The 111822-nt window shown below is 71.0% G+C and carries 98 protein-coding genes, 3 pseudogenes and 1 riboswitch (2 of these 102 running past the window's edge); of the genes and pseudogenes, 63 read left to right on the forward strand and 38 right to left on the reverse strand.

Translation table 11 applies throughout. From position 1 onward, the window contains the following. From ACIPY5_RS16175 to ACIPY5_RS16185, 3 genes are all read left to right on the forward strand, one after another. On the forward strand, positions 1–453 hold the 3' portion of the coding sequence (locus ACIPY5_RS16175) for a type IV pilus twitching motility protein PilT (protein ID WP_400972422.1). The gene continues 687 nt to the left of window position 1, outside the view; only the last 453 of its 1140 coding nucleotides appear in the window; its start codon lies beyond the left edge, outside the window; the stop codon is at positions 451–453. After that, the gene (locus tag ACIPY5_RS16180; protein WP_400972424.1) at positions 453–1691 is read left to right on the forward strand and encodes a type II secretion system F family protein; all 1239 of its coding nucleotides are present in this window, start codon (positions 453–455) and stop codon (positions 1689–1691) included. Before ACIPY5_RS16175 ends, ACIPY5_RS16180 begins: the two co-directional genes overlap by 1 nt. 98 nt (positions 1692–1789) lie before the next feature. Continuing rightward, on the forward strand, positions 1790–2515 hold the full coding sequence (locus ACIPY5_RS16185) for an NYN domain-containing protein (RefSeq protein WP_400972426.1): 726 nt from the start codon (positions 1790–1792) through the stop codon (positions 2513–2515). A 72-nt stretch (positions 2516–2587) separates the two neighbouring features. On the opposite strand, the gene ACIPY5_RS16190 is transcribed toward ACIPY5_RS16185, so the two are convergent. Further along, positions 2588–4255 carry a GspE/PulE family protein gene (locus ACIPY5_RS16190; RefSeq protein ID WP_400972428.1) on the reverse strand — a complete coding sequence of 556 codons (1668 nt, stop codon included), beginning with the start codon at positions 4253–4255 and terminating at the stop codon, positions 2588–2590. Positions 4256–4437: 182 nt separating this feature from the next. Between ACIPY5_RS16190 and ACIPY5_RS16195 the strand changes: the two genes are divergently transcribed. The 5 genes from ACIPY5_RS16195 to ACIPY5_RS16215 all read left to right on the forward strand — a co-directional run bounded on the left by ACIPY5_RS16195 (position 4438) and on the right by ACIPY5_RS16215 (position 10079). Next, on the forward strand, positions 4438–4866 hold the full coding sequence (locus ACIPY5_RS16195) for an SRPBCC family protein (RefSeq protein WP_400972430.1): 429 nt from the start codon (positions 4438–4440) through the stop codon (positions 4864–4866). Positions 4867–4948: 82 nt separating this feature from the next. Next, the gene (locus ACIPY5_RS16200) at positions 4949–6916 is read left to right on the forward strand and encodes a M13 family metallopeptidase (protein WP_400972432.1); all 1968 of its coding nucleotides are present in this window, start codon (positions 4949–4951) and stop codon (positions 6914–6916) included. A gap of 209 nt (positions 6917–7125) precedes the next feature. Continuing rightward, on the forward strand, positions 7126–7518 hold the full coding sequence (locus ACIPY5_RS16205) for a hypothetical protein (protein ID WP_309339667.1): 393 nt from the start codon (positions 7126–7128) through the stop codon (positions 7516–7518). A gap of 245 nt (positions 7519–7763) precedes the next feature. Continuing rightward, complete coding sequence (locus ACIPY5_RS16210; protein WP_400972435.1) at positions 7764–9092, forward strand: alpha-hydroxy-acid oxidizing protein; 1329 nt, start codon at positions 7764–7766, stop codon at positions 9090–9092. A gap of 108 nt (positions 9093–9200) precedes the next feature. Continuing rightward, positions 9201–10079 (forward strand): NAD(P)H-binding protein, encoded by an 879-nt coding sequence (locus ACIPY5_RS16215; RefSeq protein WP_400972437.1) that lies wholly within the window; start codon positions 9201–9203, stop codon positions 10077–10079. Positions 10080–10262: 183 nt separating this feature from the next. On the opposite strand, the gene ACIPY5_RS16220 is transcribed toward ACIPY5_RS16215, so the two are convergent. Both ACIPY5_RS16220 and ACIPY5_RS16225 read right to left on the reverse strand, forming a co-directional pair. Beyond that, complete coding sequence (locus ACIPY5_RS16220; protein ID WP_400972439.1) at positions 10263–11732, reverse strand: peptide MFS transporter; 1470 nt, start codon at positions 11730–11732, stop codon at positions 10263–10265. A 46-nt stretch (positions 11733–11778) separates the two neighbouring features. Further along, the gene (locus ACIPY5_RS16225) at positions 11779–12195 is read right to left on the reverse strand and encodes a VOC family protein (protein ID WP_309339661.1); all 417 of its coding nucleotides are present in this window, start codon (positions 12193–12195) and stop codon (positions 11779–11781) included. Between the two features lie 143 nt (positions 12196–12338). Here ACIPY5_RS16225 and ACIPY5_RS16230 point away from each other — a divergent pair, with 143 nt between their 5' ends. After that, the gene (locus tag ACIPY5_RS16230) at positions 12339–13724 is read left to right on the forward strand and encodes a glycine--tRNA ligase (protein WP_400972441.1); all 1386 of its coding nucleotides are present in this window, start codon (positions 12339–12341) and stop codon (positions 13722–13724) included. 394 nt (positions 13725–14118) lie between these two features. Here ACIPY5_RS16230 and ACIPY5_RS16235 read toward each other — a convergent pair whose 3' ends face one another. From ACIPY5_RS16235 to ACIPY5_RS16250, 4 genes are all read right to left on the reverse strand, one after another. After that, on the reverse strand, positions 14119–15015 hold the full coding sequence (locus ACIPY5_RS16235) for an RNA polymerase sigma-70 factor (RefSeq protein WP_400972443.1): 897 nt from the start codon (positions 15013–15015) through the stop codon (positions 14119–14121). Beyond that, positions 15012–15608: a carboxymuconolactone decarboxylase family protein gene (locus tag ACIPY5_RS16240; RefSeq protein ID WP_400972445.1), complete on the reverse strand. Its 597-nt coding sequence runs from the start codon at positions 15606–15608 to the stop codon at positions 15012–15014. Before ACIPY5_RS16240 ends, ACIPY5_RS16235 begins: the two co-directional genes overlap by 4 nt. A gap of 110 nt (positions 15609–15718) precedes the next feature. Further along, a complete protein-coding gene (locus ACIPY5_RS16245) occupies positions 15719–16609 on the reverse strand; it encodes a hypothetical protein (protein WP_400972447.1) in 891 nt (296 codons plus the stop codon). 1 nt (position 16610) lies between these two features. Next, positions 16611–17609: an SPFH domain-containing protein gene (locus tag ACIPY5_RS16250; RefSeq protein WP_309341639.1), complete on the reverse strand. Its 999-nt coding sequence runs from the start codon at positions 17607–17609 to the stop codon at positions 16611–16613. An 88-nt stretch (positions 17610–17697) separates the two neighbouring features. Here ACIPY5_RS16250 and ACIPY5_RS16255 point away from each other — a divergent pair, with 88 nt between their 5' ends. Continuing rightward, the gene (locus tag ACIPY5_RS16255) at positions 17698–18378 is read left to right on the forward strand and encodes an NUDIX hydrolase (RefSeq protein ID WP_400972450.1); all 681 of its coding nucleotides are present in this window, start codon (positions 17698–17700) and stop codon (positions 18376–18378) included. Between the two features lie 109 nt (positions 18379–18487). Beyond that, positions 18488–19306 carry a serine hydrolase domain-containing protein gene (locus tag ACIPY5_RS16260; protein ID WP_400972452.1) on the forward strand — a complete coding sequence of 273 codons (819 nt, stop codon included), beginning with the start codon at positions 18488–18490 and terminating at the stop codon, positions 19304–19306. Between the two features lie 29 nt (positions 19307–19335). On the opposite strand, the gene ACIPY5_RS16265 is transcribed toward ACIPY5_RS16260, so the two are convergent. Beyond that, positions 19336–20292: a WYL domain-containing protein gene (locus tag ACIPY5_RS16265; protein ID WP_309341642.1), complete on the reverse strand. Its 957-nt coding sequence runs from the start codon at positions 20290–20292 to the stop codon at positions 19336–19338. 66 nt (positions 20293–20358) lie between these two features. Between ACIPY5_RS16265 and ACIPY5_RS16270 the strand changes: the two genes are divergently transcribed. Further along, a complete protein-coding gene (locus ACIPY5_RS16270) occupies positions 20359–21501 on the forward strand; it encodes an epoxide hydrolase family protein (RefSeq protein ID WP_400972454.1) in 1143 nt (380 codons plus the stop codon). A 129-nt stretch (positions 21502–21630) separates the two neighbouring features. Continuing rightward, positions 21631–22104, forward strand: a complete 474-nt coding sequence (locus tag ACIPY5_RS16275; RefSeq protein ID WP_400972456.1) for an S-ribosylhomocysteine lyase — start codon at positions 21631–21633, stop codon at positions 22102–22104. Between the two features lie 180 nt (positions 22105–22284). Here ACIPY5_RS16275 and ACIPY5_RS16280 read toward each other — a convergent pair whose 3' ends face one another. Beyond that, complete coding sequence (locus ACIPY5_RS16280; protein ID WP_400972458.1) at positions 22285–25296, reverse strand: alpha-mannosidase; 3012 nt, start codon at positions 25294–25296, stop codon at positions 22285–22287. Positions 25297–25387: 91 nt separating this feature from the next. Here ACIPY5_RS16280 and ACIPY5_RS16285 point away from each other — a divergent pair, with 91 nt between their 5' ends. Together ACIPY5_RS16285 and ACIPY5_RS16290 are read left to right on the forward strand one after the other, a co-directional pair. Further along, on the forward strand, positions 25388–26410 hold the full coding sequence (locus ACIPY5_RS16285) for a LacI family DNA-binding transcriptional regulator (protein WP_400972460.1): 1023 nt from the start codon (positions 25388–25390) through the stop codon (positions 26408–26410). Positions 26411–26529: 119 nt separating this feature from the next. Next, complete coding sequence (locus tag ACIPY5_RS16290) at positions 26530–27015, forward strand: adenylyltransferase/cytidyltransferase family protein (protein ID WP_309342608.1); 486 nt, start codon at positions 26530–26532, stop codon at positions 27013–27015. 12 nt (positions 27016–27027) lie between these two features. Here the strand turns inward: ACIPY5_RS16290 and ACIPY5_RS16295 are convergent, their stop codons facing one another. From ACIPY5_RS16295 to ACIPY5_RS16305, 3 genes are read right to left on the reverse strand one after another with little or no spacing between them, the layout of a single operon-like run. After that, positions 27028–28329, reverse strand: coding sequence for a sulfatase-like hydrolase/transferase (locus tag ACIPY5_RS16295; RefSeq protein ID WP_400972462.1), 1302 nt, complete (start codon positions 28327–28329; stop codon positions 27028–27030). Then, entirely contained in the window at positions 28326–29684 is a 1359-nt protein-coding gene (locus ACIPY5_RS16300) for a glycosyl hydrolase (RefSeq protein WP_400972464.1), read from the reverse strand. Before ACIPY5_RS16300 ends, ACIPY5_RS16295 begins: the two co-directional genes overlap by 4 nt. Continuing rightward, positions 29681–31108 (reverse strand): sulfatase, encoded by a 1428-nt coding sequence (locus ACIPY5_RS16305; RefSeq protein WP_309342602.1) that lies wholly within the window; start codon positions 31106–31108, stop codon positions 29681–29683. The genes ACIPY5_RS16300 and ACIPY5_RS16305 overlap by 4 nt, the downstream gene beginning before the upstream one ends. Positions 31109–31280: 172 nt before the next feature. Here ACIPY5_RS16305 and ACIPY5_RS16310 point away from each other — a divergent pair, with 172 nt between their 5' ends. The 6 genes from ACIPY5_RS16310 (at position 31281) to ACIPY5_RS16335 (ending at position 38698) form a co-directional block, all read left to right on the forward strand. After that, the gene (locus tag ACIPY5_RS16310; RefSeq protein WP_400972467.1) at positions 31281–32576 is read left to right on the forward strand and encodes an extracellular solute-binding protein; all 1296 of its coding nucleotides are present in this window, start codon (positions 31281–31283) and stop codon (positions 32574–32576) included. Positions 32577–32605: 29 nt separating this feature from the next. Next, the gene (locus tag ACIPY5_RS16315) at positions 32606–33577 is read left to right on the forward strand and encodes a sugar ABC transporter permease (protein WP_309342597.1); all 972 of its coding nucleotides are present in this window, start codon (positions 32606–32608) and stop codon (positions 33575–33577) included. Then, positions 33574–34557 (forward strand): carbohydrate ABC transporter permease, encoded by a 984-nt coding sequence (locus tag ACIPY5_RS16320; protein WP_309342595.1) that lies wholly within the window; start codon positions 33574–33576, stop codon positions 34555–34557. Before ACIPY5_RS16315 ends, ACIPY5_RS16320 begins: the two co-directional genes overlap by 4 nt. Beyond that, a complete protein-coding gene (locus ACIPY5_RS16325; protein ID WP_400972470.1) occupies positions 34554–36038 on the forward strand; it encodes a family 20 glycosylhydrolase in 1485 nt (494 codons plus the stop codon). The genes ACIPY5_RS16320 and ACIPY5_RS16325 overlap by 4 nt, the downstream gene beginning before the upstream one ends. Positions 36039–36043: 5 nt before the next feature. Further along, entirely contained in the window at positions 36044–37297 is a 1254-nt protein-coding gene (locus tag ACIPY5_RS16330) for a hypothetical protein (protein ID WP_400972472.1), read from the forward strand. A 111-nt stretch (positions 37298–37408) separates the two neighbouring features. Further along, complete coding sequence (locus ACIPY5_RS16335) at positions 37409–38698, forward strand: alpha-L-fucosidase (RefSeq protein WP_400972474.1); 1290 nt, start codon at positions 37409–37411, stop codon at positions 38696–38698. A 42-nt stretch (positions 38699–38740) separates the two neighbouring features. Here the strand turns inward: ACIPY5_RS16335 and ACIPY5_RS16340 are convergent, their stop codons facing one another. The 3 genes from ACIPY5_RS16340 to ACIPY5_RS16350 form a co-directional block, all read right to left on the reverse strand. After that, positions 38741–39307, reverse strand: a complete 567-nt coding sequence (locus tag ACIPY5_RS16340; RefSeq protein WP_309342587.1) for an HhH-GPD-type base excision DNA repair protein — start codon at positions 39305–39307, stop codon at positions 38741–38743. A gap of 41 nt (positions 39308–39348) precedes the next feature. Next, complete coding sequence (gene arr / locus ACIPY5_RS16345; protein ID WP_400972477.1) at positions 39349–39759, reverse strand: NAD(+)--rifampin ADP-ribosyltransferase; 411 nt, start codon at positions 39757–39759, stop codon at positions 39349–39351. A gap of 146 nt (positions 39760–39905) precedes the next feature. After that, positions 39906–41240 (reverse strand): glutamyl-tRNA reductase, encoded by a 1335-nt coding sequence (locus tag ACIPY5_RS16350; protein ID WP_400972479.1) that lies wholly within the window; start codon positions 41238–41240, stop codon positions 39906–39908. 247 nt (positions 41241–41487) lie between these two features. Here ACIPY5_RS16350 and hemE point away from each other — a divergent pair, with 247 nt between their 5' ends. The 9 genes from hemE (at position 41488) to hemB (ending at position 49020) form a co-directional block, all read left to right on the forward strand. Continuing rightward, positions 41488–42546: a uroporphyrinogen decarboxylase gene (gene hemE, locus ACIPY5_RS16355; protein WP_400972481.1), complete on the forward strand. Its 1059-nt coding sequence runs from the start codon at positions 41488–41490 to the stop codon at positions 42544–42546. Beyond that, a complete protein-coding gene (locus ACIPY5_RS16360) occupies positions 42543–44129 on the forward strand; it encodes a protoporphyrinogen/coproporphyrinogen oxidase (protein WP_400972483.1) in 1587 nt (528 codons plus the stop codon). The genes hemE and ACIPY5_RS16360 overlap by 4 nt, the downstream gene beginning before the upstream one ends. Positions 44130–44237: 108 nt before the next feature. Further along, positions 44238–44660, forward strand: coding sequence for a hypothetical protein (locus ACIPY5_RS16365; RefSeq protein ID WP_309342572.1), 423 nt, complete (start codon positions 44238–44240; stop codon positions 44658–44660). Between the two features lies 1 nt (position 44661). Then, on the forward strand, positions 44662–45066 hold the full coding sequence (locus ACIPY5_RS16370) for a phage holin family protein (RefSeq protein ID WP_400972485.1): 405 nt from the start codon (positions 44662–44664) through the stop codon (positions 45064–45066). Next, a complete protein-coding gene (locus tag ACIPY5_RS16375) occupies positions 45056–45331 on the forward strand; it encodes a hypothetical protein (RefSeq protein ID WP_309342568.1) in 276 nt (91 codons plus the stop codon). The genes ACIPY5_RS16370 and ACIPY5_RS16375 overlap by 11 nt, the downstream gene beginning before the upstream one ends. 149 nt (positions 45332–45480) lie before the next feature. After that, positions 45481–46185, forward strand: a complete 705-nt coding sequence (hemQ, locus tag ACIPY5_RS16380) for a hydrogen peroxide-dependent heme synthase (protein ID WP_309357257.1) — start codon at positions 45481–45483, stop codon at positions 46183–46185. Further along, entirely contained in the window at positions 46182–47213 is a 1032-nt protein-coding gene (gene hemC, locus ACIPY5_RS16385) for a hydroxymethylbilane synthase (protein WP_400972488.1), read from the forward strand. Before hemQ ends, hemC begins: the two co-directional genes overlap by 4 nt. An 11-nt stretch (positions 47214–47224) precedes the next feature. Further along, on the forward strand, positions 47225–48019 hold the full coding sequence (locus tag ACIPY5_RS16390) for a uroporphyrinogen-III synthase (protein WP_396652925.1): 795 nt from the start codon (positions 47225–47227) through the stop codon (positions 48017–48019). Next, entirely contained in the window at positions 48016–49020 is a 1005-nt protein-coding gene (hemB, locus tag ACIPY5_RS16395; protein ID WP_309357253.1) for a porphobilinogen synthase, read from the forward strand. Before ACIPY5_RS16390 ends, hemB begins: the two co-directional genes overlap by 4 nt. Positions 49021–49147: 127 nt before the next feature. Here the strand turns inward: hemB and ACIPY5_RS16400 are convergent, their stop codons facing one another. Next, positions 49148–50275: a hypothetical protein gene (locus ACIPY5_RS16400; protein ID WP_400972490.1), complete on the reverse strand. Its 1128-nt coding sequence runs from the start codon at positions 50273–50275 to the stop codon at positions 49148–49150. A gap of 130 nt (positions 50276–50405) precedes the next feature. Here ACIPY5_RS16400 and ACIPY5_RS16405 point away from each other — a divergent pair, with 130 nt between their 5' ends. Continuing rightward, positions 50406–51728, forward strand: a complete 1323-nt coding sequence (locus ACIPY5_RS16405; RefSeq protein WP_400972492.1) for a glutamate-1-semialdehyde 2,1-aminomutase — start codon at positions 50406–50408, stop codon at positions 51726–51728. 375 nt (positions 51729–52103) lie between these two features. After that, positions 52104–52562, forward strand: coding sequence for a hypothetical protein (locus tag ACIPY5_RS16410; protein ID WP_400972494.1), 459 nt, complete (start codon positions 52104–52106; stop codon positions 52560–52562). A gap of 119 nt (positions 52563–52681) precedes the next feature. On the opposite strand, the gene ACIPY5_RS16415 is transcribed toward ACIPY5_RS16410, so the two are convergent. Continuing rightward, entirely contained in the window at positions 52682–55195 is a 2514-nt protein-coding gene (locus tag ACIPY5_RS16415; RefSeq protein WP_400972496.1) for an ATP-binding cassette domain-containing protein, read from the reverse strand. A gap of 188 nt (positions 55196–55383) precedes the next feature. Between ACIPY5_RS16415 and ACIPY5_RS16420 the strand changes: the two genes are divergently transcribed. The 3 genes from ACIPY5_RS16420 to ACIPY5_RS16430 all read left to right on the forward strand — a co-directional run bounded on the left by ACIPY5_RS16420 (position 55384) and on the right by ACIPY5_RS16430 (position 60708). Beyond that, entirely contained in the window at positions 55384–56499 is a 1116-nt protein-coding gene (locus ACIPY5_RS16420; protein WP_400972498.1) for an enoyl-CoA hydratase/isomerase family protein, read from the forward strand. A 208-nt stretch (positions 56500–56707) separates the two neighbouring features. Next, entirely contained in the window at positions 56708–58435 is a 1728-nt protein-coding gene (locus ACIPY5_RS16425) for an ABC transporter ATP-binding protein (RefSeq protein WP_400972500.1), read from the forward strand. An 89-nt stretch (positions 58436–58524) separates the two neighbouring features. Further along, on the forward strand, positions 58525–60708 hold the full coding sequence (locus ACIPY5_RS16430; protein WP_400972681.1) for an ABC transporter ATP-binding protein: 2184 nt from the start codon (positions 58525–58527) through the stop codon (positions 60706–60708). Between the two features lie 226 nt (positions 60709–60934). On the opposite strand, the gene ACIPY5_RS16435 is transcribed toward ACIPY5_RS16430, so the two are convergent. Then, positions 60935–62659: a D-alanyl-D-alanine carboxypeptidase family protein gene (locus ACIPY5_RS16435; RefSeq protein WP_400972503.1), complete on the reverse strand. Its 1725-nt coding sequence runs from the start codon at positions 62657–62659 to the stop codon at positions 60935–60937. A gap of 107 nt (positions 62660–62766) precedes the next feature. Beyond that, positions 62767–62876, forward strand: a riboswitch (TPP riboswitch). Between ACIPY5_RS16435 and ACIPY5_RS16440 the strand changes: the two genes are divergently transcribed. The 3 genes from ACIPY5_RS16440 to ACIPY5_RS16450 all read left to right on the forward strand — a co-directional run bounded on the left by ACIPY5_RS16440 (position 62872) and on the right by ACIPY5_RS16450 (position 65796). Beyond that, positions 62872–63513 carry an ECF transporter S component gene (locus tag ACIPY5_RS16440; RefSeq protein WP_400972504.1) on the forward strand — a complete coding sequence of 214 codons (642 nt, stop codon included), beginning with the start codon at positions 62872–62874 and terminating at the stop codon, positions 63511–63513. (Overlaps the previous riboswitch by 5 nt.) Position 63514: 1 nt before the next feature. Further along, positions 63515–64966 (forward strand): ABC transporter ATP-binding protein, encoded by a 1452-nt coding sequence (locus ACIPY5_RS16445; protein WP_400972506.1) that lies wholly within the window; start codon positions 63515–63517, stop codon positions 64964–64966. Beyond that, on the forward strand, positions 64963–65796 hold the full coding sequence (locus ACIPY5_RS16450) for an energy-coupling factor transporter transmembrane component T family protein (protein WP_400972508.1): 834 nt from the start codon (positions 64963–64965) through the stop codon (positions 65794–65796). Before ACIPY5_RS16445 ends, ACIPY5_RS16450 begins: the two co-directional genes overlap by 4 nt. Positions 65797–66256: 460 nt before the next feature. Here the strand turns inward: ACIPY5_RS16450 and ACIPY5_RS16455 are convergent, their stop codons facing one another. Beyond that, positions 66257–66922, reverse strand: a complete 666-nt coding sequence (locus tag ACIPY5_RS16455) for a TetR/AcrR family transcriptional regulator (protein WP_400972510.1) — start codon at positions 66920–66922, stop codon at positions 66257–66259. A 211-nt stretch (positions 66923–67133) separates the two neighbouring features. Between ACIPY5_RS16455 and ACIPY5_RS16460 the strand changes: the two genes are divergently transcribed. From ACIPY5_RS16460 to ACIPY5_RS16470, 3 genes are all read left to right on the forward strand, one after another. After that, on the forward strand, positions 67134–68441 hold the full coding sequence (locus tag ACIPY5_RS16460) for an MFS transporter (RefSeq protein WP_400972512.1): 1308 nt from the start codon (positions 67134–67136) through the stop codon (positions 68439–68441). A 12-nt stretch (positions 68442–68453) separates the two neighbouring features. Beyond that, positions 68454–70220 carry a glycoside hydrolase family 3 protein gene (locus tag ACIPY5_RS16465; RefSeq protein WP_400972514.1) on the forward strand — a complete coding sequence of 589 codons (1767 nt, stop codon included), beginning with the start codon at positions 68454–68456 and terminating at the stop codon, positions 70218–70220. A gap of 259 nt (positions 70221–70479) precedes the next feature. Next, positions 70480–72600 (forward strand): MMPL family transporter, encoded by a 2121-nt coding sequence (locus ACIPY5_RS16470; protein WP_400972517.1) that lies wholly within the window; start codon positions 70480–70482, stop codon positions 72598–72600. Positions 72601–72783: 183 nt separating this feature from the next. Here ACIPY5_RS16470 and ACIPY5_RS16475 read toward each other — a convergent pair whose 3' ends face one another. After that, a complete protein-coding gene (locus ACIPY5_RS16475; RefSeq protein WP_400972519.1) occupies positions 72784–73572 on the reverse strand; it encodes a helix-turn-helix transcriptional regulator in 789 nt (262 codons plus the stop codon). Between the two features lie 137 nt (positions 73573–73709). Here ACIPY5_RS16475 and ACIPY5_RS16480 point away from each other — a divergent pair, with 137 nt between their 5' ends. Next, the gene (locus ACIPY5_RS16480) at positions 73710–74501 is read left to right on the forward strand and encodes a class I SAM-dependent methyltransferase (protein ID WP_400972521.1); all 792 of its coding nucleotides are present in this window, start codon (positions 73710–73712) and stop codon (positions 74499–74501) included. A 275-nt stretch (positions 74502–74776) separates the two neighbouring features. On the opposite strand, the gene ACIPY5_RS16485 is transcribed toward ACIPY5_RS16480, so the two are convergent. After that, positions 74777–75670, reverse strand: a complete 894-nt coding sequence (locus tag ACIPY5_RS16485) for a helix-turn-helix domain-containing protein (RefSeq protein ID WP_309356969.1) — start codon at positions 75668–75670, stop codon at positions 74777–74779. A 102-nt stretch (positions 75671–75772) separates the two neighbouring features. On the opposite strand from ACIPY5_RS16485, the gene ACIPY5_RS16490 reads away from it, so the two are divergent. The 3 genes from ACIPY5_RS16490 to ACIPY5_RS16500 all read left to right on the forward strand — a co-directional run bounded on the left by ACIPY5_RS16490 (position 75773) and on the right by ACIPY5_RS16500 (position 78738). Beyond that, positions 75773–77050, forward strand: coding sequence for a multidrug effflux MFS transporter (locus ACIPY5_RS16490; RefSeq protein WP_400972523.1), 1278 nt, complete (start codon positions 75773–75775; stop codon positions 77048–77050). Positions 77051–77061: 11 nt separating this feature from the next. Beyond that, positions 77062–78090, forward strand: a complete 1029-nt coding sequence (locus ACIPY5_RS16495) for a zinc-dependent alcohol dehydrogenase family protein (protein WP_400972525.1) — start codon at positions 77062–77064, stop codon at positions 78088–78090. Between the two features lie 237 nt (positions 78091–78327). Further along, positions 78328–78738: a cupin domain-containing protein gene (locus ACIPY5_RS16500; RefSeq protein ID WP_400972527.1), complete on the forward strand. Its 411-nt coding sequence runs from the start codon at positions 78328–78330 to the stop codon at positions 78736–78738. A gap of 277 nt (positions 78739–79015) precedes the next feature. Here ACIPY5_RS16500 and ACIPY5_RS16505 read toward each other — a convergent pair whose 3' ends face one another. The 3 genes from ACIPY5_RS16505 to ACIPY5_RS16515 all read right to left on the reverse strand — a co-directional run bounded on the left by ACIPY5_RS16505 (position 79016) and on the right by ACIPY5_RS16515 (position 80348). Further along, a complete protein-coding gene (locus ACIPY5_RS16505; RefSeq protein WP_400972529.1) occupies positions 79016–79741 on the reverse strand; it encodes a phosphotransferase in 726 nt (241 codons plus the stop codon). A gap of 73 nt (positions 79742–79814) precedes the next feature. Then, positions 79815–79979 (reverse strand): hypothetical protein, encoded by a 165-nt coding sequence (locus tag ACIPY5_RS16510; RefSeq protein WP_309357531.1) that lies wholly within the window; start codon positions 79977–79979, stop codon positions 79815–79817. Between the two features lie 114 nt (positions 79980–80093). After that, positions 80094–80348, reverse strand: a complete 255-nt coding sequence (locus tag ACIPY5_RS16515; protein ID WP_400972532.1) for a hypothetical protein — start codon at positions 80346–80348, stop codon at positions 80094–80096. 275 nt (positions 80349–80623) lie between these two features. On the opposite strand from ACIPY5_RS16515, the gene ACIPY5_RS16520 reads away from it, so the two are divergent. The 3 genes from ACIPY5_RS16520 (at position 80624) to ACIPY5_RS16530 (ending at position 82840) form a co-directional block, all read left to right on the forward strand. Further along, positions 80624–80962, forward strand: a complete 339-nt coding sequence (locus ACIPY5_RS16520; RefSeq protein WP_309357535.1) for an ATP-dependent DNA ligase — start codon at positions 80624–80626, stop codon at positions 80960–80962. A gap of 215 nt (positions 80963–81177) precedes the next feature. Further along, complete coding sequence (locus ACIPY5_RS16525; protein ID WP_400972534.1) at positions 81178–81939, forward strand: SDR family NAD(P)-dependent oxidoreductase; 762 nt, start codon at positions 81178–81180, stop codon at positions 81937–81939. Positions 81940–81982: 43 nt separating this feature from the next. Further along, on the forward strand, positions 81983–82840 hold the full coding sequence (locus ACIPY5_RS16530) for an SDR family oxidoreductase (RefSeq protein ID WP_400972537.1): 858 nt from the start codon (positions 81983–81985) through the stop codon (positions 82838–82840). Positions 82841–83254: 414 nt separating this feature from the next. On the opposite strand, the pseudogene ACIPY5_RS16535 reads toward ACIPY5_RS16530, so the two are convergent. Then, a pseudogene (locus ACIPY5_RS16535) lies at positions 83255–83992 on the reverse strand (ankyrin repeat domain-containing protein); the annotation flags it as partial. Between the two features lie 129 nt (positions 83993–84121). Between ACIPY5_RS16535 and ACIPY5_RS16540 the strand changes: the two are divergent. Continuing rightward, the gene (locus ACIPY5_RS16540) at positions 84122–84838 is read left to right on the forward strand and encodes a hypothetical protein (RefSeq protein WP_400972539.1); all 717 of its coding nucleotides are present in this window, start codon (positions 84122–84124) and stop codon (positions 84836–84838) included. 9 nt (positions 84839–84847) lie between these two features. Here ACIPY5_RS16540 and ACIPY5_RS16545 read toward each other — a convergent pair whose 3' ends face one another. Further along, positions 84848–85435, reverse strand: a complete 588-nt coding sequence (locus ACIPY5_RS16545; protein ID WP_400972541.1) for a ribosomal protein L7/L12 — start codon at positions 85433–85435, stop codon at positions 84848–84850. 123 nt (positions 85436–85558) lie between these two features. Between ACIPY5_RS16545 and rlmN the strand changes: the two genes are divergently transcribed. Next, entirely contained in the window at positions 85559–86812 is a 1254-nt protein-coding gene (gene rlmN / locus ACIPY5_RS16550; protein WP_400972543.1) for a 23S rRNA (adenine(2503)-C(2))-methyltransferase RlmN, read from the forward strand. 97 nt (positions 86813–86909) lie between these two features. On the opposite strand, the gene ACIPY5_RS16555 is transcribed toward rlmN, so the two are convergent. Then, positions 86910–87386, reverse strand: coding sequence for a SixA phosphatase family protein (locus ACIPY5_RS16555; RefSeq protein WP_400972544.1), 477 nt, complete (start codon positions 87384–87386; stop codon positions 86910–86912). 261 nt (positions 87387–87647) lie between these two features. Continuing rightward, positions 87648–88562, reverse strand: coding sequence for a LysR family transcriptional regulator (locus ACIPY5_RS16560; RefSeq protein WP_400972546.1), 915 nt, complete (start codon positions 88560–88562; stop codon positions 87648–87650). 63 nt (positions 88563–88625) lie between these two features. Between ACIPY5_RS16560 and ACIPY5_RS16565 the strand changes: the two genes are divergently transcribed. The 3 genes and pseudogenes from ACIPY5_RS16565 (at position 88626) to ACIPY5_RS16575 (ending at position 91387) form a co-directional block, all read left to right on the forward strand. Then, positions 88626–89399 carry a 3-hydroxybutyrate dehydrogenase gene (locus ACIPY5_RS16565; protein WP_400972548.1) on the forward strand — a complete coding sequence of 258 codons (774 nt, stop codon included), beginning with the start codon at positions 88626–88628 and terminating at the stop codon, positions 89397–89399. Beyond that, positions 89396–90244 (forward strand): annotated as a pseudogene (locus tag ACIPY5_RS16570) (alpha/beta fold hydrolase); the annotation flags it as partial. The gene ACIPY5_RS16565 and the pseudogene ACIPY5_RS16570, both read left to right, overlap by 4 nt. 75 nt (positions 90245–90319) lie before the next feature. Further along, positions 90320–91387, forward strand: coding sequence for an alpha/beta fold hydrolase (locus ACIPY5_RS16575; protein WP_400972684.1), 1068 nt, complete (start codon positions 90320–90322; stop codon positions 91385–91387). Between the two features lie 130 nt (positions 91388–91517). Here the strand turns inward: ACIPY5_RS16575 and ACIPY5_RS16580 are convergent, their stop codons facing one another. Continuing rightward, positions 91518–92141, reverse strand: coding sequence for an NAD(P)H-dependent oxidoreductase (locus tag ACIPY5_RS16580; RefSeq protein WP_400972550.1), 624 nt, complete (start codon positions 92139–92141; stop codon positions 91518–91520). A 64-nt stretch (positions 92142–92205) separates the two neighbouring features. Between ACIPY5_RS16580 and ACIPY5_RS16585 the strand changes: the two genes are divergently transcribed. Together ACIPY5_RS16585 and ACIPY5_RS16590 are read left to right on the forward strand one after the other, a co-directional pair. Continuing rightward, positions 92206–92784 carry a TetR/AcrR family transcriptional regulator gene (locus ACIPY5_RS16585; RefSeq protein WP_400972552.1) on the forward strand — a complete coding sequence of 193 codons (579 nt, stop codon included), beginning with the start codon at positions 92206–92208 and terminating at the stop codon, positions 92782–92784. A gap of 158 nt (positions 92785–92942) precedes the next feature. Then, positions 92943–94970: a DUF4407 domain-containing protein gene (locus tag ACIPY5_RS16590; RefSeq protein ID WP_400972554.1), complete on the forward strand. Its 2028-nt coding sequence runs from the start codon at positions 92943–92945 to the stop codon at positions 94968–94970. Positions 94971–95032: 62 nt separating this feature from the next. Here ACIPY5_RS16590 and ACIPY5_RS16595 read toward each other — a convergent pair whose 3' ends face one another. The 4 genes from ACIPY5_RS16595 to ACIPY5_RS16610 are packed head-to-tail and all read right to left on the reverse strand — an operon-like array spanning position 95033 to position 99493. Continuing rightward, positions 95033–95926, reverse strand: coding sequence for a carbohydrate ABC transporter permease (locus ACIPY5_RS16595; protein ID WP_309342112.1), 894 nt, complete (start codon positions 95924–95926; stop codon positions 95033–95035). After that, a complete protein-coding gene (locus tag ACIPY5_RS16600; protein ID WP_400972557.1) occupies positions 95923–96903 on the reverse strand; it encodes a carbohydrate ABC transporter permease in 981 nt (326 codons plus the stop codon). Before ACIPY5_RS16600 ends, ACIPY5_RS16595 begins: the two co-directional genes overlap by 4 nt. A gap of 4 nt (positions 96904–96907) precedes the next feature. After that, complete coding sequence (locus tag ACIPY5_RS16605) at positions 96908–98221, reverse strand: ABC transporter substrate-binding protein (protein WP_400972559.1); 1314 nt, start codon at positions 98219–98221, stop codon at positions 96908–96910. Positions 98222–98275: 54 nt separating this feature from the next. Next, positions 98276–99493: an aminotransferase class V-fold PLP-dependent enzyme gene (locus tag ACIPY5_RS16610; RefSeq protein WP_400972561.1), complete on the reverse strand. Its 1218-nt coding sequence runs from the start codon at positions 99491–99493 to the stop codon at positions 98276–98278. 176 nt (positions 99494–99669) lie between these two features. On the opposite strand from ACIPY5_RS16610, the gene ACIPY5_RS16615 reads away from it, so the two are divergent. Further along, the gene (locus ACIPY5_RS16615; protein ID WP_309342138.1) at positions 99670–100347 is read left to right on the forward strand and encodes a GntR family transcriptional regulator; all 678 of its coding nucleotides are present in this window, start codon (positions 99670–99672) and stop codon (positions 100345–100347) included. A gap of 73 nt (positions 100348–100420) precedes the next feature. Beyond that, positions 100421–101434 (forward strand): aldo/keto reductase family protein, encoded by a 1014-nt coding sequence (locus ACIPY5_RS16620; protein ID WP_400972564.1) that lies wholly within the window; start codon positions 100421–100423, stop codon positions 101432–101434. A 142-nt stretch (positions 101435–101576) separates the two neighbouring features. Here the strand turns inward: ACIPY5_RS16620 and ACIPY5_RS16625 are convergent, their stop codons facing one another. The 3 genes from ACIPY5_RS16625 to ACIPY5_RS16635 all read right to left on the reverse strand — a co-directional run bounded on the left by ACIPY5_RS16625 (position 101577) and on the right by ACIPY5_RS16635 (position 104043). Then, complete coding sequence (locus ACIPY5_RS16625; protein ID WP_400972566.1) at positions 101577–102086, reverse strand: glycine cleavage system protein R; 510 nt, start codon at positions 102084–102086, stop codon at positions 101577–101579. 83 nt (positions 102087–102169) lie between these two features. Continuing rightward, positions 102170–103237 carry a PLP-dependent cysteine synthase family protein gene (locus ACIPY5_RS16630; RefSeq protein WP_400972568.1) on the reverse strand — a complete coding sequence of 356 codons (1068 nt, stop codon included), beginning with the start codon at positions 103235–103237 and terminating at the stop codon, positions 102170–102172. A gap of 269 nt (positions 103238–103506) precedes the next feature. Next, the gene (locus ACIPY5_RS16635) at positions 103507–104043 is read right to left on the reverse strand and encodes a CGNR zinc finger domain-containing protein (protein WP_400972570.1); all 537 of its coding nucleotides are present in this window, start codon (positions 104041–104043) and stop codon (positions 103507–103509) included. A gap of 39 nt (positions 104044–104082) precedes the next feature. On the opposite strand from ACIPY5_RS16635, the gene ACIPY5_RS16640 reads away from it, so the two are divergent. Next, on the forward strand, positions 104083–105060 hold the full coding sequence (locus ACIPY5_RS16640) for an EamA family transporter (RefSeq protein ID WP_400972572.1): 978 nt from the start codon (positions 104083–104085) through the stop codon (positions 105058–105060). Positions 105061–105113: 53 nt separating this feature from the next. Here ACIPY5_RS16640 and ACIPY5_RS16645 read toward each other — a convergent pair whose 3' ends face one another. Further along, entirely contained in the window at positions 105114–105953 is an 840-nt protein-coding gene (locus tag ACIPY5_RS16645) for an SDR family NAD(P)-dependent oxidoreductase (RefSeq protein WP_400972574.1), read from the reverse strand. 96 nt (positions 105954–106049) lie between these two features. Here ACIPY5_RS16645 and ACIPY5_RS16650 point away from each other — a divergent pair, with 96 nt between their 5' ends. From ACIPY5_RS16650 to ACIPY5_RS16670, 5 genes and pseudogenes are all read left to right on the forward strand, one after another. After that, on the forward strand, positions 106050–106655 hold the full coding sequence (locus ACIPY5_RS16650; protein WP_400972576.1) for a TetR/AcrR family transcriptional regulator: 606 nt from the start codon (positions 106050–106052) through the stop codon (positions 106653–106655). A 94-nt stretch (positions 106656–106749) separates the two neighbouring features. Then, a pseudogene (locus ACIPY5_RS16655) lies at positions 106750–107376 on the forward strand (GntR family transcriptional regulator); the annotation flags it as partial. Positions 107377–107510: 134 nt separating this feature from the next. Beyond that, complete coding sequence (locus tag ACIPY5_RS16660) at positions 107511–109037, forward strand: MmgE/PrpD family protein (RefSeq protein ID WP_400972578.1); 1527 nt, start codon at positions 107511–107513, stop codon at positions 109035–109037. A gap of 119 nt (positions 109038–109156) precedes the next feature. Further along, positions 109157–110068: a methylisocitrate lyase gene (gene prpB / locus ACIPY5_RS16665; protein ID WP_400972580.1), complete on the forward strand. Its 912-nt coding sequence runs from the start codon at positions 109157–109159 to the stop codon at positions 110066–110068. Between the two features lie 37 nt (positions 110069–110105). Beyond that, positions 110106–111239, forward strand: a complete 1134-nt coding sequence (locus tag ACIPY5_RS16670; RefSeq protein ID WP_400972582.1) for a bifunctional 2-methylcitrate synthase/citrate synthase — start codon at positions 110106–110108, stop codon at positions 111237–111239. A 39-nt stretch (positions 111240–111278) separates the two neighbouring features. Here the strand turns inward: ACIPY5_RS16670 and ACIPY5_RS16675 are convergent, their stop codons facing one another. Then, positions 111279–111822, reverse strand: partial view of an antibiotic biosynthesis monooxygenase gene (locus tag ACIPY5_RS16675; RefSeq protein ID WP_400972584.1) — the 3' portion only. 53 nt of this gene lie beyond the right edge of the window; the window shows 544 of its 597 coding nt (coding positions 54–597); the start codon falls outside the window, past its right edge; it ends in the stop codon at positions 111279–111281.

Raw genomic sequence — 111822 nt, forward strand, 5'->3', positions numbered from 1 at the left:
CTCTCCACGCTGCACACGCAGGGCGCGGCGAAGTCCGTCAACCGCATCGTCGACGTGTTCCCCTCCGACCAGCAGCACCAGATCCGCACCCAGCTCGGCGACACGCTGCAGGGCATCATCAGCCAGACGCTGCTCCCGCGCGCGCAGACGGCGGGGCGCACGATCGCGACCGAGGTGCTGATCAACACCCCCGCGGTCGCGAACCTGATCCGGGAGGGCCAGGTGTCGCAGCTGTACTCGACGATGCAGTCGAGCCAGTCCGTCGGCATGCACACGCTCGACCAGGACCTGCGCCGGCTCGTGGGCGACGGCGTGATCGCCGCGCACGTCGCGCGCACCTTCGCCGTGGATCCGAAGTCGATCGACGGCGTGCACGTGAAGCCCGCGGATCTGGACGCGGAATCGTGGTCGACGTTCGCCGCCGGCCGGCAGCTCGAGGAATGGGGATCCTGATGGCCGGGGTGCAGGAGTACGAATACCAGGCGCTCGACGTGGCCAGCGCGCAGACCGTCAAGGGCACCATGGACGCGGCGAGCGACAGCGCGGTCGCGGCCAAGCTCCGCGCGCAGGGCCTCACGCCGCTGCGCGTCGCGCCGGTCGCGAAGACGGGTCTGCATCGTGAGATCTCGCTGCCATCGCTGCGCAAGGGCGTCTCGGCGAAGACCCTGGCGATCTTCTCCCGCCAGATGGCGGCGCTCATCAACGCCGGACTCCCGCTGCTGCGCACCCTCACCGTGCTGGCGGAGCAGGCGGACGACAAGAAGCTGCAGCAGGTGCTCGTCATCGTGCAGACCGACGTGGAGTCCGGATCCTCCCTGTCCGCGTCGATGGGACGGCACCCGCAGGTGTTCCCGCCGCTCATGGTCTCGATCATCCGCGTCGGCGAGGCGGGCGGCTTCCTCGGCAAGGCGCTCACGTCGATCGCGGAGACCTACCAGCGGCAGGCCGATCTGCACGCGAAGATCCGCGCCGCCACGACCTACCCGCTCGTGGTGCTCGTCATCGCGATCCTCGGCGTCACCGCGATGCTGATCTTCGTCGTCCCGGTGTTCAAGAACATGTTCGCGGGACTCGGGACGAGCCTGCCGCTGCCGACGCAGATCCTCGTGACGGTCTCGGAGAACATGCGGTGGATCGCGCCCGCGGTCGCCGTGCTGCTGATCGCGCTGTGGATCTGGTGGGCGCGCAACCGGTACACGGACGCGTACCGCAAGGTGGTCGACCCGTTCCTGCTGAAGCTGCCGATCTTCGGCAAGCTGCTGACGAAGATGGCCGTCGCGCGCTTCACCCGGAACCTGTCGATGATGCTCGACGCCGGCGTGCCGATCATCCAGGCGCTCTCGATCGTGGGGCAGGCGTCGAACAACTGGAAGATCGAGCAGACCGTGCGCGACATCCAGGAGTCGATCCGCGGAGGGCGCTCCTTCGCCGCCCCGCTCGCCGCGGCCGAGGTGTTCCCCGCGATGGTGTCCCAGATGGTCGCGGTCGGCGAGGAGTCCGGCACCCTCGCCGAGATGCTCGGCAGCATCGCCGACTTCTATGAGGACGAGGTCGAGACCGCCACCGAGCAGCTGTCCTCGCTCATCGAGCCGGTCCTGATCGTCGGACTCGGCGTGGTCATCGGTGGCATGGTGATCTCCCTCTACCTGCCGATCTTCACGCTCTACGGCGACCTGGCGAAGCAGCACTGAACGGGAGCCCGGTCCCTGAATCCGACGAAGGGGAAGACCTGATCTGTCTTCTCCACAGGCCCGTCGACGGCGACGTCCGCGACGCTACGGTGGTGGCCATGAGGGTCGGGGTGTATGTTGACGGGTTCAACCTGTACTACGGTGCGCACGCCCAGCTGGGCAGCCGGGCGGGCTGGAAATGGATCGACCTGCGCACCCTGGCGATTCGATATGCGTCCTGGCAGGGTGCAACGGTGGATCGGGTGGTCTACTGCACGGCCCGAGTCAACGATCCGGACGATCCCGGGCAGACCTCCCGGCAAGACTTCTACCTCAGAGCCCTGATGGCCAGCGGTTCGGTGGATGTGATCGAAGAGGGCTACTACGCCTCCTGGTCGGCCGAGTCGGTCCTGACAGCGGAGAAGGCCGGGACGCGGGCTCCGACGGTGATGCGCGACCCCTCCGCGCTCCTCACCTGGTCATCGGATCTGCGGGTTCGGCGCACCATGGACGGTGCGCTGCTCGCGACGGTGCGGAAGCGCGAGGAGAAAGGATCCGACGTCAACGTCGCGACACACCTGCTTGCGGACGTTCTCCAGAAGCGGGTGGAGGCGGCGATCATCATCTCGAATGACTCCGACCTCGCGTTACCCATTCGGATCGCGCGCGAACACGTGCCCATGGGCATCATCAACCCAGGAAGGAAACCTCTGGCGGGTGCCTTGAAGGGGCGCCCGAACGACGGAGTAGGGCGCCATTGGTGGCGCCGCCTGGACATCTCGGATCTGCAGCAATGCCAGCTGCCGGACTTCGTCGAGGGAATCCACAAGCCTCGCGGATGGTGAGGCCGGGGATGACTGTCGTGTGCTAATCTCAAGGCACCAACCCGCCTCTCCATGTGAGGGCGGGTCTTTTCTTTACACCGAGACGCGCAGCACCTCTTCGATCGTCGTGATGCCCTGAGCCACCTTCGCCCAGCCGTCGTCGCGCAACGGGATCATCCCCTGTTCGAGGGCGATCTCGCGCAACTCGCCACCGGTCGCGCGCCCGACGAGCGCCTGCTCGATGCGGTCGGTGATCTCCATCGCCTCGTGCAGCGCGACCCGGCCGCGGTAGCCCGTGCTGGAGCACGCGGCGCACCCCACGGCCCGGTGCACGGTGGCGCCGTCGATGAGGTCCTGCGGCATGCCGACGGCCTCGAGCATCGCGCGGTCGTCGTCGATCGGCTGGCGGCACTTGATGCAGAGCCGCCGCGCCAGGCGCTGCGCGATCACCGCGCTCAGCGCCGTCGCCACGAGGAACGGCTCGGTGCCGATCTCGACGAGCCGGGTGAGCGCACTCGGGGCGTCGTTGGTGTGCAGGGTCGACAGCACGAGGTGCCCGGTCAGCGCCGCCTCGATCGAGATCGCCGCGGTCTCGCGGTCGCGGATCTCGCCCACGAGCACGACGTCCGGATCCGCCCGCAGGATCGAGCGCAGCGCCGTCGCGAACGTGAGGCCCGCCCTCGGGTTGACCTGGATCTGGTTGATGTCCGGGATCCTGTATTCGACCGGATCCTCGACCGTGATCACGTTCACGCGCGGGTTCGCGACGGCCCGCAGCGCCGTGTAGAGCGTCGTGGACTTGCCGGATCCGGTAGGTCCCGTCACCAGCACCATGCCGTGCGGGCGGGAGATCGCCTGCGTGAAGCGCTCCTCGTTGCGGTCGGAGAACAGCAGGTCCGACATCAGCATGACCTGCCCGCTGTTGTCGAGGATGCGCATCACGATCTTCTCGCCCCACACCGTCGGCAGGGTCGCCACGCGCAGGTCGACGCTGCGCCCCTCGTGCAGCACCGAGATGCGCCCGTCCTGCGGCACGCGCTTCTCGGCGATGTCGATCGAGGACATGATCTTCAGCCGTGAGATGACGCCGTCCTGGATGCTGCGGTCCGCGCGCTGCATCTCGTGCAGCACGCCGTCGATCCGGAACCGGACGGTGAGCCGGTGCTCTCCCGGCTCGATGTGGATGTCGCTCGCACGGTCGTTGATCGCCTGCGTGATGAGCAGGTTCACGAACCGCACCACGGGCGCATCCGCGTCCTGATCGTCGAGCTGCTCCGTGAACACGACGTGCGCGGAGGTCGACGCCTCTCCGATCTGCTCGGACAGGTCGGTGAGCTCCTCGTCGGAACGCAGGAACCGCTCGAACGCCTGGTTCAGCGCCTCACCGGTCACCACGACGGGGCTCACCCGGAGGTCGGTGATGCTGGCGACGTCATCGAGGGCGATGATGTCGGTCGGATCCAGCATCGCGACCGTCAGCTGATCGCGGTACTGCCGCAGCGGCAGCAGGCGGTATCGCCGGCACATCACCCCCGGCACGAGCGAGATGACCTCGGGATCCAGCGGATACGCCGACAGATCCACGAAGGGCGTGCCGGTCGCCACCGACACCGCCTCCGCCAGCTGGGCCTCGTTGACCAGGCCGCGCCGGAGCAGGTACTCCGGCAGTGCGTCGCCGTCCCCGACCGCCGACACCGCGGAGGTCACATCATCGGCGCGCGCAGCGCCGGTCAGCACGAGCATCTGCCCCAGGCCGCGCATGGGATCCCCATCCCGCGGCGCCCCACACGCCGCTCCTGTGCTCATCCTAGAACCGCGGGGCCGTTCGCGGCAGGGTCGATATTCCGGTCGACACGGTGAATCAGCCGAAGCACGGGAAAGGCCTCGCGGATCCTCGGTCGCGCCCTCTGTACCGCGGACGATCCGGGCGCGATACTGGCCTCATGCCCACCGCATCCCGGTCGATCGAGATCGCCGCACCCATCGAAACCGTCTTCGCGTTCTTCACGGATCCGAGCAAGGACCCGACCTGGCGCGCCGGCGTCAAGGAGATGCAGGCGCAGGGCGCCCCCGCCGTCGGGACGACCGTTCATCAGGTGATCGCGGGTCCCGGCGGCCGATCGATCGACGCCGACATCCGCGTCACCGAGTACGCGGCGCCGCGCCGCTACGCCTTCGCCACGATCGCGGGGCCGGTGCGTCCGGTCGGCAGCTACTCCTTCGAGGAGACCGAGAGGGGCACGCGCGTCACGTTCGCGCTGTCCGTCGAGCTGGGCGGCCTGAAGAAGCTGTTCATGAGCGGTCCCGTGCAGAAGAGCATGGATGGCGAGATGGCCGCGCTCGACAAGGCGAAGGCGCTCCTGGAGGCCTGAGCGAACCGCCCCGTCGCTCTCCTGCTCCTGTTCTCGCGCTCGATCGGCGAGTCCGTCGGTCCCGGCGCATAGGCTGGGCCTCATGACCGACGTTCTTCCCTCCGGCCTCGCCATCGGCGACTTCGACCCCGCGATCCGCCCTCAGGACGACCTCTACCGGTACGTGAACCACACGTTCCTCTCCACGACCGAGATCCCCGCCGACAAGGCGCGCTGGGGATCCTTCCACCTCCTCGCCGATCAGTCCGAGAAGGACGTGCGCGCGATCATCGAGGAGGCGCAGGGCGCAGAGTCCGGCACCGAGGCGCGCAAGATCGGCGACCTGTTCGCGAGCTTCATGGACACCGAGCGCATCGCCGCTCTCGGCACCGCTCCTCTGGCCGAGCCCCTCGCCGCGGTCGACGCGATCTCCACGATCGACGACTTCCTCGCGACCATCGGATCCTTCGACCGCCAGGGCATCGCCGCCCTCATCGGCGTGTTCGTGGAGCCGGACCCCGGCAACCCGGAGCGCTATGTGCCGTTCGTGGTGCAGGCGGGCATCTCGCTGCCCGACGAGAGCTATTACCGCCTGGACAGCTTCGAGGCCACGCGCGCGGCCTACCGGGCGCACCTCGAGCGGATCCTGGGCCTCGCAGGCGTCGCGGACGCCGCAGGCCAGGCCGACCGCGCCTTCGCGCTCGAGCACGACATCGCGGGGCACCACTGGGACAACGTCGAGAGCCGTGACGCGGTGAAGACGTACAACCTGAAGAGCTGGGACGAGTTCCAGACGCTGGTCGGCGTCGACCTCGCCTCCTGGCGGGACGCGGTCGCGGGTCCCGCCGGCGCGGACGCCTTCGCCGAGGCGGTCGTCTACCAGCCGAGCTTCTTCGAGGGCCTCGGATCCCTGCTCACCGCGGAGCGCCTGGACGACTGGAAGGCCTGGTTGCGCGCCAAGGTCGTGCACGGCCTCGCCGCCTACCTCACGGACGACATCGTGCAGGAGAACTTCTCCTTCTACGGCACCGAGCTCACCGGCGTCCCGACCATCCGGGAGCGCTGGAAGCGCGGCGTCTCGCTCGTCGAGGGCGCGCTCGGCGACGCGGTCGGCAAGGTCTACGTCGAGCGGCACTACCCGCCGGCGGCGGAGCAGGCGATGGGCGAGCTCATCGGCAACCTGCTGGAGGCCTACCGGCAGTCGATCACCACGCTCGAGTGGATGAGCCCGGAGACCCGGGAGAAGGCGCTCGCCAAGCTCGACACGTTCACCCCGAAGATCGGGCACCCGAAGGTCTGGCGCGACTACTCGACCGTCACGGTCGACGCGGGCGACCTCGTCGGCAACGCCGGCCGCGCCGCGCAGTTCGAGCACGATCGCACGATCGGCAAGGTGGGCAAGCCCATCGACCGCGACGAGTGGTTCATGCCGCCGCAGATGGTGAACGCGTACTACAACCCGCTCATGAACGAGATCGTGTTCCCCGCGGCGATCCTGCAGTACCCGTTCTTCGACGCCGGACGCGACGCGGCGGCGAACTACGGCGGGATCGGATCCGTCATCGGTCACGAGATCGGCCACGGCTTCGACGACCAGGGCAGCCGGTACGACGGCGATGGCAAGCTGCAGGACTGGTGGACGGACGAGGATCGCGCCGCGTTCGAGGAGCGCACGAAGTCGCTCATCGCGCAGTACGACGCGCTGGTGCCGGAGGGCCTGAGCGCCGAGCACCACGTGAACGGCGCCCTCACGATCGGCGAGAACATCGGCGATCTCGGCGGACTCGGGATCGCGCTCAAGGCGTACGAGATCGCGCTCGGCGGCGCGGAGGCGCCCGTCATCGACGGCCTGACCGGCGTGCAGCGCCTGCTGCTCTCCTGGGCGCAGGTGTGGCAGCAGAAGAGCCGCGAGGCCGAGACGATCCGCCTGCTCACGATCGACCCGCACTCGCCCAACGAGTTCCGCTGCAACCAGATCCTGCGCAACATCGACGCCTTCTACGAGGCGTTCGACGTGACCGAGGCGGACAAGCTGTGGCTCGCTCCCGAGGAGCGCGTCACGATCTGGTGACCTCTCGCCGCTTCCGCGATGCGACGCCCGCCCCGGCCTGTGCCGGGGCGGGCGCGTCGTTTCGGGCCCTTCCCGGGGGGCGTCGAGCGAGAACGGCCGGAGGCCGCGCGGGACGGGACGCGGCTTCCCGCGAGCGCGCGTCGTTTCGTCCTCGGCTCGCGGCGTTGGCGGCGCCCGGCCGTGGCTCGTCCGTCGGCTAGGCTCGCCGGATGATCCCCGCAGACTGGACCCCGCATCGCCGTGAGGACGGCGAACTCCTGGGCTGGATCCGCCCCGCAGGCGCCGACTGGCTCGCCGTCGACGTGCTCGGACGCGAGCTCACCGGCGAGATCGACTGGCTCGACGCCGAGGCCGCGCTCGAGGAGCACGGGATCCGCTGGCTCGCGGATCCGTGGGTCCTCGAGGGCGAGGCCGAGGGGCCGCTGCGGGTGCAGATCGTGGAGGTCGTGCCCGAGGGCGAAGGTCGGATCACGGTCAAGATCGACGACTTCGGCGACATGCAGCGCCCGCCGACCCAGCGCTACACCCTGGCCTGGCCGCTCCCCGCGCGTCTGCGACCGCACGGTCCCGGCGACCCCGACGGTCGCACGATCACGCGGTAGATCCCCGGGGGCTCGGCGCGTCGTGTTCTCCCGTTCGGTTTGGGGCGCACCTCCTTCGGTTTGGGGCGCATTCCTTCGTTTTGGGGCGCGCCACGCCGCTCTCGGCGGGCATGACGCGCCCCAAAACGGAGGAACCCGCCCCGAAACGCGGTTCAGACGCCGTCCGAGAGGGAGGAGGACCCCACCGCGTCCGAGGTGCAGGCTAGCCTGAGCGTCAGCGGACGAGGTCGTCCCGAGGAGGTCTCATGGTCGGTGCCGTCACTGCTCCGGATGATCCGGCCGCTGCGCGGGGGATCGCGCGGCGAGCCCAGTCCGACGTCTACCGCGCGGGCGTGAGCGGCGCCCGGCCCGCCGTCCCGACCCAGCCGGCGGCGCTCGAGGAGGCCGCCCGATCCGCGCTCAGCCCGGAGGCGTTCGCCTACATCGCGGGCGGGGCGGGCGCCGAGCGCACGGTCGCCGCGAATCGGGCGGCGTTCGAGCGCTGGCAGGTCTGGCCGCGTCCGCTGCGGGATGTCTCCGTGCGCGACCTGGGCACGCGCTTCCTCGGCGTCGACCGACCTACGCCGCTGCTGCTCGCGCCGCTCGGGGTCATGGAGCTCGCGCACCCCGATGCGGATCTGGCCGTCGCTCGGGCAGCCGCCGCGATGGGGGTGCCGTATGTGCTGTCAAATCAGGCCTCGGTCCCGATGGAGCGCGTCGCGGCGTCGGTGCCCGGCGGGGCGAGGCTGTTCCAGCTCTACTGGTCCGCATCCGACGAGCTCAACGCGTCACTGCTGCGCCGCGCCGAGGCCGCCGGCGCCGAGGCGGTCGTCATCACCCTCGACACGCATCTGCTGGGCTGGCGCACGCGCGACCTCGACCTCGGATACCTGCCGTTCACGCGGGGCATGGGAATCGCCCAGTACACGTCGGATCCGGTGTTCCGGGATCTCGTCCGCGCGCGGGCGGGATCCTCGACCGGTGGATCCAAGGTGCGGGTCACCGCGAAGACGATCGCTGCGGGGATCTCGATCGCACGCAACGGCGCCGCGGTCACGGGATCGCCGAGCCTGCGCGAGAACCTGCGTTCCCCGCTGCCCCGACTCGCGGTCGAGACCTTCCTCGACGTCTTCTCCACGCCCGCCCTCACCTGGGAGGATCTGGTGAAGGCCCGCGACTGGACCTCGCTCCCGCTCATCCTCAAGGGCATCGTGCATCCCGACGATGCCGCGCGCGCGGTTGACGCGGGGCTCGACGGCGTGTGGGTGTCGAACCACGGCGGGCGCCAGATCGACCAGTCCGTGCCGACGCTGGAGGCGCTGCCGGGGATCGTGGAACGCGTCGCCGGCCGCATCCCGGTGATCTTCGACTCCGGAGTGCGCGGCGGAGCGGACGTCTTCATCGCCCTCGCGCTCGGCGCGACGATGGTGGCGCTCGGTCGCCCCTATGCGTACGGACTCGGGATCGCCGGGGAGACCGGCGTGCGCGAGGTGATCCGCAACGTGCTCGCCGAGCTCGACATCACGCTGGGACTCGCCGGACTCACGGCCGTGCGCGACGCGGATCCGTCTGCCCTCCGGCGCGCGAACGCCTGAAAGCAACGGCGGACCCGGATCCGGGAGCGAGCGGATCCGGACCCGGAAGCCGGCACGAGCGGATCCGGATCCGGGAATATCCACGAAGGCGCGGCGTTCGCGAAAGGCATGAAGGTTCTTCTCACCGGCGCGACCGGCTACATCGGCACTTCCGTCCTCGACCGGCTGCTCGCGGAAGGTCACACCGTGACCGCGCTCGTCCGTGATGAGGCGAAGGCGAGCGCCGTCGAGGCGGCGGGGGCGACCGCGCTCATCGGCGATGTCTCGGATTCCGCGCGCGTGGCAGAGGCTGCGGCCGCGGCGGATGGCGTCATCCACACGGCATCGACGCCCGAGGGAGACGCCGCGTTCATCGACGCCGTGCTCGGCGCGCTCGAGGGCACGGGCAAGCCGTTCGTGCACACCGGCGGGATCTGGAGCTACGGCACGGCGAGCGACATCACGGAGGAGACGCCGATCGACCGGCCCGCTCTCACGGCCTGGCGCGGTGCCGGGGAGGCGAAGGTGCTCGGCGCCTCCGGCGTCCGCGGCACGGTCGTGGCGCCCGCCGCGGTCTACGGCCGCGGGGGCGGCCTCGTGCGGATCCTCACCGACGCGACCGAGGGGGGAGTTCTCCTGATCGGCGACGGCAGCCAGCACTGGACCAGCGTCGACGTCGACGACCTCGCCGCACTGTACGTCCTCGCGCTCGAGAACGGCCGCGCGGGCGAGACCTACATCGGCGCCTCCGGACAGAACCCGACGATCCGCGAGATCGGCGAGGCGATCGCATCCGGATCCGGCGTGGCAGAGGGCGTCCGTGCGGAGAGCGTCGAGCAGACGCGCGCGCGGCTCGGCGAGGCGTTCGCCGACGCGCTGCTGCTCGACGAGCAGGCCTCGGGGGCGAAGGCGCGCGCGGAGCTCGGCTGGGCCCCGACCGCGCGCCCGCTCCTGGAGCAGCTCGCCGACGGCACGTACCTGGACGAGAGCGTGGTCACCCAGGCCTGATTCCCGGACGCTTGCGCTGAGTTCGGGGCGCACTTCGCCGGTTTGGGGCGCATCAGGTCGGGGGATCCTGGCGGGATGCGCCCCAAACCGGGAGGGTGCGCCCCGAACCGGTCCCGACCTGGGCATCCGAACCGGAGCCGCCCCGAATCAGCGCAAGCCCGAATCAGCGCATGCCACCCGTGGTCAGCGCACGCCCTTCATGAGCGCGAGCACGGGCTTGACCGACACGAGCAGGCCGATGCCGACGACGATCGCGATCGCGCCGAGGATCGAGAAGTACGGGACCTCGTTGTGCGGGTCGTAGAACTGCACGAGCCAGCCCGAGATCGCGGTGCCGAGCGAGACCGACAGGAAGAACAGCGCCACCATCTGCGTGTGGAACGCGGTCGGGGCGAGCTTGGTCGCCGCCGAAAGGCCGATCGGCGAGAGCAGCAGCTCGGCGACGGTGAACACGAACAGGATCCCGATGATGGCCAGCAGCGGGGTGGAGTTCGCGGCCCCGCCGGCGAACGGCAGGAACAGCAGGAACGCGGCGCCCATGATGATCGCGCCGAGTGCGAACTTCACCGGCGTGGACGGCTGGCGGGCGCCGAGCTTCGTCCAGATCGCGGCGAAGACCCCCGACAGCACGATGATGAAGACCGGGTTGATCGACTGCACCCAGGAGACCGGCATCTCCCAGCCGAACAGGTCGCGGTTCAGGCGCTCGTCCGAGTACACCGTCAGCACCGTGAACTGCTGCTGGTACAGCGACCAGAACGCGACGCTCGTGACGAACAGCGGCAGGAAGCCCCACACGCGCGAGCGCTCGGTCGCGTCGATGCGGCGGCTCGTGAGGATCACTGCGAAGTAGGCGATCGCCGCGACAGTGGCCGCGATGATCACGACCGTGGCCAGGTTGGCCGCCGTGATCACGCCGGTCAGCACGAGTGCGGCGATGATCAGGATCCCGGCGATCGCGATGACGACCGCCGTCGCGTAGCGGTTGCGCGGCAGCGGGTTCGCGATGCGGCTCGCCTCGGCCGGCAGCCCGCGCCGTCCGAACGAGTACTGCACGAGCCCGGCGGCCATGCCGACCGCGGCGAGGCCGAAGCCGAAGTGGAAGCCGAGGGTCGACTGCAGCAGGCCGGTGAGGATGGGCCCGAAGAAGCCGCCGAGGTTGATGCCCAGGTAGAACAGCGAGAAACCGGCGTCGCGCCGCGGATCCTCGGCCGAGTACAGGGTCCCGACCACGGAGGTCGCGTTGGCCTTGAGGCCGCCGGATCCGATCGCGACGAGCACCAGACCGACGCCGACGCCGACGACGCCCGGCAGCAGCGCGAGGGCGATGTGTCCCGCCATGATCACGATCGCGCTGAAGAACAGCGTGCGCTCGGAACCGAGGATCCGGTCCGCGACCCAGGCGCCGAGGATCGTCGCCAGGTAGACGGATCCGCCGTACGCGCCGACGATGCCGCCGGCGACGCCCTTGTCGAGCCCGAGTCCTCCGTCGGTGACGGAGTAGTACAGGTAGATGAGCAGGATGCCCTGCATGCCGTAGAAGCTGAACCGCTCCCACATCTCGACCCCGAACAGGTGGGCGAGGGCCCACGGCTGCCCGAAGAACCGGGTGTCGCGTTCGCCGTGTGGGCGGGCTTCCTGTGCGGTGCTCATCATTCCAGGGTAAGCGCGGGCGGATCCCACCGGGGAACCGGCGAGGTCAGCTCGCTGGTGCGAGCACGAAGGCCCCGGTCTCGCCGGGGTTCATCGCGATCTCCCATCGGAAGCCGTCGGGGTCTGCGAAGTAGCCGGAGTACCCGCCCCATTCGCGGTGCAGGGCGGGCGTGACGGGAGCGCCCAGCGCCGCCGCCTCGGCGAGCACCGCGTCGACCTCGGCGTCGCTCGCCACGTTGTGGGCCAGGGTGAGCGGGGCGATACCGGGTGCGGGCGGCGCCCCGATCTCGGCGGTGAACCCCTCGACGCTCCAGAGCGACAGGATCATCCGCTCCGCGACGGGAAGCATCAGGACCTCGTCCGCTTCGAAGATCGGCTGCCATCCGAGACCGTCCACATAGAACGCCCTGCTGCGCGCGACGTCGGCGACGGCCAGGGTGATGAAGCTCACTCGCTGTTCCATGGGGGCCATGGTGCCAGGGGCCTCGGACATCGGTTGCGGCGTGCGCCGACTGCGTGCCCTCTCACGCCCCGGAGGGCACCGATAGGATTGATCCGCGCCTCTTCGTGCGCATTCCCCGCATCATCGCGACCATTGGAGCCACCGTGGCCGAACAGTCCCGTCTTGACAAGGTCATCGCCCTCGCCCGCCACCGCGGGTTCGTCTTCCAAGCGGGTGAGATCTACGGCGGTTCCCGCTCGGCCTGGGACTACGGCCCCCTCGGCACCGAGCTCAAGGAGAACATCCGGCGGCAGTGGTGGCAGACCTTCGTGCGCGGCCGCGGCGACATGGTGGGCCTCGACTCGTCGATCATCCTGCCCAAGCGCGTGTGGGAGGCGTCCGGTCACGTCGCGACCTTCACGGATCCGCTCGTCGAGTGCCTGCAGTGCCACAAGCGGTTCCGCGCCGACACCCTCATCGAGGACTTCGAGGCCCGCAAGGGCCGCCCGGCCGAGAACGGCCTGGCCGACGTGCCCTGCCCGAACTGCGGCACCAAGGGCCAGTACACCGAGCCGAAGGCGTTCTCGGGCCTCGTGAAGACGTATCTCGGGGTCGTCGACGACGAGTCGGGCGTGTACTTCCTGCGTCCCGAGACCGCGCAGGGCATCTTCGTGAACTTCTCGAACGTGCTCACCGCGAGCCGCAAGAAGCCGCCGTTCGGCATCGGCCAGGTGGGCAAGGCGTTCCGCAACGAGATCACCCCCGGCAACTTCATCTTCCGCACGCGCGAGTTCGAGCAGATGGAGATCGAGTACTTCGTGCCGCCCGCCGAGGCGCAGGAATGGTTCGAGCACTGGGTGCAGGAGTGCTGGGACTGGTTCATCGACCTCGGGATCAACCCGGAGAACATGCGTCAGTTCGACGTGCCGGAGGAGGACCGCGCCCACTACTCGGCCGGCACGATCGACGTCGAGTACCGCTTCGGCTTCGCGGGCAAGGAGTGGGGCGAGCTCATGGGCGTCGCGAACCGCACCGACTACGACCTGTCCAGCCACAGCGAGGCCTCCGGGTCGTCGCTCACCTATTTCGACCAGGCGTCCGGTGAGAAGTACGTCCCGTACGTGATCGAGCCCTCGTTCGGCCTCACCCGCTCGATGATGGCCTTCCTGGTCGACGCCTACGTCGAGGAGGAGGTGCCGAACGCCAAGGGCGGCACCGACGTGCGCACCGTGCTGAAGCTCGACCCGCGCCTCGCCCCGGTCAAGGTCGCAGTGCTGCCGCTCTCGCGCAATGAGCGCCTCTCGCCGCTCGCCCGCGAGGTCGCCGACAAGCTCCGCGGGCACTGGGCGATCGACTTCGACGATGCCGGAGCGATCGGCCGCCGCTACCGCCGCCAGGACGAGATCGGCACCCCGTTCTGCGTCACGATCGACTTCGACTCGCTCGACGACGACGCCGTGACCGTGCGCGACCGCGACACGATGGCGCAGGAGCGCGTGCCGCTCGCCGAGCTCGACGCCTACCTCTCGGAGCGCCTGAAGGGCGCCTGAGCCATCCCGGTCGCCGAAGCGCGGTTCCCCTCGCGGGGGACCGCGCTTCGCGCATCCGGCCCGGAGTTCGACGGGATTCCCGGGCGCGCGGTGCTCGGTTCTGGGGCGCCTCGCGCCGGCTTGGGGCGCGTGAGGTCGGGAGATCCCGGCGTGGCGCGCCCCAAGACGGGAGAGTGCGCCCCAAAACGTTGGCACGGTCCGGATCTGGACGGGTCACGTGACATCCGATGCCGCGCGCTCGGTGGGTCCACGGACCGTTTGGGGCGTATCCCCGCAGTTTGGGGCGCGTGAGGTCGGGAGATCCCGGCGTGGTGCGCCCCGAAACGGGATGGTGCGCCCCGAAACGGGCGAGTGCGCCCCAAAACCGGAGTGCGCGCCGGGATCCGGCGGCGGGTCAGCGGGCGAGCGGCGCCTCGGCGTCGAGACCCGCGAGCTTCTCCGGATTGGCGACCGAGAACACCCGGGTGATGCGACCGTCCTCGACGGCGAAGCTCACCGCCGCGAGCAGCTCGCCGCCGACCTGGATCCCCGCGCCGAGCATGCCGTTGACGCGCAGGGGAACCACCGCGAAGGCCGTGTCGAGCTTCGTGATGCTGCCCTGCAGGAACGCCACGACGCGCTCCGCTCCGTGCAGCGGCCGCCGGGCCGCGTGCCGGACGAGTCCGCCGCTGTCGGTCACCGACACCACGTCGGGGGCGAGCACGTCCATGAGCGACTGCACGTCGCCCGAGTTCATGACCGCGATGAAGCGCTCCACGACGCGATCGTGCTCGGAGGCGTCGACCGCGACGCGCGGGCGGCGCGCGGCGACGTGGTCACGGGCGCGGTGCGCGATCTGCCGCACCGCGGCGGGCGTCTTGCCCACGGCCTCGGCGATCTCGTCGAACGGGACGTCGAACACCTCGCGCAGCACGAACACCGCGCGCTCGGTCGGCCCGAGGGTCTCGAGCACGGTCAGCATCGCGAGCGAGACGCTCTCGGCCAGCACCACGTCGTCGGCGACATCGGGCGTGGTGCGCAGCGGCTCCGGCAACCACGGACCGACGTACTCCTCGCGCCGGCGCGAGGCCGTCCGCAACTGATTGAGCGCCTGCCGTGTGACGATCCGCACCAGGTAGGCGCGCGGATCGAGCACCTCGCCGCGGTCGTCGGCGGACCAGCGCAGCCACGATTCCTGCAGCACGTCCTCGGCGTCGGCCGCGGATCCGAGCATCTCGTACGCGACCGTGAACAGCAGGCCGCGGTGCGTGATGAACGGATCCTCGGGCGCCGGCCGGCTCACGTCGCTCATGCCGGCGACGTTACGCGGGTCTCGCCCCGCGTCGCCAGGGGTGCGAGCCCGCAGGCGTCCGCGAAGCCGTCGGAGTGGATCCCGAGCGCGATGTTGGACCGGGCCGTCGCGTTGAGGTAGCCGACCTTCGCGGCGAGCTCGAGCAGGGCGGGGGCGCCCAGCTCCGCGAGCAGTGCGTCGGAGAGCTCGTCGGTGACCGCGGGCGGCGTCAGGCTCATCGCCTCGGCGTACTCCATCACGAGCCGCTCCCGATGCGAGAACCGAGTGGATTCGCGCCAGATCGGCACCTCGCGGGCCTTCTCCTCGTCCAGCCCCTTGTCGTGGGCCATGAAGTAGTGCAGGTCGAGGCAGAAGCTGCAGCCGACGGTCGCCGCCGCGGTCATGGTGGCCAGCGTCGACAGGTTCTTGTCGAGCTCGTGCCACTTCTCGGTCTTGCGGCCGAAGTTCATCATGTCGGTGAACACGGGGCGGTGATGCCAGAGCACCCCGATCGAGTCCGGCACCCGGCCGAACATCTTCTTCGTGGCGAACTCCACCACGGCGCCGTACAGTCCGGTCACCTCGGTCGCGGGGATGCGGGCCTGAGTCGTCATGATCTGCTCCTTCTGCGGCACGGTTCTCGCGCCTTCGAACATGAAGACACCGCCCGGGCCGGATGTGTGACATCCGGATCCCGGTTCCGGCCCACGACCTCGCCGCCGGCTCAGGAGACCACGGTGCGCAGGGTGCGCCGGCTGACGCCGACCGTCACCCGTTGACCCCACCCGAGGCTCAGCCGGTCGCTCTCGATCCCGTCGCCGAACGCGACGAGGGTGTCCGACTCGACCCGCAGCGCGAGAGGCGCGTCGCCGTCCAGCCGTCCTGCGATGAGGTCGGCGCCCGTGGTGGGGGAGGGCCACGGCTCGCGGACGAACCACGCCAGGGCCTCCTCGGTCGGCTCAGGCAGGGGGAGTCGCGGAGCCTGGATCCGAGCGATCGACCGGCACCAGCCGGAGGCGCCGGTTCCCGTGCCGATGATGATCCCGGAGGACGACTGACGCTCCGTCTCGCCGGCGACCTCGAGCAGATACCGCGCCGACTGGTGGCCCGGCTGTCCGATCATGATCTCGTTCAGCGCGATGAGGGACTGGCCGTCGTCGCTGCGCACCTCGACCATGGTGCGCTCCTGCATCACCGCGCTGCCGTCGCCGACGCGCGCGAGCAGCGCCGCGGTCGCGGCGGGCGCATGCGGGACGAGCACGCCCGCATTGCGCCCCGGCGCCGGATCCACGCCGATCACGGGTTGGTCGTGGAGGTACTTCGCGACGTTCGCGACGAGGCCGTCCTGTCCCACGACGAGCACGACGTCCTCGGGCTCGAACGCGAACCGGGGGAGGTCGGCGCGCTCGACCGCAGCGCGCCGCCAGTCGGAGGGGATGCCGGCGGCGACGGCGGTGAGGGCCGCGTGGAGGTCGTCGTGCCGGGCCGACACCTCGCTGGGTGACTGATCGCGCTGCTGGAGGAAGAACGCGACCTGACCGCGGGTGCCGTGCCGCGCGATCAGTTCGGTCCATTCGCTCGCCCGATGCACGATGACGGCGCGGGGGGCGACCATCTCAGCGGCCTCCGCCGAGGCGTCCGAGCAGGTCGTTCAGCAGATCGGGGGTGATCGTGAGGTGGTCGATCGCGGGCAGGTTTCCCGCGAGCTCGCGCATCGCCAGGGCCGTGAGCACCGCGGTGGGCACGTCCCGCACGGCGTCCATCCTGGCGCGTTCTGCGGCTGCCGCCGCTTCGCCCGTCGCGCGCGCCGCGTCGGCCTGCGCCTCGGCGGCGGTTCGGATGCGTCCTGCCTCGGCCTCGGCGGCGATCGCGGACGCGGCCGCGGCCTGTTCCGCCTCGATCCGGGCGTTGCGCCCGCGCGTGGCCACAAGCTCCTCCTGGCGGCGGGCGAGCTCGACCTGGTTCGCCAGTTCGTTCTCGCCGATCGCCGCCTCGCGTTCGACGGCCCGTGCGCGCCGTGCGAAGGTCGCCTTGTCGGCGTCCTGCTGGATCGCCTCGCGTGCGGGGGTCTGCATCGCCCGCTCCACGTCGGGTTCGGCGCGCAGCAGCGCGAAGCGCACTCCGACGATCTCCACACCCAGATCGGCCAGTCGTGCATCGGCCGCGAGGATCCCGGTCGCCCGGGTGCCGAGCGTGGCGAGATCGCTGAGAAGGGCCTGCTCCAGCGGCTGCGCGGCCAGCAGGTGCACCACCGCAGCGGTCGCGGCGCCGTAGAGCGGGGCAGCGATGGCGTCCAGCGGCTGCTCGGACCATGCTCCGGTGCGCAGGTCGATCGAGAAGTCGATGCGCTGCGCCGCGAGGGCGGGATCCACGATCCGGTACGTGACGGTGATGGGCGCGGACAGCTGCTGCAGGTCGGCGGTGCGCAGCGCGACGACGACGGCCAGTTCGCGGTCGTCCATCGGGATCTCGCTGATCGCGGCGTCGAGCGGGCGGAACCAGAACGCCTGACCGGCGCCGGCGTGCCGCACCGAACCGCGGTGCAGATGCTGCACGTGCATGGTGGGCGCGGCGCTGAGGTGCCGGATGAACGGGGCCTTGGTGATGGTGGCCATGATGTCCTCCTCGATGTTTATGTCACTATGACGATAAGCCGGCATCCCCATTCATGTCAAGATGACGATAAGCGGGTAGGATGACGACATGTCCCCGTTCTCCTCCGCGGTCGCCGTCGACCTCGTCGTGCTCACGATCCGCGATCGCGTGCTGCAGCTGCTCCTCGTGGAGCGCGGCATCGAGCCGTTCGCCGGGGGCTGGGCGCTCCCCGGCGGGTTCGTGCTCGACGACGAGGATCTCGAGGGCGCCGCCTACCGCGAGCTCGGGGAGGAGACCGGCGTGACGCAGGGGGTGCACCTGGAGCAGCTGCGCTCCTACGGCGCTCCCCGGCGCGACCCTCGCGGCAGGGTGGTCAGCGTCGCCTGGCTCGCGCTGGCGCCGGGGCTGGGCGAGGCCCTCGCCGGATCCGATGCGAGGCAGGCGCGGTGGTGGCCGGTGTCCGAGGTCGAGAGCGGCGCGGTCGCGCTCGCCTTCGACCACGCGCGGATCCTCGCCGATGGGATCGAGCGCGCCAGGGCGAAGCTGGAGTACTCGGCGCTCGCGAGCGCGTTCTGCCCGCCGGAGTTCACGATCGCGCAGCTGCGGGCGGTGTACGAGGCCGTCTGGGGGGCCGAGATCGACCCCCGGAACTTCCATCGGAAGGTCACCGGATCCCCCGGCTTCCTCGAGCCCACCGGCGGGATCGCGCGCGACGGCGGCCGTCCGGCGCAGCTGTACCGGCCGGGCGACGTCGGCGTGCTCCAACCGCCGCTCACCCGGCCTTCCTGATCCCGCGAGAAACCAGATCGCACACGAGACCCCACAACCGCCGTGGTGTCTCGAGCGGGAGGTGGTTTCTCGCGGGAGGAGGGCATCGGACCCATGGGACGATGGATCCGTGGAGACGACGACCTTCGCCGCGACCGACGGCTTCCCGCACACCGCCCTCGTCGGGGTCACCGGGCCCGACGCGACCCTCGCGGTGCAGGGCGATCCGCAGGCCGTGCTCCCGCTGGCGTCCGTGACGAAGCCGCTGACCGCCTGGGGCGTCCTCGTGGCGGTCGAGCGCGGGCTCGTGGATCTGGACGAGCCGGCGGGACCCGCGGGCGCGACCGTGCTGAACCTGCTCGATCACACGAGCGGGCTGCCGATGGAGGGATCCGAGCCGCAGAAGACCCCGGGCGAGCGCCGTATCTACTCGAACGCCGGGTTCGATGCGCTCGCCGCGCACGTCGCCGACGCCGTGGGCATGGACTTCGCGGACTGGATGCTGCGCGAGGTGACGCTCCCGCTCGGCATGGAGCGCGCCGACGTGACCGGCCGCCCGTCGGCCGGGGCGTCCGCCTCGATCGAGGACCTGCTGATCTTCGGCCGAGAGGTGCTGCGTCCCGTGCTCATCCCCGCCGCGCTGCGGGATCTCGCGCTCACCGTCTCGCACCCCGGGTTGCGCGGTCTCGTGCCCGGCTACGGGTCCTACCCGGACAACCCGTGGGGCCTCGGCTTCGAGCTCAAGGGCGTCAAGAGCCCGCACTGGCTGAGCGACGCGCTCCCGCCCGAGACCGCGGGGCACTTCGGGGCACTCGGCAGCTTCCTGTTCATCGACCGCTCGCGCGACGTCGCGGCAGCGTTCCTCTCCGGCGTTCCGTTCGGCGAGGAGCACAAGCGGATCTGGCCCGGGCTCACCGAGGAGATCGTCACGCGCTACGGCCGCGGCTGAGCAGCAGGAGCGCGGCGGATGCGGATCCTTCAGGATCCCGCGACGGCCCTGGCATAGCGTTCGGACAGCAGCCGCAGTCGCGGGATCAGCTCCGGAGGGCTCTCCACGGTGAAGTCCATCATCAGCATCCCGATGTAGGCGGCGACGGTGTCGAGACTGTCCGCTCCGGTGACCAGGACGCAGTGGTCGGCGTCGAGCGGCTCGACCACGCCGACCGTCGGGTTGATGCGGTCGAGCACGCTCTGCGCCGAGGCGTCCACGCGCAGCCGCGCATGCACCTTCCAGCCGCTCGCCGCGATTGTCCGCATCGCGAAGGCCGTGTAGTCGCCGCCCGGGAGCGGCTGCGGGGCGAACGGGCGTCGCGTCGGCATCCGCAGCGACATCCAGTCGACCCGGTAGGTTCCCCAGGATCCGTCCTGTGGATCGCGGGCGACGAGGTGCCACCGCCGCTGCCAGCTTAGCAGCCGGTACGGCTCGACGAGCACGGGGCCGTCCTCGTAGTCGAAGCGCAGCCACTCGGCGTCGCGGATCGCGGCGGCGACGGCCCGCAGCACGGCGGGATCGACCTCGGGGTCGGGCGCATCGGTGCCGACGTTCTCCTGCCCGCGGTCGACCGTGGATCCGAGCGCCTCCACGGTGGGTCGCAGATGGGCTGGGAGCACCTGCTCGATCTTGGCGAGCGCCCGGGCGCGGACGTCCTCGATGCCGGCGATGCCCGCGGCGGCCTGGAGGCCGACCGTCACCGCGACGGCCTCCTCGTCGTCGAGCAGCAGGGGAGGCAGGGAGCCGCCGGCGCCGAGGCGGTAGCCGCCGACCGCGCCGCGCGTCGCATCCACCGGGTAGCCGAGCTCGCGCAGCCTCTCGATGTCGGCGCGCACCGTGCGACCGCTCACGCCGAGGCGCTCGGCGAGCTCGGTCCCGGTGCGGGCGGATCCGGTCTGCAGCAGCGAGAGCAGCGCGAGCAGGCGCGCGGAAGGTCCGGTCACGGGGCCTCCGATCGATGTGATCTATTAGGAGCATATCCAGCCTAATAGGCTCATAGTGTCGGAGACATGAACAACACCGCAGCCCTCGCCCTCCGCCCGTTCACCGTCTCCGTCACCGATGCCGAGATCGCCGATCTGCAGGACCGCCTGGCCCGCACCCGGCTGCCGCAGCCGGCGCCCTCCGACGACTGGAGCACCGGCACCCCGAACGACTACCTCCGCGAAGCGCTCGCCGCCTGGCGCGCCTTCGACTGGCGCGCCGCCGAGGCGCGCATCAACGCGATCCCGCACTTCGTCGCCGAGATCGACGGCCAGGACATCCACTTCCTCCACGTACGCTCGGCGCACGGGGGCGCGACGCCGCTGCTGCTCGCGCACACCTACCCCGGATCCTCCGTCGACTACCTCGACGTGATCGACCGCCTCGTCGACCCCGTCTCCTACGGCGGCCGCGCGGAGGACGCCTTCGACGTCGTCATCCCCGATGCGCCGGGCTACGGCTTCTCGCAGCCGGTCAGGGAGTCTGGATGGACGGTCGCGCGCGTCGCCAGGGCGTACGACGCGCTCATGCGCGGACTCGGCTACGAGAGCTACGGCGTGCACGGATCCGACAACGGCGCGATGGTCGCGCGCGAGCTCGGTCTGCTCGCCCCGGAGGGCTTCCTCGGCCTGCACGTGCTGCAGCTGTTCTCGTTCCCCTCGGGCGACCCGAGCGAGTTCGAGCGCCTCGAGCCGGCCGACTACGCGGGGCTCGAGCACATGCAGTGGTTCCAGTCGGTCGGCGGCTACAACACGATGAACGCATCCCGCCCGCAGACGGTCGCCGTCGGGCTCAGCGACTCCCCGATCGGACTGCTCGCCTACAGCGAGCTGTTCAACAGCTTCGGCAACGGCACCTCGCTCGTGCCTCTGGAGAAGATCCTGCTCGAGGTCAGCGTCAACTGGTTCGCGAACGCGGCGGCGGGCATGAGCCGCAGCTACCTCGAGAACGCGCAGGCGCAGGCCGAGCCGCAGGTCAATCGCGCGCGCACGGGCGTCGCGGTCTTCAAGGACGACTTCCAGACGATCCGCGTCTTCGCGGAGCGCGACAACGACAACATCGTGCACTGGAGCCGCTTCGACGAGGGCGGCCACTTCGCCGCCCTGGAGCGCCCCGACCTGCTCGCCGGCGACATCCGCGCGTTCTTCGGGACGGCAGGCGACCTCTGAGCACCCCCGCCGCCGCCGGCGACCGTCATCGTGTTGCAGGCGGCGGCCCCCGTCGCGGGCGGGCGGGGTAGCCTCGGATCCGGGTCGGATCCGGCCCCCCGTCCGTCTGTCACCCGAAGGAGATCCGCCATGGCCGAGGTCGAGAGCTTCACCCTGGACCACACCGCCGTCAAGGCGCCCTACATCCGTCTCATCGGCGTCGAGCAGGGGCCGAGCGGCGACGAGATCTCCAACTTCGACGTGCGCTTCGTGCAGCCGAACGAGGGCGAGATCCCCACCGCGGGGCTGCACACCATCGAGCACCTGCTCGCCTCGCTCCTGCGCGACCGCGTCGACGGTGTGATCGACATCTCGCCGTTCGGCTGCCGCACCGGGTTCCACCTCATCACGTGGGGGCGCCCCGAGGTGCCCGCGCTCGTCGACGCGATCACCGACAGCCTGCGCTTCATCGCCGAGAAGGCCGAGTGGAGCGATGTCCCCGGCGTGAGCGCCGTGGAGTGCGGCAACTACCGCGACCACAGCCTGCACAGCGCCCGCGAGTGGTCCGCGCGGATCCTGGAGCAGGGCATCAGCCGCGACGCGTTCACCCGCGTCCTGGGCTGAGCCGCCCGCCCGCGCCGCGCGCGCCTGCGCACGCTGCTCCGGGCGCACCCGGATACGCCGACGCCCCCTCTGCGCACCGACGCCCCCTCCCAGGTGCGTGTGTGGGAGGGGGCGTCGGTGCTGTGAGGGGGCCTCGACGAGAAGCCCCGCGCGCCCCGCTGTGCGGGCAGGCGGCGCGCGTCAGGCCCGGGGGATGCGCAGCGTGCGCACCTCGAAGGGGCGCAGGGACAGCGCCTCGCCGGTGCGCGGGGACTCCAGCTCGTCCTCGATGAGCGAGACCTCTCTGATCCCGCCGTGCGCGAAGCCGACCGACAGGGATCCGGACGCGCGGCGGCCGAGCGACTCGTAGACGCGCACGATCACGTCGCCGGAGCGGTCGTCGGCGAGCTTCACGCTCGACACGACGATGCCCTCGCCGGACACGGCGACCAGCGGCTCGACCTCGTTCGCGCCGCGGACGACGGTCGGCGGCGCGTTCAGCGCGATGCCCTCCGCGGTCGCGATCGCGGCGTCGGCGCCGATCACGAGACCCACCTGGATCTCATGCCGCCCGTGGTCCGTGTCGGGGTCGGGGAAGCGCGGGGCGCGCAGCAGCGAGAGGCGCACGGTCGTGGTGACGTCGTCGCCGTCCGCGTCGCGCGTGGTGTCGAAGCCGTAGATCGAGTCGTTCACGAGCGCGGCGCCGAAGCCGCCGTCCTCCTGCACGAGCACGAACCGGTGCATCGAGATCTCGAACTTCGCGGCCTCCCAGCTCGTGTTCACGTGCGTGACCCGGCGCTGGAAGCCGAACTGCGTCTCGGCGGACGTCTCCCGGGCGAAGACGTCGAGGGGGAACGCGAGCTTGAGCAGCTTCTCCGTCTCGTGCCAGTCGATCTCGGTGCGGAGCAGCACCGTGCGGGATCCGGGACGCAGGGTGATGGTCTGCCGCAGGGAGGACTCCGAGAACGGCCGCTCGACCACGATCGTCGCGACGCCGTGCTCGACCGACGCCGAGATCGACGACACCGCCACGAGGTCCTCCACGCGGTTGCGGTAGTACTTGTCGATGTCCCACGCGTCCCACATATTCGGGAAGTCCTGGTGCAGCTGGAACAGGTTCGCGGGCCTGCCGGCCGGGATCGTCTCGCGACCCGACGCCTTGTCGATCGCCGAGGTGATCAGGCCTTCGGGCGAGATCGTGACGACGACCAGGTCGTTCTCGAGCCGGAAGCCGGATGCGGACTCGGCGAGGGAGACCGGTCCGGCCGTCGGGGCGGAGGCGGCGCTCGCCCCGAGCACGGTCCCGCCGCCGACCGACGTCGGGGTGAACACGAGCTCGAGGTCCCCGTCGCCCGCGAGCGCCGTGCGCGCCGCCTCGGACAGCGCGCGGGCCTCGTCCCGCACCCCGGAGAGCACGGAGACCGCCTCGCGGTGCACCCACGCGATCGAGGTGCCGGGCAGGATGTCGTGGAACTCGTGCAGCAGCACGGTCTGCCACAGCCGGTCCAGCTCGTCGTGCGGGTAGGTCGCACCGAGGCGCACGGCCGCGGTCGAGGCCCACAGCTCGGCCTCGATGAGCGCCTGCTCGGCCCAGCGGTGCAGCGCCTTCGTGGCGTGCTGGCTGGTGAGCGTGCCGCGGTGCAGCTCGAGGTACAGCTCGCCGACCCAGACGGCCGGATCCGGGAGCTCCGCCTTCGCGGCGTCGAAGAACTCGTCGGGGTGGATCCACTCGACCTGGGCGGATCCCTCGAGCGAGGCGAGACGGGAGGCCTTGCCGGTCATCTCCCGGGTCGTCCCGCCGCCGCCGTCGCCCCAGCCGACCGGGGCGATCGAACGCGTCGCGACGCGGTTCTCCTTGAACTGGCGCGAGGCCTTGGCGACCTCCATCCCGCTCAGCTGCGAGTTGTAGGTGTCCATCGGCGGGAAGTGCGTGAAGATCCGCGATCCGTCGATGCCCTCCCAGTCGAAGCTGTGGTGCGGGAACACGTTGCGCTGGTTCCACGAGATCTTCTGCGTGAAGAACCACTCGAAGCCGGCCCGGCGCATGAGCTGCGGCAGGGCGGGGGAGTAGCCGAAGCTGTCCGGGAGCCACACGCCCTTCGAGCGGATCCCGAACTCGCGCTCGAAGAAGCGCTGGCCGTGCGAGAACTGCCGCACGAGGGATTCGCCGGTCGGCATCACGGTGTCGGACTCGACCCACATGCCGCCCAGCGGCAGGAACCGGCCCTCGGCGACGGCGGCCTTGATCCGGGCGTAGACCTCGGGGCGGTGCTCCTTCATCCAGGCGTACTGCTGCGCGCTGGACATGCCGTAGCGGAACTGCGGCTGCTCCTCGAGCAGGGTCGTCATCGACGACGTGGTGCGGGCGACCTTGCGCACGGTCTCGCGCAGCGGCCACAGCCAGGCCGAGTCGATGTGCGCGTGCCCGATCGCGGCGATGCGGTGCGCGCTCGCGTCCGCCGGTGCGGCCAGCACGTCGGCGAGCTGCGCCCTGGCGTCGCCCGCGGTCTCGACGATCCGCTGCAGGTCGAGCACGTCGAGCGCGTCGTCGAGCGCCTGCAGGATCCGCATGCGCCGCGGGCTGGTCTCGGGCAGCTCGGCCTGGAGGTCGAGCAGCACCTCGAGGTCGAGGGAGAGCTCGAACACCTCGGTCTCGAAGACCGCGAGATCCATGTGCCGCACGCGGTAGAGCGGATCCGGCGAGGAGGTCAGGATGTCGCCCTCCTGCGTCGGCAGGAAGGGGTGGTAGTCCAGCAGCACCGGGTTGGAGGCGCCCTCGAGGAACAGCTCCACGGCCTCCTCGCCCTCGGCCCGCTCCGCGACCGGGAGCCACTGGTTGCGGGGGTTGAGGCTCTTCACCGGGACGGGCTCGCCGTCGGCGCCGACGCGGTAGGCCAGGGCCTCGCACTGGAAGCCGGTCATGTTGATGTCGAAGCCGAGGTCGACGAGCGCCTCGACGCGCTTGCCGGCCCACTCGGCCGGCACGGTGCCGCGGAGGCGGAACCACGTGGTGCCCCACGCGGGACCCCACTGCCGGCCGGCGGCGAACGGCGCGTACTCGAGCGCCAGGCCGTCGGCGGGTGCGATCGGCTCGCCCGGAAGGACGTGCGCGGCGACCTCCAGCGGGATGCGGGCGGAGTGGACGGCGGGGCGCACGCGCTCGCCGAGCACGCGGGTCACGCGGCCGACGGTGAGCGAGGTCTCTTCGTGCACGGGGGTGCTCCTTCGCGGTGCGAGAATGTCAGAACGCCTGGGGAGATCCTCTCCCACAGGGCTAACTAAAACGATCTAGTACGGTGAGTCTATGTCACAGGCGAAGCGCATCACCATCGCCGATATCGCCCGGCTCGCGGGAGTGTCCCCCGGCGCGGTCTCCTTCGCGCTGAACGGGCGTCCCGGTGTCAGCGAGCAGACGCGTCAGCGCATCCTCGACATCGCCGAGGAGCACCAGTGGCAGCCGAGCTCGGCCGCCCGGGCACTGGTCGGATCCCGTGCCGGCGTCGTCGGCTTCGCGGTCAACCGCCCGGCCCGCACCCTGGGCACGGAGGCGTTCTTCACCGACCTCATCGCCGGGGTGCAGTCGGCCCTGGCCCAGCACGGCGTCGCCCTGCAGCTGGTCGTGGTCTCCTCGATCGAGGAGGAGATGGCGACCTACCGGCGCTGGCGCAGCGCGAACCAGGTCGACGGCGTGATCGTGATCGACCCGCGCGACGACGATCCCCGTCTGGCGCTGCTGCCCTCGCTGCCGCTGCCGGCCGTGGTGATCGGCAGCAGGGACACCGCGGGGGATCCGCCCGCCATCTGGCTCGACGACGAGGCCGCCGCGCACGCGCTGTTCGACTACCTCGCCGCGCTCGGGCATCGGGAGATCGCCTATGTCTCCGGACCCGCCGAGTTCCAGCACACCCGCATCCGCGCCGACGTGCTCGCAGCCCTCGCAGCACGGGAGGTCGCGGGCGAGACCTTCGTCACCGACTTCTCGCCGGCGGCCGCCACGGCCGCCACCCGGACGCTGCTCAGCCGCGCGGCGAGGCCGACCGCCGTCGTCTACGACAACGACGTGATGGCGATCGCGGGACTCAGGGTGGCGCAGGAGATGGGCGTCGGAGTGCCGCAGGCGCTGTCGGTGGCGTCCTTCGACGACTCCGTCGTGACCGGGCTCGTGCACCCGTCGATCACCTGCCTCACGCGCGACACCTTCGCGCTCGGCGAGCAGGCCGCGGCCTTCCTCCTGGAGCGGATCGGATCCGCGGATCCGCTGCCCTCCCGCCGCGGCACCGCGCCCGCTCTGACGATCCGCGAGAGCACCGCCGCCCCCCGGCGCTGATGCGCGGAGAGCGCGGGCGCGCGTCTCCCCGGCGCCTCGGTGCGGCGTCGGGACGGGCGCCCAGCGGCCGCTCCGGACCGTTCGATAGAGTGCTCTGGGCCGACGAGAGGAATTCGCTGATGACGCCGGACGCCGTGAACGTGAAGAAGCACCAGGACTACAACCCGGGGCCGCGCGTGGGGATCACCTTCTCCACCTTCGACCTGCTGCACGCCGGGCACATCATGATGCTCGCCGAGGCCAAGCGGCAATGCGACTACCTCATCTGCGGCCTGCAGATGGATCCCACCCTGGACCGCCCGGAGAAGAACGCTCCCACCCAGACGGTGGTCGAGCGCTACATCCAGCTGCGCGGCTGCGAGTACGTCGACGAGATCGTCCCGTACTCGACCGAGCAGGATCTCGAGGACATCCTGCGCTCCTTCAAGCTCGACGTGCGCATCGTCGGCGACGAGTACGAGGACCGCGATTTCACCGGCCGCGCGTACTGCGAGGAGGCCGGGATCGAGCTGTACTTCAACAGCCGCGACCACCGGTTCTCCAGCTCCGGCCTGCGCAAGATCGTCGCGGCCAAGGAGGCCGAGCGGGTCAACGGCCAGGGCTGACCCGCCCGGCGCTCACAGCCAGGGCGCCGGGTCCCAGCCGAAGCCGCGCGCCCACTCCTCGAGTTCGGCGCGCAGCGCGGCCGCGATCTCGGGATGCTGCGCGGACAGGTCGACGGCCTCCGCGGGATCCTCGTCGAGGTTCGCGAGGACGCTGGCGCCGAGCACGAACGGCCCGCCGAGGTGCTCCCGGGGCGAGGTCGTGAGCTTCCACGGTCCTCGGCGGGCGGCCAGCTGGGGGCCGTACTCCCAGAACAGCGTGCGCTCCGCGGGAAGCGGTTCGAGCGCCGTGAGCGCGCCGAGGACGCTCGTGCCGTCGGCGTCGGGCGAGGCCGGGGCGCCGATCGCGTCGAGCACGGTGGGCACGATGTCCGTCATCGCACCGGGCTCGGTCCACTCCGCCCCCTGCGGCAGGGTGCCGGGCCAGGAGATGATCGCGGGCACCCTGATGCCGCCGTCGAACAGCGAGCCCTTGTTGCCGCGCAGGCCGCCGGTGGATCCGCCCTGGTAGTCGATCTCCTCGCCGTTCAGCCAGTTGCGGCTCTCGGTGGAGGGGCCGTTGTCGGAGGAGAAGAACACGATCGTGTCGTCCGCGATGCCGGCGGCGTCCAGCGCGTCCAGGATGCGGCCCACGCCGTCGTCCATCGCGGCGATCATGGCCGCCATGATGCGGCGATCGTCGGGCAGGCCGGGGAAGCGGTCGACGTACTCCTTCGGCGCGTGCATCGGATAGTGCGGGGCGTTGAAGGGCACGTAGCAGAGGAACGGGTCCGCGGCGTTCGCGCCGATGAACTCGGCGGCCTTCTCCGCGATGACCTCGGTGAGGTAGCGGCCGTTGTCGTAGACCTCGCGCTCGTCGTCCCACAGGTCGTGGACCGGGTTCTGGCCCTGACCCCAGTAGAAGATGTGCGAGTAGTAGTCCACGCAGCCGGCGAGGAAGCCGAAGTGCTGCGCGAAGCCCCGGTCGAGCGGACGGTACCCGGACGCCGTGCCGAGATGCCACTTGCCGAAGATCCCGGTGCGGTAGCCCTCGTCCTGCAGGCGGGAGGCCAGCGTCGGCTGCGCGGGGAGCCCCGGGGTGCCCCTCTTGCCGCCCAGGATCTCCTGCACCCCGGCGTGCACCGGGTGACGGCCCGTCAGCAGCGCCGCGCGGGACGGCGAGCACACGGGCGAGTTCGAGTACCAGTTCGTGAGGCGCACGCCGCGCGCGGCCAGCCGGTCCAGCTGCGGCGTGAGCACGTCGTCGCCGCCGAAGCAGCCGACGTCGCCGTAGCCGAGGTCGTCGGCGTAGATCACGACGACGCGGGGCCGGGTCATGCGGAGACCTCCGCCGTGTCCTCCGCACCGTCGACGACCGTGTTGTTGGATGAGTAGATCCCGGATCCGGTGCTCAGATCGGGACGGATCAGATCGGTGATCCCCCGGGCGGTCAGGGCGGCCGGGTCCTCCGCGGTGCGCGAGGTGACGAAGGTCGTGTCGAGACCGGTCTCGCAGGCGTCGACCCACGCCTGGAAGATCGCGCCCCCCGGGCTCATCGCCGCGCGGCTGACCGGGATCTCGTCCGCATCGACGTCGATCACGATCGCCGTCGTGCGGGCGGGCGCCAGCTGCCGCGCCCTGAGGTCGGGGATGATCTCCGCGAAGCGCCGGCCGATGGGCTTGGCCTCGCCCGCCTGGTCGATCAGGCCGAGGGAGTACTCGAGCTCGGGGTAGTCGGCGAGTTCGCGCCCCACGTCGTGGGAGCACCACCAGGTGACGCCCCAGAGGTTCTCGGTGCGGGCCGCGGCGCGCACCGTCGCCTCGAGGAAGTCGGGGGTCTGCTCGGGCGTCAGGCAGTTCGACGGGGCGCCGACCTCCTGCAGCCAGACCGGACGCTGCGGATCCGTCGCGAAGGCGCGGGACAGCTCGATCATGTACTCGGCGTGCCGGTCGCTCGCCGCGCTCCGCCCGCCGTAGCGCTGGGCGGTGCCGTTGAAGATCCACGAGTGCACGGTCGTCATGGCGCCGATCCTGCTGGCGTGGGCGGGCACGAAGCCGTGGCCGTCCATGTACCAGGCCGCGTCGTACTCGCTGTGCACGTGCGGAAGCCCCGGAGCGGAGCGCTCCGCCGCGTCCAGCAGGGTGGTGAGCCAGTTCGCGGCCTCCTCAGGCGAGACCGGCCACGGGTGCGGGTGCACGGCCGCGGAGAACTGGTTCACCTCGTTGCCGAGCGTGAAGCCGAGGAAGTTCGGGGCGTCGCGCAGTGCGGCGCCGAGGCGCTCGACGAGCGCGACCTGTCCGCTCAGCGCGAGGGGGTGCGTGAACATGTTCTTGTCGTGCCAGGTGAACAGCCACGACGGGATGAAGTCGAAGCTCGACAGGTGCCCCTGGATCACGTCGACGCTCGCGTCCATGCCGAACTCGGCGGCGACGTCGACCACGGCGCGCACGTCGGCGACCGCCTTCTCGCGGATGAGGGTGCGGTTCGGCTGCAGCACCGGCCAGAGCGGGAAGATCCGCACATGGTCGAGTCCGAGGGCGGCGAGCCCGGCGAAGTCGCGCCGCACGACGTCGAGGTCGAGGTCGAGCCAGGAGTGCATCCACTCCTTCGACGGCGTGTAGTTCGCGCCGAACCGGAGCGGGGCGGCTCCGCTCGGAACGCGGGGGAGTGCGGCGTCGGTGCCGAGGGTCATCGAGTACGTCCTTCCGGGACGGGCTGGCGCGGGTGGGGAGAATCGCCGAGCTCCTGCTGGAGATCCCACAGCTTCAGGGTCAGCTCACGCCGGATGCCGGCGTATGCGGGATCGAGATGCACGCTGGTGAGCTCGTACGGATCCCTCTCGAGATCGAAGAGCTCCCACTCCGGAGGATAGGACGTGTCGCCCGTATTGGGCAGCCCCATTCCGTCGGCGTAGTAGTAGATCAGCTTGTAGCGGTCGGTGCGCACGCCGTAGTGCGCCCAGACGTGGTGCATGTGGTCGTCGTGCTCGTAGAACCGGTAGTAGTGGGCGTCGCGCACGGGAGTCGGATCCGGCTCGGTCAGGAGCCCTACGAGGCTGCGCCCCTGCATCCCCTCAGGCGCGGGGACTCCGGCGAAGTCGAGCAGGGTCTGCGCGATGTCGACGTTCGAGACGAGCGCCTCGGTGCTCCCGCCGGCCGCCACGCGGGCCGGGTAGCTGAGCACGAGCGGCATCCGCAGCGATTCCTCGTACATGAACCGCTTGTCGAACCAGCCGTGCTCGCCGAGGTAGAAGCCCTGGTCCGATGCGTAGATCGTGACCGTGTCGTCGAACCGGCCCTGCTCCCGGAGGAAGCCGGTGAGCGCCTGCACGCCCTCGTCCACCGCCGCCACGCAGCGCAGGTAGTCCTGCATGTAGCGCTGGTACTTCCACACCGCGCGCTCGGCGTAGCCCAGTTCGGCGGGCGGATCCTCCTTGAGGTCGATGTCGGTGAGGTAGTCCGCGATGCGCATCGTGGCGTGATGGGCGGGCGTGCCGCGGCCGTCGTAGTCGTCGTCGAAGGTAGGCGGCAGCGGGATCGGATCCGTGAACAGATCCGCGTGCCGCGGGTGGGGCAGCCAGGGGCGGTGCGGGGCCTTGTGCCAGACGAGCACGCAGTAGGGCTCGTCGCCCTGCGCCTCCATCCACGCGAGAGCGTGGTCGGTGATGATGTCGGTGACGTAGCCCTCGGAGCGCACCGGGCCGTCCGGCGTGAAGAACTCGGGATCGAAGTACTCGCCCTGGTCCGGCAGCACCTCCCAGTGGTCGAAGCCGACCGGGTCGTGCTCCGGGCCATGGCCGAGGTGCCACTTGCCGAACATCGCGGTGCGGTAGCCCGCGGCCTGGAGCGCCGTGATGAAGGTCTCGTGGTCGTTCGTCAGGTGCGTGGCGAGCGTGGTGACGGCGCTCGTGTGGCTGTAGGTGCCGGTGAGGAACGCGGCGCGGCTCGGCGTGCACAGCGCGTTCTCCACGAGGGCGCGGTCGAAGCGCATCCCGGCGTCCGCGATCGCGTCGATCCCCGGCGTGGTGTTCACCGCCGATCCGTAGCAGCCGATCGCATTCGAGGCATGGTCGTCGGTCAGCACGAACACGATGTTCGGGCGACGGGGACTGCTCATCGCGTTCCTCCTTGAGTCGCTGAAGGGATTTGGTCCACCTGGTCGTCGGTGTGCGGTGTTGTTGGACGACACCGCGTCCTTGTGGCATGCTAGGCACACTATATCGTTTTAGTGATGGGATGCCAGCGCCGGCCGGCGATGCACCCGGGACACTTCGAAGGAGAACACGTCCATGAAGATCCGATCGACTATCGCCGTCGGCATCGCCGCGGTCGCGGCGCTCGCCCTCACCTCCTGCACCCGGGGAGGGGCGGCCTCCGGAGGAGGAGCCGCCGACGGCGAGATCAAGGGAACGGTCACGTTCCAGACCTGGTCTCTGAAGAACGACAAGTTCTCGCCGTACTTCGAGAACATCGCGAAGAGCTTCGAGAAGGAGCACCCTGGCGTCACGGTCAAGTGGATCGACCAGCCCGCCGACGGCTACGAGGACAAGATCCTGCAGCAGGCCGAGTCGAACGAGCTCCCCGACGTCGTCAACCTGCCGCCGGAGTTCGCGCAGGAGCTCGCCAAGGCCGGCCAGCTCGTCGACCTGAAGAAGGACTCGAAGGTCATCGGCGACTACGTCGACGGCGGCGTCGCGGCCTACACCTACAAGGGGCTCGAGGGCACCTACGCCTTCCCCTGGTACCTCGGCACCGAGCTGAACTACTGGAACATGGATCTGCTCGGCAAGGCCGGCCTCACCGCTCCGCCGAAGACCTTCGACGAGACGCTCGACGCCGCGTCGAAGCTCGGCAAGCTCGGGATCGCGACCCTCTCCGACGTGCCCAGCCCGAAGTCGATGCAGATCGACATCAGCGACCAAGGCAAGACCTTCGACTTCGTCAAGGACGGCAAGTTCGTCTTCGACACCCCCGAGGCCGAGGCGATCGTGGAGCGCTACGCCGAGCTGTACAAGGAGGGCGCGGTCAGCCCCGAGGCGCTGCAGAACGCCGGCACGGCCAACGCCAACGTCGACAACTTCAACAAGGGCAGCGTCGCGTGGACGACCGCCGGCCCGAACTACATCGACAAGAACCTCGCCGTGAACTCGCCGGCGCTGCTCCCCTCGGTCAAGGTGACCGGCGGGTTCGGCGAGCCGCCGCTGTTCGTGCAGGGCATCAGCGTGTCGAAGAACGCGAAGAGCCCGGCGGCCGCGATGGCCTTCGCCGAGTACGTCACGAACGACGCGAACCAGATCGAGTTCATGAAGCTCGCCGCCGGCTTCTTCCCCGGCACCAAGAAGGCCAACGAGGATCCGTCCGCCTTCGCGGGCACGGCGCAGAACGCGGAGCAGACCCAGGCGACGACCTTCGCGGCCGCGCAGATGGACAAGGCCCGCGTGCCCGGCGCACCGGGCAGCGGCTACGTCGACTCCATGGAGAACTACGCCAAGCAGCAGATCGCACTCGCGATCAAGGGCGACATCTCCGCGAAGGACGCGCTGAAGAAGTCGCAGGACTACGCCAACCAGAACGTGTCCAAGTGACCCGATGAGTGAGAGGAGGGGGTGAGCAGATGAGAAGACAGCGCTGGTACACGCCGTACCTGCTGGTGCTGCCGGGTGTGGTCTGGGTGCTCGTGTTCGCCCTGTGGCCGTTCCTGAACACGGTGGTGCTCGCCTTCACGGACGCCCGCCCCCTCCGTCCCGTCACCTTCGTGGGGCTGGACAACTTCACCCGCCTCGCGAGCGACGAGCGGTTCGGGTACGCGCTCACCACGTCCCTCGTGTACGTGGTGGTGTGCGTGCCGCTGCTCACCTTCCTCCCGCTCCTGCTGGCACTGCTGGTGCGGGCGAAGATCCCCGCGATCGGGTTCTTCCGCACGACGTTCTACTTCCCGGTGATCGCCTCGGCCGTGGTCGTCGCGATCGTGTGGGAGTTCCTGTTCTCCAGCACCGGCACGATCAACTCGGCGCTGCGGTTCTTCGGCCTCGCAGACCGGCCGATCGAGTTCCTCTCGGACCGCTGGCTGCTGATCTTCTGCGCGATCGGCCTGACCGTGTGGAAGGGGCTCGGCTACTACATGGTCGTATACCTCGCCGCCCTCGGAAATGTCGGGCGCGAGCTGCACGAGGCGGCCGCGATGGACGGCGCCGGCGCCTGGCGCCGGTTCTGGTCGGTGACCGTGCCGGGCGTCCGCGGCCCGATGATGCTCGTCTCGGTGCTCATCTGCGTGGCCGCGATGCGCGTCTTCACCGAGCTGTTCATCCTCTCCTCCGGATCCGGCGGCCCCGGAGGCCGGTCGATGAGCATGGTCATGCTCATCCAGTCGATGGGCAAGGGCCTGAACGGGCAGATCGGCTACGCCTCGGCGATCTCGATCGTGCTGTTCCTGCTGACCCTCGTCCCGCTCACCATCGTCGGCATCGCCAACAACGGCGAGATGATCCGCGACGCCCTTGCGGGCCGTCGCACCCGTCGCGACCGGCGCGCGCAGCAGCGCGCCGAACGCCGCGACGCCGCGGACCGTGCGGAGGTGACGGCATGACTTCCTTCCAGACCCCCGGCAGCGCCGGCGTGATCGAGGAGCAGGCGACGACGGCCCTCCGGTCGACTCCGGAGTCGGCCCGAGGCGGCCGCGGCGCCCGTCCGCCGCGCTCGCGCGAGAAGGCGTACCGCACCCGCGGATCCGCCGACATCATGAAGCCCTCGCTGGCCGGGCTGATCGGCAAGTACGTGCTGCTGGTCGTCGTCCTCGGGATCATGGTGTTCCCGTTCCTCTGGCAGCTCTCGACGTCGTTCAAGGGATCCGGCGAGAACATCTACGGATTCCCGCCGAACCTCATCCCGAGCGCTCCCACGCTCGACCACTACGCGGAGGTCTTCCGCACGATCCCGGTGCTCGACTACGCCCGCAACTCGCTCGTCGTCGGCGTCGGCACCGTGATCACGAACGTGATCTTCGCGACCCTGGGCGGCTATGCGCTGGGATGCCTGAAGTTCCGCGGCAAGGGGATCGTCATGGCGATCTTCTTCTCCACGCTCCTGCTTCCCGGCGAGGTCACGCTGACGAGCCAGTACCTGACGGTGAAGTCGCTCGGGCTCGCGAACACCCTGTGGGGAGTGTTCCTGCCCGGGGCGATCGCCGCGATCAACGTGCTGCTCATGGCCGCCGCGTGCCGGATGATCCCGGCGGACACCCTGGACGCCGCCACGATCGACGGCGCCAACACCCTGCAGCGCCTGCGCCACATCGTGTGGCCGAACATCCGCGGCATGGTCTCGGTGGTCGCGCTGTTCGCGTTCATCGGCGCCTGGGACGAGTTCCTCTGGCCGCTCGTGGTGCTCTCGGATCCGGCGAACTACACGCTCACGGTCGGCATGAACTACCTGAACTCGAACTTCGGATCCAACCCGCGGGTGATCGCGGCCGGCACGATGATCGCGCTGGTGCCGATCATCATCCTCTTCGCCGTGCTGCAGAAGCAGTTCTTCAAGGGCGTCGAGGAGGGGAGCGTCAAGGGATGACGGATCCGGCCCGGTGGAGGGCGCTCCCGCAGCCCACGGCGTTCGAGCCGGCGGGCGGGTGGTGGGAGCCCGAGCGGGTGCGGGTGATCGCCGTGAGCCGGGGTCTGCACCGCGAGGCGGAGCGTCTCGAGGGGGAGCTGCGGGCCTGCGGGATCGCGGCGGCCGCCGGCGTCTCGGATCCCGTGATCCGGCTGCGGCTGAGCCCGCTCGCGCACCGGGACCCGGCCGACGAGTCGTTCGCGATCGACGTGGAGGACGACGTCGTGGTGACCGCGGCCTCCGCGGCCGGCGTGTTCCGCGCGACCCGGCAGCTGCTGCACAACCTCCGCGCCCAGGGCGCCGTGCCGCGCGGGATCGTGCACTCCGCGCCGGCGGTCGCCGAGCGCGGGCTGCATCTCGACGCGGGCCGCAAGCACTATCCGGCGGAGTGGATCCTCGCCCAGCTGCACGCGGCCGCAGACGTCGGCGTCAACGTCTTCCAGTGGCACTTCTCCGAGAACCCGGGATTCCGGCTCGAGTCCTCGGCCTTCCCCGAGATCGTCTCGGACGAGCGGATCAGCCGCGCCGAGGCTGCGGACATCGTCGCGGCGGCCCGAGACCTGCACATCGACCTGATCCCGTCTCTCGACATGCCGGGCCATCTGCAGCACGTGCTGACGGCTCACCCTGAGCTGCGGCTGCCGGAGGCGCCGGGCCTCGAGACGGATCACGCCCTCGACATCACGCGCGAGGATCCCGTCCGCTTCGCCCTCGCCCTGATCGACGACATGATCCCGGTCTTCCCGCACAGCACGCGCTGGAACCTCGGCGGCGACGAGTTCGTCGACTTCGACCGCATCGCCGAGTTCCCCGCGCTCGAGACGGCCGCCGCGGCGCGCTACGGTGAGGAGGGCACCGGGTTCGACCTGCTCACGGCCTTCGTGAACCGCGTCGCCGCGCACCTGCGGGAGCGCGGTTTCGAGGCGCGCGCCTGGAACGACGGTCTGCTGCGCAGCGCGTGCGAGCGGCTGGATCCCGAGGTCGTGCTGACCTGGTGGACGAACTGGAACGCCGGGATGCGCCCGGTGGCCGACGCCGTCGCCGCCGGCCACCGGCTGGTCAACGTCAACGATGCGATGTTCTACTACGTGCTCGGCGAGAACGCGGGCTACCGCTACCCGACCGCGGATCGCATCTGGGCGGCCGACTGGCATCCGGGGCTCTTCCCGGCCCTCTGGGGGCCGGAGGGGCAGAGCACCGTGCGGCAGGAGCTGGAGCGCCCCTATCCCGCGCTGCTGCGCGGAGCGTCGTTCGCGGTGTGGTCGGACCGGCCGGAGGCGCAGACCCCGGCCGAGGTCGCGGAGGGGATCCGCGGACCGCTGCGCGCGATGGCGGAGCGGTCCTGGAACGCGGGATCCGCTCTGTCGCGGGAGGACTTCGCGGCGCTCGACGTCGCGATCGGGGAAGCCACCCCACTCGAAGAAGAGAGAAGGCACGTATGACACGCATGAAACGCACGACAGCCGCCGTCGGACTCGGCGCGCTCATCGCCGGAGTCGCCGTCCTCGGAGCGCCGCCCGCCCTCGCCGCGACGGGATCCGCATCAGTCGGGAACACCTCGCAGTGCTCGGCCGAGCCGCTCACCATGGCGTACTACCGCACCTGGCGCGACGTCACGGTGCCGCAGAGTGCGAACTCGAACCTGCCCGATCCCAACGTCACGCGCATGACGGACCTTCCGCCCGAGGTCGACGTCGCGATGGTGTTCGACGCCGGCGCGACGGCCGGCACCGACTACTGGCGCGCCCTGCGCGACGAGTACGTGCCTGCACTGCACGCGCGCGGAACCAGGGTCGCGTACACGCTGTGGATCGACAAGCTCGCGAAGGCGGACATCCCGCTCACGGACCAGGCGTATCGCGACTACGCGCAGCAGCTCGTCGACACGTACGTGACCCCGTACGGCCTGGACGGCATCGACATCGACGTGGAGTCGTACCCGACCGGTGACGACCTGACCAGGGCGATCGGCGTGTTCAACGCCCTCGGCGACATCATCGGCCCGACCTCCGGCTCGGACAAGATCCTCATCTTCGACACCAACCAGAACGGCAGCACTCCGCTGTTCACGGCGGTCTCGTCGAAGGTGTCCTACGTGCTGCTGCAGGCCTACGGCCGCGGCACCGCGGGCATGCAGTCGACGTGGAACACCTTCGCCGACAAGATCGCGCCCTGCCAGTTCCTGCCCGGGTTCTCCTTCCCCGAGGAGCAGGACCGCACGCACTGGGGCGACGCCGAGGGGATCTACGACCCGGCGACGGCGCCAGGATCCACGGCCTACAAATACGCGACCTGGCAGCCGCAGGGCGGCACCAAGGGCGGATTCTTCGCGTACGCGGTCGACCGCGACGGCAAGGTGTGGGGCGACAACAGCATCACGCCCACCTCCTTCACCTGGATGAAGAACCTCTCCGCCGTGCAGGACGATGCCGCGGGCATCGCACCGAAGGCGACCACGGCCGCGCTCGCCGCGGACCGCATCACGATCCGCGGCGTCGGAGCCCCCGGCGCCACGGTGAGCGTGAAGGTCACCGGCCCGGGGAGGATCCCGACGGCGGCCTCCATGACCGCGGCCGTGGACGGCAGCTGGACGCTCGTGCTGAACCGCAAGCTGACCGAGCCGCAGACGGCGACGATCACGCAGAAGCTGCCGCACACGGGAGCGTCCGCCCCGACCACGGTGCGCTTCGTCGGCGACTGACCGGCGTCGGCACCAGAACGGCGCGGGATCCGGCCCGAGGGGGAGGGTGGCCGGGTCCCGCGCTCTGTCCGGCGGGGGGATCCCGCAACGCGGCGGATATCCTCTCACTCTGTGACGACCATCTCCGCGCAGACCGCGGCTCTGCACCCCACGCCCGCCCAGCTGCAGTGGCAGCGGGACGGCGTCGGCGTCTTCCTGCACTTCGGGCTCAACACGTTCTTCGGCGTGGAGTGGAGCGACGGCACCCTCCCCGCCTCCGGATTCGACCCGGCGCGCCTCGACGCCCGGCAGTGGGTGGCCGCCGCGCGCACGGCGGGAGCGAGATCCGTGGTGCTCACCGCGAAGCACCACGACGGGTTCTGCCTCTGGCCGACCGCGACGACGGACTATTCGGTCGCGGCGAGCCCCTGGCGGGACGGCCGCGGCGACGTCGTCCGCGAACTCGCGGACGCGTGCGCCGAAGCGGGGATGGGGCTAGGCCTGTACCTCTCGCCCTGGGACCGCCACGAGCCGCGCTATGCGGATCCGGCCGCCTACGACGACGTCTACTGCGCCCAGCTCAGGGAGCTCTGCACGCAGTACGGCGACCTCGTCGAGGTGTGGTTCGACGGCGCAGGGTCCGCCGGTCGGGTCTACGACTGGGAGCGGATCGCCGGGATCGTGCGGGAGCACCAGCCGGGCGCCGTGATCTTCAACATGGGCGACCCCGACATCCGGTGGATCGGCAACGAGGACGGCCTCGCGACCGACCCGGTGGAGTACGTCGTCGACGTCACGCCGAACGATGTGCACACCGACGCGATGCTCGGGCTCGGCGGGGCGCGGTACCTTCCGCCCGAGTGCGACGTGTCGCTGCGGCACGGCTGGTTCTGGCAGCCCGCGGACGAGCCGAAGAGCCTCGAGCATCTGCTCGGGATCCACTACCGATCGCTCGGCCTCGGCGCGAACCTGCTGCTCAACGTGCCGCCGAACCGGGAGGGGCTCATCGACGACGCCGACCTCGCGCGGCTCACCGAGTACGCCGCCGAGCTCGCGCGGCGGTTCGGAGCACCGCACGCGGCGGAGCTCACCGCGCTCGGAGACGGTCGCTGGCGCGCCGACTTCGGCACGGACGTCGACCTCGACCACCTCGAACTCGAGGAGGAGCTCGCGGAGGGTCAGCGGATCGCGGGCCACCGCGTGCTCGACGGTGGGGAGGAGGTCTGCACCGGCGGAACAGTCGGGGTGCGCCGACTGCATGCGTTCCCCGCCCGCACGGTGCGGTCCCTGGAGATCGCGCTCGACGGGCCGTCGCCCGTGCTCGCCGACGTGCGGGGCTACCTCACGGGCGTCGAGTCGGCGCCGGTCGTGCCGTCGACCGAGGACTACCGCGCCGACGACGCCGACATGATCATGATGTGAACCACCGGTCCCTGGGCGAGCGGAGCGAGACGAAGGGCGCGGTCAGCTCTTGGCGGCAGCCTTCATCGCGCGCTTGTGCTCGCGGACCTTCGTCAGCGACTCGGGTGAGACGATGTCGGCGACCGAGCGGAAGGATCCGTCCTCGCCGTAGGGGGCGGAGGCCTCGCGCCAGCCGGCGCCGGTGAAGCCGTACTGCTTGCCGAGCAGCGCCAGGAAGATCTTGGCCTTCTGCTCGCCGAAGCCGGGGAGGGTCTTCAGGCGGCGCAGCACCTCGGCGCCGTCCGGATCCCCCTGGGTCCACAGGTTCGCGGCGTCGCCGCCCCAGTCGTCGACGAGCTTCTGGCAGAGCGTCTGCACCCGTGCGGCCATCGAGCCGGGGAAGCGGTGCACCGACGGCGACTGCTTGAACGCGGCGAGGAACTCGTCGGGATCGTAGGCGGCGATCGCCGCGGCGTCGGTCGCGCCCGTGCGCTGCTCGATCTTGAGCGGACCGGCGAAGGCGGTCTCCATCGCGACCTGCTGATCCAGCAGCATGCCCACGAGCAGGGCGAGCGGGTTGTCGCTGAGGAGGGTGTCGGCGGCGGTGTCTCCGGTGATGTGAAGGGCCATGGGACCAGTCTGGCCCCTTCCGGACGATCGCGCGGCCTCGCCTAGTTGATGATCTCGCCGCGCTCGTCGGCGGCGAGGGCGGCCAGGCGGTCGCGCCAGTCCTGCAGCGCCTCGGGCGTGAGCCGGGTCCAGTCGTCGACCTCGTCGACCACGCGGAGCGGATCCGCGCTGCGGTAGGACCGCGTCGGATTACCCGGGAACTTCTTGTCCGTGACGTTCGGATCGTCCTCGAAGGCGCCCGTCGGCTCGACGAGGTAGACCCGCGGTTCGCCGTCGCCGGCCGCGAGCTCGGCGGCGAGGCCCGCGCCGTCGCGCAGCGCGGTGAAGTAGATGTGGTTCATCACGACCTCGGGCCGGTAGTTCGACCTGAACCCCGCCATGAGGAGGTCGCCGGGCTTCAGATCCGCCTTGGTGCCGTGGAAGAACGGGCCTTCGTCTGTCACGTCGCTCACCGTCTCAGGCTAGCCGCGCGCGGTGCCGTGGGTGCGGCCCGAGGAAGATGGAGAACGTCGCTCGGAGACGGCGCGGAGCAACCAGATCCATCTCCACGGCGGATCCGCGCGGCGATGAAGGCGGAAAACGTCTCCGCGGGAGCGCGTCAGGCCGTGGCGGCGTCGTCCTGCCGGGTCTCGGCCTCGGCGCTCAGCCCGTACAGCGTCTCGACGGCGGCGATGAACTCGGATCCGCGTCCCTGCGCGGCGAGCTCGTGCGCACGACTGGTCGGCGTGTGCAGCAGCACGCCGGCGAGGTGGCGCATGGCCTGCTCGACCTGTCCGCCGTCGTCGCCGCGCTTGCGGGCGCGGTCGATCTCGGCCTCGAGCAGTCCGAAGATGTGGGCGCGCAGGGCGACGACCGCCGGGGTCACGCTCTCGCGGGCGCCGACCTCGTGGAACGTCGCGGCGGCGGCGCGCACGATCGAGCGGGCGGCGTCGGTCGCCTGCAGTTCCTCGAGCGGCGCGTGCAGGCGGATCGTCTCGAGGTCGAGCAGGGCGACGCCCTCGACCTCGGCGACATCGGGCGCCACGTTGCGCGGCATGCCCAGGTCGACGACCAGCTGCGACGGCGTCGCACCGGCGGAGAAGCCGTGACCGGGGATCGGGCAGTCCACGGCCGCGCCGTCCGGGGACGGGAGCGCGGCCAGAGCCGGCCCGCGGCCCGCGCGCAGGATCGCGGCGTCGAGCACGGGCTGCTCGGCGCTCGTGCAGGTGATCACGATCGAGGCGTGTGCGGCGGCCCTGGCGTATTCGGCCTTGGGCAGCGCGCGGATGCCGTGCTTCGCGGCGAACGCGGCACCGCGCCCCGAGGGGGAGTGCACGCTGATGTCGTGCGCGCCGCGTTCGCGCAGCGTCGCGAGGGTCACTGCGGCGTAGGCGCCGGTGCCGACGAGGAGCACGCGGGCGGCGCTCCAGTCGGCGATGCGGCTGTCGGCGAGGTCGAGCGCGAGGCGCACCAGCGATCGACCGGCGCGGCCCAGGGCGGTGTCGTTCTTGACCTTGCGCTGGGCTTCGCTGGCGCGCTGGAAGAGGCGCTCCAGCTCGGGGGAGGTCGTGCCGTGCTTGCGGGCCGAGGTGAGCGCGCGGCGCACCTGACCGGCGATCTCGCCCTCGCCCGAGACGACCGATTCGAGACCCGACGCGACCGAGAAGAGGTGCTCGACGACCCGGGGTCCTGAGTGCACCGACGACGATGCGGTGAGGGTGTCGGCGGGGATGCCGCTGCGCTCGGAGACGGTGCTCAGGATCCGCGCGACGTCGCTCTCATCGGCCATGCCGTCGACGTCGACATAGGCCTCGAAGCGGTTGCAGGTCGCGAGCACGACGGCGCCCTTGGATCCTTCGGAGAGGGATCCGGCCAGGTCATCCGGGGTGCGACTGAGTCGTTCGAGGAGGTCGAAGGGGGCGGTCTTGTGATTGGCCGTGACGCAGAGCAGCACCCTGGGAGTTTACGCTCCACGCCCTTTGCGGATCCTGGACGCCGTCCCGCGGCGACACGTTCATCGTGATTCGGGACACGTTCTTCGTGGTTCGGGGAGGGTGGTTCGGGGCGTGCCTTCTCGTTTTGGGGCGTGCCACAGCAGGAAAACGTGGCCTAAGGCGCCCCAAAACGGGAAAGTGCGCCCCAAAGTCGGCGGCCCGACGATCCCCATTCACCGCAAAGCAGCGGTCGGGGAGAATGGATCCATGCCCCTCAACGACGCACCGCTGCTGCGCGCCCTCGCCGGAGACCGCCCCGACACCACGCCCGTGTGGTTCATGCGCCAGGCCGGCCGCTCGCTGCCCGAGTATCGCGACCTGCGGGTCGGCACCCGGATGCTCGACGCGTGCCTCACCCCCGACCTCGCGGCGGAGATCACCCTGCAGCCGGTGCGGCGCCACGGGGTCGACGCGGGCATCTTCTTCAGCGACATCGTCGTGCCCTTGCGCCTCGCCGGCGTCGAGGTCGAGATCGAGCCCGGTCGCGGACCGGTCTTCGCGTCGCCCGTGCGCACCGCGGCCGACGTCGACCGCATCACGGCGATCGACCCCGCGTCCCTCGACACGACGCAGATCGCCGAGGCCGTGCGTCTCGTCGTCGCCGAACTGGGCGACATCACCCCGCTGATCGGCTTCGCGGGGGCGCCGTTCACGCTCGCCGCGTACCTCGTGGAGGGCGGGCCGTCCAAGGAGCACCTGCGCGCCCGGGCGATGATGCACACGGATCCCGACTCGTGGAACCGGCTCGCGGGCTGGCTCGCGCGGATCTCGCGGACCTTCCTCGACGCGCAGCGCGCGGCCGGGGCGAGCGCCGTGCAGCTCTTCGATTCCTGGGCGGGCTCCCTCAGCCCCGCCGACTACCGGACCTTCGTCGCCCCGCACTCCGCCGCCGCGGTCGACGGGATCGACGCCCCGGTCATCCACTTCGGCGTCGGCACGGGGCCGTTCCTCGCCGACATGCGCCTGGACGGGCGCGCCGACGCGGTCGGCGTCGACTGGCGGCTGCCGCTCGACGAGGCCGTCGCCGTGCTCGGCGACGAGGTGACCGTGCAGGGCAACATCGACCCCGCGCTGCTCACCGCGCCCTGGCCCGTGCTCGAGGCGCACGTCCGCGACGTGCTGCGCCGCGGCGCGGCCGCCCGCGCGCACATCCTGAACCTCGGACACGGCGTGCCGCCCGAGACCGACCCCGCCGTGCTCACCCGTATCGTCGAGCTCGTGCACGAGGTGCGCGCGGGGTCGGTCGCCTCCGGAGCCGCGCGATGAGCACGCCGGATCCGGGGCGCGCCCCCGACCCTGCACGCGCTGCGGGGCCCGCGGGCGCGCCCGATGCGTCGCGTGTCGCGGACCCGGCGCACACCCCGGAGCTCGCCGCGAAGGCGGCGCACCTGCGCGTGGCCGTGATCGGCGGCGGTGTGGCGGGACTCGTCGCCGCGGAGTCGATCGCCGCGATCGGCGCGCACGCGACCGTGTTCGAGGCGCAGGAGCGCCCCGGCGGCGCCGTGCGGGCGGGCGAGGCCGACGGACTCGTGTTCGACGCCGGAGCCGAGAGCTTCGCCGTGCGCGGCGGGCACGTGCGGGCGCTGCTGTCGGATCTCGGCCTCGACGACCGGGTCGTCTCGCCGGAGCCGGGCGGTGCCTGGGTCGCCGGGATCCCCGGCGGCGCGGCCCCGCTGCCGAAGGGCGGCCTGCTCGGCATCCCCGCGAACCCCTTCGCCGAGGACGTGCGCCGCGTGATCGGCTGGAACGGCACCTGGCGCGCCTGGCTGGATCGCCTGCTCCCGCCGCTCACGATCGGCCACGACCACAGTCTTGGGCGTCTCGTGCGCAAGCGCATGGGAGCCCGAGTCCTCGACCGCCTCGTGGCCCCGGTCAGCACGGGGGTGTACTCCGCGCACCCCGACGACATCGACGTCGACGTCGCGGCGCCGACTCTGAACGCGGCCCTGACCCGCGCCGGATCCCTCTCGGGCGCGGTCGCGGAGATCACCGGAGGATCCGGACGCGCTCCCGGTGCGGCGGTGCAGGGTCTGGTCGGCGGCATGTCCGGTCTGGTCGACGCGCTCCTCGCCCGCATCGAGATGCTCGGATCCGAGGTGCGCACCGGGGCGCCCGTCGAGGGACTCTCGCGCGATGACGACGGCTGGACGGTCGGGGTCGCGGATCCGGATCCGGATTCGGCGACAGGCGCAGCCGATCCCGCGGAGATCGCGGACGGCGGCGCCGAGCCCTCGGAAGCCCTTCCGCGTTTCGACGCCGTGATCGTCGCCGCGGACGAGGCGACCGCGCGCCGGCTGCTCGCCCCGCACGTGCCAGAGCTCGCGGCGGTCGCGGCGGGATCCTCGCCGCGCATCGAGATCGTCACCCTCGTCCTGGACGCCCCGGAGCTCGACGCCGCGCCGCGCGGATCCGGTGTGCTCACGGTGCCCGGGTCCCACACCGCGAAGGCGCTCACCCACAGCAGCGCGAAGTGGGCGTGGCTCCGCGCCGAGGCGGGATCCCGGCACGTCGTGCGGGTGTCGTTCGGTTCGGCGGGGGAGGATCCGGCGACCGGCGCGCTCGACGACGAGGCGGCGGGCGGGCTCGCGCTGGCCGAGGCCTCGGCGCTCTTCGGCGTCGCCCTGCGCCCCGCGCAGCTGCGCGGCAGCCACCGGGCGCGGTTCGTGCAGGCGCAGCCCTCCGCGGTGCTCGGCGCGGCCGAGCGGCGCGCGGCCGCGGCCGCTGCCGTCGCGGCCGTTCCGGGCGTCGCCGCGACCGGGGCGTGGCTGAGCGGCACGGGGCTCGCGCAGGTCGTCCCGCACGCGAAGGCCGAGGCGGAGCGCATCCGGCACGCCCTCCTCTGGGACTGACGACCCGGACATCGCCGTCGTTCCGCGGCCCTCCGGCCGATAGATGCCGAGATCGGCATACAGGGTTACGCTGGAGGTCCGCAGAGACCGCAATCGTGAGGAGACCCCATGAAGGGGAAGATCGGACTCGTCGTCGGACTCGGCGTCGGATACGTGCTGGGCACCCGCGCAGGGCGCGAGCGCTACGAGCAGATCAAGAAGCAGTGGCTCAAGGTCTGGAACCTCGACCCGGTGCAGGCGCAGGTGCACAAGGTGCAGGACTTCGCGAAGACGCAGGCGGCCGCCGTGCCCCAGGCGCTGTGGACCGGTGCCGTGAAGATCGTCAAGGCCGCCACGTCCGACGGCACGCCGGGACAGCGCGTGGACTCCACGATCGCGAGCGGCAAGACGGTCGCGGCCGAGGTCAAGCAGGCCGCGGAGGAGACCGTCGCAGCCGCGGAGGCTTCCGTCGCCGCGACGGAGACCAAGACGAAGCCCCGCGCGGCGTCGGGTGCGAAGAGCGCGCCGAAGAAGCCGACCGCGGGCGCCTGACATGGCCGGCAATTTCCGGGATCGCGCCGACGACAGCCTGCTGACGCTGCTCGGCGACCTCCCCGACCTCGTCAGCAACCTCGTCAAGGCCGAGATCGACGCGGCCAAGACCTGGATCTCGCGGACCGCGAAGGACGCCGGCATCGGCAGCGTCTGGTTCCTGGTCGCGCTGTTCTTCCTGTTCTGGACCGTGCCGGTCGTGCTCGTGTTCGCGATCGCCGGGCTCTCCTCGTGGTTCCCGGTGTGGCTGTCCGCGATCATCACGATCGGGATCCTGCTGCTCGCGGTGCTCGTGTTCGCGCTGCTCGGGATCCTGAAGTTCCGCAAGGTCCTGCGCCGCGAGAACCCCGCGCAGGCCGTGGCCACCGACATCCGCATCGTGAAGGAGGCCGGCGATGGCCGTTGACCCGGTGAACATCCCGCGCACGGCCGTGCCGAACGGGATCGTCGATCCCGTGGCTTCGGCCCGTGCCGAGCTGAAGGCGGCGCTGCTCGCGATCGAGGAGAAGGGCAACGTCCCCCGCCGCCTCGAGAAGGCGACCGTCGAGGGCAAGGTCAAGCTGCGCGCGTTCGCGCGCCGCAACCCGCTCGGCGCCGTGGCCGCGGCCGCCGGCGTCGCCGCGGTCGTCGGCGGCATCGTCTGGGCCGTCGCCCGCAGCATCTCCCGCTGACCGCATCGCGCGCTCACCCACGCCCCGCCCCCTTTTCTGACCGCGAGACTCCAACTCCGCGACGAGACTGCGCTCCAAGAGCGCAGTCTCGTCGCCCAGATGGAGTCTCGCGGTCTGCGGCTCATAGCCGGAGGGGGCAGACTGGATCCATGGCCGAAGCTGCAGAAACGCCCGTGCTCGCCGCCGACTCCGACGCCTCGCCCCAGGGTTTCACCCTGTGGGCCGTGTGGCGCCGCGACCCCTCCGCTCCCGTGGTCGAGTCCGACGCGACCGAGCTGGAGGACATCGTCCGCCTGATCGAGGACGGGGGGATCTCCGTCCGCGGCTTCTACGATGTCTCCGGCCTCAAGGCCGACGCCGACCTCATGGTCTGGCTGCACGGCCCCAGCCCCGAGGAGCTGCAGAAGGCCCTGCGCCGCCTGCGCCGCACCGAGCTCCTGCGCACCCTGCTGCCGACCTGGAACGTGATGGGCGTGCACCGCGACGCGGAGTTCAACCGCGCGCACGTGCCGGGCTTCCTGCGCGGCGTCGACGCCAAGGACTGGCTCTGCCTGTACCCGTTCGTGCGCACGCCGGAGTGGTACCTGATCGAGGAGGACGAGCGCCGCCGCATGCTCGCGGAGCACGGCCGCAAGGGCGCCGCATTCCGCGGGGTCATCGCCAACACGGTCGCCGCCTTCGCGCTGGGCGACTACGAATGGCTCCTGCCGCTCGAGGCCGACGACCCGACCGAGCTCGTCGATCTCATGCGCGACCTCCGATACACGGATGCGCGCCGCTACGTGAAGGAGGAGGTGCCCTTCTACACCGGGCGCCGTCTGCGCCTCGAGGAGATCCCCGAGGTCCTGCAGTGACCGCTGCCGGCGACGTCATCCGCCTCGGCACCCGCCGCAGCGCTCTGGCCCAGGCGCAGTCCGGCCACGTGGCGAAGGCGCTCGAGGCGGTCTCGGGACGCCGGGTCGAGCTCGTCCCGATCACGAGCGAGGGCGACACCAACCGCGCATCGCTCAGCGAGATCGGCGGGCAGGGCGTGTTCGCCACCGCGTTGCGCGATGCGCTGCGCCGCGGGGAGTGCGACATCCTCGTCCACTCCCTCAAGGACCTGCCGACCCAGGTGCCGGACGGCCTCGTGATCGCCGCGATCCCGGCGCGGGCCGATGCGCGCGACGTGGCGGTCACCCGCGACGGCACCCCGCTGCACGAGCTGAAGGCCGGATCCGCGATCGGTACGGGATCCCCGCGTCGCATCGCGCAGGTGCACGTCCGCAACCCGCGCGTGCACACCGCGGATCTGCGCGGCAACGTCGACTCCCGGCTGCAACGCGTCGCGTCGGGCGAGCTCGACGCCGTGATCCTCGCCGCGGCCGGCCTCAGCCGGCTCGACGGCGATCCGCTCGGTGAGCTCAAGGCCGAGCCGCTCGGTCTCGCCGAGTGGCCGACCGCCCCCGGCCAGGGAGCGCTCGCGGTGGAGACGACGACCGACGCGCCGGCGGAACTGCTCGCCGCCCTCGCCCTCCTCGACGACGAGGCCACCCGCATCGCGGTGACCGCCGAGCGGGCGGTGCTGGAGGGCCTGGACTCCGGCTGCCAGGCGCCGATGGCGGCACACGCCGAGCTCGTCGACGGCGACCTTCGCGTCCGGGCCGTGGTCTACGCCCCGCACGACGGGTGGCGGATCGGGATCGACGTCACCGAGCCGCTGCATCCAGACTCCGTGAAGGCGATGGTGCCGGGCGAGGAGTATATTCATCCCAACGGCAGTGGCAACGGTGCGGACTCTGCCGATGGTGCAGACCCGATCCGCGCATCACGCGCGATCGGGTTGTCTGTTGCCCATCGGCTGCTCGAACGTGGGGCGGCTGATCTCCTTCCGCGCCCCTGAACCCGATGATGATGACTGAATCGAAGCAAGAGGCCAAGCCGTTGACCGGTTGGCGCGTGCTCGTGCCGCGCGGAGGACCGTGGGGCGACGGCGTCGCCGCGAGCCTGCGCGCGCAGGGAGCCGTGCCCGTGGTGGCGCCGCTGATCAACTTCGCGCCGACGAACGACCAGGCGGCGCTCGACGAGGCCCTCGCGAAGCTGACGGCCGGCGAGTTCGACTGGCTCACCATCACGAGCGCGACCACGGTCGACGTGCTCTTCGCGCATCGTGCCGAGATCCCCGCCTCCACGAAGATCGCCGCCGTCGGCGAGACCACGGCCGCGGCGCTCGCGGCGGTCGGCTACCACGTCGACCTCGTCCCGGAGGACGACAACTCCGCCGAGGGAATGGCGGGGCAGATCATCGCGCTCGAACCCGAGCCTAAGCGGATCCTGACGCTGCGCAGCGAGATCGCCAAGCCGCTGCTGACCAAGTCGCTGATCAAGGCCGGCCACGACGTGTCCAGCGTCGTCGCCTACCGCACGGTCGGCGTGCCGGTGACCGAGCGGATCATGCGCGACGTGCAGAACGGCCGGATCAACGCGATCCTCGTCACGAGCGGATCCGTCGCGGAGCAGGTGCGCGAGCAGTTCCCGGACATCCCCGACTCCACCCTGCTCGCGGCGATCGGCCCCCGTACCGCGAAGGACGCCAAGAAGGCGGGCCTTCCGATCACCGTGGTCGCCGACAAGCAGACCGTCGATGCGCTCATCGACGCGGTCTCGCAGTTCACCCTTCCGCACGCGGCCGACGAGTTCGCCCCGTGACCGGGGGTCTCGGCGCGTCGGCGGGCTTCCCCGACGTCCGCCCGCGCCGGCTGCGGCAGTCCGTCGCCGTGCGCGCTCTGGCCCGCGAGACGGACCTGCTTCCGCGTCATCTCGTGCTCCCGGCGTTCGTCCGTGAGGGGCTGACGGATCCGGTGGCGATCGGATCCATGCCCGGCGTCGTGCAGCACTCGCTCGACTCCCTCCGTCGCGCCGCCGTCGACGCGGCCGAGGCTGGCGTCACCGGCATCATGCTCTTCGGCGTTCCCGCCGTGCGCGACGCCGTCGGATCCGGCGCCGATGATCCCAACGGGATCCTCAACGTCGCCACCGCCGCGCTGGCCGCCGAGGTCGGCGACGCGCTCGTGGTGCAGACCGACCTGTGCCTGGACGAGTTCACCGACCACGGCCACTGCGGCGTGCTCGCGGCGGATGGATCCGTCGACAACGATGCGACCCTCGAGCGGTACGTGGCGATGGCGCTCGCGCAGGCGCGCGCCGGGTCGCAGCTGCTGGGACTGAGCGGCATGATGGACGGCCAGGTCGCCGCGGTGCGTCACGCGCTCGACGCGGAGGGCTTCCAGGACGTGCTGCTGCTCGGGTACGCGGCGAAGTACGCGAGCGCGTTCTACGGCCCGTTCCGAGAGGCCGTCGACTCCCAGCTCCAGGGCGACCGCCGCACGTACCAGCTCGACCCGGGCAACCGGCGAGAGGGCGTGCGCGAGGCGCTGCTGGACGAGGCCGAGGGCGCGGACGTCGTGATGGTGAAGCCCGCGATGGCGTTCCTCGACGTGATGCGCGAGGTGCGCGACGCCGTGCGCGTGCCCGTGTGGGCGTACCAGGTGTCGGGCGAGTACGCGATGATCGAGGCCGCCGCGCAGAACGGCTGGCTCGATCGCGAGCGCACGATCCTGGAGTCGCTACTGTCGATCCGCCGCGCCGGCGCCGATGTCGTGCTGACCTACTGGGCGACCGAGGCCGCCCGCTGGCTCGCCCGCGGCTGAGTCCCCCCTCGGGCTGTTGAGCGCCCTTCGTCTCGCTTCGCTCGCTCAGGAACCGGACGGCGAAGCCGACCGAGACGAAACGCGTCGCGAGCGCCCTTCGCCGAGTCCGAGAGGACCAGCGCACGCATCATCGCAGCGGCGGCCACCAGCTCGCGTCTGCACCGCCGCCGGTGCTGCCGGTGTCGCCGACTCCGGCTCCACCGTGCGCGCCGCACCGTGCATCCGACACCGGCTGATCCGCCGACTGCCACCAGGATCCGGCCGTCGCAGTGATCCGGAACGGCGCATCGCCGTTCGTCGTGAGCCTCAGCTCCGCGCCCTGCGGCCCGCTGGCTGAGATCGCCATCGGCGCCTCCTGATCCATGGTGACCGTCCAGCCGGCATTCGTGAGCGCCTTCGTCAGCGCGTCGTGGTCGAGCTCGAGGCTTGCCGCATGGTGGAATTCGATGCGCAGCCGGTACGCGTCCCACCCGAGCCCGTCGTCGTTCAGAGACTCCGCGCACGCCTCTTGCGCTTCCCACCCCTGCGGTGCCGCGGCGGCGCGCAGATCGGAGACGACGCGCTGCACCGCGTCGTAGCGCTGCTCCGCGAGCGCGAGCTGCTTCTCGGGCGTACGGGCCGTCGCCTGCGCGCGCACTTCGCCGGCGGCGTCTCCCTGCATCTGCCCGATCGTGACACCGATCCCTCCGGCGGTCGCGAGCAGCAGCGGCGCCAGTCCGAAGCCGGCCCACCCGAGGCGCTCCCACCGCCGGGCATGCCGGATCGCCACGCGTTCGGATGCCAGCATGAGCAGCAGTATCCAGGCCGCGATCCCGCAGACGATCGCCGCGACGAAGACCCAGTTCGTGAACACTCCGCCCGCGGGACCGCCGGCCAGCTGCTGCAGCAGCGACGGCACCGGCACCGACTCGGAGGGGGCTGATGCGATCGTGCGATCCGGCATCGCGATCGCGAATGCGACCCAGCTCCACCACAGCAGGATCAGCGCCGGCACCTGCCGCGCCGGGGTCGCTCGCACGCCCGCGCGAGGCTGAATGAAACGCGGCAGCGATCCCAGGACGCCTGCCATGAGGATGGTCAGCGGCGAGGTCAGCACGATGCCGAAGGCAAGCTCGCCATGAGCGGTGGCCACGCGCCACAGGCAGAACAGGGCTACGCCGATCGGCAGGAGCCAGGTCAGCCACGGCCAGATCCGCCAGGTGGCCCGGCGCAGGGCGGACGTGCGGTGCCGGAGCGCCGGCGGATGCTGCTGCATCCCGTCACGCTAGCCGCGCACCCTGAACGATCGGCGTCAGCCCCTGAGCCGCTCCGGCCGCTCTGAAGCACGCGAAATGCGTCGATTGCTCTCGGGAGAGCGGCACAGGATCCTCCGGGAGAATGGATCCATGACCGACCGCAATGACGACCTGTTCGACGCCGCCCGTGCCGTGATCCCCGGTGGGGTGAACTCGCCCGTGCGCGCCTACGGGTCGGTCGGCGGAACGCCGCGGTTCCTCGCGAGCGCTTCCGGCGCGACGGTCACGGACGCAGCGGGCACGACCTACCTGGATCTCGTCGCGTCCTGGGGCCCTGCGCTGCTCGGGCACGCGCATCCCGAGGTCGTCGCGGCCGTGCAGGAGTCGGCGACCCGCGGCCTGTCCTTCGGAGCTCCGACCGAGGGCGAGGTCGAGCTCGCGGCCCTCATCGCCGACCGCGTGCGGCACGGCGAGGTCCGCCCCGTCGAGCGCGTGCGACTGGTCTCCACGGGCACCGAGGCGACCATGACCGCGATCCGGCTCGCCCGCGGTGCGACCGGACGCGACCTCCTGGTGAAGTTCGCGGGGCACTACCACGGGCACTCGGACGGCCTGCTGGCCGCGGCCGGTTCCGGCGTCGCGACCCTCGCCCTGCCCGGATCCGCGGGCGTTCCCGCCCCGATCGCGGCGCAGACGCTCGTGATCGACTACAACTCCCCGGAGGCGCTCGCGGCGGTGTTCGCCGAGCACGGCGACCGGATCGCGGCCGTCATCGTGGAGGCCTCCGCGGCCAACATGGGCGTGGTCGCGCCGCAGCCCGGGTTCAACAGGCTCATCGCCGAGACCGCGCACGCGCACGGCGCCCTCATGATCCTCGACGAGGTGCTCACCGGCTTCCGCGTGCACCCGGCCGGATTCTGGGGCCTGCAGCAGGCGGCGGGCGAGGAGTATCTGCCCGACATCATCACATTCGGCAAGGTCGTGGGCGGCGGCATGCCGCTCGCTGCGCTCGGCGGCCGCGCCGAGGTCATGGACCGGCTGGCGCCGACCGGCCCCGTGTACCAGGCCGGCACTCTGAGCGGGAACCCGCTCTCGGTCGCCGCGGGCCTGGCGACGCTGCGGCTCGCGACGCCCGAGGTGTACGCGCGGATCGACGCTGCGGCGGAGCGTCTGTCGGGCGCACTCGACCGTGCTCTGACCGATGCCGGCGTCGTGCACGCCGTGCCGCGCGCGGGCAACCTGTTCGGTGTGGCCTTCGCCGAGACCGCGCCGCGCGACTACGCCGAGGCGCAGGCGCAGCAGGTCTTCCGATACGCCCCGTTCTTCCACGCGATGCGCGAGCAGGGCGTGGCGCTGCCGCCGAGCGTGTTCGAGGCCTGGTTCCTCACCGCCGCCCACGGAGACGCCGAGCTCGCGGCGATCGAGGCGGCGCTGCCCGCCGCCGCCGAGGCCGCGGCCGGCGCGACCGCCTGACGCCGGGCCGGCGCGCTCGTTCGGGGCTCGCCTTCACGTTTTGGGGCGCGCCCTCACGTTTTGGGGCGCGCCCTCACGTTTTGGGGCGCGTCCTGCCGGGATTCCTGGGTGTGACGCGCCCCAAACGGAGTGAGTGCGCCCCGAACCCGCGGTGGACGGGCCTCGGATCCGAGCCGGTTTTGGGGCGCGTCTTCACCGTTTGGGGCGCGGCCCGCCGGGATTCCTGGGTGTGAGGCGCCCCAAACGGAGTGAACGCGCCCCAAAACGGACCCACCGGCCGAACGGACCACGTTGTCGGACCTCGCCAGCGGGATCGTTGCCGTCCTGTGAGGTGGCTCCCGGGCGGAACCGGGGCGGCGCTGGCAGACTGGGGGGATGGTGACGCTGCTGCTGGATCGGACCCGCCTCGAGGTGGAGCTCTCTCCGCTCGAGCGCGCCGTCTCGTTCCGCCGCGACAACCTGCACATCGCCCGTGAGGCGATCGTCAAGGTGCAGCTCACGGACGATGCCTGGACGTGGCTCCGCGGCGTCGGCAGCCCCGGCACGCATGTGCCGCTCGTGCTCGCGGCGGGCACTTGGAAGTCGGCCAACGGGGACGACTTCGTGCTCATCCGCCGGCACAAGCCCAGCGTCGTGATCGACCTCGAGGGCGCGGAGTTCCAGCGGCTCGTGCTCACCACGCGGCACGGGCTGGCTCTCGCGCAGGCGCTGCGCCTCGATGCGAGCTCCGAGCTCGCCGAGGTGACCGACATCGCCGCGACCGGAGCGATCCCCGTCGCCGAGCCCGCCGGAGCCCGCGGGCGCAAGCGCAAGCCCGCGCCCCGTCCCGCCTGACCGCGCGGAGCAGCCGGGGCTGAGCCCGCACTGACGCCGCACCCGCCGCGGTTGCCCCTCGAACGCCGAAGCGGCGACCGTCCTCAGACGGTCGCCGCTTCCTTCGGATGTCCTCCGGGTCAGTGCCCGTGGTGCTCCTCGTGCTGGTCGCCCTCGCGGTGCTCGCCGTCCTGCCCCTGCTCGTGCGGGGCCTGGTCGTCGTGCTGCTCCTCCGACGGGGAGGGCTCGCCGGGCCGGTCGCCGCTCTCCTCGCTGGGGCCGGGCGTGTACGTGGGGGCGTCGTCCGTGAAGAACGCGCGCGCGGCCGCGGCGAGCGATGCGCTGACGGCGGCGGCGCGGGGATCGTCGTCCTGGTGGATCTCGCCCTGCGTCACGTCCTCGAGGTCATCGTCCTCATCGGGCGTCTCGTCGAGGATGACCTGGATCTCCTGGGTGCGGCCATCGGCGAGAGCCGCGAAGATCTCGATGCCGGCGATCTCAGTGGTCTCGGTGCTCGGCTCCGGGGTGGCGAACTCGCCCTCGGCGGCCGGCGTCGTGATGATCGTCGTCGCCGCCGTGGGGGCGTCGTCGACGTCGCCGTGCTCGGCGCCCTCGTCGGCGGCGTCACTCCGATCGTCCGCGGCGACGTCGTTCGCGTCGTCCGAGGACGGCGCGGCCGACGGCACACCGGTGATCAGGTCGTCGAACGACACCGGTGCCGCCTCCGGGATGGTCAGGGCCGCGGTCTCGAAGGATCCGAGCGCGGCGCCGTCCTCATCCGTCTGGCTCTCCGCAGCGTGCGTGAGCGGAGCGTCCTGCTCGTCGGCGGTGCCCGCGGATTCCTCCGCACCCTCGGGGTGCGCCTCGCCCGGCGTGTAGTCGGCGACGATCGGCGCGGTCAGCGCGACGCCCGCGGCGATCGCGCCCTCGTCGTGCGCCTCCTCGGCCTCTGCCGGCTCCGCCGCGTCGTCGGACTCGGCGGCGGCCTCTGCCTCGTCGGCGGTGGAACCGGCCTCATCGGGGCGCTCCGCATCTTCGGGCGCCTCCGCCGCGGACTGCTCCGGCTCGGCGTCATCTGCCGCGGATCCGTCCTCAGCGGCGGCATCCTCGTCGGAGTCGGAGTCGGAGTCGGAGTCGGAGTCGGAGTCGGAGTCGGAGTCCTCGGACGACTCGGCGCTCTCGGCACCGTCCTCGGCGGCAGCAGCGTCTTCACCACCGGCAGCGTCCTCACCACCGGCAGCGTCGTCGGCTTCGCCCTCGCCAGCGTCGGCAGCCTCAGAGTCAGCCTCAGCCTCGCCCTCGGCAGCGTCGGCGGCGTCAGCCTCGGCGCCCTCGGCCTCATCCGCCGCGGGAGCGTCCCCGTCCGCGGATCCGGATCCGTCGTCCGTCGCGTCCGCGTCCTCGCCGGCGGCCGACTGCGCCGCGGCGAACTCGGCGGCCTCGCGACGCGTGGTCGGGATCGCGACCGTGCCCTCGGCCGGGGCGGCCTCGGCGGCGGTCCCGAAGAGGCCCGCCACGCCGGCGCTCGCTGCGGCGACGACGGGAACGGCCGCTGCAGCGCCGAACAGGCCGGCGGCCGGAACGTGCTCGGCGTCCGCCGGCTCGCCCTCGGCCGCGCCGTCCGCCGCTTCGGACTCCGCCGCGGCGGCACTCGCATCAGCGCCCTCACCCGGCTCGGCCTCGGCCGCCTCGGCGGCAGCCGGCTCCTCGGAAGCGGGCACGGGCGCGCCGACGACCGGGATCGCACCCGTGAGCGGGTCGCGACGGCCGTGCACGAGGTCGAGGAAGACCTCCTCCAGGCTCGGTCCGCGCTGCAGCAGCGTGGTGAGCGCGAGCCCCGCGGAGGCGGCGACGGCGCCGACCGCCGCGGCGTCGGTGTTGTGCACGGTCAGGCCTGACCGCAGCACGTCGAAGGTCAGCCCGGCGTTCTGCAGGGCGGTCGCGAGAGCGGCGCGGTCGTCGGCGTCGACGACGACGGAGCCCGTGGTCGGATCCGAGAGCTTGCCGATGCTGTCGGCGTAGACCAGACGGCCCTTGGAGAGCACGAGCACGTTGTCGGCGATCTGCTCGATCTCGCTCAGCACGTGCGACGAGACCAGGACCGTGCGGCCCTCGTCGGCCAGACGGCGCATGAGCAGGCGCATCCAGCGGATGCCCTCGGGGTCGAGGCCGTTCGCGGGCTCGTCGAGCACGAGCGCACCCGGATCGCCGAGCAGGGCGCCGGCGACGCTCAGGCGCTGCCGCATGCCCAGGGAGTACGCGCCGATGCGCGTCTCGGCCTCGTTCTGCAGGCCCACGAGGGCGAGCACCTCGTCCACGCGGGAGAGCGGGATCCCGTTCGCCTTCGCGGCGATCGACAGCTGGCGCGGCGCCGTGCGGCGAGGGCGGTAGACGGCCTCCTCGAGCACGGATCCGACGGTGCGCAGCGGGTGGCGCAGCTCGGCGTAGGAGACGCCGCCGATCGTCGCAGTGCCCGAGGTCGGGCGGATCTGGCCGAGCAGCATCCGCAGCGAGGTCGTCTTGCCTGCGCCGTTCGGCCCGAGGAACGCGGTCACCGCCCCCGGCTCGATCCGGGCGGAGAGGTCGTCGACAGCGGTGAGAACGCCGAAGCGCTTCGTCGCATGCGAGAACTCGAACACTTGTCCGTCGGTCATCCGCGGCCTCTCATAGTTACAGCAGTACCCCTCTATCTTGTCGGATGCGACCTGAAAACGCTCGTTGATCCGGGGCATTCCGCGCAATGCGCGGGCCGCCGCGCTCTCGGTGCGGCCGCCGATGCGCGCTTCGTCCGCACGGCCGCCGACGGCTCGGGCGGGGCGACGCGCGGGGTAACGTGGCATCCGTGAGCATCGTCGAAGACGCCCAGGGATCCGTCGCCGCAGACGCCGAGGTGCTGGTGCGCACCGAGGGGGCGCTGGGCTGGATCACGCTGAACCGCCCGAGGGCGCTCAACGCGCTGAACGTCGGGATGATCCGTGCGGTGCACGCCGCGCTCGACGCCTGGCGCGACGACAGCGACATCGAGATCGTCTACATCGACGGCGCGGGGGACCGCGGTCTGTGCGCGGGCGGCGATGTGCGAGAGCTGCACCGGCAGATCACTGCGGGGCGCAGCGCGGACACCGTGGAGTTCTTCCGCGAGGAGTACGCGATGAACGCGGCGATCGCCGAGTACCCCAAGACGATCGTCGCGATCGCGGACGGCATCACGATGGGCGGCGGCATCGGCGTCGCAGGACACGCCGCGATCCGTGTCGTGACGGAGCGCTCGCAGCTCGCGATGCCCGAGGTGAGGATCGGCTTCACCCCCGACGTCGGCGGCACCTGGCTGCTCGGCCACGCGCCGGGCCGACTGGGCGAGTTACTGGCCCTCACCGCGGGCACCATGGACGGATCCGATGCCCTCTACGCCGGGTTCGCCGACTTCTACGTCCCGTCCGAGCGGCTCGAGGCGCTGCGCGACGCGCTGGCCCACAGGGCGGATCCGACCGGATCGAGCGAGATCGTCATGCTCTTCGACGAGACCCCGGATCCTTCGCCGCTGTCTGCGCAGCAGGGCTGGATCGACGAGGCCTTCTCGGCCGACACGGTGCCGGAGATCGTGGCCCGCCTGCGCGCGATGCCGGTCCCGGAGACGCCCGACGGCGCCGCGCCCGAGCCCGCGCCGGCGGACACCGCCGACCTGCTCGAGTCCCTCGCCCCGACCGCGCTCGTGGTCACGCTCGACGCGGTGCGCGAGGCGAGGGGGATGGACTCGGTGCGCGACGCGCTCGCGGGGGAGTACCGCCGGGTGCTGTGGTTCGTGCACAACCATCCGGACCTCGTCGAGGGGATCCGCGCGCAGCTCGTCGACAAGGACCGCGACCCGCACTGGGATCCGCAGACCCTCGCTGACCTCGCCCCTGACGCGTCCGCGGAGGCGCGCGACTACGTGCCGCCGGTTCCGCTCTGGGGCTGACCGCGCTCCGCCCGGCGCCCCGGTTTCTTAACCGGATCCGTAAATCCCCGCGCGAGCAGGGATTCGTTTCGCCCTCAGCGAAGATCTGAGTCGATCCTCCTCAAGGGGGATGTGAATGTCCGTGCCTCGTGGCAGGGTGTTTCGTGGTCGATTTTCGACATCTTCTGCTTCCCCTCGGGAAGTCCGCTCCCACAAGGAAAGTCCGCCTGTGCTCGGAAAGATCCTCTTCCGCTATCTGAAGCGTTACAAGTGGCTGCTGCTCGGCGTCCTGGTGTTCCAGTTCGGCAGCGCCTTCGCCTCGCTGTACCTGCCGCGCCTCAACGCCGACATCATCGACAAGGGCGTCGCGAACGCCGACACCGCCTACATCTGGTCGCACGGCGGGCTCATGCTCGCTGTCTCGCTCGGCCAGATCATCGCGTCCGTCATCGCGACCTACTTCGCCGCCCGCGCGGCGATGAGCCTCGGGCGCGATATCCGCGCCGATGTGTTCGCCCGCGTGAGCGGCTTCTCCGAGCGCGAGGTCTCGCAGTTCGGGGCCGGCTCGCTGATCACCCGCAACACGAACGACGTGCAGCAGGTGCAGATGCTGGCGATGATGGGCTCGACGATGTTCATCACCGCCCCGCTGCTCGCGATCGGCGGCATCATCATGGCGCTGCAGACCAACCTCGGTCTGAGCTGGCTGATCGCCGTCTCGGTGCCCGCGCTGCTCATCGTCGCCGGCATCATCATCGGCCGTATGGTCCCGCTGTTCCGCAGCTACCAGGGCAAGCTCGACAACGTCAACCGCATCATGCGCGAACAGCTCACCGGTGTCCGCGTCGTGCGCGCCTTCGTGCGCGAGCGCATCGAGGAGGAGCGCTTCCGCGGCGCCAACACCGACATCATGGTCGTCGGCCGCAACGTCGGATCGCTCTTCGTCCTGCTGTTCCCGCTCTTCATGCTGATCCTCAACGTCACCATCGTGGGCGTGATCTGGTTCGGCGGCATCGAGGTGAACAACGGCACGGTCGAGGTCGGCACGCTGTTCGCCTTCATGCAGTACATCGGGCAGATCATGATGGGCATCATCATGTCCAGCTTCATGGCCATGATGATCCCGCGCGCCGCGGTCTCCGCCGAGCGCGTCGGCGAGGTCCTGGACGCCGAGCAGAGCATGACCCGGCCGGAGAACGGCGTGAAGGCCTTCCCGGTCCCCGGGTCCGTGGCCTTCGACGACGTCTCCTTCACCTACCCCGGCGCGGAGTCGCCGGTGCTGCACGGGATCAGCTTCGCGGCGGAGCCCGGTGAGACCGTCGCGATCGTCGGATCCACCGGCGCGGGCAAGACCACGCTGATCTCGCTCATCCCGCGGCTGTTCGACGTCACGGGCGGGGCGGCCTTCGTCGGCGGCACGGACGTGCGCGAGGCCGACGTGGACGCGCTGTGGAAGAGCATCGGGCTCGTGCCGCAGCGTCCGTTCCTGTTCAGCGGGACGATCGCCTCCAACCTGCGCTACGGGCGCGAGGACGCGTCGGACGAGGAGCTGTGGGCCGCGCTCGACATCGCCCAGGCCAGGGACTTCGTCTCGGAGATGCCCGACGGTCTGGACTCGAACATCGCCCAGGGCGGCACGAACGTGTCCGGCGGCCAGCGCCAGCGGCTCGCGATCGCCCGTGCGATCATCCACCAGCCCGAGATCCTCGTCTTCGACGACTCGTTCTCGGCGCTCGATCTCACCACCGACGCCCGGCTGCGCCAGGCGCTGTGGCGGGAGCTTCCGCACGTCACCAAGATCGTCGTCGCTCAGCGCGTGTCGACGATCACCGACGCCGACCGCATCGTCGTCCTCGAGGGCGGCACCATGGTCGCCGTCGGCACGCATGAGCAGCTGCTCGAGACGAGCGACACCTATAGAGAGATCGTCGAGTCGCAGCTGGGGGTGGACGCATGAGCGACAACGTGGACAAGAAGGCCGCGCGCGCCGAGCGCGCGGAGGCCCGCCGGGCGAAGTACTCCGGCGGATCGACGGCGACCGTCGAGATGACCGACGCCGAGAAGGAAGAGGCCGAGCAGGCCGAGAAGGCGCGCCAGCAGGGCGGGGGCATGTTCGACGGCCCCGCGCCCGGCAAGGCGAGCCAGTTCGGTCCGAGCTTCAAGCGCATGATCGGGCTGCTCAAGCCCAGCGCCGTGTGGTTCGTGCTCGTCTCGATCCTCGGGGCGCTCGGCGTCGTGCTCGCCGTGGCCGCGCCCAAGGTGCTCGGCAACGCGACGAACATCATCTACGAGGGATTCACCTCGCTCCAGCTCGCCAAGCCGCAGAACGGCTTCCCCGGGTTCCCGAACGGCACCACGCAGGCGCAGGTCGTCGAGGCGCTGCGTGCGGCCAAGCAGAACCAGTTCGCCGACATGGTGGCGGCGTTCGGCCCGTTCAAGGTCGGCGACGGGATCCAGTTCGACCAGCTGCGCTGGGTGATCACCGCGGTGCTCGCGATCTACGTCGGATCCGCGCTGCTGAGCTGGATCCAGGGCTACGTGATCAACGTCATCATGGTGCGCACGATGTGGCGCCTGCGTGAGGACGTCGAGGCGAAGATCAACCGCCTGCCGCTGTCGTACTTCGACAAGGTGCAGCGCGGAGAGCTGATCTCCCGTGTCACGAACGACATCGACAACATCACGCAGACCATGCAGCAGTCGCTGTCGGGGGCGATCACCTCGGTGCTCACGGTGGTCGGCGTGCTGATCATGATGTTCTCGATCTCGTGGCAGCTGGCCCTCGTCGCCCTCGTGGCGCTGCCGCTCATGGCCGTGATCTTCGGCGTCATCGGACCGCGTTCGCAGAAGGCGTTCGGGATCCAGTGGAAGAAGGTCGGCCGCCTGAACGCCCGCGTCGAGGAGGCCTTCTCCGGCCACGCGCTGGTCAAGGTGTTCGGTCGCGAGAAGGACGCGCTGGACAAGTTCCAGGTCGAGAACGAGGAGCTCTACCAGGCCGCGTTCAAGGCCCAGTTCCTGTCCGGGCTGATGATGCCCGCGATGACCTTCATCGGCAGCCTGACGTACGTCGGCCTCGCCGTGCTGGGCGGGCTCATGGTCGCGAGCGGCCAGCTCCGCCTCGGCGACGTGCAGGCCTTCATCCAGTACTCGCAGCAGTTCACCCAGCCGCTCAGCGAGCTGGGCGGAATGGCGGCGGTCGTGCAGTCCGGCACGGCCTCGGCCGAGCGCGTGTTCGAGCTGCTGGACGCCGAGGAGCAGGATCCCGATGCCGAGGATGCCCCCACCGTCACGGACGGCAAGGGCGTCATCGAGTTCGAGCACGTCGCGTTCTCCTACAGCGAGGACCGTCCGCTCATCACGGATCTGTCGTTCCGCGTGGAGCCCGGCCAGACGGTCGCGATCGTCGGCCCGACCGGCGCGGGCAAGACCACGCTGGTGAACCTCATCATGCGGTTCTACGAGCTGAGCGGCGGACGGATCCTCCTCGACGGGCAGGACATCGCCCAGATGGAGCGCTCCGACCTGCGTTCGCGCACGGGCATGGTGCTGCAGGATCCGTGGCTGTTCGCGGGCACGATCCGGGAGAACATCCGCTACGGCCGTTCGACCGCGACGGATGACGAGGTCATCGAGGCCGCCAAGGCGACCTACGTCGACCGCTTCGTGCACGCTCTCCCCGAGGGCTATGAGACGAAGCTCGACGAGGACGCCTCGAACGTCTCGGCCGGTGAGCGCCAGCTGATCACGATCGCGCGCGCGTTCGTCGCCCAGCCGTCGATCCTCATCCTGGACGAGGCCACATCGGCCGTCGACACCCGCACCGAGCTGCTGCTGCAGCACGCGATGGCGGCCCTGCGGAACGGACGCACGTCGTTCGTGATCGCACACCGCCTGTCCACCATCCGCGACGCCGACCTCATCCTCGTGATGGAGCACGGCGACATCGTGGAGAAGGGCAACCACGAGGAGCTCATCGCAGCGCAGGGCGCGTACTGGCGGCTGTACCAGTCGCAGTTCGAGCAGGCCGCGAGCGACACCGACGCCGACGAGGCGCTCGTCACCGGGACCGTCACGGTGCCGGCGGACGGCTCCGTCGCGTCCGAGGTCGAGGCCGGTGCCGCCGCGGTGATCGGATCCGGGACCGCCCCGGTCGCCGTCGCCGAGCGCGTCATCGAGTCGGCCGAGTCGCCGGAGAACTCGTCGTGGGAGATCGAGGACGACAGGGTCTGACACCCCGTCCCGCACCGACGTGAGCGCCGTCGTCCTGTTCGCAGGGCGGCGGCGCTTCCGCGTCACCGGAGGCGGCATCACCGGGGCGGAGGCGGCATCACCCGGGCGGAGGCGGCATCGCCCGGACGGAGGCGGCATCGCCCGGGCGGAGGCCGCATCGCGTGGATGGAGGCGGCGGACCGGATCCCGGTCGCGTCCGGAACCGTGTTCCTGCCGGAACCGGTGCCTACTTCGTCAGGCCGAACAGCTCGAGGGGATGCGTGAGGCGCCACCAGAAGCTCGGACCGTTCAAGGCCGTGCGCAGTTCCAGCGGCACCGAGGTGGAGTCCAGCGGCCCCTTGAGGCTGAGCGTGCCCGCCTTCTCGCCGGCCTTCCACTCGTCGCCGAGAGAGAACTTCGTGGTCGCCGTCGCGGAGGCGCCGTTCCACAGCACGACCCGGGCGTTCTCAGCGGCCACGACCTGGGTGGTCTCGCCCCACGCCGTGTCGACGGTGCCGAGGGTCGCACCCTTCTCCACCGTCTGCGGCTGGTCCTTCAGGGCCGCCTCGAGGCCCGCGTACAGAGCCCGCGAGGCGTCGACCCGACCCGCATCGCTGTCCTGCCCGAGGGCCGCGACGTAGATCCGCACGGTGGCGTCGCCGTCCGGCACGTCCTTGGCCGAGAGCAGGTTGTAGCGGGTGTCGGCGCCGTCGCCGATCGTGCCGGTCTTGATTCCCACGATGCCGGCGTCGTCGATGAGCCCGTTGGTGTTCTTCACGACGCCCGCGCCGGGCAGTTCGACGCTCTTCTGCTTTACGATCCCGGCGATCACCGGGTTCTTCTCGGCGATCTGACCGAGCTGGATGAGTGCGCGCGGGGTCGCCACATTCCCGAAGTCGAAGCCGGAGGGGGTCACGACCGTGATGTCGGCGAGGTCGTGCTGGCTCAGCCACTGATTCGCAGCGGCCGCGTAGTTCTCATCCGAGCCCCACACCTCGCGGGCGAGACGGTCGGCGTAGTTGTTCGCCGAGCCGAGCAGGATCCCCTCGTACAGCTGGTACTGCGTGAGGGATCCGCCCACCGGGACGTCGAGCGCAGACTGATCCTGGCGGAGGTAGTCCCAGTAGTCGTCGCTGTCGGCCTGCGTGAAGGCGAAGGACGGACCCTGCTCGCCGGCCTTGAGCGGCATCTTGTCGAGCGAGGCGAGCACCGTCACGAGCTTCGTGATGCTCGCCATCGGCGCGTGCTGCTCGGCGGAGGCGATGGTGCCGATGCCGGCGACGCCCACGGCGGCGCTGCCCGTCGCCGGCCACGCGGCGGCAGCGGCGGGTGCGGCGGCGGGCTGGAACGCGACCGGGGACGCGACGGGCTGCACGGCGTTGAGCGGCCAGAGCGCGGTCGTGGCGCCGTACGCGATGACGAGGGCGAGCACCCCGCCCAGCGGCAGCAGCACGGCCGGGCGGGCGAGGCTGCGATGCGGGGCGTCGTCCAGCAGTGCGCGGGACGATGCTGCGGCGGCCGCGGCACCGCCGGTGCCGACCCGGGCCACGTCGACCCAGGCGAGCGCCGCGGTCGGGGCGCGGTCGGGGCCGCGGACGAGCGATGCCGAAGGCAGCGGCTGTGCCGTGCGGGTCGCGGCGGCGGGACCGGCGGCAGGTGATGCTGCGGGGGCGGGCCCCGGCGACGCAACGGGAGCGGGCGACGCGATGGGAGCGGGCGACCCGGCGCGGGGAGGGGCAGTGGGCGCGGAGGGGGCTTCTGCCGGCGCGGGGAACAGCGGCTCCGCCACGGGCGTCTCAGACACAGGGAACAAGGGCGCGGGCTCGGCCGGCTCGGATGCGGCGGGGAACAGTGCTGCCGGTTCCGGTGCGCGCTCGTCGATGGCCGCGCGGGAGGCGTCGGCAGCGGGTGCGTCGGCGTCGGCGATCTTCGGATCGACCTGGGCGGCCCCCGGACCGTCGTCATTGTTCACCCCCCTACCGTATCTGGCGGCCCTGTCAACAGCCGGTATCGCGGGCGTTCTCCCGTCACGCCGTGTGACGAGACGGTCGCCGGTGCGGTCCGGCGGGGCTAGGATGGGCGAATCACCACGGGAGTCCGGCGAGCCGGGCTGAGAGGGAGCGAATCGCGCTTCGACCGTCGAACCTGATCCGGATCATGCCGGCGCAGGGAGGAGCATTTCTCATGCATGCATCTGCAACCGCACAGAACGTGAACAACAGCGGGGCGGTCGCACGCCGCCTGAACTGGCGCGTCGTCGACATCGTCGTGGCCGCCGTGCTCGGCGTCGCGATCGGCCTGGTCTTCTGGGTCTGGAACACCATCGGTTACGCCTGGTTCACCGCGGCCGATGGCCTCACCCCCGGCCTCGGCGGCGTCGCCGTCGGGATCTGGCTGCTCGGCGGCGTGGTCGGCGGGCTCGTGATCCGCAAGCCCGGCGCCGCACTCGTCGTCGAGGTCGTGGCGGCGATCGTGTCGATGCTGATCGGCAACATCTGGGGCGTCTCCACGGTGCTCGAGGGCATCGCGCAGGGCCTCGGCGCCGAACTGATCTTCGCGATCTTCCTGTACCGCCGGTTCTCGCTGCCCGTCGCCGCCCTCGCCGGCGTCGGCGCGGCCGCGGGCGCATGGCTGTTCGAGCTGTTCTACGGCAGCTCGCCGAACATCCTGAAGTCCGTCGAGTTCAACACGATCTACCTCGGCGCCCTGGTCGTCTCGGGCGCGCTGCTGGCCGGCGTCCTCGGCTGGCTGCTCGTGCGCGCCCTCGCCGCGACCGGCGCTCTGAGCCGCTTCGCCGCCGGACGCGAGCTCCGCCGCGAGGTCTGACATGACCGCGGGTGCCGCTCGCGTCGTCGCGGACGGGTGGGGCTGGCGCTACGCCGGCCGCCGCCTGCCCGCGGTCAGCGACGTGACGTTCACGATCGAGCCGGGGGAGCGGGTGCTCCTGCTCGGTGCGTCGGGCGCCGGCAAGTCGACGCTCCTGACCGGCATGGCGGGCCTCCTCGGCGACGCCGAGGAGGGGGAGAGCCGCGGATCCCTGCAGGTCGACGGATCCGACCCGGAGCGTCGGCGGGGCAGGATCGGCCTCGTCCTGCAGGATCCGGACGCCGGCGTCGTGCTGAGCAAGGTCGGCGACGACGTGGCCTTCGGCTGCGAGAACCTCGGCGTGCCCGCGGAAGACATCCCCGCCCGCGTCGCCGAAGCGCTCGACGCCGTCGGCCTCGACGTGCCGCTGGACCGGCCCACGGCCGCGCTCTCCGGCGGTCAGAAGCAGCGGCTCGCGCTCGCCGGAGCCCTCGCCATGCGACCGGGACTCCTGCTGCTGGATGAGCCGACCGCCAACCTCGACCCCGACGGCGTGCAGGAGATCCGCGCGAGCGTCGAGCGCGTCGTGGCCGCCACCGGCGCCACGCTCGTCGTCATCGAGCACCGCACCGCCGTGTGGGCGGAGCTGATGACCCGGGTGATCGTGGTCGGCGCGGACGGCGGCCTGCTCGCCGACGGAACCCCGGACGAGGTGTTCCTGGTGCATGGTGAGGCCCTGGCGGAAGCAGGCGTCTGGGTGCCGGGGCATCCTGTGGGCCTGCCGGCGCTGCCGGTGGTGGATCCCGCGTCGGAGGCGTCCGTCCTCACGACCCGTGGCCTCGCCGTCACCCGCGATCGGCGGCGGGCCGTGCAGACCGGACTCGACCTGGCCGTGCCGGACGGTGCGGCCACCGTGATCGTCGGCCCCAACGGGGCGGGGAAGTCGACGCTCGCGCTCACTCTCGCCGGACTCCTCGACGCTCTCGACGGCACCGTTCAGGCCGCGGAGGGCCTCCGCGGGCGACGCGGGCGGGATCCGATCCGCTGGACGTCGCGCGAACTGCTCACCCGCATCGGGATGGTGTTCCAGGATCCGGAGCACCAGTTCCTCACGCAGACCGTGCGCGACGAACTCGCGGTCGGACCGCGCGCGCTCGGCTGGGACAAGGAGCGGATCGACGCGGTCGTGGACGCCCTGCTGGAGCGGCTCGGGCTGACCGCGCTCGCCGCCGCGAACCCCTTCACGCTCTCGGGCGGGCAGAAGCGCCGGCTCTCGGTCGCGACCGTGCTCGCCGCCGCGCCCGCGGTGATCGTGCTCGACGAGCCGACCTTCGGGCAGGACCGTCGCGGCTGGATCGGCATCGTGAGCCTGCTTCAGGAGGAGATCGCCCGTGGCACGGCCGTCGTCGCCGTCACCCACGACGCCGACGTGATCCGCCATCTCGGCGGCCACCGGATCGAGCTGGCCGCATGACCACGGGCTTCGAAGCGCGCAAGACGCTCGATGCGTCGGCCGGGAGCAGCCATTCGGGCGCGTCGAATCCGGTGCGCGCCTGGATCGACGGGGTCAACCCTGTCACCCGGATCGTGCTGGCGCTGCTGCTGTCGGTGCCGCTGTTCGCGTCGATCGACGTCACGAGCGGGGTCGTCGCGATCGGGTTGCAGCTGCTGTGCATCCCCCTCACCGGGCTGCGGCTCCGCACGGTGCTGCGCCGGCTGGCGCTGCTTCTCGTGATCGCCCCTGTGGCCGGCGTGAGCATGCTGCTCTACGCGGCTCCGGGCGGGCAGGTGTTCTTCAGCTTCGGGTTCGCGCACATCAGTGAGGCATCGATCCAGCTCGCGATCGCCGTGTCGATCCGCGTCGTGGCGCTGGGGCTGCCGACGATCCTGCTGTTCGCCCGCACGGATCCGACCGAGCTCGCCGACGCCCTCGCCCAGGTCGCGCACCTGCCCAGCCGCTTCGTGCTGGGTGTACTGGCGGGCACCCGGATGCTCGGCCTGTTCCTGGACGACTGGCGCACCATGTCGCTCGCCCGCCGGGCGCGCGGGGTGGGGGACCGTGGTGCGCTGCGGCGGTTCTTCACGATGTCGTTCGTGCTGCTCGTGTTCGCCGTGCGGCGGGGCACCAAGCTCGCCCTCGCGATGGAGGCGCGCGGATTCGGATCCGACATCCCGCGCACCTGGTCCCGTCCGTCCCGGCTGTCCGGACGGGACGCGATCGCGCTCGCCGGAGGCGCGGCGATCATGGCGCTGTCGATCGCCGCCGCGGTGCTGCTCGGGACGTTCCGCTTCGTCTGGAGCTGATCGCTCAGGCGCTGGCAGCGAGGACGTCATGAATCACTCGCCGATTCATGACGTCCTCAGAGACTACTTCTTGCAGGGGACGTCAAAGATTGGATTTGATGTCACCCATCCAGCACCCGCATAGTAAACGTGCTGCACGCCGGTCCACAGTCCATTGGACTGTCGGGACCATTCCCAGTACTGAATAGGCCAAGGATTCCATTCAATCTGGCCGCTTGAGCCGCCGCAGGTCGGCAACATCTTGACCCTTAGTGCGGACAACGAAATCGATGGAGCCGAAAGCTCGCGTGATGCTTGCGGACTTTTGACGTCAGCGTACGACGCAGGTGATGCCAGTATTGCGACGCCGCACACAATTGCCGCGGCCGAAATCCACGCGAATATCTTCTTCATGACGATCTCCCTTGATCACTGTTTGTCGAGCATATGTCGAACCTACCGATTCGTCTGGAGCTGAGCGTCAGGCCCGCGCGGACGTGGATATCGTGGCCACATGCTCTCCCGCGCCGGGCGAGCCGGCGACCGCGAGAGGCACCACGAGCAGCTCCTCGATGCGGCGGCGCACGGTCTCGGCCATGTCGACGGACGTGGGATCCAGCAGCCACTGCAGCTGCAGGCCGTCCATGAGGGCGGTGAGCTCGGCGGCGGCGCGGTCCTCGTCGACGTGCGGGGCGAGGTGCCCTGCGACCCGTGCGTCGCGCAGGGCCTTCGCGGTGCCGGAGCGGATCCGCTGGTAGCGCCGGACGAAGTACTCGTGCGCGGGGTGCGAGGGGTCGGCGGCCTCGGCGGACAGCACGGCGTACAGGGCGATGATCCCGCCGACCTCGGTGTTGTGCCGGGCCAGATCGACCATGCCGCGCAGGATCCCGATGCCGTCCTGGCCCTGCGAGCCGTTGCGCCGGAAGCGCTCGCGATCCTCGAGATCCCTGGTCTCCAGCACCGCCTCCATGAGCGATTCCTTCGTGGGAAAGTGGTGCGCGAGCCCGGCGCGCGAGATCTCGCAGACCTGCGCGATCTCGAGCATCGTGGCGCTGTTGAAGCCGACGCGTCCGAAGAGAGCGGTCGCCGCCGCGATGATCCGCTCCCGCCGGGCGCGGCCCGTCGTGTATCCGCGTTCGGTCGTCATCGGTGTCCCATCGTATGCGTCGGCGGGGTGTCGTGCGGGGTTCTGCACGGTCCTGATCCATGGAGGAAAGGGCCTCCGGAACAAAAACCTACACTTGTGCCGGTTTTCATGCTAGCGTGCCTCTACCGGGCGAGCGGGGCAAGGACCAGCCCTGTCGGATCCGGTGAGCACGACCCGAACCCGTAGTCCCATCCCGAACCAAGGACTGACAATGTCGTCGACTTCTTCTGACGCCCCTGAGCTGCGTCCGCCCATCACCGAGACCACGTTCGTGGCCACCGCCTCCGGCGAGGACGACCCGCCCGCGCCGATCAAGGGCGTCCGGCGGCTGCTCGGCTGGATCATCCCCGCGAACTTCGCGATCTTCGTGATCTGGGGTGCCGTGCCCGGCATCCTGCTGCCGCATCAGATCGAACTTCTCTACCCGGACCCCAAGCAGAAGGTGGCGACGTTCGCGATCATCGCGACCGTCGGCGCCCTGTGCGCGCTGGTCGCGCAGCCCATTGCCGGACAGATCTCAGACCGCACCCGTTCGAAGTACGGGCGCCGCGCGCCGTGGATCCTGGTCGGAGCGCTCGCCGGAGGGCTCGCACTGACGGGGCTTGCGTTCGCCAACTCCTTCGTCGGCATCCTCATCGCCTGGTGCCTCGTCCAGGTCGGTTACAACATCGCACAGGGACCGCTGAGCGCGGTGCTGCCCGACCGGGTTCCGGTCGCCCGCCGTGGCACTTTCGCCGCGCTCTCCGGCATCGGGCTCATGGCCGGCGCGCTCGGCGGACAGGTCGTCGGCTCGCTGCTGTTCAACAGCATGGTCGCGGGCTACATCTTCTTCGCGGTGTTCGCCCTCATCGTGCTGGGGCTCTTCGTCGCCTTCAACCCTGACCACCCCAGCACGAACTTCGCGAGGGAGCCGTTCCGTTTCGGGGACTTCATCAGCACGTTCTGGGTCAACCCCGTCAAGCATCCCGACTTCTTCTGGGCGTTCACGGGACGGCTGCTTCTCTACACGGGCTACTTCGGTGTCACGGGCTACCAGCTCTACATCCTCAGCGACTATCTCGGCGTGAAGGAGCCCAACACGGTCATTCCCCTGCTGGGGATCATCGGCCTCGTCGGCACGATCGTGGCAACCATCATCTCTGGTCCGCTCTCCGACAAGGTAGGCCGCCGCAAGCCGTTCGTCTTCGGCTCCTCGGTGGTCATGGGAGTCGCCCTCGCGCTGCCTTGGGTGTGGCCGAACTTCACCTCGTGGCTGATCATGACGGCGATCATCGGCTTCGGCTTCGGCATGTTCCAAGCCGTCGACACCGCGCTGATGAGCCAGGTGCTGCCCTCTGCCAAGTCGTTCGCAAAGGACCTCGGCGTCGTCAACATCGCCGCCACCCTGCCGCAGACCTTCGCCCCCGGCATCGCCGGTGCGATCGTGCTCGCGTTCGGCTACGCAGCGCTCTTCCCGATCGGCATCGTGCTCAGCATCCTCGGCGCGATCTGCGTCTGGTTCATCAAGGCCACCAAGTAAGGAACGAGAGACATGACGGACACCGTGAACGAGGCCGTGCTGCCCTACCGCGACGCCTCCCTGCCGATCGACGAGCGCGTCGAGGATCTGCTCGGCCGGATGGAGCTCGCCGACAAGGTCGGGATGCTGTTCCACACCATGGCGGCCTTCGCCGAGCTCGACGAGGGCAACCCCACCTTCGGACTCCCCTCGATCGCGTCGATGGTGCGCAAGCGCCGGATGAGCCACTTCAACCTGCTCGGCGCCGCCCCCGGCGGTCGTGAGTTCGCCGCCTGGCACAACGCCCTGCAGCGGATGGCGCTGGACACCCCGCTCGGCATTCCGATCACGCTGTCGACCGACCCGCGGCACTCGTTCAGCGACAACCCGCTCACCTCGCTCATGGCGGGGCCGTTCTCGCAGTGGCCGGAGACGCTCGGCTTCGCGGCCCTCGGATCCCCGGAGCGCCTCGAGCGCTTCGCCGACATCGCGCGGCAGGAGTACCTCGCGGTCGGCCTGCGGGTCGCGCTGCACCCGCAGATCGACCTCGCCACCGAGCCGCGCTGGTCGCGGATCGCGGGGACCTTCGGCGAGGACGCGGACCTCACCTCGCGACTCGTGGTCGGCTACATCCGCGGCTTCCAGGGCGAGGAGCTCGGGGCGGACTCGGTCGCGACGATGGTCAAGCACTTCCCGGGTGGCGGTCCGCAGCTCGACGGCGAGGACCCGCACTTCGCCTGGGGCAAGGAGCAGGTCTACCCGGGCGACGCGCGGGACTACCACCTGCGTCCGTTCATCGCGGCGATCGGCGCCGGCGCCACCCAGATGATGCCCTACTACGGGCAGCCCGTCGGCACCGACTGGGAAGAGGTCGGCTTCGGCTTCAACAAGGGCGTGCTCACGGACCTGCTGCGCGACGAGCTCGGCTTCGAGGGCATCGTCTGCACCGACTGGGGCCTGCTCACCGACGTCGTCGTGTTCGGCGCCGACATGCCCGCCCGCGCCTGGGGCGTCGAGCACCTCACCAGGCCGCAGCGCATGGTCAAGGCCCTCGACGCGGGCATCGACCAGTTCGGCGGCGAGCTGTGCACCGAGGAGCTCCTCGGGCTCGTCGAGCGCGGCGAGGTCTCCGAGGACCGCCTCGACGTGTCCGTGCGGCGGCTGCTGCGCGAGAAGTTCCGGCTCGGCCTGTTCGAGAACCCGTTCGTCGACGAGGAGAGCGCGGAGGCCGTCGTCGGCCGGGCCGACTTCGTCGCCGAGGGCCTGGACGCGCAGAGCGACTCGCTCACACTGCTCACCAACACCGACGCGATCCTGCCCCTCACCCGGGGCGTGAAGGTCTACGCCGAGGGCGTGGCCGCCGAGACGCTCGCCGCCTACGCGACCGTCGTCGAGACCCCGGAGGAGGCCGACGTCGCGATCCTGCGCATCAAGGCCCCCTTCGAGGACCGCGATCGCGGCGGGTTCAGCGACCTGTTCCACTCGGGATCGCTGGAGTTCCCGGCCGAGGAGCACACGCGCCTGACCGCGATCGCCGAGTCGGTGCCCACCGTGATCGACGTCTACCTGGACCGTCCCGCGGTCCTCGGAGGCCTCGAGGAGTCGGCCCGCGCGGTGCTCGCGGACTACGGCGCCTCCGACGCGGCTGTGCTGCGCGTGCTGTTCGGCGAGCGCGGACCGCAGGGTGCGCTGCCCTTCGATCTGCCTCGTTCGGACGCGGCGGTCGCGGCCAGCCGCACCGATGTGGCGTTCGACACCGAGAACCCGACCTTCCGGTTCGGACACGGTCTGCGGTACTGACGCCCCTTCTGCCCCGGGCGCTCCGAGAACTCGGGGCGCCCGGCACCACGAACGCGGCCTCCTCCGGGAGGCCGCGTTCGGCGTTTCGAGCGGTAGCGGGATCCCGATCCGGCTCGCGTCCGGATGAGGTTCCCACCCGGGGTCGTTGAGCGAAGACGCCGAAGGAGCCCCTGGGGGATCCTGTCTCGTCCCTTCGATCGATCTTTCGATCAACCTTGTGCACGATGGCACGGGGCGCGTGCGGCGATGGACTGGAGGCATGTCAGATCCCGCTGTGCGCTCGCGCCTCTCCGATGCTCTGACCTCGCGCCGCGGCGCGTGGATCTCGCTCGGGCTCGTCCTTCTCCTCATGGTCCTCCTGTTCGGCGCCTTCGGCTCGGCCAAGGCTCCCGGCGGCAACGCGCAGGCGCCCGTCTCATCGGAGTCGACCCGGGTCTCCGAGCTCCTGAAGACCTTCCCGAACGCCGATCGGCAGTCGGTGCTCGTCGTGGCATCGAGGGAGGACGGTGCGGCGCTGTCGGAGGCGGACCTGGCAGGGCTGAAGGAGCTGGTCCCCGTGCTGGGCGCCCGCGCGGCGGCGGACCCGTCGGGACCCGTGGTCAGCGATGACGAGAAGGCCGCGGTGATCATCACACCGATCACGACGTCGGACGCCAACGCCGAGAACGCGAAGGCGATCGCGGCGCTGCGCTCCGACGTCGCCGCGCACGCGCCGGACGGCCTCGAGCTGCAGGTCACCGGAGGCCCCGCCTTCGGCGCTGATGTCGCGTCCTCGTTCGAGGGTGCCGACTTCACGCTGCTGATCGTCACGATCCTCATCGTCGCGATCCTGCTCATCGTCACCTACCGCTCGCCGATCCTGTGGCTGATCCCGCTCGTGGTCGTCGCGCTGGCGGACGGACTCGCGGGCCGGATGACCGCGGCGGCCGGATCCGCGTGGGGCCTGCAGTTCGACGCCGGCATCATCAGCGTGCTGGTCTTCGGCGCCGGCACGAACTACGCGCTGCTCCTGATCTCCCGCTACCGCGAAGAGCTGCAGCAGGAGCCGGATCACCGTCGCGCACTCAGCACCGCCTGGCGGAAGACGGCACCGGCGATCCTCGCCTCGAACGTCACGGTCGTGCTCGCGCTGCTGACACTCGTGCTGGCCGTAATCCCGGGGACGCACGGGCTCGGGATCTCCTCGGCGATCGGGCTGCTGATCGCGCTCGGATCGGTGCTGTTCCTGCTCCCGCCGATCCTCGCCGTGTGCGGCCGGAAGGTGTTCTGGCCGTTCGTGCCGCGTCCCGGCGACGAGCGTCGGCAGGGACGGGTCTGGCGCGGGATCGCGGGAGGCGTCGTGAAGCGCCCGGTCGTGGCGCTGCTCGCGGGTGGCGCGCTCCTCGCCGTGATGGCCGCGGGCCTGTTCGGCACCGCGGTCGGGCTCGACCAGGTGGAGAAGTTCCGCGTGCCGTCGGAGTCGGCGGCCGGGCTCCAGGTGTTCTCCGCGCATTTCCCCGCGGGCGAGGCGCAGCCGATCCTCGTCGTCGCCGACACGGCGCAGGCTCAGGACGTCGTCACCGCGGCGAAGGACGTCGAGGGGGTCGTGCGCGTGCAGCCGGTCGGCACCACGGCGGACGGAGACCTCACGAAGATCATGGTGACGAGCGAGTACGCGCCGAGCACCGCGAAGAGCCTGAGTCAGATCACCCAGCTGCGCGACGCCGTGCACGCCGTGCCGGATGCGCACGCGGTGGTGGGCGGGGCGGTCGCGACCGACCTCGACGCCCGCGCCGGCAACCAGCAGGATCTGCTGCTCATCGCGCCCCTCGTGCTGCTGGTCAGCTTCCTCGTGCTGCTGGTCCTGTTGCGCTCGGTCGTGGCACCCGTGCTCCTGCTCGTCGTGAACCTCGCCAGCGCGCTCGCCGCGATCGGTGCGGGAGCGTGGCTGAGCCGGGTGCTGTTCGGCCAGCACGCGCTGGATCTGCAGGTGCCGCTGCTCGCATTCCTGTTCCTCGTCGCACTGGGCATCGACTACACGATCTTCCTCGTGCACCGCGCCCGCGCCGAGGCCGCCGCGCATGGCACGAGAGCCGGTATGGTCGAGGCGATCGCGCACACCGGCGGCGTGATCACGAGCGCGGGCATCGTGCTGGCCGCGGTGTTCGCCGCGCTCGGGGTGCTGCCGCTCGTGACCCTCGGACAGCTCGGCCTGATCGTCGGCGTCGGCGTGATCGTCGACACGCTCGTGGTGAGGACGGTGATCGTGCCCGCGATCTTCGCCCTCGTCGGGGACCGGATCTGGTGGCCAGGACGCCTGCGGCGCTCGCCGCAGGTCAAGGCGTCCACGGAGACGGATCCCGACCGGGACCTCGTCTCCTCGCCTCCTCGGGGTCGTTGAGCGAAGCCCTGAGGCGCGTCCCTCCTCGGGGTCGTTGCGCGAAGACGCCGCAGGCGACTGAGACGAAACGCGGTGCGCCGACGGATCCGATCCGCGAGCGCACCGCGTTTCGTCTCGCTTCGCTCGCTCAATGACCCCGGTCTCGCTTCGATCGCTCGACGACGCCGGAAAGTGGGCGGGGCGTCAGGCGGCGGGCAGCCAGAGGGTCATCCGCACGCCGTCCTCGGGCAGGTGCAGCACCTCGTAGCGGCGGGCGGTGACGGCGCCATCGGCAGAGCGCACGTGCGTGATGTCGCCGCGTCGGCGCTGCACGAGATGTCCGCTCCACCAGGTGCGGAACAGGGGACTCTGCGCGCTCAGTTCCGCGACGAGCGCGACGAGCTGCGGATCCTGCAGATCGTCGACGTTCGCCGCGCGCAGGTGCGCCACCGCGCCGCGCGCCAGGTCCTCCCACTCCACGAACGTCGTGCGGGCCCGCGGGTCGAGGAGCAGGGAGCGGCAGGTGTTGCGCTGAGCGGGCGGGAGCTCGGCGAGCCCTTCGTGCAGCGCGAGCCCCTCCGGGTTCGCTGCCACGACCGTGCTGAGACGGTCGAGCACATAGGCCGGGTTGGGGCGCACCGCATCGACCAGCATCGTCATGCGCGCCACGAGGGCGTCGTCGACGGAGGGAGAAGCCGCGGGCTCGGGGCGCGCTGTGGCGGGGTGGGCATCGCGCAGCCGGTGGAGGTGGTGGGTGGCGTCGGGGTCGAGCCGGAGCGCGCGGGCGAGCGCATCGAGCACGGCATCGCTGGGGTGCGTCTCGCGTCCCTGCTCGAGGCGCGTGTAGTAGTCGGCACTGATGCCGGCGGAGGTCGCGACCTCCTCGCGACGCAGGCCCGTCGTGCGGCGACGCGCGCCGGGCCGCGGCGCCTCGGTCTCCAGCCGGGCGTCCGTGCGCCGGGCGCGGAGGAAGTCTCCGAGTGCGTTCGACATCCGCGGCCTCCTGGATCCTTCCCCTCGGCGAGCGCCGCCGAACGAGGGTGCGGCGCTCCTAGGAAGACTACGGTCTTCCCCGCGGTGCGCCGAACCGGAACGCTGGGATCCACGACCCCCGAAGCAGAGGAGAGCCGATGGCCGCCTACACCCACGGACACCACGATTCGGTGCTGCGATCGCACCGCTGGCGCACTGCGCAGAACTCGGCCGCGCACCTGCTGCCGCACCTGCGTCCGACGGATCGCCTGCTCGATGTGGGCGCGGGACCCGGCACGATCACGGCGGACCTCGCGGGGCTGGTCGCGGAGGTGGTCGCCACGGAGATCGGCGCGGAGGAGCTGCAGCTCAGCCGCACCACGGCGGCCGAGCGCGGCGTGACGAACATCGAGTTCCGCGTCGCCGACGTGCATGCTCTGGACTTCCCCGATGACAGTTTCGACGTGACGCATGCGCACCAGGTGCTGCAGCATGTCGCGGATCCGGTGCAGGCGCTGCGCGAACTGGCCAGGGTGACGAAGCCGGGCGGGATCGTCGCCGTGCGCGACAGCGACTATGGCGGCTTCCGCTGGTGGCCCGCCCTGCCGGCGCTGGACACCTGGCTCGATCTCTACCGCACCGCGGCCCTGGCGAACGGAGGGGAGCCCGACGCCGGCCGGGTGCTGCTGTCGTGGGCGCACGCGGCGGGGCTCACCGATGTCGTGGCGACCTCGAGCACCTGGTGCTACGCGAATGAGGAGGACCGCGCGTGGTGGGGCGGCATGTGGGCGGACCGGATCCTCGATTCCGCGATCGCGCCCCAGCTCCTGGATGCGGGAGCGGCGACCCCTGAGGATCTGCAGCGGGTCAGCGACGGCTGGCGCGAGTGGGCCGCGAGCGAGGACGGCTGGCTCTCGCTCCTCCACGGCGAGATCCTCTGCCGCGTGTGACCCGCCCCCTCGCGGGCAGCCCCGCCCCGCCCCCGCCGTCCTCTACTTCCGAGTCGTCCCCGTGAACGCACGCCGTGGGGTCCGCTGGCGGGGACGACCCGGAAGTGGGGGAGCCGCCATCTTCGAGTCGTCCCTAGGAGCGCACGCCGTGGGGTCCGCTGGCGGGGACGACCCGGAGGTGGGGGAGTCGCCATCTTCGAGTCGTCCCTGTGAGCGCACGCTATGGGATCCGCTGGCGGGGACGACTCGGAAGAAGAGTGGGGCGCGGGGAGGGTTCAGGCGTCTGCGGCGGAGATCGACGGGCGCTCGGACTCCTGCGTGGCCGCCCAGGACGCGAGCAGCGCGAGACCCTCGGCCGACGGCGAACCCGGCTCCGCCGTGTAGACGAGGAGCACGTTGCCGGGCTCGGCCGTGATCGCCAGCTCCTCATACGCGAGCGTCAGGTCGCCCACGACCGGGTGGTGGAAGTGCTTGGTGCCGGCCCCGTGGCGACGCACATCGTGCTCGGCCCACAGTCGGCGGAAGACCTCGCTCCGGGTGGACAGTTCGCCGACGAGCTCCTGCAGCGCGGTGTCGTGCGGATCCCGCCCCGCCTCCGCCCGCATCACGCCCACGCACATGTGCGCGAACAGATCCCACTCGGGGTAGAAGTCACGGGCGGCCGGATCCAGGAACTGGAATCGGGCGAGGTTCGGGGTGCGCCCGCCGTCTCCGATCACGGGGGAGTAGAACGCCCGGCCCAGGGCGTTGGTGGCGAGCAGGTTCTGCCGCGGATCGCGCACGAACGCCACCCCATCGGTGATAGACGACAGCGCCCACTGCAGGCTCGGACGCAGCGGCGCCGGGCGCCCGCTGCCACGCCGGCGCGCACGACCGCTGGTCGGGATGCCGTCCGCGGCGCGAGCGAGGTCGAGGAGATGGGCGCGCTCGGCGTCGTCGAGCTGCAGCGCGTCGGCGAGCGCGTCGAGCACCGCCGCCGAGGCTCCGGCGATCGCGCCGCGTTCGAGTTTCGCGTAGTACTCGACGCTGACGCCGGCGAGCGCGGCCACCTCGCTCCGGCGCAGACCCTCCACACGGCGGTTCGCGCCCGCGGGCAGCCCAGCGGCCTCGGGGGAGACACGAGCGCGGCGGGTCATGAGGAACTCGCGCACCTCGGCTCTGTTGTCCATGCACAGCAGGTTAGGCCGATCCCGGCACCGGAGGGAGGCCCTGCCGGTACACCCCTCGACAGGGACTCCCACCGGTGCGGAATCGAGCGGAGAGTGGTGTCCATGAACCGCTCCGACCTCGGATCCGCCGCTCCGCCCATGGCCTCGAGACTGCTGCCGTCGCTGCTGCTCCTGCTCACGGTGTTCGGTCCGATCTCGATGGACCTCTACCTGCCGGCGCTCCCCGCCCTCACCCGCGAACTCGGAGCCGCGACCTCGATCGCCCAGCTGACCGTGACCGCGTGCCTCATCGGGCTCGCACTCGGCCAGCTCATCGCGGGCCCCCTCTCGGACCGCTTCGGACGACGGGGGATCCTGCTGATCGGGGTCGCGGCCTACATCGGCACCTCCCTGCTCTGCGCGGCCGCGCCCTCCGTCGGCCTGCTGATCGCGGCCCGTCTCGTGCAGGGCCTGGCCGGAGGCGTCGGGATCGTGATCGCGCAGGCCGCAGGCCGCGACGTGTACGCCGGCGGGGCCCTCATCCGCTTCTACGGCCGTCTCACGGTGGTGGGCGGGTTCGCCGCGATCGTCGGACCGCTCCTCGGCGGCGCGCTGAGCACGGTCGCCGACTGGCGCGGACTGTTCCTGTTCCTCGCCGTGATCGGATCCGCGATCCTGCTGATCACCCTGCTCGTCTTCGGGGAGACCCTTCCCGCTGCCGACCGCACGGTCGGCGGGCTGGGGCGCACGCTGCAGGACTTCCGCACGTTGCTGGCGGATCGGATCTTCCTCGGCGCGGTGCTGAGCCAGGGCTTCCTGTACGCGGCGGTGTTCGCCTACCTCGCCGGCGCGACCTACGTGCTTCAGGACATCTACGGCCTGACGCCGCAGGGGTACGCCCTCGCATTCGGCGCGAACTCGGCGGGCTTCATGGTGTTCGGCTACGTCGCGGGCCGCGCCGCCGAGCGGTGGAGCGTCCGCGGAACGCTCACCGCCGGAATCGCGATCACCGGCCTGGGCGCCCTCGGACTGCTGGCCGCCGGGATCGCCCAGATGCCGCTCTGGGTCGTGCTCGTCTCGCTCTTCGCCCTCGCGAGCGGCGTCGCGACGGCATCACCGCCGGCGACCACACTCGCGCTCGTGGAGTATCCGCAGATCGCGGGCACCGCCTCGTCGCTGCTCGGGATGGTCCGATTCGGGTTCGGAGGCATCGCCGCCCCGCTCGTGGGCATCGCGGGCGCCGCCAGCATCCTGCCGCTCGGACTGGTCACCGTGGCCGCGACCGTCCTCGCCGCGGTCTCGTTCGCGGTGCTCGCCCGCCCCCGCCCGGGCAGCGCCGCTGCTCCCGGGCTCGGCGGCCCTTCCACCACCACCACTGCCACCGTCACCACCGCACACTGAGGAGAACCATCATGCGTGGAGTCGTCATGCACGCCCCGGGCGATGTCCGGACCGAAGAGCTCGAGATGCCCGTCATCCTCGAACCGACCGACGCGATCATCCGCGTCACCGCCACCTGCATCTGCGGGTCCGACCTGTGGCCCTACCGCGGCGCCGAGGCGATCCGCGCGGGCGGTCAGCGCATGGGCCACGAGTACGTCGGGATCGTCGAGTCGGTCGGCGGCGAGGTGGCCCGGATCCGACCAGGGGACTACGTCGTCGGATCCTTCGTCGCGAGCGACAACACCTGCGAGATCTGCGCGGCGGGCTATCAGTCCCGCTGCGTGCATCAGGTGATGATGGGCTCGGTCGGCACGCAGGCGCAGTACGCGCGGATCCCGCTCGCCGACGGCACGCTCGTCGTGACGCCGGGGGAGCCGCCCGCCGACCTCGTCCCCTCGTTGCTCGCGGCGTCGGACGTGCTCGGCACCGGCTGGTTCGCCGCGGTCGCCGCGGAGGCCGGTCCCGGCAAGACCGTCGTCGTGGTCGGCGACGGCGCGGTCGGGTTGCTGGGCGTTCTGGCGGCGAGGCAGCTCGGCGCGGAACGGGTCATCGCGATGTCCCGCCACGCCGATCGCCAGGCACTCGCCCGCCGTTTCGGCGCGACCGACATCGTGAGCGAGCGCGGCGAGGAGGGCGTCGCGCGGATCAAGGAGCTGACGGGCGGCCTCGGAGCGCACTCGACGATCGAGGCCGTCGGCACTCAGGAGTCGATGGAGCAGGCGATCCGCGCCACGCGCGCCGGCGGGCACATCGGCTTCGTGGGCGTGTCCCACGACGTCGCGCTCGACGGGGCGGAGGTCTTCTTCTCGAGCGTGCACCTGCACGGCGGCCCGGCGCCGGTGCGCCGCTTCCTGCCCGAGCTCGTGGATCTCATCTTCGAGCGGCGCATCGACCCCGGTGCCGTGTTCGACCTGACGCTGTCGATCGAGGACGCCGCCGACGGCTACCGCGCGATGGACGAGCGCCGCGCCACGAAGGTCCTGCTCACGACCGAGTGAGGCCCGGCGGATCCGTCCGGCTCGTGGGCTCGCCGGTGCCCCGGTGGATCCGCCCGGCTCGCCGGTGACCCCCGCATTCCGGTCGTCCCCGTGAGCGCACGCCATAGGGTCCGCTCACGGGGACGACCCGGATGTACGGCGAGACCAGATTCCGGTCGTCCCCGTGAGCGCACGCCATAGGGTCCGCTCAGGGGGACGACTCAGAGAAGAAGAAGTGACAACAGAGGAGAAGCCGACATGAACATCGAATCCGCCGTGCCCACGGTCAGGAACCCGCCGGAGCAGTTCCACGGCGATGTGTGGCTGGACCGCATCGCCGCACCGCACGAAGCCGACCAGCGCATGACCGTCGCCCTGGTGCGGTTCGCACCCGGCGCCCGCACGGCGTGGCACTCGCACGCCCGCGGGCAGTATCTGCGCGTGACGAGCGGCGTCGCCCTCGTCGGCGATCGGGAGGGACACGTCGTCGAACTGCATCCGGGGCGGACGCTCTACACCCCTCCCGGTCAGGACCACTGGCACGGTGCCACCGAGGACTGCTTCATGGAGCACCTCGCGATGCTCGAGGCAGGCGAGGATCCCGCCACCACGACGATCTGGAAGGAGCACGTCGCGGAGGCGGAGTACGCCCGGTCCCGCGCCGAGTGACGCTGCCGCCGTCCGTCGCGTCCGCCCCAGCTCCGGGTCGTCCCCGTGAGCGGACGCCAGGGGATCCGCCGGCGGGGACGACCCGAAGGTGGGGCGTCACCACGAGGGAGTCGTCCCCGTGAGCGCACTCCATAGGGTCCGCTGGCAGGGACGACTCGAAAGTGGGGGAGTCACCACGGAGGAGTCGTCCCCGTGAGCGCACGCCATAGGGTCCGCTGGCGGGGACGACTCGGAAGTGGGGAGCGAAAACCGGCGCACACGGTTCCTGGCCGACGCCTCAGGTCGCGTCCCAGAGATCGCGGTAGTAGGCGAGGCGCTCGCGATCCGGCTCCAGGCCGTAGGCCTCGATGAGGAGGTCCTCGTATCCGGGGCCGTAGTTCCACTCGGTGCTCATCGAGGCGACTGCGATGTCGGCCCAGCGGTCGGCGGTTCCGAGCAGGGCGAGGTCGACATGCGCGATGCCGCGACCGGTGTCGTCGAGCAGGGTGTTCGGCACGCAGGCGTCGCCGTGGCAGACGACGAGGCGGTCGATCGCCGGGGCCGCGTGCAGGCGTTCCGGCACCACGATCCCGCGCTCCGCGGCGTTCGCGATCCGGTCCTCGACGCTCCAGCTCCACGCGCATTCCGCGACCGGCAGCGCCTCGTGCAGCCGTCGCAGCGCGGATCCGACCGCGGGCACCGCGGTCTCCGGCCGGGCGATCCAGGACGGATCCACGGCGCTGCGCCCGGGGATCGACGCCGTCACGAGCCACTCGTGCGTCCGGTCCTCGCCCTGATCCAGGACCTGCGGCACGAGGGTCCACGCGCTCGCCCAGCGCATCCGCTCGGCTTCCGCGCGCATCGTCGACTCGCGATGCCGTGGCCCCCACTTCAGGTAGCGGCCGTCGTCACTGCGGAACGTGAACCCGCCGATCCCGTTCTCCCACACCGGTGTGAGGGCGGCGGATCCGGCCAGCTCCCGCACGCGATCGGGAACGGTCACGTCGTCGGCGGGAATGCTCATGGATCCATCCTGCCGCTACAGGGGAGACGGAGAGCCGGCGACGCCGGCTCTCCGTCTCCCGACCTGGGGCCCGTCAGGGCGTCCGGCGACCCGTGATCGACCGGAGCAGCCAGGCGATCACCGCGAGGACGAGCAGCACCAGACCGACCCAGAGCAGGAAGTTCAGGGACTGCACGAGACCACCCGTGATGGCCAGGATGATGGCCACGACGATGATGATGACGAAGAGGATGTTCATGACGGACTCCTTCCAGGCGTCGCTGTTGCGACCGCCGACCCACCGTAGGCGGGGACGATCAGCGCTGCACAGGGGCTTGACGGCGGGGGCTTCCGGATGGCAAGGGCTGTCGTCTCATACCGGTCCGTCGCCGGCGAGGGGCTGCGGCGAGGCGCTCTTCACGGCCTCCAGCACGTCGGCGACGGAGGCGTAGCGGATCCGCTCGGCGACGGGCTGCAGCCAGATCACCTCGACCTGCGCCGCCGAGACCCGGCTCACGCAGGCGACCGTGTGCCGCGCGTCGGTGCGGTCGAAGCCGTCGTCCAGGATTAGCCATTCGTTCTCCGTGAGCCTGCGCATCTCGAAGCGGGCCGGTGTCGTCATCGACATCTCACTCCCCTCGTCCACGGACGAGCATGGGTCCTGCATCGACCCGCGTCACGGCTCTTGACAGCCCGGCCGGTGGGGTCTAGCGCTGCCGCAGGCGCGGCATCGACGACGAAGGCGGCGCTCGTCGCCCTCGCGCAGGTGCCTGCAGAGCGGCAGGAGCTGCCCAGGATCCGCGTCTGCGTGACGATCGTGTCCGTGACTCCCCGCCTGCCCATCGCAGACCATGATGTGGGGAGGGCGATACGCGGGAGCGACTCGAGGAGACGGTGGGCGAGATGGGCAGATTCAGCTACGAGGGCCGGACGCATGCGGATCTGGACGACCGTGCGCTGGCCCACGTGCAGATGGTGGTGGCCAACAAACTCCGCCGCGGGGAGCCGTTCTACTTCACCTGGAAGGACGACCCGAGCATCGGGCATGGGCGCACGTCCGTCTGGATCCATCCCTCCTGCAACATGGTCTTCACCTACCACGGCAGCCGTCGACCGCCCCTGAACCGGCTGTGGGTCGAGGCGCTCAGCCAGCTGGCGAACACGCCGGGAGGACTCCGGCTGATCCCCGAGCCGACGCAGGTCGACGAGATGCAGGTCGACGACAGCAGCCAGATCCAGTGACGGCGCGGCGCTCCCGTGCTCCCCGCACCCGGGTGCGGGGCCGTAGGCTCGCATCGACGACGATCCCCGCCGACTGCGCCATCGGATCCTGATCCGTGTGCGCGCAGCGTGCGTGCGGGGTGAGACGCAGACTCACGTAAGCTGAGACTCAGTCGCAGACCTTGAAAGAGGCCGTGCCGTCTCATAGGAACAGAGCTGTTCGAAAGGAGTGGGCAATGCAGATCCAGGGATCCGGAGCCCTTGTCACCGGCGGTGCCTCGGGGCTGGGCCTCGCCACCGCGCGCCGCCTCGCCGCCGCCGGTGCGACCGTCACGATCATCGACCTGCCGAGCTCGAAGGGTGCCGAGATCGCGGAGGAGCTGGGCGGCGTCTTCGCCCCGGCCGACGTGACGAACCCCGACGAGGTGGCCGCCGCCGTCGCCGCCGCACAGGCCGCCGCCCCGCTGCGCATCGTGGTGAACTGCGCCGGCATCGCCCCGCCCGCCAAGGTGCTGGACCGCGACGGCAACCCGGCCGACCTCGCCGGCTTCGAGCGGATCGTCCGGATCAACCTCGTGGGCACGTTCAACGTGATCTCGCAGGCCTCCGCCGTCATCTCGAAGAACGAGCCTCTGGACGGCGGCGACCGCGGCGTCATCGTGAACACGGCGAGCGTCGCGGCCTTCGACGGCCAGATCGGACAGCCCGCGTACTCCGCGTCGAAGGGGGGCGTGCACGCCATGACGCTGCCGATCGCACGCGAGCTGGCCCGCTACGGCATCCGCGTGTGCACGATCGCCCCCGGCATCATGGAGACCCCGATGCTCGCGGGCCTGCCCCAGGCCGCGCAGGACTCGCTCGGCGAGCAGGTGCCCTACCCGGCCCGGCTCGGCCGCCCCGACGAGTACGCCTCGCTCGTGCAGCAGATCGTCCAGAACGGCTACCTGAACGGCGAGACGATCCGCCTCGACGGGGCGATCCGGATGGCGCCGAAGTAAGCGGATCCGGATCCGCCCGCCGACCCACGAACCCGAGGAAGACATGACCGAGACTGCGCTGACCACCGACAGGCCCCTCGCGGGCAAGACCATCCTGATGTCCGGCGGCAGCCGTGGCATCGGCCTCGCGATCGCGCTGCGTGCGGCGGCCGACGGCGCCAACATCGCGCTGCTCGCGAAGACCGACACCCCGCATCCGAAGCTCGAGGGCACGATCCACACCGCGGCGGAGCAGATCCGCGCGGCGGGCGGTCAGGCGCTGCCGATCCTCGGGGACGTGCGCGACGACGAGAGCGTGACCGAGGCCGTGCTGAAGACGCAGGGCGAGTTCGGCGGCATCGACATCGTCGTCAACAACGCGAGCGTGATCGACCTGTCGGGATCCCTCGACCTCGCCGCCAAGAAGTACGACCTCATGCAGGACGTCAATGTGCGCGGCACGTTCATGCTGTCCCGCGCCGCGGTCCCGGTGCTCAAGGACGCCCCGAACCCGCACATCCTGTCGCTGTCGCCGCCGCTCAACATCACGCCCCGCTGGCTCGGCGCGCACACGGGGTACACGCTCGCGAAGTACGGCATGACGATGGCGACGCTCGGTCTGGCGGCCGAGTTCGCGAAGGACGGCATCGCCGCGAACACGCTGTGGCCGCGCACGACGATCGCGACGGCCGCGGTGCAGTTCGCGCTGGGCGGGGACCGGATGATGAAGGTCAGCCGCACGCCCGAGGTGTACGCCGACGCCGCCTACGCCGTGCTCGCCCAGCCCGCCCGCGAGTACACCGGCCAGACGCTGATCGTGGAGGACGTGCTCGAGGCCGCGGGTGTCACGGACTTCTCCGGATACGCCGCCGTCCCCGGCACCCCCGACGACCAGCTGTTCCCGGACATCTTCCTCGACTGAGCCGGGCTCGGCCCGGGCGCTCTCGTGGTTTTGGGGCGCGCCTCTGCCGTTTGGGGCGCGTCCCGCCGGGGAGTCCGGGTGTGGTGCGCCCCAAAACGGGTGAGTGCGCCCCAAAACCGGGGCCGGGGGCCGGGGCCGGGAGCCGGATTCCGGGCGGGGTCCGGGGTCCGAAGTCCCGTTCCTCCTGGCTTTGGGGCGTGTCCCTGCCGTTCGGGGCGCGTCCCGCCGGGGAATCCGGGTGTGGTGCGCCCCAAAACGGGAGAGTGCGCCCCAAAACCGGGCCCCGGGGCCGAGGGTCAGGCTCGGGACGGCTCGGGGCCGGGCTCGGGCCCCGTCGATCGCGGCGACGATGTCGCGGTACCCGCGGGAGGCCGCGAGGTCGCGCGGCAGCACGCCGTCGCCGTCGCGGATCGTGACGTCGGCGCCGCCCGCGATGAGGGTGCGCACGATGTCGACGTACGTCGGCGAGCCGTCGCCGAGCACGATCGCCTCGTGCAGCGCGGTCCAGTGCAGGTTGTTGACGTGATTCGGATCCACGCCCGCGGCGAGCAGGATCTTCACGGTGCCGAGGTGGCCGCGCTCGGAGGCGGGGATCAGCGCGGTGCCGCCGTAGCGGTTCATGCTGCGCAGGTCGGCGCCGTGCTCGAGCGTCGCCCGCAGGATTTCGTCGTGGCCGCGCGCACCCGCGTACAGGTACGCGGAGTCGACGATGTCGTCTTTGGCGTTCACGTCGGCGCCGGCATCGATGAGTGCGAGGGCCGCGTCGATCCGGTTGCCCTTCGTCGCCGCGATCAGCGGGGTCATGCCGGCGGATCCGCGGGCTTCGAGGTCGGCGCCCTCGGCGATCGCGGCGCGCACGGCGCCCGCGTCACCGGCGGTGGCGGCATCGAACAGACGGGAGTTCAGAGCGGTCATCTCGGCCTCGGTTCTGGGGGTGGAGGAGGGGGTGCGCACGGCGGCCGGCGGCGTCGCGGTCACGGTCGGGACCGCGGCTGCTCCCGTCCCGGACGCGGTGCAGCCGGCGAGCAGCAGCGCCGTCAGCCCGAGTCCGGCGATCGCGCCGGCCGTGCGCTTCCGGGGAGGGAGGGGATCCTTCCGCCGCAGGCCGCGCGGCGGACGAGCGGCGCACGGAGGAGCGGGGGTCATGAGCATGGAAATGGTATACCACGTGGAGATGGAGATCTTCTGAGGCGGTGCCGACCGACGGGGCTCGGCACCCCCGATCGAGCGCGAGCGAAGATCATCGAGCGGCAATGCAGCGCATTGTGGTGGGATCGTGGCATGAGCACGATCGATCCGGATGCCGCACGGCGGGAGCGCACGACCCGGCGGACCACGGGGGCGCGCCTCATCGTGCCGGGCCTGTTCCTGCTGGGCGCGGGCGCCGTCCTCGGGTGGGGGCTCACGCGCGGTGCCGCGACAGGCTTCTCCGATGACGTGCCGGAGCAGGACGTCGAGGCGATCATCGCGGCGATCGCCTCGTCTTTCGCGCTCATGATCGCGTTCGGGCTGTGGGTCGGCGCCGCCGCGCGCAATCCGCGCCTGCCCGGCTGGCTCACCGCGATCGGCATCGCGATGCTCGGCGCGGCCGTCGGTCACGCGGTCGTCGCGCCGCCGCCGGAACTGCTGCGGAATCCGGTCGTCGACCCCCTGGCCTTCGGGCTCTGCGTCGGCGCCGTCGCCCTCCTCGGGCTGGGGATGGCCGCCCGCGCGGCCAGGGCGCGTCGCCTCGACGCCGCCGACGAACTCGTCCGCACCACATCCCCGGTCACCGGATCCGTGACGAATCAGGGCTACACGCACTTCGAGGACGCGAGCCGGATCCTGACTGCGGTGACGTATACGTTCCGCGACGCCGCGGGGCAGCAGCGCTGGGTCAAGCGCGCCGCGACGATCGACGCGCGCGATCCGATCGTGAACGGGGAGGAGGTCGACGTCTGGTTCGATCGCCAGGATCCGTCCGACGAGAACCGGATCGTGATCCGTCGGAGGGTCTGAGGACCAGTCTCAGCGCCAGGACTCGACGGCGTCCTTGGAGTCCTTCAGGCCGAGGCCGGTGGCCTCGCGGAGCAGCTTGATGGCTGCGATCTTCTGATCCGCGGTGACGAGGCGGCCGATCTCGGCGCGCACGTTCGGGTCGAGGTGAGCGATCAGCTCGGGGGCGGTCAGCTCGCCGGCGTAGGAGGGCGCTCCTGCGGCGCGGGAACCGGATCGGGTGAACGCGACCGGGGCCGAGTCCACCGCGCCGGCGGCCGTCGGCACCCAGGCGTCGATCTGATCCTTCGCCTCGCGCAGCGACAAGCCGGAGTGTTCGCGCAGCACCTTGATCGCCGAGATCTTCTGGTCGGCGGCGACCAGTGCGTCGATCTCGGCGATGACGGAGGGGGTGAGCGGGGCGGAAGCGGCCGCCTGCGTTCCGCGGGGTTCCTGGCGCGGGAGGGGCGCGGACGGACGGCCCGCGGCGGGCGACGGCGTCGCGAGGGGTGTCCCCAGTGGCTCCGGCGCCTTCGGCCGGATCGCGCGCACGGTCACCGCGATCACGACGAACAGGATGACGATCACGCCGGCGAGGAGGATCCAGATCCAGAGGTCCATGCCGCCAGCGTACGGGCGGATCCGCCGGGCCGGTGCGTCGCGCCCTGCGCCGGCCGGTCCGCCGCTGCGCCGGCGGGCCCGCGCCCAGCGCCTTCGCACCTTGCAGGCTCTACCCTGGAAGACATGTCCGAGACTCCTGCGTCCGCCCGCTCCGGCGCGCCCGCGAAGCGCGCCGCCCAGGTGCGCCCCGCCACCGAAGGATGGACGCAGAAGAAGGACGCCGAGGGGCGTCCGCTGCTGCAGTTCGCCAGCCCGAAGCGGGGCAAGCCCCCCGTGCACCTCGCCGACCTCACGCCCGCCGAGCGCGTCGAGAAGGTCACCGAGCTGGGCCTGCCCGGATTCCGCGCCAAGCAGCTGGCGACGCACTACTTCACGCACTACACCTCGGATCCGGCGCACATGACGGATCTGCCCGCGGGCCAGCGCGACGAGCTCGTCGCCGGGATGCTGCCCCCGCTGCTCACCGAGGTGCGGCGTCTGGAGACCGATCGCGGCGACACGATCAAGTTCCTCTGGCGCCTGCACGACGGCGCGCTCGTCGAGTCGGTGCTCATGCGCTATCCGGGCCGCATCACGCTCTGCGTGTCGAGCCAGGCGGGTTGCGGCATGAACTGCCCGTTCTGCGCGACGGGGCAGGCCGGGCTCACGCGCAACATGTCGACGGCCGAGATCGTCGAGCAGATCGTGCGGGCCAACCGCCTCATCGCGGAGGGCGGCCTCGGCGGCAAGAAGGCCGATGACCACTCCATGGAGCGCGTGTCGAACATCGTGTTCATGGGGATGGGCGAGCCGCTCGCGAACTACAAGCGCGTGATGGATGCCGTGCGCGTCATGGTCGAGCCCCAGCCCGAAGGCCTCGGCATGAGTGCCCGCGGCATCACCGTGTCGACGGTGGGCCTGGTCCCGGCGATCAACAAGCTCGCCGACGAGGACATCCCCGTCACGTTCGCGCTCTCCCTGCACGCGCCCGATGACCAGCTCCGCGACGAGCTCATCCCGGTGAACTCGCGCTGGAAGGTCGACGAGGCGCTCGACGCCGCCCGCCGCTACTTCGACAAGACGGGACGTCGCGTCTCGATCGAGTACGCGCTGATCAAGGACATGAACGACCACCCCTGGCGCGCCGACCTCCTCGCGGAGAAGCTCAATGCGCGCGGCCGCGGCTGGGTGCACGTGAACCCGATCCCGCTGAACCCGACCCCCGGATCCATCTGGACCGCGTCGGAGAAGGACGTGCAGGACGAGTTCGTCCGCCGCCTCAACGACGCCGGCATCCCGACGACCCTCCGCGACACCCGCGGCAAGGAGATCGACGGTGCCTGCGGCCAGCTCGTCGCCACCACGGAGGACGAGGCCGCCGCAGCCGCCCTCGCCTGACCCTTTCCACCTCCGAGTCGTCCCCGTCAGCGGCGCCCATGGCGTCCGCTGGCGGGGACGAATCGGAAGTGGAAGGGACCGTGGGGCAGGGCGCGGATCAGTCGCGCGGGGTGCGCAGGCGGAGCAGGGCGCCGGATCCCTCGACCAGTTCGGACCAGGTCGTCACGTCGACCGCGCACTCGGCGATCGCGCACGTCGGGAACTCGACGAAGGATCCGGTGAGCTCGGCGACCGCGTCCGCCATGCCGGGATTGTGGCCGACGAGCATCGCGACCTCGACGTCGTCCGGGAGGACGGAGGCGACCCCGAGGATCGTGCGGTCGGACGCCGCGTAGAGCGCGGGCTCCTCGACGACGGCGAGCCCGTACGCCGTGGCATACGCGTCGGCGGTGCTGCGCGCGCGGATCGCCGTGCTCGAGACGATCCGCTGCAGGCCCACGCCCTCGTCACGCAGTCGCCGGGCCATCGTGGGGGCGTCGAGGAGTCCGCGCGCGTTCAGGGGCCGGTCGTGATCGCGGAGCTGCGCCGCGCCCCAGTCGGACTTCGCGTGGCGTGCCAGCAGCAGGGTCTTCACGCTCCCCAGCGTGCCACCGAGTCGGCGCCGGCGCACGCACACATGCACAGCCCCACTTCCGGGTCGTCCCCGTGAGCGGAGCCCCTGGGGTGCGCTGGCGGGGACGACTCGAAAGTGGCGCGGAGACGGTGCATGCTCACTCCGGGTCGTCCCCGTGAGCGGAGCCCCTGGGGTGCGCTCACGGGGACGACCCGGAGGTGGGAGGTGGGAGGGAGGAGGGAGGTGGGAGCGAGGCGCGGGGGCGGGGAAGTGGGGAGCCGGCTACGGACGCTCGCCGAGGAGGTGCGGGCGGACCTCGGCCAGGCGGGACTGGAGCGCGTCGAGGAAGGCCGCGATCGCGGGCTGGTTCAGCGCCTCGGGGCGCGCGATGAGCCAGTACGGCAGACGCTCGTCGATCTCGTCGGGCAGCACGCGCACGAGATCCTCGTGCTGATCCGCGAGGAAGGCCGGCAGCAGTCCGTAGCCCGCACCGCCGCGGGTGGCATCGACGTGCACGTACACGTTCGTGCTCGCCACGGCGTCCTGCATGCCTGGAACTGCGCGCCGCGCGTCGTCGAGGGAGTCGACGTGCAGCATCGACTCGATGAAGTAGACGAGCGGCTGCCCCGCGAGCTCCTCCGGATCCTGCGGCGCCGGATGCTCGCGCAGCCAATCGCGGCTCGCGTAGAGGCCGAGCGCGTAGTCGGCGAGGTGGATCGCGCGGGCCCGCCGCACCTGCGGGCGTCCCACCACGACCTCGAGGTCGGCGCCCGTGCGCTGATGCGAGGCCTGGCGGGTGCCGGTGATGAGTTCGAGCTGCACCTCGGGATGCGTGCGCCGCAGGGCGGCCATCGCGGGCGCGGCCACGAAACCGCTGAAGCCGTCGGTGGCGGACAGTCGGATCAGCCCTCCGATCCGCGCTGTGTCCCCGCCGTCCAGGCGTCCGAGCGCGCGTTCGACGCCCTCGGCCGCGGCCAGCGCCCGCGTGCCGAGCGGGGTCAGCTCCCACCCGGCGCCCTCGCGCGAGAGCACGCGCCCGCCCAGTTGCGCCTCGAGGGCGGCGATGCGGCGCGCGACCGTGGTGTGGTTCAGGCCGAGCTGCTGCCCGGCGGCGGTGAACCGGCCGCTGCGCGCGACGGCGAGCAGCACCAGCAGGTCGTCCGCGCTGAGCGGCGGTGCGGGGAAGTGCGCGTCCATCTGTGCAGTTTTGCATAGCCGGATCCCCTTCCGTCGTGCGCGAGGGTGAACTACCGTGCAGGCATGGCAGCGCAGCGATCCCCGGGACCCGACACCGACCTCCGGGGGCGCACCGCCCTCGTCACCGGAGCAGGAAGCGGCATCGGGGCGGCGTGCGCCAGGGCGCTCGCGCAGGACGGGGCGCACGTGCTGCTGCTGGACCGCGACGCCGAGGGGGCCGCCGCCGTGGCGGCGGAGATCGGCGGCGAAGCCCTGGAGATCGACCTCGGCGATCTGGACGCACTCTCGGCGCGCGCCTTCGACGCCGACATCCTCGTGAACAACGCGGGGCTCCAGACCGTCGCGCCCATCGTCGAGTTCGACCCGCTGATGTTCCGCCGCATGCTCGACATCATGGTCACGGCGCCGTTCCTGCTCATCCGGGCGGTGCTCCCCGGGATGTACGCCCGCGAATGGGGGCGGATCGTCAACATCAGCTCCGTGCACGGCCTGCGCGCGAGCGAGTACAAGTCGGCCTACGTCACCGCCAAGCACGCGCTGGAGGGGCTCTCCAAGGTGACGGCGCTCGAGGGTGGACCGCACGGGGTCACGAGCAACTGCATCAACCCCGGGTACGTCAACACGCCCCTCGTGCAGAAGCAGATCGCGGATCAGGCCCGCACGCACGGCATCCCCGAGACCGACGTGATCGAGAAGGTCATGCTCGTCGAATCGGCGATCAAGCGGCTGCTCGAGCCCGAAGAAGTGGCGGATCTGGCCCGGTGGCTGTGCGGTCCGACCGCGGGCTCCGTCACCGGAGCGTCCTACACGATGGACGGCGGATGGAGCGCGCGATGACCGTGGACCGGCCGCAGGCCAGGGACGGCGCGGACGCCGTGGCTCAGACGCTCGCCGTCACCGCCTTCGGCCCCTCGTCCGACGTCGACGCCGTCCTCGCGATCCACGGCATCACCGCCAACGGCCGTGCCTGGGACACGGTCGCCGCGCTCCTGCCCTCCCGGCGCATCCTCGCACCCGACCTGCGGGGGAGGGCGCGCAGCAACGCGCTTCCCGGGCCCTACGGCCTGCGCCGTCATGCCGAGGACCTCGCCGGGGTGCTGGACGCGGACGGCGGCGGTGCGCGCACGATCCTCGGGCACTCGATGGGCGCGTTCGTGGCGGTCGCGCTCGCCGCGGCGCGGCCCGATCTCGTGGCCCGCCTCGTGCTCGTCGACGGCGGGTTCCCGCTCGCGCTGCCGGAGGGGGCGAGCGCCGACGCCCTCGACATCGCGGCGCTGCTGGGCCCGGCCGCGCGACGGCTGTCGATGGAGTTCGCCGACGAGGGCGCCTATCTCGACTTCTGGCGGATCCATCCCGCCTTCGCCCGGGACTGGTCGCCCGCGGTCGAGACCTACGCGCGGCACGATCTGGACGGATCCGCTCCGCACCTGCGCTCCTCGACCGTCGCCGCGGCGATGCTGCAGGACGGCGGCGAGCTGTACGGCCCGGACTGGTATCTCGACGCGCTGCGCGGGCTGCGCATGCCCGTGACCGTGCTGCGCGCGCCGCGCGGGCTGCTGGATGCGGATCCGCTCTATGCCCCGCGGGCGCTCGAGCAGTTCCGCGCGCTCGTGCCGCAGCTGCGGATCGTGGAGGTGCCCGATGTGAACCACTACACGATCCTGTTCGCCGAACGGGGCGCCGTGCGCGTCGCCGCCGAAGCGGACACGCGCCACGGACCGCTCCCCTCCCACCCTCGCTCTCCCGAAGGAGCCGACATGACCACCACCCTGTTCGACGGCATCGCCGCCCACCGCGTCGAGACCCCGCGCTACACCGCGAACGTGCTCGAACGCCCCGCCGCGGATCCGGCGGCGCCCACCACGACGGTCGTGTTCGTGCACGGCAACGTGTCCTCGTCGCTCTTCTCCCAGCCGACGATGCTCGCCCTGCCGGCGGGCGTGCGCGCGCTCGCGATCGACCTCCGCGGGTTCGGCGAGAGCGAGACCAAGCCCGTCGATGCGACACGGGGGCTGCGCGACTTCGCCGACGATGTGCGCGCGGTGCTCGACGCCCTCGACCTCGACGCCGTGCACCTCGTGGGCTGGAGCATGGGCGGCGGCGTCGTGCTGCAGGTCGCGCTCGATGCGCCGGAGCGCGTGCTCTCGCTGACCCTGGAGTCGCCGGTGTCGCCCTACGGCTTCGGCGGCACGCACGGCCCCGACGGCGTGCGCAACGATGCCGACGGCGCCGGCACGGGTGGCGGCGGAGCGAACCCCGACTTCGTGGCGCGACTGGACGCGGGCGACACCACGGATGAGGCGCAGACCTCGCCGCGCACGGTGTACCGGACCGCGTACGTGGCGAGGCCCGAGACGCAGACCGCGCACGAAGACCTCTGGGTCGCCTCGATGCTCACGACCAGGACGGGTCTCGACAACTACCCGGGCGATGCGGTCGGATCCGAGAACTGGCCGGGATTCGCCGCGGGCACGCGCGGGGTGCTCAACACGATGGCGCCGCAGCACCTGGATCTGTCCGGCATCGTGGATCTCTCCGTGAAGCCCCGGATCCTCTGGATCCGCGGGGCCAAGGACGCGATCGTCTCGGACGCCTCGTTCTTCGACCTCAACCAGCTCGGCGCGCTCGGCGTGATCCCGGGCTGGCCGGGGGAGGAGGTCGCTCCTGTGCAGCCGATGGTGACCCAGACCAGAGCCGTGCTCGAACGCTACGCCGCGAACGGCGGGGAGTATCGCGAGGTGGTCCTGCCCGAGGCCGGGCACGCGCCGCACCTCGACGAGGCCGAGGTCTTCGACCGCGAGCTCGCCGCCCACCTCGGTCTCTGAACCTCCCACTTCCGCGTCGTCCCCGTCAGAGGACGCTATGGCGTGCGCTGACGGGGACGACCCGGAGATGGAAGAGTGCAGGCGGGGGCGCCGGCCGGGGTCGGGCGGGCGCGGGTCAAGAGGATGCGGGTCAGGCGGATGCGGGGGCCGGCACGGGGGAGGCCTGCGCCGGGGTCGGGGTCTTCGCATCGCGGGCGCCGTCGGACGCGCCGAGCCGCGCAGCCCTGTCGAGCCATCCCTCGATGCGCGCGGGGGAGGCGTCCTTCACGCCGAGCATGCGGGTGGTCCGCACGTCCCTGATGCCGCAGAACCGCATGGTCGCTCGCGCGACGTGCGTCTGTCCCGGCAGGCCGGTGAGAGGGCGGAAGTACCACGGGGTGTCCGCGAGCAGCAGCAGCCGGCCGTGCGGGGCGGTCAGCAGTCCCTCGGGGAGGCCGGAGCGGCGGTACCGGTACTCCTGCTGGGGCAGCAGGCTCCTGTCGAAGAAGCCCTTGAGCAGCGCGGGAACGGATCCCCACCACAGCGGCGTCGCGACGACGACCGTGCGTGCGGCGTGCAGGGCCTCGCGCGCTTCGACGAGGTCGGGTTCGAGGGTCATGCGCTCGCGGTAGCCGTAGCGCAGGATCGGGTCGAAGGCGAGATCGCGCAGGGCGAGCAGGCGGGCATCGCCGTGCGCCTCGGCGTAGCGCCGGGCGAGGGCGGCCGTGAGGGAACGGGCGTCGGGGTGGCCGTCGATGACGAGGGCGGCGGACATGCGATCTCCTATCTTGACACTGTCAACCTGGTGGACACTGTCAAGATAGGAGATGATGTTGCTCGTGTCAAGTTCAAGGGTCGGGTATCACCACGGCGACCTCGCGCACGCGCTCGAGGACGCGGCAATGCAGCTGCTCGCGGAGAAGCCCGCGAAGGAGATCAGCCTGCGCGAAGTCGCACGCGCCGCCAACGTGAGCCACAACGCGCCGTACCACCACTTCGCCGACCGGAACGGTCTGATCAAGGCGATCGCCGAGCGCAGCATGGCGGATCTGCTCGCGCTCGTGCGCGAAGCGATCGCCGCGAGCCCCGACCCCAGAGCGGCGCTGCGCAACGGCGGCGGCGCGTACATCCGATTCGCCGTCGAGCATCCGAACGCCTTCGACGCGATCTACGATCCGACCGTATGCGTGCCCGGATCGCCCACGGCGACCATGGCACCGCTCATCGAAGGCCTCGAGGAGGCGCTGGGGGAGGCTGCGCTCGCCGCAGGGCTGGACCGCCCCGTCGACGCCGTGAGCCTCTGGGGTCTCGTGCACGGCCTCGGCACGCTCTCCGCCGCCGGGCACTTCCCGGTCGAGGTCGCGCTCGCCGGATACGAGAGCGCCGTAGACCGGATGCTGCCGCCCCCCTCCCGCTGACCCTCCACCTCCGCGTCGTCCCCGTCAGCGGACCCCCTGGCGTGCGCTGACGGGGACGACGCGAAGATGGGGGTGCATAGGTGGCACCTCGGATCCGCCCGGCCTGCGCCCAGGGTTCGCCCACCGCTCTTACAGGCGGGTTTTCGTACGGTTGAGGGATGTCCTATTCCGCCCACCGCCCCGGCCGCATGGATTCCCAGGGTCGGATCGCCTTCGACGTCGATGGACAGCCCGACCCCGCGAACCCCGCCGACCCGGCCGCCGAGGACCCGTTCATCTTCGTGCGCGACTACACGCCGACCGGATCCGATCCCGCCGCCGCTGAGGCCGCGACCGCTCCGATCGAGCCCGTCGCCCCGCCGCGTCCGCCGATGCCGGAGCCCGCGCGGGCGCCCGAGCCGGCTCCGGTGCCCGAGCGCGAGCCCGAGCCCACGATCGAGGACCTTTTCGCGACACCCGAGGAGCCGGAGTCCGCCCCCGAGCCGGCCCCCGCCATCGAGCCCGTCCCGGTCGCCGCGGCACCCGCGCCGGCCGCCGCCCGCCCCCCGAAGCAGCCCAGGACCCCGAGGCAGCCGAAGGCGCCGCGGGAGCCCCGCCCGCAGGGCTGGTTCTGGCGCCGGCTCGCGATCCTCGGCGGCGCCGACGGCGCGATCCTCGACCGCGTCCCCACCGAGCAGCCGCGTTTCGTGCAGATGTTCTTCGTGCTCGCCGGCACCGCGCTGGTGTCGGCGCTGTCGATGCTGTTCGCCCTCACCACGGGCGTGCAGGTGCTGGTCTGGCTGGCCGTGCCGCTCGCGATCGTCTGGGCGCTGCTGATCTTCAACCTCGACCGCTTCCTCACCTCGACCATGCGTTCGACCCGCAACCTCTGGCGTCTGCTGGGGCTTGCGATCCCGCGTGTGCTGATGGCCGCGATCATCGGCTTCGTCGTGGCCGAGCCGATCGTGCTGCAGGCGTTCCACAACGACATCGCCCGCGAGGTCACCGCGACCAACCTGGTGCAGGCGCAGTCCGATCAGAAGGCCGTGACCAGCGGTCCCGAGAAGAAGGCTCTGGACGCGGCTTCCGCCCGCCTCGCCGACCTGCAGAACCAGGCCTCGACCGGCATCGTGAAGGGCACGTCCAGCGACTCCGCCTCGCAGAAGGCGGCGCAGGACACCGTCACCAAGATCACCGCTCAGATGACGGACCAGCAGAAGGTCATCGACCAGGCCCGTGCGCTCTACCAGTGCGAGCTCACCGGGCAGGGCGCCGGCACGGTGCCCGGCTGCACCGGGGTGCAGGGCGACGGCGCGAGCTCGACGGCCGCGAAGTCGCAGCTCGACCAGGCGCAGCAGACCTACGACGCGCTCGCCGCGCAACTGCGCCAGGCCAACACCGACCTGGAGTCGGCGGACAGCTCGTCGAAGACGGCGACCTCGGCCTCCGAGTCCCAGAACCGCCAGCAGGCGAAGGACCAGATCCCCGCCGCCGAGCAGGCGTACAAGACCGCGCTCGATGCGTACAACGCGCGCGCCGCGTCCGTGGCCGGCACGAACGCCGGTGCGGTGGGCCTGCTCAGCCAGATCTCGGCGCTCGACCGCCTCTCCGCGAAGGAGCCCGTGCTGGGCTTCGCGCACTGGCTGATCGCCGCGCTGTTCTTCATGATCGAGCTGCTGCCGGTCATCGTGAAGGTGCTCACCAGCTGGGGCGACCCGTCGCTCTACGAGAAGGCCGAGGCGATCGCGAAGCAGGTCGAGCTCGACCGCGTCACCTCGAAGGGCTACCGCGACCGCGCCGCGATCATCGCCGAGGAGGCGAAGCACCGCGCCTTCGCCGATGCGCACGAGGCCGAGACGGCCGCCGCGACGGATCCGGCTCCCGCATCATCGACGGCTCCCGCTCCCGTGAGCACAACGGATCCGACGACCGACGCCCCCACGGCCACGGTCCCCGCGGTGGCGACCGGGACCGGGCCGACGACCGCCCTGCCCGCGGTCATGGCCGAGGCTGCACCCGCCCCGCGCACGGCACCGGCGTCGCCGGCTCCGTCCGGTGCGCCCTCGTGGCCGGTTCCCGCTCACCCCGGAGTCGGGTCCGCGCACCCGGCCCCCGCCTCGGCGCATCCGGCCCCGTCCTCGGCGCACTCGGTGGCACCCGCCCCGCAGCCGACGGCGCCCACCGCGCCCGACGCGGCCCGGGTCTAGACGACAGACACGACAGAGCCCCCTCCGATCCGGAGGGGGCTCTGTCGTCGTGCGGGGACGGGCTACTCCTTGACGGATCCCGCCGTGAGGCCCGCCACGATCCAGCGGCTGGCCACGGCGAAGAGCACCATGGTCGGCAGGATCGTGAGCACCGCGGCCGCCGACATCGAGCCCCAGTCCACGTTGAACGTGGAGATGAAGCTGTTCAGTGCGGCGGGGATCGTGCGGTTCTCCTCGGACTGCATGAGCACGACCGACAGGAACAGCTCGTTCCAGCAGTTCACGAAGTTGAAGATGAACGCGGCGATGATCCCGGGGGTCATCACCGGAACGAGGATCCGGAACAGCGCGCCGAGCCGGGAGCAGCCGTCGATCATGGCCGACTCCTCGAGCGCATCCGGCACGTTCTCGAAGAAGCCGCGGAGCATGACCGTGGAGAACGGGATGCACACGGCGACGTAGACGAGGATCAGGCCGGGCTTGCTGTCCACGAGGCCGAGGTCGGTCATCATCGTGTAGAGCGGGCCGAGCGCGATGAACGCGGGGATCATCTGGGTCAGCAGGAACGCGATGAGCACCGCGCCCTTGCCGCGGAACTCGAACCGCGAGATCACGTAGGAGCTGAGCAGCGCGATGAGCGTCGACGTCGCGCCCGCGATGAGCGCGACCACCGCCGAGTTCGCCAGGAACACCCCGAAGTTCGCATCCGAGAAGAGCTTGGCGTAGTTCTGCACCGAGGGCTCGGAGGGCCAGTACTCGATCGGGAAGCGGTTCACCGTCTGCGGCGACTTGAACGATGTCAGCACGATCCAGTACAGCGGGAACAGCGTGATCAGCAGCCAGAGCGCGAGCCCGACCACCTTGACGACGCCGCCGACGGTGACCCGGGAGCGGGAGGAGCGCGCCGGGCGCGAGGAGCCCGCGCGGCCGGTCGTGAGGGTCATGGTCGCGGTCATCGGCTGGCCTTCCGCATCGCGAAGAGATAGAACGCGCAGAACACGAACAGCACGGCGACGACGATGAGCCCGAGCGCGCTCGCCGTGCCGTAGTTGCCCTGCTGCGTGAAGTTGATCATCCAGGTCGTGATGATGTGGGTGCGGTTCGCCGGGCCTCCGCCCGTCATCGCCCAGATGATGTCGGGGAAGTTGAAGATCCAGATCACGCGCAGCAGCACCGTGAGGAACAGCGTGGTCGAGATGTACGGGATCACGATCGAGAACAGCTGTCGCGCCTTGCCGGCGCCGTCCAGGCTCGCGGCCTCGAGCACCTCCTCCGGAACGGACTGCAGGGCGGCGAGGATCATGATCGCGAAGAACGTCACGCCGTACCAGATGTTCGCGACGATCACGGTGAACATCGCGAGCTTCGGATCCGCGAGCCAGGGCAGGGGCGCCGAGATGAGATGCGCCTTCATGAGCAGGTCGTTGATCACGCCGAACTCGGCGTTGAACATCCAGCGGAACAGCATCCCGATGAGGAATCCGGAGACGGCCCAGGGGAAGAACACGAGCGCCTGGTAGACGCCGCGGAAACGGAACCGCTGGCGCAGCGCGAGGGCGATGAGGAAGCCGATCACGAACTGCGGGACCAGGGATCCGATGACCCACAGCACGGTGTTGCCCGCGACGGTCGGGAAGACCGGGTCGGCGAGCACCTTCGCGAAGTTGTCGAAGCCGACGAACGGCGTCGAGGTGAGATCCCAGAGGTTGTAGTCCAGGAACGCCATGCGCGCGCCCTGCAGCATCGGCAGGTACGTGAACCAGCACACGAACACGATCGCGGGCGCGAGGAAGGCGAGGATCGTGAGCGCGTGCCGGGCGCGGAACGTGGTGCGGCGGCGCCCGCCGGCCCCGGGGGCGGGGTGCGGCCGCGCGGGCCGAGCGGCCCGGCCGGACGAACCGGCCGGGCGCTCGGTGGCGGAGGTCGAGGTCACGACATCAGCCCTTCTTGTACTTGTCAGTCCAGTACTGGTCCCACGAGGTGAGCAGTTCCTTGGTGGTCATGTTGCCGAGCAGCACGCTCTGCACGTCCTGATCGGACTTCTGGATCCACTCGGTCCACCACGCGACGCCGCGCGGCTGCTGCACGTTGACGTACGTGTCGGGGTGCTCGGTCATGGTCACGTAGCTCGTCCACGGGCCCGTCGAGTAGAACGGATCCTTGGCCGCGGCCGCGATGATCGGCACCAGGCTGTTCTTTTGTGCGAACGTCGTGGCGGGCTTCGCCGAGGACAGGTACTCGACGAGCTTGACCGCCGCCTCCTTGTGCGCGCTCGACTGCGCGACGCCCCAGCCGGCGACGGCGAGGGGCTGCGCCGCCTTGCCGCTCGGGCCGGTGAGCAGCGGCGCGGTGTTCCACTGGTCCTGCTTCAGGCTGGACGCCGAGACGGTCGCGATGACCTCGGGATCCTGCAGCAGGAACGCCGTGGTGCCGTTCGTGAAGCCCGCCACCATCTCCGGGTAGCCCCAGGAGACGGCCGACGGCGGGGAGGCCTTCTTGAAGAGGGCGAAGTAGTCGTCGACGCCCTTCTGCGCGTCGGGCGAGGAGAAGATCGTCTTGCCGTCCTTGAGCAGGAACGCGTTCGAGGTGTCGAGGTCGTCGATCGTGTACGCCTCGATCGCCGCGACGACGTTCGAGTTGGCGTTCTTGCCTCCGCGGAACGCGTAGCCGTACTGGTTCTTCTCCGGATCCTGGATCTTCGACGCCTGGTCGAGCAGATCCTTCCAGGACTTGGGCGGCCCGTCGAAGCCCGCGGACTTCACGAGATCGGTGCGGTAGAAGAGCGAGAGGCCGTAGAAGCCGTAGGGGACGAACCAGGTCTTGCCATCGGAGACGCCCGCCTTCTTGGCGTTGTCGGTGAGCGCGCTCCAGCCGTCCCAGCTCTTCAGATCCGCGGTCATGTCGTAGAGCCAGTGGTTGTTCGCGAACGGGCCGACTGTGATGTCGCGGGTCTCCAGCACGTCGATGCCCTTGCCGGCCTGCAGCATCTGCTGGATCGTCGTGTCGGCCTGCTCGGTCGGCGGCGAGACCAGCTTGACGGTGATGTTCGGGTTGGCCTTCTGGAAGTCGTCGAGCAGGCCGCGGATGAGCTTGGTGCGGTCCGGGTTCGTCAGGCTCTCGACCATCTGGAGGGTGACCTTGCCGTCGGCGGATCCGCTTCCGCTCGACGCTCCGCCGGAGCAGGCACTGAGCGCCAGGAGGGCGACGATGCCCACCCCGGCGATCGAGGCGAATCGGGTGCGCTTCACCATGGGGCTTCCTTTCATTGGGGTGTTGCAGGGATGGTGCGGGGGGAGGGGACCGGGTCAGCGCCCGGCGAGCTCAAGGATCCGGGGCACGCAGCGCTCGGCGAACGCCTCGAAGTCGGAGGCCTCGGTGTAGAGGTGCGCCGAGAGGCGGAAGTAGCCGGCGCCGGCGAAGCTCGTGAAGGCGGTCTCCACGCCGACCTCGTCGAACAGGCGCATGCGCAGATCGTCGGCCTCCTCGCGGGTGCGGCCGATGCCGAGCGGCAACCGGATCAGGCGCATCGAGGGGACCGGCATGGGCAGGTCGACGAGCGCCGGCTCGTCGGCCGCGCGCTCGAAGGCCTCCGCGATGATCCCGGCGCCGGCGTCCGCGATCTCGGAGATCGTGTCCCGGGCGCGCTCCCAGCCGTGCTCGCGCTCGATGAACGCGATCGCGGCGGGGGTGGCGAGGTAGGTCGTGGCGTCGATCGTGCCCTGCGTGTCGAAGCGCACGGGGTAGGCATCGGTCGCGGCCCAGGAGTCGATGAGCGGCCAGAGCTCGTCTCGGTCGGGTGCCTGCGTCACGAGCAGGGCGGATCCGCGAGGTGCGCACGGCCACTTGTGCATGTTGCCGAACCACCAGTCCCCGCCCCCCGCGACCGCAGCGTCGCGGATCAGACCCGGGGCGTGGGCGCCGTCGACGAGCACTCGCACGCCGCGCTCGTGGGCGAGGGTGGTGATCTCGGCGGTGGGGAAGCGCCGGCCCGTGGAGGACGTGATCTGGTCGACGACGATGAGCCGTGTGCGCGGGCCGATCTCCTCGGCGAAGCGCGCGACGACCGTTTCGGCGTCGTCGAGCAGGCCGAGGGCGACCGTGCGCAGGCGTGCGCCGAACCGGCGGGCGAGGCGGGCCGCGCCCATGGTCACGGCGCCGTAGCCGTGGTCCGTGACGAGGATCTCGTCATCCCGATCCAGCTGCAGGGCGTTGTAGACGACCGTGGCGGCGGCGGAGGCGTTCGGAACGAAGGCGGTGTCGGCGGCCTCGGCGCCGACGAACGGGGCGACCTCGGCGCGGGCGGCCTGGACCTTCTCCGCGATCCGCGGGAACCAGCCGATCGGGCTGAGATCGGCCTCGTGTCGCAGCGCGTCCTGGAGGGCCACGACCTCGCTCGGCACCGCGCCGAAGGACCCGTGATTCAGGTGCACGATCCGGGGATCGAGGGGCCAGGCATCCCGTGCCCTGTCATATGACAGGAGGGGCACCGGGGCGATGCGGGCGGCCGTGCGGGGGTCGTCCATGACGTCTCATCCTTGAGGGGGTATCGAAGCGAGCAGATCAACTTGTCGCACAACTTTGGCACAGAAGTGTCGCTATGGCCAGCGAAAGGCGACTTTTGGACCAAAGTCGTCTGACGACTATCCTCGAACCTGGCCGTGCTCCACACTCGTGAGAGGACTCGCCCAGGGAGGGAACCATGAGCGCACTCGAGACCGCGCTGCACGGGCTGCGCGCGCTCGTCGCCGACGGAGAGCTGCGCCCCGGCGACAAGCTGCCCAGCGAGGGCGAGCTGTGCGAGCAGCTCGGGGTGTCCCGCGGCTCGGTCCGCGAGGCGATCCGCATGCTCGCCGCCCTCGGCGTGCTGGAGACCCGGCACGGATCCGGCAGCTACGTGAGCACGCTCCGGCCCGCCGACCTCATCCGCGGTCTCTCGCTCACCGTCGACGTGCTGCCCCTCGATGCGATCCTCGAGCTCGTCGAGATCCGCCGCCCGCTCGAAGCGCACGCGGCGTCGATCGCCGCGGCGCGGGCGGACGATGCGATGCTGGCGGAGCTGGCCGACCTCGTCGAGCGGATCGCGGACTGCCCCGACCACGATGAGGCGTCCCGGCTGGACCACGAGTTCCACATGCGGATCGCGGAGCTCGCCGGCAACGCCGCGCTGACGAGCCTTCTCGAGGTCCTGCGCTCGCGCACCCGGCAGTACCGGATCTTCGACGACGCGGATGCGGCGCAGCTCAAGGTGCTCTCCGACGCCGGCCACCGCGCGATCGCACGGGGCCTCGTCGCGCGCGATCCGGCCGCGGCGTCGGCGGCGGCCGGGTGGCACGTCGCGCAGACCGAGTACTGGCTGCGCAAGCAGATGGCGGAGTGACGGTGACGGGAGCACCCGTGTCCGGATGACGGATCCGGATCCCGACCTGTGCGGGCGCCCCTACGCTGGAGCCATGGTCAACTACCGATACCTGGGCAACAGCGGTCTGAAGGTCTCCGAGATCACGTACGGCAACTGGGTCACGCACGCCTCGCAGGTCGAGGACGCCGCCGCGGTCAAGACGGTGCATGCCGCTCTCGAAGCCGGCATCACGACGTTCGACACCGCGGACACCTACGCGAACACGGCCGCGGAGGTCGTGCTCGGCAAGGCTCTCGAGGGCCAGCGCCGCGAGAGCCTGGAGATCTTCACCAAGGTCTACTTCCCGACCGGCCCCAAGGGTCCGAACGACACCGGCCTCAGCCGCAAGCACATCCTCGAGTCGATCAACGGATCCCTGAAGCGCCTCGGCACCGACTACGTCGACCTGTACCAGGCGCACCGCTTCGACCACGAGACGCCGCTCGAGGAGACGTTCCAGGCGTTCGCCGACGTCGTCCGTCAGGGCAAGGCGCTCTACATCGGCGTCTCCGAATGGACCGCGGAGCAGCTCCGCGAGGGGCACGCACTGGCGAAGCAGCTGGGCGTGCAGCTCATCTCGAACCAGCCGCAGTACTCGATGCTGCACCGCGTGATCGAGGGCAAGGTCGTGCCGGCCTCGGAGGAGCTGGGGATCTCGCAGATCGTCTGGTCGCCGATGGCCCAGGGCGTGCTGAGCGGCAAGTACCTGCCCGGCCAGCCCGTGCCGGAGGGCTCGCGCGCGACGGATCCGCACTCGGGCGCGCACTTCATCCAGCGCTTCCTGCAGGACGACATCCTCACGGCCGTGCAGCGGCTGAAGCCGATCGCGGCGGACGCGGGCCTGACGATGCCGCAGCTCGCGATCGCGTGGGTGCTGCAGAACAAGAACGTGGCGGCAGCGCTCGTCGGCGCCTCCCGTCCGGAGCAGTTGGCCGACACGGTCAAGGCGTCCGGCGTGGTGCTCGACGCCGACACCCTCTTCGCGATCGACGCGGCTCTTGCCGGCGTCGTGAACGACGACCCCGAGGACACCTACGAGGTCTCCCCGAAGGCTCGCCTGGTCTGAACCGGTTCGCTCGGTCCGAACCGGCCCCGCCCGGTCCGAACTGAGCCTTCCTGACCGCGAGACTCCATCTCCGCGACGAGACTGCACACCTGAGGTGCAGTCTCGTCGTCCAGGTGGAGTCTCGCGGTTTTGTGTAGGCGGGTCAGCCGACGGTGATGTCGACCTGGAGGTCGTGCGCGATCTGCTCGAGGGCGGCGCGCAGGGCCTCGGGATCCGCGTCGGCGGGCACCCGCGCGACGACCGATGCCTCGAACAGGCGCCCTCCCGCCATCGCCGCGTCGCGCGTCTCGGTGGTCATGCTCTCGATGCTCAGGGCGTGGGCGTTCAGCACGCTCGAGATCTCGCGCACGATGCCTGCACGATCGTTGCCGAGCACCTGGATCGACAGCTCCTGCGCAGCCTCGGCCGCCAGGGCGCCGGATCCGGCGTGCACGGCGATCGTGAGCAGGCCGTCGAGGCCGTGCAGCGACGCGCGCAGCTCCTCGACCCGCTCGACGGGCACCGACACCTGGATCACGCCGGCGAACGTGCCGGCGAGCTCCGCGAGCCGGCTGTTCTCCCAGTTGCCACCGTGCTCGTCGACGATGTGCGCGACGGTCGCGACGAGGCCAGGACGGTCGGATCCGACGACGGTGAGGATGAGCGTGGTCATGTCGCCAGCGTAGCGACCGGGATCCGCGGGGTCACTCCCGGATCGCCTCGGATCGCGACGCGCGTGAGGCGCGGCCCGCGCCCTCAGTCCTCGATCCACTCCCCGGTCGTGAGGAAGTGCTCCATGCGCGCGCGATGCGGCGCAAGGTCCCACTCCTGCGCGGCGACCCAGTCGTCGGAGTAGTAGGTGTCGAGGTAGCGGGCGCCGCCGTCGCAGATGAGGGTGACCACGCTGCCGCGCTCGCCCGCCTTCAGCATCCGGGCGATGAGCTGGAACGCGCCGACGAGGTTCGTGCCGGTGGATCCGCCGGCCCAGTGCAGCGTGCGCTGTTTGAGCAGTCGGATCGCGGCGACCGAGGCGGCGTCGGGGACGGGGATCATCTCGTCGATGACGCTCGGTACGAAGGAGGGCTCGACGCGCGGACGCCCGATGCCCTCGATCCGGCTCGGGGTGCCGGTCGTGAACGACGGATCCCCGTTGCGCCAGCCGCCGAAGAACGCCGAGCCCTCGGGATCCACGACCGCGATCCGGGTGTCGTGGCAGCGGTAGCGCACGTAGCGGCCGAAGGTCGCGCTCGTGCCGCCGGTGCCCGCGCCGACGACGATCCAGCTCGGGATCGGGTGGCGTTCGCGGCGCAGCTGACTGAAGACGCTCTCGGCGATGTTGTTGTTGCCGCGCCAGTCCGTCGCGCGCTCGGCGTAGGTGAACTGGTCGAGATAGTGCCCGCCGCACTCGGAGGCGAGGCGTTCGGCCTCGGCGTACATGGCCGCTCCGGAGTCGACGAAATGGCAACGTCCGCCGTAGAACTCGATGAGGTCGATCTTCTCCTGGCTGGTCGAGCGCGGCACCACCGTCACGAACGGCAGGCCCAGCATCCGCGCGAAGTACGCCTCGGACACCGCCGTGGATCCGCTCGAGGCCTCGACCAGCGTCGTGCCCTCGTGGATGCGCCCGTTGACGAGGCCGTACAGGATCAGCGACCGGGCGAGCCGGTGCTTGAGGGATCCGGTCGGGTGCACCGACTCGTCCTTGAGGTAGAGGTCGATGCCCCATTCCGCGGGCAGGGGGAACACATGCAGGTGCGTGTCGGCGCTGCGGTTCCCGTCCGCCTCGAGCAGGGCGATGGCGGATCCGGTCCAGTCGGAGGTCATGTCACGAGGGTAGCCGGGCCTACCGACGCTCGCCGGTGCCGGCCCCGTGCCCGCCCTCCTACCTCCGAGTCGTCCCCATCAGCGGAGGCCATGGGGTGCGCTCACGGGGACGACTCGAAAGTGGAGTGCTCCCGCTGCAGGGTCGTCCCCGCCAGCGGACGCTATGGCGCGCGCTCTTGGGGACGACTCGGAAGTGGGAGCGGCAGCGGCAGCGGCAGTGGGAGCGGCAACGGGGGCGGCGCGAGCCTGGTTCCGCCGCGGGGCGAGGGCTACGCCTCGGCGCGGCGGGCTCGGTAGGCGGCGACGGCGTTGCGGTTGGCGCAGACCGTGGAGCAGTAGCGCTTGGAGCGGTTGCGCGACAGGTCGAGCGCGAGGGCTTCGCAGGTGTCGTCGGCGCAGACCGAGATGCGGGACCCCTCCTCGGCGCGGATCACGTCGATCAGGGCCATCGCGGTCTCCACGATCACGCGCTCGGGCAGCGGGTGATCGTCGGCCACCGCGTGCAGGTGCCAGTCCACGGCACCGTGCCGGGCCAGGCGCGGCGCGAGGGAGACGCCGGCGAGGGCCTCGTTGACGGCGGCGGCCATGTCGTCGCGGGGCGCGAGGAGCATCGTGCGCAGCTGCGGGCGGATCGCGCGGAGGCCGGCCAGCTCCGCCTCGTCGCGGTCGATGCGCCCGGTGTAACCGAACTGACCCAGGAAGGCCGCCTCATCGCTCAGGGAGTTCAGCGTGTCGGGATCCTCTGCCGAGTTCACCAGCCACACGGCGGCCCGGAGGGTCTCCTCGGTGTCATCGGTGAAGATCATGTTGACACCTTACATCCTCCCGGAGTAGCGTCACATGTCATGAGCACAGTGGCGAATGACAGGCGCGCGACCGGGATGCGCTCCGGACTCGTCTTCGCTCTCGGCGCGGCGCTCTCCTTCGGGATGAGCGGCGCGTGGGCCCGAGGCCTCATGGACGCGGGGTGGAGTCCCGGCGCCGCGGTCACGGTGCGCATGTGGGTCGCTGCGCTCGTGCTGCTCGTGCCGACGCTGCTCGCCCTGCGCGGCCGCTGGGGGATCGTCCGCAAGCACGCGGGAATGATCGTCGTGTACGGACTCCTCGCGGTCACGGCCGCGCAGCTGTGCTTCTTCCAGGCCGTCGCCGTCATGGACGTCGGCCTCGCGCTGCTCATCGAGTACACGGCGCCGATCGCGGTCGTGCTCTGGCTCTGGCTCCGGCGCGGAGAGCGTCCCGGCGTGCGGGGCATGATCGGCGCGGTCGTCGCGTTCATCGGGCTCGTTCTCATGCTGGAGATCTTCACCGGATCCAGGATCGACCCGGTGGGGATCCTGTGGGCGCTCGGCGCGATGGTGGGCGCCGCGACCTACTTCCTGCTCTCCGGACGCAGCGACACCGGCCTGCCCCCGATCGCGCTCGCCGGACTCGGCCTGCTGATCGGCGCGATCGGACTGAGCGTCGCGGGTGCGACCGGGATCCTGCCGATGGCCTGGAACACCCATGACGTCACCTACCGGTTCGGCACGCTGCCGTGGTTCGTGCCCGTGCTCGCCGTCGGCGTGATCGCCACCGCGCTCGCCTACGTGCTCGGCATCGTGTCGACGCGGCGGCTCGGATCCCGCTTCGCGTCGTTCGTGGCGCTCTCCGAGGTGATCGCCGCGCTGCTGTTCGGCTGGCTGTTCCTCGGGCAGCTGCCCGATCTGCTGCAGGCGTTCGGAGGTGCGCTCGTGCTCGTCGGCGTGGTGCTGGTCAAGCTCGGCGAGCCCGTCGTCGACGAGGTGCAGCCGGATGCGGTCCCGGAGCCGGTCGCGACGACCTGAAGTTCCGGATCCTGGGCCTCTCGACCCGAGCTCGGGCCGAGAGGCTCGCTCCTTCAGTGGGCGGACCCCGCGACCGAGGAGGCGACCTGACCCGCCCGCACCCGCGGGCGGCCCATCACGCGATCCGAGACGGCCACGGCCGTACGGCGCGGGAACAGGCGGACCAGGCGTGCGAGCGCGCGGTTGCGGGTGCCGGAGACCATGCTCGGCGCGTCCGTGGTCTCGAGCGCGCGCATCGCCTCGGCGACCATGTCCGCGGCGCTCTGCCGCTTGCCGAACTCGGCGGGGCTGGCCGTCGTTCCGGACACGGCGCCGAACTCGCTGTCGGTGCCACCGGGGCAGACCGCGAGCACGCGCATGCCGGTGCCTTCGGTCTCCCGCCAGAGCGCCTCCGTGAAGCTCAGCACGAACGCCTTGGTCGCGCCGTAGACCGCCATCCCCGGCGTGGGCTGGAAGGCGGCGGTCGATGCGAGGTTGAGGACGATGCCCTGAGAGGCGATCAATTGCGGCATCAGGGCCGAGGTGAGCTCGACCAGGGTGCCGACGTTGAGCTGGATCTCCTGCGCGGTGCGGGCGAGGGGGATCGTCCCGAACGGCCCGTAGGTGCCGAAGCCTGCATTGTTGACGAGGGTGTGGACGTGCAGGCCGCGCGCGGCGAGGTCGGCGACAAGTCGGGCGCCCGCTCCGGGCGCGGCGAGGTCGGCGGGGATCACCGTCGCGGTGATGCCGTGCGCCGCGGCGAGTTCGGCGGCCACCTGCTGGAGGCGGTCTTCGCGGCGGGCGACGAGCACGAGATCGGATCCGCGCACGGCGAGGGCTCGTGCGATCTCGACGCCGATTCCGGAGCTGGCGCCGGTGACGAGGGCGGTGGTGCCGTGAAGGTCGAGGGGCATGGTGGATCCGTTCTGTGCGATCTCGAGGGGGTGTTCCCTCAATGTAGGCACTGACACCATATGTTGTCAATGGCTACTTCACGATAGGCTCGACCCGTGTCCGCTGCCGCGTCGTATCACCACGGGAATCTCCGCGCCGAGCTTCTCGGTGCGGCCGAGCGCGCCCTCGGCGAGGTCGGGGCGGACGGCCTGTCCCTGCGGGCGCTCGCGCGTGAACTCGGGGTGAGTCACGCGGCGCCGGCGAAGCACTTCGCGGATCGGCGCGCCCTGCTGGACGCGCTGGCGGTGGAGGGCTTCGCCCGTCTCTCCGCGGGATTCAGGGTGATCGCCGCCGCGCGTGCGACGCCGGTGCGCGATCGGCTGCGAGCTCTGGTGGCGAGCTATCTGGCGTTCGCTCAGGAGAATCCGGCGCTGCTCGCGCTCATGTTCGCCCACAAGACCGAGAGCGACGTCGAGGCGTCGGCCGACGTGCTCGTCGCGGGCAGGGAGGCGATGGCGCTGACCGTCGCTCTGGTCGCCGAAGGGCAGAGCGCCGGGGAGATCGTCGAGGGGGATCCGGCGCGTATTGCGACGGTGGCCTTCGCGACCGTCCATGGCATCGCGACGCTCGGCTCCGGCGGACTGCTCGACGGTGAGCCGACCGGGGGCGTCGCCGATGCGGCCCTGGCGCTGCTCTGGGAGGGGATAGCCGCGCGAGGGTGACGCTGTGTATCCACAACGCCCTCTATCTCCCTTTCCAGGGTGACATTTGGTCGATTATGGATACACTAGCGACATGACCATCGTCGCCGAGGGGATGCGCGCGGGCGAGTTCGCCTACCGTGCGCTACTGGAGGAGATCCAGTCCGGATCCCTCGCCGCCGGCACCGTGCTCGCCGAGGTCGAGCAGGCCGAGCGGCTCGGGGTGAGCCGCACGCCGCTGCGCGAGGCGCTGCGCAGGCTGACGGCGGACGGCCTCGTCGAGCAGCTCTCGCCGCGCATCACGGTGGTCGCCGCGATCGACGCGGCCGACATCCGCGACCTGTTCGCGCTGCGTCGCGCGCTCGAGGAGAGCACCGCGCGGGCCGCCGCGTCCGCAGCCGACCGCGCGGAGTTCGCGGAGCTCGCCACCCGCTTCGCGCACGCCGCCGAGTCGCTCGGGGACGAGGAGGGGCGCGCGCAGTACTACGCGCTCATCGCCCGCTTCGACGAGGCGCTCGACGCCGCCGTCGGCAACGACTACCTCACCGCCGCGCTGCGCACGGTGCGGACCCATCTCGTGCGCGTGCGCCGGATGGCGCGGGACAAGCCCGCACGCCTCGCCGCGAGCGCGGGCGAGCACCGGCTGATCGCGGAGGCGATCGGATCCGGGGACGGCGACCTCGCCGCGCACGCCACCCACGTCCACCTGCACAACGCGCTCGCGAGCATCCTCGACTCGCTGCACGCGGAAGAGCACGGCGTTTCGTCTCTGCGTTTCGATTCGCCTTCGGCTCACTCGACGAGCACCGGCTCCGCCGGTGCTCGCTCCACGACCCCGAACGCGCGTTCCACGACCGAAGGAAAGAAGGCCAGAGCATGACCGTCACCCACCACCTCCGCGTGCACCGCAGCGACGAGCAGCTGGCGCGCGAGGGCCAGCTCGCCTGGCGCATCGCCGAGATCGCGGCCGATGAGGTCGAGGTCGACGCCGACGTCGTCGACATGATCATCAACCGCGTGATCGACAACGCGTCCGTCGCGGCGGCCTCGCTCACCCGCGCCCCCGTGAGCGCCGCCCGTCAGCAGGCGCTGGACCACCCTGTCTCGGTGAACGGATCCGGATCCACCGTGTTCGGCTGTGCGCTCGAGCGCCGCACCAGCCCGGAGTGGGCCGCCTGGGCGAACGGCGTCGCCGTGCGCGAGCTGGATTACCACGACACCTTCCTCGCCGCCGAGTACTCGCACCCCGGCGACAACATCCCGCCGATCCTCGCCGTCGCGCAGCACGTCGGCGCCGACGGCCGTGCTCTCGTCCGCGGGATCGCGACCGGTTACGAGATCCAGGTCGACCTCGTGAAGGCGATCAGCCTGCACGCGCACAAGATCGACCACGTCGCGCACCTCGGCCCCTCCGCCGCCGCCGGCATCGGCACCCTGCTCGGCCTCGACGTCGAGACCATCTACCAGGCCGTCGGACAGGCGCTGCACACCACCACCGCCACGCGGCAGAGCCGCAAGGGCGAGATCTCCACGTGGAAGGCGCACGCCCCCGCCTTCGCCGGCAAGATGGCGGTCGAGGCCGTCGACCGGGCGATGCGCGGCGAGACCTCGCCGAGCCCGATCTACGAGGGCGAGGACGGCGTGATCGCCTGGATGCTGGACGGCCCCGACGCCTCGTACGACGTGCCGCTGCCCGTGACCGGCGAATCCAAGCGCGCGATCCTGGACACCTACACGAAGGAGCACTCGGCCGAGTACCAGGCGCAGGCCTGGATCGACCTCGCCCGGAAGCTGCACAACGAGCGCCCCGAGCTCGCGGATCCGGCGAATGTCTCCTCGATCGTGATCCACACCAGCCACCACACGCACTACGTGATCGGATCCGGCGCGAACGACCCGCAGAAGTACGACCCGCACGCGTCCCGCGAGACGCTCGACCACTCGATCCCGTACATCTTCGCGGTGGCCCTGCAGGACGGCACCTGGCACCACGTCGACTCCTACGCGCCCGAGCGCGCGCAGCGCGAGGACACGGTCGCCCTCTGGCACTCGATCACCACCGCCGAGGACCCGGAATGGACCCGGCGCTATCACTCGATCGACCCGGCCGAGAAGGCGTTCGGCGGGCGCGTCGAGATCCACCTGACGAACGGCGAGACGGTGACGGACGAGATCGCCGTGGCCGATGCGCATCCGCTGGGTGCGCGGCCGTTCGCCCGCGAGGACTACATCCGCAAGTTCCGGATCCTCGCGGAGCCGGTGCTCGAGCCGGCCGAGATCGAACGGTTCCTCGCCCTCGTGCAGCGCCTGCCCGAGCTCACCGCGGAGGAGGTCGCCGAACTCTCGATCGTCGCCGCCCCCGGCGTCCTCGCCGCGGCGCCGGCACCCAAGGGACTGTTCTGACCGACCGTGTCCCGTTTTCGGCCCCGTGATGTCCCATTTCCGGCTCGGGATCCCGCAGATTCCGAGCCAGAAGTGGGACACGGTCGCGGCGCCACCGAGGAAGGACTGAGGAGAGACTGATGCTGTACGCCACCACACCGGCCGCGGAGAAGCGGCGGATCCTTCGCGAGCGCCTCGCCGCGGGCGAGCTGCTGCGCTTCCCCGGCGCGTTCAATCCGCTCTCCGCCCGGCTGATCGAGCGCAAGGGCTTCGACGGCGTCTACATCTCCGGCGCCGTGCTGTCCGCGGACCTGGGGCTGCCCGACATCGGCCTCACGACCCTCACCGAGGTGGCGGGGCGGGGGCAGCAGATCGCCCGGATGACCGAGCTGCCGGCCATCATCGACGCCGACACCGGCTTCGGCGAGCCCATGAACGTGGCCCGCACGATCCAGACGCTCGAGGACGCCGGACTTGCGGGCACCCACATCGAGGACCAGATCAACCCCAAGCGCTGCGGTCATCTCGACGGCAAGGCCGTGGTCGACGAGTCCACCGCGACCAAGCGGATCCGCGCCGCGGTCGACGCCCGGCGGGATCCGAACTTCCTCATCATGGCGCGCACCGACATCCGCGCGGTGGAGGGCATGGATGCCGCGGTCGACCGGGCCAAGGCCCTCGTCGACGCCGGGGCGGATGCGATCTTCCCCGAGGCGATGCGCACGCTGGCGGAGTTCGAGCGGATGGCCTCCGCGCTCGACGTGCCGATCCTCGCGAACATGACGGAGTTCGGCAAGAGCGAGCTCTTCACGACCGCGCAGCTGCGCAGCGCCGGCGTGAGCATCGTGATCTGGCCGGTCTCGATGCTGCGGATCGCGATGGGTGCGACCGGGCGCGCGCTGGATACGCTGAACGAGGAGGGGAGTCTGACCTCCGCGCTCGGCGAGATGCAGCACCGGGCGGATCTGTACGACCTGATCGACTACGAGTCGTACAACCACTTCGACACGAACGTCTTCAACTTCACGATCGACAAGGAGCTCGGTCTCTGAGCCCCGCTCGGACACCGCACGCACACGAAGGAGTGACATGAGCGATCCCGACATCAAGAAGGGCCTCGCGGGCGTCGTCGTCGACACGACGGCGATCTCGAAGGTCAACCCCGAGACGAACAGCCTGCTCTACCGCGGCTATCCCGTGCAGGAGCTCGCGGCGACCCAGCCGTTCGAGGCCGTCGCCTACCTGCTCTGGAACGGCGAGCTGCCGACGGCCGAACAGCTGGCAGCCCTGCGTGCGACCGAGCGTGCGCACCGTGCGCTCGCCGCCAACGTCAAGGCCGCGATCGACCTCGTGCCGGTCGAGGCGCACCCGATGGACGAGATCCGCACGGCGGTGAGCCTGCTCGGCGCCTCGGACGCGGTCGGTTCCGGATCCGTGCTCGACGCGAGCGGCACCCCGGAGCAGAACCTCGAGCGCAGCATCCGGCTGTTCGCCGCGCTCCCCGCGATCGTCGCCTACGGGCAGCGCCGCCGTCGCGGGGAGGACCTCATCGCCCCGCGCGACGACCTGGACTACTCCGCGAACTTCCTCTGGATGACGTTCGGCACCGAGCCGGATCCGGTCGTCGTCGATGCGTTCAACCGCTCGATGATCCTGTACGCGGAGCACTCCTTCAACGCGTCCACGTTCACCGCACGCGTCATCACCTCGACCCTGAGCGACCTGTACTCCGCCGTGGTCGGAGCGATCGGCGCGCTCAAGGGGCCGCTGCACGGCGGGGCGAACGAGGCGGTGCTGCACATCTTCGACGAGATCGGCGAGGCGTCGAACGTGAACGCCTGGCTCGACACGGCGCTCGCGGAGAAGCGCAAGATCATGGGCTTCGGGCACCGCGTCTACAAGAACGGCGACTCGCGGGTGCCGACCATGAAGGCGGCGCTCGACACGCTCGTGGCGCACTACGACCGTCCCGATGTCGAGGCGCTGTACACGACGCTCGCGAAAGAGTTCGTCGCGCGCAAGGGGATCCACCCGAATCTCGACTACCCGTCGGGCCCGGCGTACAACCTCATCGGCTTCGACACGCTGACCTTCACGCCGCTCTTCGTGGCGTCGCGGGTCACAGGCTGGACCGCGCACGTCATGGAGCAGGCCGCGTCGAACGCCCTGATCCGCCCGCTCTCGGCCTACGACGGGGTGCCGGAGCGCCACATCGACGTGTGACGGATCCCCTGTGCCCCCGGTCGTCGAGCGACCCGGGGGTCAGCGGTTCAGCCAGTGGCGGAGGGTGCGGGTCACCCAGGGCAGCACCCAGTACGTCATGATCGGGGTCAGCACGATCGTGGTCGCGAGCACCCGCAGCCAGATCGGCAGGCCGTTCCAGCCGGGCACCGGACTCATCAGGTACGTGAAGACGAGGTTCACCGGGAAGAAGCCGAGCCAGATCGACACCGCCTGCTTCCAGCGCGGCGGCGAGGGCGCGACCATGACGGTGGTGGTCCCCGTCGAGGAAGGCACCGAGATCGTCTCGGTCGACGGCTCGTCGAACCAGCCCTCGATCCCGGTGCGGCGGCGGGTGCGCTCGCTGCGCACGAAGCCCTCGCCCATCGACAGCCACCAGGCGCGCTCGCTGGACGCCTCCCACGCATCGAGGGCCGCCTCGTCCGCGAAGCGGTAGAGCATGTGCCAGTGGTGCGAGTCGTCGCCGTCGCGCACCCAGCCGGATCCGAGGAAGCCGGGATGCGAGCTCGCGAGGTTCACCCCCGTCTGCACCCAGGCCGTGGCCTCGGCGATGCGGGCGGGGTCG

Origin of the sequence: Microbacterium sp. NPDC089698 (assembly GCF_044749045.1) — a bacterium.
GTDB lineage: Bacteria > Actinomycetota > Actinomycetes > Actinomycetales > Microbacteriaceae > Microbacterium.

What these genes read in the sequence shown, in the direction of transcription:
- ACIPY5_RS16180 (WP_400972424.1), top strand. Translation starts at nt 453, where the DNA reads ATGGCCGGGGTGCAGGAGTACGAATACCAGGCGCTCGACGTGGCCAGC.
- ACIPY5_RS16185 (WP_400972426.1), top strand. Translation starts at nt 1,790, where the DNA reads ATGAGGGTCGGGGTGTATGTTGACGGGTTCAACCTGTACTACGGTGCG.
- ACIPY5_RS16190 (WP_400972428.1), bottom strand. Translation starts at nt 4,255, where the DNA reads ATGCGCGGCCTGGGGCAGATGCTCGTGCTGACCGGCGCTGCGCGCGCC.
- ACIPY5_RS16195 (WP_400972430.1), top strand. Translation starts at nt 4,438, where the DNA reads ATGCCCACCGCATCCCGGTCGATCGAGATCGCCGCACCCATCGAAACC.
- ACIPY5_RS16200 (WP_400972432.1), top strand. Translation starts at nt 4,949, where the DNA reads ATGACCGACGTTCTTCCCTCCGGCCTCGCCATCGGCGACTTCGACCCC.
- ACIPY5_RS16205 (WP_309339667.1), top strand. Translation starts at nt 7,126, where the DNA reads ATGATCCCCGCAGACTGGACCCCGCATCGCCGTGAGGACGGCGAACTC.
- ACIPY5_RS16210 (WP_400972435.1), top strand. Translation starts at nt 7,764, where the DNA reads ATGGTCGGTGCCGTCACTGCTCCGGATGATCCGGCCGCTGCGCGGGGG.
- ACIPY5_RS16215 (WP_400972437.1), top strand. Translation starts at nt 9,201, where the DNA reads ATGAAGGTTCTTCTCACCGGCGCGACCGGCTACATCGGCACTTCCGTC.
- ACIPY5_RS16220 (WP_400972439.1), bottom strand. Translation starts at nt 11,732, where the DNA reads ATGAGCACCGCACAGGAAGCCCGCCCACACGGCGAACGCGACACCCGG.
- ACIPY5_RS16225 (WP_309339661.1), bottom strand. Translation starts at nt 12,195, where the DNA reads ATGGAACAGCGAGTGAGCTTCATCACCCTGGCCGTCGCCGACGTCGCG.
- ACIPY5_RS16235 (WP_400972443.1), bottom strand. Translation starts at nt 15,015, where the DNA reads ATGAGCGACGTGAGCCGGCCGGCGCCCGAGGATCCGTTCATCACGCAC.
- ACIPY5_RS16240 (WP_400972445.1), bottom strand. Translation starts at nt 15,608, where the DNA reads ATGACGACTCAGGCCCGCATCCCCGCGACCGAGGTGACCGGACTGTAC.
- ACIPY5_RS16245 (WP_400972447.1), bottom strand. Translation starts at nt 16,609, where the DNA reads ATGGTCGCCCCCCGCGCCGTCATCGTGCATCGGGCGAGCGAATGGACC.
- ACIPY5_RS16250 (WP_309341639.1), bottom strand. Translation starts at nt 17,609, where the DNA reads ATGGCCACCATCACCAAGGCCCCGTTCATCCGGCACCTCAGCGCCGCG.
- ACIPY5_RS16255 (WP_400972450.1), top strand. Translation starts at nt 17,698, where the DNA reads ATGTCCCCGTTCTCCTCCGCGGTCGCCGTCGACCTCGTCGTGCTCACG.
- ACIPY5_RS16270 (WP_400972454.1), top strand. Translation starts at nt 20,359, where the DNA reads ATGAACAACACCGCAGCCCTCGCCCTCCGCCCGTTCACCGTCTCCGTC.
- ACIPY5_RS16275 (WP_400972456.1), top strand. Translation starts at nt 21,631, where the DNA reads ATGGCCGAGGTCGAGAGCTTCACCCTGGACCACACCGCCGTCAAGGCG.
- ACIPY5_RS16285 (WP_400972460.1), top strand. Translation starts at nt 25,388, where the DNA reads ATGTCACAGGCGAAGCGCATCACCATCGCCGATATCGCCCGGCTCGCG.
- ACIPY5_RS16290 (WP_309342608.1), top strand. Translation starts at nt 26,530, where the DNA reads ATGACGCCGGACGCCGTGAACGTGAAGAAGCACCAGGACTACAACCCG.
- ACIPY5_RS16295 (WP_400972462.1), bottom strand. Translation starts at nt 28,329, where the DNA reads ATGACCCGGCCCCGCGTCGTCGTGATCTACGCCGACGACCTCGGCTAC.
- ACIPY5_RS16300 (WP_400972464.1), bottom strand. Translation starts at nt 29,684, where the DNA reads ATGACCCTCGGCACCGACGCCGCACTCCCCCGCGTTCCGAGCGGAGCC.
- ACIPY5_RS16305 (WP_309342602.1), bottom strand. Translation starts at nt 31,108, where the DNA reads ATGAGCAGTCCCCGTCGCCCGAACATCGTGTTCGTGCTGACCGACGAC.
- ACIPY5_RS16310 (WP_400972467.1), top strand. Translation starts at nt 31,281, where the DNA reads ATGAAGATCCGATCGACTATCGCCGTCGGCATCGCCGCGGTCGCGGCG.
- ACIPY5_RS16315 (WP_309342597.1), top strand. Translation starts at nt 32,606, where the DNA reads ATGAGAAGACAGCGCTGGTACACGCCGTACCTGCTGGTGCTGCCGGGT.
- ACIPY5_RS16320 (WP_309342595.1), top strand. Translation starts at nt 33,574, where the DNA reads ATGACTTCCTTCCAGACCCCCGGCAGCGCCGGCGTGATCGAGGAGCAG.
- ACIPY5_RS16325 (WP_400972470.1), top strand. Translation starts at nt 34,554, where the DNA reads ATGACGGATCCGGCCCGGTGGAGGGCGCTCCCGCAGCCCACGGCGTTC.
- ACIPY5_RS16330 (WP_400972472.1), top strand. Translation starts at nt 36,044, where the DNA reads ATGAAACGCACGACAGCCGCCGTCGGACTCGGCGCGCTCATCGCCGGA.
- ACIPY5_RS16340 (WP_309342587.1), bottom strand. Translation starts at nt 39,307, where the DNA reads ATGGCCCTTCACATCACCGGAGACACCGCCGCCGACACCCTCCTCAGC.
- hemE (WP_400972481.1), top strand. Translation starts at nt 41,488, where the DNA reads ATGCCCCTCAACGACGCACCGCTGCTGCGCGCCCTCGCCGGAGACCGC.
- ACIPY5_RS16360 (WP_400972483.1), top strand. Translation starts at nt 42,543, where the DNA reads ATGAGCACGCCGGATCCGGGGCGCGCCCCCGACCCTGCACGCGCTGCG.
- ACIPY5_RS16365 (WP_309342572.1), top strand. Translation starts at nt 44,238, where the DNA reads ATGAAGGGGAAGATCGGACTCGTCGTCGGACTCGGCGTCGGATACGTG.
- ACIPY5_RS16370 (WP_400972485.1), top strand. Translation starts at nt 44,662, where the DNA reads ATGGCCGGCAATTTCCGGGATCGCGCCGACGACAGCCTGCTGACGCTG.
- ACIPY5_RS16375 (WP_309342568.1), top strand. Translation starts at nt 45,056, where the DNA reads ATGGCCGTTGACCCGGTGAACATCCCGCGCACGGCCGTGCCGAACGGG.
- hemQ (WP_309357257.1), top strand. Translation starts at nt 45,481, where the DNA reads ATGGCCGAAGCTGCAGAAACGCCCGTGCTCGCCGCCGACTCCGACGCC.
- ACIPY5_RS16390 (WP_396652925.1), top strand. Translation starts at nt 47,225, where the DNA reads ATGACTGAATCGAAGCAAGAGGCCAAGCCGTTGACCGGTTGGCGCGTG.
- ACIPY5_RS16400 (WP_400972490.1), bottom strand. Translation starts at nt 50,275, where the DNA reads ATGCAGCAGCATCCGCCGGCGCTCCGGCACCGCACGTCCGCCCTGCGC.
- ACIPY5_RS16405 (WP_400972492.1), top strand. Translation starts at nt 50,406, where the DNA reads ATGACCGACCGCAATGACGACCTGTTCGACGCCGCCCGTGCCGTGATC.
- ACIPY5_RS16410 (WP_400972494.1), top strand. Translation starts at nt 52,104, where the DNA reads ATGGTGACGCTGCTGCTGGATCGGACCCGCCTCGAGGTGGAGCTCTCT.
- ACIPY5_RS16415 (WP_400972496.1), bottom strand. Translation starts at nt 55,195, where the DNA reads ATGACCGACGGACAAGTGTTCGAGTTCTCGCATGCGACGAAGCGCTTC.
- ACIPY5_RS16430 (WP_400972681.1), top strand. Translation starts at nt 58,525, where the DNA reads ATGACCGACGCCGAGAAGGAAGAGGCCGAGCAGGCCGAGAAGGCGCGC.
- ACIPY5_RS16440 (WP_400972504.1), top strand. Translation starts at nt 62,872, where the DNA reads ATGCATGCATCTGCAACCGCACAGAACGTGAACAACAGCGGGGCGGTC.
- ACIPY5_RS16445 (WP_400972506.1), top strand. Translation starts at nt 63,515, where the DNA reads ATGACCGCGGGTGCCGCTCGCGTCGTCGCGGACGGGTGGGGCTGGCGC.
- ACIPY5_RS16450 (WP_400972508.1), top strand. Translation starts at nt 64,963, where the DNA reads ATGACCACGGGCTTCGAAGCGCGCAAGACGCTCGATGCGTCGGCCGGG.
- ACIPY5_RS16455 (WP_400972510.1), bottom strand. Translation starts at nt 66,922, where the DNA reads ATGACGACCGAACGCGGATACACGACGGGCCGCGCCCGGCGGGAGCGG.
- ACIPY5_RS16460 (WP_400972512.1), top strand. Translation starts at nt 67,134, where the DNA reads ATGTCGTCGACTTCTTCTGACGCCCCTGAGCTGCGTCCGCCCATCACC.
- ACIPY5_RS16465 (WP_400972514.1), top strand. Translation starts at nt 68,454, where the DNA reads ATGACGGACACCGTGAACGAGGCCGTGCTGCCCTACCGCGACGCCTCC.
- ACIPY5_RS16470 (WP_400972517.1), top strand. Translation starts at nt 70,480, where the DNA reads ATGTCAGATCCCGCTGTGCGCTCGCGCCTCTCCGATGCTCTGACCTCG.
- ACIPY5_RS16475 (WP_400972519.1), bottom strand. Translation starts at nt 73,572, where the DNA reads ATGTCGAACGCACTCGGAGACTTCCTCCGCGCCCGGCGCACGGACGCC.
- ACIPY5_RS16480 (WP_400972521.1), top strand. Translation starts at nt 73,710, where the DNA reads ATGGCCGCCTACACCCACGGACACCACGATTCGGTGCTGCGATCGCAC.
- ACIPY5_RS16485 (WP_309356969.1), bottom strand. Translation starts at nt 75,670, where the DNA reads ATGGACAACAGAGCCGAGGTGCGCGAGTTCCTCATGACCCGCCGCGCT.
- ACIPY5_RS16490 (WP_400972523.1), top strand. Translation starts at nt 75,773, where the DNA reads ATGAACCGCTCCGACCTCGGATCCGCCGCTCCGCCCATGGCCTCGAGA.
- ACIPY5_RS16495 (WP_400972525.1), top strand. Translation starts at nt 77,062, where the DNA reads ATGCGTGGAGTCGTCATGCACGCCCCGGGCGATGTCCGGACCGAAGAG.
- ACIPY5_RS16500 (WP_400972527.1), top strand. Translation starts at nt 78,328, where the DNA reads ATGAACATCGAATCCGCCGTGCCCACGGTCAGGAACCCGCCGGAGCAG.
- ACIPY5_RS16505 (WP_400972529.1), bottom strand. Translation starts at nt 79,741, where the DNA reads ATGAGCATTCCCGCCGACGACGTGACCGTTCCCGATCGCGTGCGGGAG.
- ACIPY5_RS16510 (WP_309357531.1), bottom strand. Translation starts at nt 79,979, where the DNA reads ATGAACATCCTCTTCGTCATCATCATCGTCGTGGCCATCATCCTGGCC.
- ACIPY5_RS16515 (WP_400972532.1), bottom strand. Translation starts at nt 80,348, where the DNA reads ATGTCGATGACGACACCGGCCCGCTTCGAGATGCGCAGGCTCACGGAG.
- ACIPY5_RS16520 (WP_309357535.1), top strand. Translation starts at nt 80,624, where the DNA reads ATGGGCAGATTCAGCTACGAGGGCCGGACGCATGCGGATCTGGACGAC.
- ACIPY5_RS16525 (WP_400972534.1), top strand. Translation starts at nt 81,178, where the DNA reads ATGCAGATCCAGGGATCCGGAGCCCTTGTCACCGGCGGTGCCTCGGGG.
- ACIPY5_RS16530 (WP_400972537.1), top strand. Translation starts at nt 81,983, where the DNA reads ATGACCGAGACTGCGCTGACCACCGACAGGCCCCTCGCGGGCAAGACC.
- ACIPY5_RS16540 (WP_400972539.1), top strand. Translation starts at nt 84,122, where the DNA reads ATGAGCACGATCGATCCGGATGCCGCACGGCGGGAGCGCACGACCCGG.
- ACIPY5_RS16545 (WP_400972541.1), bottom strand. Translation starts at nt 85,435, where the DNA reads ATGGACCTCTGGATCTGGATCCTCCTCGCCGGCGTGATCGTCATCCTG.
- rlmN (WP_400972543.1), top strand. Translation starts at nt 85,559, where the DNA reads ATGTCCGAGACTCCTGCGTCCGCCCGCTCCGGCGCGCCCGCGAAGCGC.
- ACIPY5_RS16560 (WP_400972546.1), bottom strand. Translation starts at nt 88,562, where the DNA reads ATGGACGCGCACTTCCCCGCACCGCCGCTCAGCGCGGACGACCTGCTG.
- ACIPY5_RS16565 (WP_400972548.1), top strand. Translation starts at nt 88,626, where the DNA reads ATGGCAGCGCAGCGATCCCCGGGACCCGACACCGACCTCCGGGGGCGC.
- ACIPY5_RS16575 (WP_400972684.1), top strand. Translation starts at nt 90,320, where the DNA reads ATGACCACCACCCTGTTCGACGGCATCGCCGCCCACCGCGTCGAGACC.
- ACIPY5_RS16580 (WP_400972550.1), bottom strand. Translation starts at nt 92,141, where the DNA reads ATGTCCGCCGCCCTCGTCATCGACGGCCACCCCGACGCCCGTTCCCTC.
- ACIPY5_RS16590 (WP_400972554.1), top strand. Translation starts at nt 92,943, where the DNA reads ATGTCCTATTCCGCCCACCGCCCCGGCCGCATGGATTCCCAGGGTCGG.
- ACIPY5_RS16595 (WP_309342112.1), bottom strand. Translation starts at nt 95,926, where the DNA reads ATGACCGCGACCATGACCCTCACGACCGGCCGCGCGGGCTCCTCGCGC.
- ACIPY5_RS16605 (WP_400972559.1), bottom strand. Translation starts at nt 98,221, where the DNA reads ATGGTGAAGCGCACCCGATTCGCCTCGATCGCCGGGGTGGGCATCGTC.
- ACIPY5_RS16610 (WP_400972561.1), bottom strand. Translation starts at nt 99,493, where the DNA reads ATGGACGACCCCCGCACGGCCGCCCGCATCGCCCCGGTGCCCCTCCTG.
- ACIPY5_RS16615 (WP_309342138.1), top strand. Translation starts at nt 99,670, where the DNA reads ATGAGCGCACTCGAGACCGCGCTGCACGGGCTGCGCGCGCTCGTCGCC.
- ACIPY5_RS16620 (WP_400972564.1), top strand. Translation starts at nt 100,421, where the DNA reads ATGGTCAACTACCGATACCTGGGCAACAGCGGTCTGAAGGTCTCCGAG.
- ACIPY5_RS16625 (WP_400972566.1), bottom strand. Translation starts at nt 102,086, where the DNA reads ATGACCACGCTCATCCTCACCGTCGTCGGATCCGACCGTCCTGGCCTC.
- ACIPY5_RS16630 (WP_400972568.1), bottom strand. Translation starts at nt 103,237, where the DNA reads ATGACCTCCGACTGGACCGGATCCGCCATCGCCCTGCTCGAGGCGGAC.
- ACIPY5_RS16635 (WP_400972570.1), bottom strand. Translation starts at nt 104,043, where the DNA reads ATGATCTTCACCGATGACACCGAGGAGACCCTCCGGGCCGCCGTGTGG.
- ACIPY5_RS16640 (WP_400972572.1), top strand. Translation starts at nt 104,083, where the DNA reads ATGAGCACAGTGGCGAATGACAGGCGCGCGACCGGGATGCGCTCCGGA.
- ACIPY5_RS16645 (WP_400972574.1), bottom strand. Translation starts at nt 105,953, where the DNA reads ATGCCCCTCGACCTTCACGGCACCACCGCCCTCGTCACCGGCGCCAGC.
- ACIPY5_RS16660 (WP_400972578.1), top strand. Translation starts at nt 107,511, where the DNA reads ATGACCGTCACCCACCACCTCCGCGTGCACCGCAGCGACGAGCAGCTG.
- prpB (WP_400972580.1), top strand. Translation starts at nt 109,157, where the DNA reads ATGCTGTACGCCACCACACCGGCCGCGGAGAAGCGGCGGATCCTTCGC.
- ACIPY5_RS16670 (WP_400972582.1), top strand. Translation starts at nt 110,106, where the DNA reads ATGAGCGATCCCGACATCAAGAAGGGCCTCGCGGGCGTCGTCGTCGAC.